Annotated in this window: 96 protein-coding genes, 1 pseudogene and 1 riboswitch (1 of these 98 running past the window's edge); of the genes and pseudogenes, 31 read left to right on the top strand and 66 right to left on the bottom strand. The window is 74.1% G+C overall.

What is annotated here, in order from left to right:
• The first annotated feature begins 457 nt into the window (after positions 1 to 457).
• Both ACFY15_RS22305 and ptsP read left to right on the top strand, forming a co-directional pair.
• Positions 458 to 907 carry a PTS glucose transporter subunit IIA gene (locus ACFY15_RS22305; protein ID WP_390688747.1) on the top strand — a complete coding sequence of 150 codons (450 nt, stop codon included), beginning with the start codon at positions 458 to 460 and terminating at the stop codon, positions 905 to 907.
• A gap of 77 nt (positions 908 to 984) precedes the next feature.
• Positions 985 to 2,655, top strand: a complete 1,671-nt coding sequence (gene ptsP, locus ACFY15_RS22310) for a phosphoenolpyruvate--protein phosphotransferase (RefSeq protein WP_390688746.1) — start codon at positions 985 to 987, stop codon at positions 2,653 to 2,655.
• Positions 2,656 to 2,741: 86 nt separating this feature from the next.
• Here ptsP and ACFY15_RS22315 read toward each other — a convergent pair whose 3' ends face one another.
• On the bottom strand, positions 2,742 to 3,674 hold the full coding sequence (locus ACFY15_RS22315) for a hypothetical protein (protein ID WP_390688745.1): 933 nt from the start codon (positions 3,672 to 3,674) through the stop codon (positions 2,742 to 2,744).
• 70 nt (positions 3,675 to 3,744) lie between these two features.
• Positions 3,745 to 5,721 (bottom strand): acetoacetate--CoA ligase, encoded by a 1,977-nt coding sequence (locus tag ACFY15_RS22320; protein ID WP_390688744.1) that lies wholly within the window; start codon positions 5,719 to 5,721, stop codon positions 3,745 to 3,747.
• Positions 5,722 to 5,930: 209 nt separating this feature from the next.
• Between ACFY15_RS22320 and ACFY15_RS22325 the strand changes: the two genes are divergently transcribed.
• Positions 5,931 to 8,279, top strand: coding sequence for a TIM-barrel domain-containing protein (locus ACFY15_RS22325; protein ID WP_390825986.1), 2,349 nt, complete (start codon positions 5,931 to 5,933; stop codon positions 8,277 to 8,279).
• Positions 8,280 to 8,492: 213 nt separating this feature from the next.
• Here ACFY15_RS22325 and ACFY15_RS22330 read toward each other — a convergent pair whose 3' ends face one another.
• Positions 8,493 to 9,002, bottom strand: coding sequence for an NUDIX domain-containing protein (locus ACFY15_RS22330; protein ID WP_390688742.1), 510 nt, complete (start codon positions 9,000 to 9,002; stop codon positions 8,493 to 8,495).
• Positions 9,003 to 9,127: 125 nt separating this feature from the next.
• Between ACFY15_RS22330 and ACFY15_RS22335 the strand changes: the two genes are divergently transcribed.
• Both ACFY15_RS22335 and ACFY15_RS22340 read left to right on the top strand, forming a co-directional pair.
• Positions 9,128 to 9,577, top strand: a complete 450-nt coding sequence (locus tag ACFY15_RS22335) for a Zn-ribbon domain-containing OB-fold protein (protein ID WP_390825987.1) — start codon at positions 9,128 to 9,130, stop codon at positions 9,575 to 9,577.
• Entirely contained in the window at positions 9,574 to 10,764 is a 1,191-nt protein-coding gene (locus ACFY15_RS22340; protein ID WP_390688740.1) for a lipid-transfer protein, read from the top strand. The genes ACFY15_RS22335 and ACFY15_RS22340 overlap by 4 nt, the downstream gene beginning before the upstream one ends.
• A gap of 206 nt (positions 10,765 to 10,970) precedes the next feature.
• Here ACFY15_RS22340 and ACFY15_RS22345 read toward each other — a convergent pair whose 3' ends face one another.
• Genes ACFY15_RS22345 through ACFY15_RS22360 form a run of 4 tightly spaced genes read right to left on the bottom strand, consistent with a single transcriptional unit; the run spans position 10,971 to position 15,429 of the window.
• Positions 10,971 to 11,597: an ATP/GTP-binding protein gene (locus ACFY15_RS22345; protein ID WP_079424832.1), complete on the bottom strand. Its 627-nt coding sequence runs from the start codon at positions 11,595 to 11,597 to the stop codon at positions 10,971 to 10,973.
• Positions 11,578 to 12,030, bottom strand: coding sequence for a DUF742 domain-containing protein (locus ACFY15_RS22350; RefSeq protein WP_390825988.1), 453 nt, complete (start codon positions 12,028 to 12,030; stop codon positions 11,578 to 11,580). Before ACFY15_RS22350 ends, ACFY15_RS22345 begins: the two co-directional genes overlap by 20 nt.
• A 10-nt stretch (positions 12,031 to 12,040) precedes the next feature.
• Complete coding sequence (locus ACFY15_RS22355) at positions 12,041 to 12,478, bottom strand: roadblock/LC7 domain-containing protein (RefSeq protein ID WP_042818290.1); 438 nt, start codon at positions 12,476 to 12,478, stop codon at positions 12,041 to 12,043.
• Positions 12,475 to 15,429: a nitrate- and nitrite sensing domain-containing protein gene (locus tag ACFY15_RS22360; RefSeq protein ID WP_390688738.1), complete on the bottom strand. Its 2,955-nt coding sequence runs from the start codon at positions 15,427 to 15,429 to the stop codon at positions 12,475 to 12,477. The genes ACFY15_RS22355 and ACFY15_RS22360 overlap by 4 nt, the downstream gene beginning before the upstream one ends.
• A 345-nt stretch (positions 15,430 to 15,774) precedes the next feature.
• Here ACFY15_RS22360 and ACFY15_RS22365 point away from each other — a divergent pair.
• A pseudogene (locus ACFY15_RS22365) lies at positions 15,775 to 16,101 on the top strand (hypothetical protein); the annotation flags it as partial.
• A gap of 118 nt (positions 16,102 to 16,219) precedes the next feature.
• On the opposite strand, the gene ACFY15_RS22370 reads toward ACFY15_RS22365, so the two are convergent.
• The 4 genes from ACFY15_RS22370 to ACFY15_RS22385 all read right to left on the bottom strand — a co-directional run bounded on the left by ACFY15_RS22370 (position 16,220) and on the right by ACFY15_RS22385 (position 23,959).
• A complete protein-coding gene (locus ACFY15_RS22370; RefSeq protein ID WP_390688737.1) occupies positions 16,220 to 20,878 on the bottom strand; it encodes a hypothetical protein in 4,659 nt (1,552 codons plus the stop codon).
• A gap of 86 nt (positions 20,879 to 20,964) precedes the next feature.
• Positions 20,965 to 21,870 (bottom strand): hypothetical protein, encoded by a 906-nt coding sequence (locus ACFY15_RS22375; RefSeq protein WP_390688736.1) that lies wholly within the window; start codon positions 21,868 to 21,870, stop codon positions 20,965 to 20,967.
• A complete protein-coding gene (locus tag ACFY15_RS22380; protein ID WP_390688735.1) occupies positions 21,867 to 22,412 on the bottom strand; it encodes a hypothetical protein in 546 nt (181 codons plus the stop codon). The genes ACFY15_RS22375 and ACFY15_RS22380 overlap by 4 nt, the downstream gene beginning before the upstream one ends.
• Positions 22,409 to 23,959 carry a hypothetical protein gene (locus ACFY15_RS22385; protein WP_390688734.1) on the bottom strand — a complete coding sequence of 517 codons (1,551 nt, stop codon included), beginning with the start codon at positions 23,957 to 23,959 and terminating at the stop codon, positions 22,409 to 22,411. The genes ACFY15_RS22380 and ACFY15_RS22385 overlap by 4 nt, the downstream gene beginning before the upstream one ends.
• A 95-nt stretch (positions 23,960 to 24,054) precedes the next feature.
• Between ACFY15_RS22385 and ACFY15_RS22390 the strand changes: the two genes are divergently transcribed.
• From ACFY15_RS22390 to ACFY15_RS22400, 3 genes are read left to right on the top strand one after another with little or no spacing between them, the layout of a single operon-like run.
• Positions 24,055 to 24,834, top strand: a complete 780-nt coding sequence (locus ACFY15_RS22390; protein ID WP_390688755.1) for a LamB/YcsF family protein — start codon at positions 24,055 to 24,057, stop codon at positions 24,832 to 24,834.
• On the top strand, positions 24,831 to 25,448 hold the full coding sequence (locus ACFY15_RS22395; RefSeq protein ID WP_390688733.1) for an allophanate hydrolase subunit 1: 618 nt from the start codon (positions 24,831 to 24,833) through the stop codon (positions 25,446 to 25,448). The genes ACFY15_RS22390 and ACFY15_RS22395 overlap by 4 nt, the downstream gene beginning before the upstream one ends.
• A gap of 14 nt (positions 25,449 to 25,462) precedes the next feature.
• Positions 25,463 to 26,335, top strand: a complete 873-nt coding sequence (locus ACFY15_RS22400) for a biotin-dependent carboxyltransferase family protein (protein ID WP_390826035.1) — start codon at positions 25,463 to 25,465, stop codon at positions 26,333 to 26,335.
• A gap of 332 nt (positions 26,336 to 26,667) precedes the next feature.
• On the opposite strand, the gene ACFY15_RS22405 is transcribed toward ACFY15_RS22400, so the two are convergent.
• Together ACFY15_RS22405 and ACFY15_RS22410 are read right to left on the bottom strand one after the other, a co-directional pair.
• Positions 26,668 to 28,065 (bottom strand): HEAT repeat domain-containing protein, encoded by a 1,398-nt coding sequence (locus tag ACFY15_RS22405; RefSeq protein WP_390688732.1) that lies wholly within the window; start codon positions 28,063 to 28,065, stop codon positions 26,668 to 26,670.
• 342 nt (positions 28,066 to 28,407) lie between these two features.
• A complete protein-coding gene (locus ACFY15_RS22410; protein WP_390688731.1) occupies positions 28,408 to 28,809 on the bottom strand; it encodes an ankyrin repeat domain-containing protein in 402 nt (133 codons plus the stop codon).
• 367 nt (positions 28,810 to 29,176) lie between these two features.
• On the opposite strand from ACFY15_RS22410, the gene ACFY15_RS22415 reads away from it, so the two are divergent.
• Positions 29,177 to 29,371, top strand: a complete 195-nt coding sequence (locus tag ACFY15_RS22415) for a hypothetical protein (protein ID WP_366453514.1) — start codon at positions 29,177 to 29,179, stop codon at positions 29,369 to 29,371.
• A 31-nt stretch (positions 29,372 to 29,402) separates the two neighbouring features.
• A complete protein-coding gene (locus ACFY15_RS22420) occupies positions 29,403 to 31,034 on the top strand; it encodes an ATP-binding protein (RefSeq protein WP_390825989.1) in 1,632 nt (543 codons plus the stop codon).
• A 25-nt stretch (positions 31,035 to 31,059) separates the two neighbouring features.
• Here ACFY15_RS22420 and ACFY15_RS22425 read toward each other — a convergent pair whose 3' ends face one another.
• A complete protein-coding gene (locus ACFY15_RS22425; protein ID WP_390688729.1) occupies positions 31,060 to 32,559 on the bottom strand; it encodes a PLP-dependent aminotransferase family protein in 1,500 nt (499 codons plus the stop codon).
• Positions 32,560 to 32,772: 213 nt separating this feature from the next.
• Here ACFY15_RS22425 and ACFY15_RS22430 point away from each other — a divergent pair, with 213 nt between their 5' ends.
• The 3 genes from ACFY15_RS22430 (at position 32,773) to ACFY15_RS22440 (ending at position 35,669) form a co-directional block, all read left to right on the top strand.
• Positions 32,773 to 33,543, top strand: a complete 771-nt coding sequence (locus ACFY15_RS22430; protein WP_390688728.1) for a glycerophosphodiester phosphodiesterase family protein — start codon at positions 32,773 to 32,775, stop codon at positions 33,541 to 33,543.
• A gap of 67 nt (positions 33,544 to 33,610) precedes the next feature.
• The gene (locus ACFY15_RS22435) at positions 33,611 to 34,993 is read left to right on the top strand and encodes an MFS transporter (RefSeq protein WP_390688727.1); all 1,383 of its coding nucleotides are present in this window, start codon (positions 33,611 to 33,613) and stop codon (positions 34,991 to 34,993) included.
• 301 nt (positions 34,994 to 35,294) lie between these two features.
• The gene (locus ACFY15_RS22440; protein ID WP_007262928.1) at positions 35,295 to 35,669 is read left to right on the top strand and encodes an RNA polymerase-binding protein RbpA; all 375 of its coding nucleotides are present in this window, start codon (positions 35,295 to 35,297) and stop codon (positions 35,667 to 35,669) included.
• 132 nt (positions 35,670 to 35,801) lie between these two features.
• Here the strand turns inward: ACFY15_RS22440 and fxsA are convergent, their stop codons facing one another.
• The 4 genes from fxsA to ACFY15_RS22460 form a co-directional block, all read right to left on the bottom strand.
• Positions 35,802 to 36,398: an FxsA family membrane protein gene (gene fxsA / locus ACFY15_RS22445; RefSeq protein ID WP_390688726.1), complete on the bottom strand. Its 597-nt coding sequence runs from the start codon at positions 36,396 to 36,398 to the stop codon at positions 35,802 to 35,804.
• A gap of 95 nt (positions 36,399 to 36,493) precedes the next feature.
• Positions 36,494 to 37,264 (bottom strand): polyprenol monophosphomannose synthase, encoded by a 771-nt coding sequence (locus ACFY15_RS22450; protein WP_390688725.1) that lies wholly within the window; start codon positions 37,262 to 37,264, stop codon positions 36,494 to 36,496.
• A 325-nt stretch (positions 37,265 to 37,589) separates the two neighbouring features.
• Positions 37,590 to 39,200, bottom strand: a complete 1,611-nt coding sequence (locus ACFY15_RS22455) for an amidohydrolase (RefSeq protein ID WP_390688724.1) — start codon at positions 39,198 to 39,200, stop codon at positions 37,590 to 37,592.
• A 70-nt stretch (positions 39,201 to 39,270) separates the two neighbouring features.
• Positions 39,271 to 39,711 carry an Lrp/AsnC family transcriptional regulator gene (locus ACFY15_RS22460; protein WP_030011705.1) on the bottom strand — a complete coding sequence of 147 codons (441 nt, stop codon included), beginning with the start codon at positions 39,709 to 39,711 and terminating at the stop codon, positions 39,271 to 39,273.
• A gap of 217 nt (positions 39,712 to 39,928) precedes the next feature.
• Here ACFY15_RS22460 and ACFY15_RS22465 point away from each other — a divergent pair, with 217 nt between their 5' ends.
• Entirely contained in the window at positions 39,929 to 40,378 is a 450-nt protein-coding gene (locus tag ACFY15_RS22465; protein ID WP_390688723.1) for a hypothetical protein, read from the top strand.
• 6 nt (positions 40,379 to 40,384) lie between these two features.
• Here the strand turns inward: ACFY15_RS22465 and ACFY15_RS22470 are convergent, their stop codons facing one another.
• Positions 40,385 to 41,473, bottom strand: a complete 1,089-nt coding sequence (locus ACFY15_RS22470; RefSeq protein ID WP_390825990.1) for a phosphotransferase family protein — start codon at positions 41,471 to 41,473, stop codon at positions 40,385 to 40,387.
• A gap of 28 nt (positions 41,474 to 41,501) precedes the next feature.
• Positions 41,502 to 42,635, bottom strand: coding sequence for a hypothetical protein (locus ACFY15_RS22475; protein ID WP_390688721.1), 1,134 nt, complete (start codon positions 42,633 to 42,635; stop codon positions 41,502 to 41,504).
• A 237-nt stretch (positions 42,636 to 42,872) separates the two neighbouring features.
• On the opposite strand from ACFY15_RS22475, the gene ACFY15_RS22480 reads away from it, so the two are divergent.
• Positions 42,873 to 43,166 (top strand): hypothetical protein, encoded by a 294-nt coding sequence (locus ACFY15_RS22480; protein WP_390688720.1) that lies wholly within the window; start codon positions 42,873 to 42,875, stop codon positions 43,164 to 43,166.
• Positions 43,167 to 43,455: 289 nt separating this feature from the next.
• Here ACFY15_RS22480 and ACFY15_RS22485 read toward each other — a convergent pair whose 3' ends face one another.
• The 5 genes from ACFY15_RS22485 to ACFY15_RS22505 form a co-directional block, all read right to left on the bottom strand.
• Complete coding sequence (locus ACFY15_RS22485) at positions 43,456 to 44,628, bottom strand: acyl-CoA dehydrogenase family protein (protein WP_390688719.1); 1,173 nt, start codon at positions 44,626 to 44,628, stop codon at positions 43,456 to 43,458.
• A 156-nt stretch (positions 44,629 to 44,784) separates the two neighbouring features.
• Positions 44,785 to 45,477, bottom strand: a complete 693-nt coding sequence (locus ACFY15_RS22490; RefSeq protein WP_390688718.1) for a TetR/AcrR family transcriptional regulator — start codon at positions 45,475 to 45,477, stop codon at positions 44,785 to 44,787.
• 438 nt (positions 45,478 to 45,915) lie between these two features.
• Positions 45,916 to 46,065: an SCO1431 family membrane protein gene (locus ACFY15_RS22495; protein WP_390688717.1), complete on the bottom strand. Its 150-nt coding sequence runs from the start codon at positions 46,063 to 46,065 to the stop codon at positions 45,916 to 45,918.
• Positions 46,066 to 46,186: 121 nt separating this feature from the next.
• The gene (locus tag ACFY15_RS22500) at positions 46,187 to 46,624 is read right to left on the bottom strand and encodes an SPW repeat protein (RefSeq protein WP_390688716.1); all 438 of its coding nucleotides are present in this window, start codon (positions 46,622 to 46,624) and stop codon (positions 46,187 to 46,189) included.
• Positions 46,625 to 46,720: 96 nt separating this feature from the next.
• Entirely contained in the window at positions 46,721 to 48,175 is a 1,455-nt protein-coding gene (locus ACFY15_RS22505; protein ID WP_390825991.1) for a peptidase C39 family protein, read from the bottom strand.
• Between the two features lie 124 nt (positions 48,176 to 48,299).
• Between ACFY15_RS22505 and ACFY15_RS22510 the strand changes: the two genes are divergently transcribed.
• Together ACFY15_RS22510 and ACFY15_RS22515 are read left to right on the top strand one after the other, a co-directional pair.
• Positions 48,300 to 48,935: a uridine kinase gene (locus tag ACFY15_RS22510; RefSeq protein ID WP_390688606.1), complete on the top strand. Its 636-nt coding sequence runs from the start codon at positions 48,300 to 48,302 to the stop codon at positions 48,933 to 48,935.
• Positions 48,936 to 49,311: 376 nt separating this feature from the next.
• A complete protein-coding gene (locus tag ACFY15_RS22515) occupies positions 49,312 to 51,288 on the top strand; it encodes an AAA family ATPase (RefSeq protein ID WP_390688605.1) in 1,977 nt (658 codons plus the stop codon).
• A gap of 12 nt (positions 51,289 to 51,300) precedes the next feature.
• On the opposite strand, the gene ACFY15_RS22520 is transcribed toward ACFY15_RS22515, so the two are convergent.
• The 11 genes from ACFY15_RS22520 to ribD all read right to left on the bottom strand — a co-directional run bounded on the left by ACFY15_RS22520 (position 51,301) and on the right by ribD (position 60,750).
• Positions 51,301 to 51,873: a helix-turn-helix domain-containing protein gene (locus ACFY15_RS22520; protein ID WP_390688604.1), complete on the bottom strand. Its 573-nt coding sequence runs from the start codon at positions 51,871 to 51,873 to the stop codon at positions 51,301 to 51,303.
• A gap of 202 nt (positions 51,874 to 52,075) precedes the next feature.
• On the bottom strand, positions 52,076 to 53,140 hold the full coding sequence (locus tag ACFY15_RS22525) for a hemolysin family protein (protein ID WP_390688603.1): 1,065 nt from the start codon (positions 53,138 to 53,140) through the stop codon (positions 52,076 to 52,078).
• Positions 53,137 to 54,540, bottom strand: coding sequence for a hemolysin family protein (locus ACFY15_RS22530; RefSeq protein WP_390688602.1), 1,404 nt, complete (start codon positions 54,538 to 54,540; stop codon positions 53,137 to 53,139). The genes ACFY15_RS22525 and ACFY15_RS22530 overlap by 4 nt, the downstream gene beginning before the upstream one ends.
• Positions 54,541 to 54,740: 200 nt before the next feature.
• Positions 54,741 to 55,205, bottom strand: a complete 465-nt coding sequence (locus ACFY15_RS22535) for a PH domain-containing protein (protein WP_390688601.1) — start codon at positions 55,203 to 55,205, stop codon at positions 54,741 to 54,743.
• An 80-nt stretch (positions 55,206 to 55,285) separates the two neighbouring features.
• The gene (hisG, locus tag ACFY15_RS22540; protein WP_390688600.1) at positions 55,286 to 56,134 is read right to left on the bottom strand and encodes an ATP phosphoribosyltransferase; all 849 of its coding nucleotides are present in this window, start codon (positions 56,132 to 56,134) and stop codon (positions 55,286 to 55,288) included.
• Positions 56,135 to 56,201: 67 nt separating this feature from the next.
• Complete coding sequence (locus ACFY15_RS22545) at positions 56,202 to 56,483, bottom strand: phosphoribosyl-ATP diphosphatase (RefSeq protein ID WP_390688599.1); 282 nt, start codon at positions 56,481 to 56,483, stop codon at positions 56,202 to 56,204.
• Positions 56,484 to 56,554: 71 nt separating this feature from the next.
• On the bottom strand, positions 56,555 to 57,040 hold the full coding sequence (gene ribH, locus ACFY15_RS22550) for a 6,7-dimethyl-8-ribityllumazine synthase (protein ID WP_390688598.1): 486 nt from the start codon (positions 57,038 to 57,040) through the stop codon (positions 56,555 to 56,557).
• A 70-nt stretch (positions 57,041 to 57,110) separates the two neighbouring features.
• Positions 57,111 to 58,415 (bottom strand): bifunctional 3,4-dihydroxy-2-butanone-4-phosphate synthase/GTP cyclohydrolase II, encoded by a 1,305-nt coding sequence (locus tag ACFY15_RS22555; RefSeq protein WP_390688597.1) that lies wholly within the window; start codon positions 58,413 to 58,415, stop codon positions 57,111 to 57,113.
• Positions 58,412 to 59,065, bottom strand: a complete 654-nt coding sequence (locus tag ACFY15_RS22560; RefSeq protein ID WP_390688596.1) for a nicotinamide riboside transporter PnuC — start codon at positions 59,063 to 59,065, stop codon at positions 58,412 to 58,414. The genes ACFY15_RS22555 and ACFY15_RS22560 overlap by 4 nt, the downstream gene beginning before the upstream one ends.
• Entirely contained in the window at positions 59,062 to 59,685 is a 624-nt protein-coding gene (locus tag ACFY15_RS22565) for a riboflavin synthase (RefSeq protein WP_390688595.1), read from the bottom strand. Before ACFY15_RS22565 ends, ACFY15_RS22560 begins: the two co-directional genes overlap by 4 nt.
• Positions 59,686 to 60,750: a bifunctional diaminohydroxyphosphoribosylaminopyrimidine deaminase/5-amino-6-(5-phosphoribosylamino)uracil reductase RibD gene (gene ribD, locus ACFY15_RS22570; protein ID WP_390688752.1), complete on the bottom strand. Its 1,065-nt coding sequence runs from the start codon at positions 60,748 to 60,750 to the stop codon at positions 59,686 to 59,688.
• Between the two features lie 215 nt (positions 60,751 to 60,965).
• Positions 60,966 to 61,095, bottom strand: a riboswitch (FMN riboswitch).
• Between the two features lie 296 nt (positions 61,096 to 61,391).
• Between ribD and ACFY15_RS22575 the strand changes: the two genes are divergently transcribed.
• Complete coding sequence (locus tag ACFY15_RS22575) at positions 61,392 to 63,782, top strand: chitinase C-terminal domain-containing protein (protein WP_390825992.1); 2,391 nt, start codon at positions 61,392 to 61,394, stop codon at positions 63,780 to 63,782.
• Between the two features lie 155 nt (positions 63,783 to 63,937).
• Entirely contained in the window at positions 63,938 to 64,681 is a 744-nt protein-coding gene (locus ACFY15_RS22580; RefSeq protein ID WP_390825993.1) for an SDR family oxidoreductase, read from the top strand.
• Between the two features lie 269 nt (positions 64,682 to 64,950).
• On the opposite strand, the gene ACFY15_RS22585 is transcribed toward ACFY15_RS22580, so the two are convergent.
• Positions 64,951 to 66,102 carry an ROK family transcriptional regulator gene (locus ACFY15_RS22585; protein ID WP_390826036.1) on the bottom strand — a complete coding sequence of 384 codons (1,152 nt, stop codon included), beginning with the start codon at positions 66,100 to 66,102 and terminating at the stop codon, positions 64,951 to 64,953.
• Between the two features lie 77 nt (positions 66,103 to 66,179).
• Between ACFY15_RS22585 and ACFY15_RS22590 the strand changes: the two genes are divergently transcribed.
• From ACFY15_RS22590 to ACFY15_RS22605, 4 genes are all read left to right on the top strand, one after another.
• The gene (locus tag ACFY15_RS22590; RefSeq protein WP_390688592.1) at positions 66,180 to 67,406 is read left to right on the top strand and encodes an MFS transporter; all 1,227 of its coding nucleotides are present in this window, start codon (positions 66,180 to 66,182) and stop codon (positions 67,404 to 67,406) included.
• A 63-nt stretch (positions 67,407 to 67,469) separates the two neighbouring features.
• Positions 67,470 to 68,867 carry a uracil-xanthine permease family protein gene (locus ACFY15_RS22595; RefSeq protein WP_390688750.1) on the top strand — a complete coding sequence of 466 codons (1,398 nt, stop codon included), beginning with the start codon at positions 67,470 to 67,472 and terminating at the stop codon, positions 68,865 to 68,867.
• A gap of 76 nt (positions 68,868 to 68,943) precedes the next feature.
• The gene (locus ACFY15_RS22600; protein ID WP_390825994.1) at positions 68,944 to 69,585 is read left to right on the top strand and encodes a DUF5995 family protein; all 642 of its coding nucleotides are present in this window, start codon (positions 68,944 to 68,946) and stop codon (positions 69,583 to 69,585) included.
• Positions 69,586 to 69,627: 42 nt separating this feature from the next.
• On the top strand, positions 69,628 to 70,245 hold the full coding sequence (locus ACFY15_RS22605; RefSeq protein ID WP_390825995.1) for a hypothetical protein: 618 nt from the start codon (positions 69,628 to 69,630) through the stop codon (positions 70,243 to 70,245).
• A 101-nt stretch (positions 70,246 to 70,346) separates the two neighbouring features.
• Here the strand turns inward: ACFY15_RS22605 and ACFY15_RS22610 are convergent, their stop codons facing one another.
• On the bottom strand, positions 70,347 to 72,044 hold the full coding sequence (locus ACFY15_RS22610; RefSeq protein ID WP_390688589.1) for a flavin monoamine oxidase family protein: 1,698 nt from the start codon (positions 72,042 to 72,044) through the stop codon (positions 70,347 to 70,349).
• A gap of 74 nt (positions 72,045 to 72,118) precedes the next feature.
• Positions 72,119 to 72,919 (bottom strand): carbon-nitrogen hydrolase family protein, encoded by an 801-nt coding sequence (locus ACFY15_RS22615; protein ID WP_390825996.1) that lies wholly within the window; start codon positions 72,917 to 72,919, stop codon positions 72,119 to 72,121.
• Between the two features lie 297 nt (positions 72,920 to 73,216).
• Here ACFY15_RS22615 and ACFY15_RS22620 point away from each other — a divergent pair, with 297 nt between their 5' ends.
• Entirely contained in the window at positions 73,217 to 73,927 is a 711-nt protein-coding gene (locus ACFY15_RS22620) for a GNAT family N-acetyltransferase (protein WP_390688587.1), read from the top strand.
• 144 nt (positions 73,928 to 74,071) lie between these two features.
• Here ACFY15_RS22620 and ACFY15_RS22625 read toward each other — a convergent pair whose 3' ends face one another.
• From ACFY15_RS22625 to ACFY15_RS22635, 3 genes are all read right to left on the bottom strand, one after another.
• Complete coding sequence (locus ACFY15_RS22625) at positions 74,072 to 78,679, bottom strand: hypothetical protein (protein WP_390825997.1); 4,608 nt, start codon at positions 78,677 to 78,679, stop codon at positions 74,072 to 74,074.
• Between the two features lie 126 nt (positions 78,680 to 78,805).
• Positions 78,806 to 79,261: an Lrp/AsnC family transcriptional regulator gene (locus ACFY15_RS22630; RefSeq protein ID WP_007262967.1), complete on the bottom strand. Its 456-nt coding sequence runs from the start codon at positions 79,259 to 79,261 to the stop codon at positions 78,806 to 78,808.
• Positions 79,262 to 79,271: 10 nt separating this feature from the next.
• On the bottom strand, positions 79,272 to 80,744 hold the full coding sequence (locus ACFY15_RS22635; RefSeq protein ID WP_390688585.1) for an amino acid permease: 1,473 nt from the start codon (positions 80,742 to 80,744) through the stop codon (positions 79,272 to 79,274).
• A gap of 320 nt (positions 80,745 to 81,064) precedes the next feature.
• On the opposite strand from ACFY15_RS22635, the gene ACFY15_RS22640 reads away from it, so the two are divergent.
• The 6 genes from ACFY15_RS22640 to ACFY15_RS22665 all read left to right on the top strand — a co-directional run bounded on the left by ACFY15_RS22640 (position 81,065) and on the right by ACFY15_RS22665 (position 87,696).
• Positions 81,065 to 82,078 (top strand): GDSL-type esterase/lipase family protein, encoded by a 1,014-nt coding sequence (locus ACFY15_RS22640; protein WP_390688584.1) that lies wholly within the window; start codon positions 81,065 to 81,067, stop codon positions 82,076 to 82,078.
• 127 nt (positions 82,079 to 82,205) lie between these two features.
• Positions 82,206 to 83,147 (top strand): SCO0930 family lipoprotein, encoded by a 942-nt coding sequence (locus ACFY15_RS22645; RefSeq protein ID WP_390688749.1) that lies wholly within the window; start codon positions 82,206 to 82,208, stop codon positions 83,145 to 83,147.
• Between the two features lie 129 nt (positions 83,148 to 83,276).
• Positions 83,277 to 84,095 (top strand): LytR/AlgR family response regulator transcription factor, encoded by an 819-nt coding sequence (locus tag ACFY15_RS22650; RefSeq protein WP_390688583.1) that lies wholly within the window; start codon positions 83,277 to 83,279, stop codon positions 84,093 to 84,095.
• Between the two features lie 229 nt (positions 84,096 to 84,324).
• Positions 84,325 to 84,600: a hypothetical protein gene (locus ACFY15_RS22655; RefSeq protein WP_390688582.1), complete on the top strand. Its 276-nt coding sequence runs from the start codon at positions 84,325 to 84,327 to the stop codon at positions 84,598 to 84,600.
• Positions 84,601 to 84,700: 100 nt separating this feature from the next.
• Positions 84,701 to 86,431 (top strand): cation acetate symporter, encoded by a 1,731-nt coding sequence (locus ACFY15_RS22660; protein WP_390688581.1) that lies wholly within the window; start codon positions 84,701 to 84,703, stop codon positions 86,429 to 86,431.
• Positions 86,428 to 87,696 carry a sensor histidine kinase gene (locus tag ACFY15_RS22665; protein WP_390688580.1) on the top strand — a complete coding sequence of 423 codons (1,269 nt, stop codon included), beginning with the start codon at positions 86,428 to 86,430 and terminating at the stop codon, positions 87,694 to 87,696. Before ACFY15_RS22660 ends, ACFY15_RS22665 begins: the two co-directional genes overlap by 4 nt.
• Here the strand turns inward: ACFY15_RS22665 and ACFY15_RS22670 are convergent.
• From ACFY15_RS22670 to ACFY15_RS22785, 24 genes are all read right to left on the bottom strand, one after another.
• On the bottom strand, positions 87,693 to 89,135 hold the full coding sequence (locus tag ACFY15_RS22670) for a GuaB1 family IMP dehydrogenase-related protein (RefSeq protein WP_390688579.1): 1,443 nt from the start codon (positions 89,133 to 89,135) through the stop codon (positions 87,693 to 87,695). The two genes, ACFY15_RS22665 and ACFY15_RS22670, sit on opposite strands and share 4 nt — an antisense overlap.
• A gap of 138 nt (positions 89,136 to 89,273) precedes the next feature.
• Complete coding sequence (locus ACFY15_RS22675) at positions 89,274 to 90,416, bottom strand: XdhC family protein (RefSeq protein ID WP_390688578.1); 1,143 nt, start codon at positions 90,414 to 90,416, stop codon at positions 89,274 to 89,276.
• Positions 90,416 to 91,708, bottom strand: coding sequence for an IS701 family transposase (locus tag ACFY15_RS22680; RefSeq protein ID WP_390688577.1), 1,293 nt, complete (start codon positions 91,706 to 91,708; stop codon positions 90,416 to 90,418). The genes ACFY15_RS22675 and ACFY15_RS22680 overlap by 1 nt, the downstream gene beginning before the upstream one ends.
• Before the next feature lie 73 nt (positions 91,709 to 91,781).
• Entirely contained in the window at positions 91,782 to 92,426 is a 645-nt protein-coding gene (locus tag ACFY15_RS22685) for a TMEM175 family protein (protein WP_390688576.1), read from the bottom strand.
• A gap of 83 nt (positions 92,427 to 92,509) precedes the next feature.
• Positions 92,510 to 92,851: a nuclear transport factor 2 family protein gene (locus tag ACFY15_RS22690; RefSeq protein ID WP_390688575.1), complete on the bottom strand. Its 342-nt coding sequence runs from the start codon at positions 92,849 to 92,851 to the stop codon at positions 92,510 to 92,512.
• A gap of 80 nt (positions 92,852 to 92,931) precedes the next feature.
• A complete protein-coding gene (locus ACFY15_RS22695) occupies positions 92,932 to 94,383 on the bottom strand; it encodes an ATP-binding protein (protein ID WP_390688574.1) in 1,452 nt (483 codons plus the stop codon).
• Positions 94,380 to 95,639, bottom strand: a complete 1,260-nt coding sequence (locus ACFY15_RS22700) for an MFS transporter (RefSeq protein WP_390688573.1) — start codon at positions 95,637 to 95,639, stop codon at positions 94,380 to 94,382. The genes ACFY15_RS22695 and ACFY15_RS22700 overlap by 4 nt, the downstream gene beginning before the upstream one ends.
• Before the next feature lie 40 nt (positions 95,640 to 95,679).
• Entirely contained in the window at positions 95,680 to 96,507 is an 828-nt protein-coding gene (locus ACFY15_RS22705) for an FAD binding domain-containing protein (protein WP_390688572.1), read from the bottom strand.
• On the bottom strand, positions 96,504 to 98,906 hold the full coding sequence (locus tag ACFY15_RS22710; protein ID WP_390688571.1) for a xanthine dehydrogenase family protein molybdopterin-binding subunit: 2,403 nt from the start codon (positions 98,904 to 98,906) through the stop codon (positions 96,504 to 96,506). The genes ACFY15_RS22705 and ACFY15_RS22710 overlap by 4 nt, the downstream gene beginning before the upstream one ends.
• Before the next feature lie 5 nt (positions 98,907 to 98,911).
• Positions 98,912 to 99,460, bottom strand: a complete 549-nt coding sequence (locus ACFY15_RS22715; protein ID WP_390688570.1) for a (2Fe-2S)-binding protein — start codon at positions 99,458 to 99,460, stop codon at positions 98,912 to 98,914.
• A complete protein-coding gene (locus ACFY15_RS22720) occupies positions 99,451 to 100,059 on the bottom strand; it encodes an NADPH-dependent F420 reductase (RefSeq protein ID WP_390688569.1) in 609 nt (202 codons plus the stop codon). Before ACFY15_RS22720 ends, ACFY15_RS22715 begins: the two co-directional genes overlap by 10 nt.
• 38 nt (positions 100,060 to 100,097) lie before the next feature.
• The gene (locus ACFY15_RS22725) at positions 100,098 to 101,582 is read right to left on the bottom strand and encodes an aldehyde dehydrogenase family protein (protein WP_390688568.1); all 1,485 of its coding nucleotides are present in this window, start codon (positions 101,580 to 101,582) and stop codon (positions 100,098 to 100,100) included.
• Between the two features lie 26 nt (positions 101,583 to 101,608).
• Positions 101,609 to 102,349 (bottom strand): type 1 glutamine amidotransferase domain-containing protein, encoded by a 741-nt coding sequence (locus ACFY15_RS22730; protein WP_390688567.1) that lies wholly within the window; start codon positions 102,347 to 102,349, stop codon positions 101,609 to 101,611.
• A 69-nt stretch (positions 102,350 to 102,418) separates the two neighbouring features.
• Complete coding sequence (locus ACFY15_RS22735) at positions 102,419 to 103,165, bottom strand: AAA family ATPase (RefSeq protein ID WP_390688566.1); 747 nt, start codon at positions 103,163 to 103,165, stop codon at positions 102,419 to 102,421.
• Positions 103,165 to 104,424 carry a PP2C family protein-serine/threonine phosphatase gene (locus tag ACFY15_RS22740; RefSeq protein ID WP_390688565.1) on the bottom strand — a complete coding sequence of 420 codons (1,260 nt, stop codon included), beginning with the start codon at positions 104,422 to 104,424 and terminating at the stop codon, positions 103,165 to 103,167. The genes ACFY15_RS22735 and ACFY15_RS22740 overlap by 1 nt, the downstream gene beginning before the upstream one ends.
• Positions 104,406 to 104,870 carry an ATP-binding protein gene (locus ACFY15_RS22745; protein WP_390688564.1) on the bottom strand — a complete coding sequence of 155 codons (465 nt, stop codon included), beginning with the start codon at positions 104,868 to 104,870 and terminating at the stop codon, positions 104,406 to 104,408. Before ACFY15_RS22745 ends, ACFY15_RS22740 begins: the two co-directional genes overlap by 19 nt.
• A gap of 32 nt (positions 104,871 to 104,902) precedes the next feature.
• Positions 104,903 to 105,214, bottom strand: a complete 312-nt coding sequence (locus tag ACFY15_RS22750) for an STAS domain-containing protein (RefSeq protein WP_214940470.1) — start codon at positions 105,212 to 105,214, stop codon at positions 104,903 to 104,905.
• Between the two features lie 16 nt (positions 105,215 to 105,230).
• Entirely contained in the window at positions 105,231 to 107,363 is a 2,133-nt protein-coding gene (glgX, locus tag ACFY15_RS22755) for a glycogen debranching protein GlgX (protein ID WP_390688563.1), read from the bottom strand.
• A complete protein-coding gene (locus ACFY15_RS22760) occupies positions 107,360 to 107,704 on the bottom strand; it encodes an STAS domain-containing protein (protein WP_366453572.1) in 345 nt (114 codons plus the stop codon). Before ACFY15_RS22760 ends, glgX begins: the two co-directional genes overlap by 4 nt.
• Positions 107,705 to 107,744: 40 nt before the next feature.
• On the bottom strand, positions 107,745 to 109,568 hold the full coding sequence (locus ACFY15_RS22765; RefSeq protein WP_390688562.1) for an AGE family epimerase/isomerase: 1,824 nt from the start codon (positions 109,566 to 109,568) through the stop codon (positions 107,745 to 107,747).
• 1 nt (position 109,569) lies between these two features.
• Entirely contained in the window at positions 109,570 to 110,040 is a 471-nt protein-coding gene (locus ACFY15_RS22770) for a VOC family protein (RefSeq protein WP_390688561.1), read from the bottom strand.
• On the bottom strand, positions 110,040 to 110,651 hold the full coding sequence (locus tag ACFY15_RS22775; RefSeq protein ID WP_390688560.1) for a DJ-1/PfpI family protein: 612 nt from the start codon (positions 110,649 to 110,651) through the stop codon (positions 110,040 to 110,042). The genes ACFY15_RS22770 and ACFY15_RS22775 overlap by 1 nt, the downstream gene beginning before the upstream one ends.
• The gene (locus tag ACFY15_RS22780) at positions 110,644 to 112,260 is read right to left on the bottom strand and encodes a GMC family oxidoreductase (RefSeq protein ID WP_390688559.1); all 1,617 of its coding nucleotides are present in this window, start codon (positions 112,258 to 112,260) and stop codon (positions 110,644 to 110,646) included. The genes ACFY15_RS22775 and ACFY15_RS22780 overlap by 8 nt, the downstream gene beginning before the upstream one ends.
• 12 nt (positions 112,261 to 112,272) lie before the next feature.
• On the bottom strand, positions 112,273 to 112,586 hold the 3' portion of the coding sequence (locus ACFY15_RS22785; RefSeq protein ID WP_390688558.1) for a nuclear transport factor 2 family protein. 70 nt of this gene lie beyond the right edge of the window; 314 of the gene's 384 nt are visible here — the last part of the coding sequence; its start codon lies beyond the right edge, outside the window — the gene reads right to left on this strand; it ends in the stop codon at positions 112,273 to 112,275.

Genomic DNA, 112,586 nt, shown 5'->3' on the forward strand with positions numbered 1-112,586 from the left:
CGACTCTATCAGACTCTTTCGTGTCCGACTTCCTCGGCGCTTTCCAGGTTCTTCGCTTTCGCGTTTTCCCTTTCCGGCGGTTCCGACTCTATCAGTGCTTTTCCTTCTCTCCGGCCACTCTGCGTCGCGCCGGAATGGCGCGCCGAAAAGGAGTGGAGATCGAGATCGTCACTGCTGAGGAGGGGTCCCGTCCATCGACTGTTCGCGAGATGTTCACACGACACGTCTCGGCGGGAGTCACGACAGTACAGGCCCGCTGGAGCGCAGGCAAATCGATTCACGCATATGGTCTAGTCCACCGGTCTAGTCCACTAGTCTCCGTGTTCAAGGGTCAGTCCGGATCGGGAACGACATCGGGCGAACCCGTACAACCTGTGCAATATCCTTCAGACCAGTTACGCCGTTCGCGACATGCGGTGACGGCGACACGAAGAAGCCCCACCCCTGGGAGGCCCCCATGACCAGCGTGACGTCCCCACTCGCCGGACGCGCCATCGGACTCGCGGCAGTGCCCGACCCGGTGTTCTCCGGCGCCATGGTGGGACCGGGCACCGCCATCGATCCCGTGCGCGAGGCCTCCGAGGCGGTGTCCCCCGTCGACGGTGTGGTCGTCTCCCTGCACCCGCACGCGTACGTCGTCGTCGACGCCGAGGGCCACGGGGTGCTCACGCACCTCGGGATCGACACCGTCCAGCTCAACGGCGAGGGCTTCGAGCTGCTCGTCAACAAGGGCGACACCGTGACCCGTGGCCAGGCCGTCATCCGCTGGAACCCGCAGGCCGTCGAGGAAGCGGGCAAGTCGCCGATCTGTCCCGTCGTGGCCCTGGAGGCAACCGCCGACTCCCTCGGTGACCTGAACGAGGACGGGGACGTCAAGGCCGGCGACGTCCTCTTCAGCTGGCAGTGACACATCCGCCTGCTCCCGCGGGCGCGTCGGAAATCCACCGCGGCGGCTGCGGCCGCCGCTCAATCGGAGACGGTGAAATGGAGACAACGCTGCGAGGCGTCGGCGTGAGCCACGGTGTGGCGATCGGCGAGGTGCGGCACATGGGTACGGCCGTACTGGAGCCGCCGGCGAAGCGGATCGCCGCGGACGAGGCGGAGCGCGAACAGGGGCGCGCGCGTCAGGCCGTGGAAGCGGTGTCGGCCGACCTGATGGCGCGCGGCCAGCTGGCGGGCGGCGAGGCCCAGCACGTGCTCGAGGCCCAGGCGATGATCGCCACGGACCCCGAGCTGATGTCGGACGTGGACCGGCGGATCGTCGTCGGCAGCACCGCCGAGCGCGCCGTCTACGACGCCTTCGCGTCCTACCGCGACCTGCTCGCGGGGGCCGGCGAGTACATGGCCGGGCGCGTGGCCGACCTGGACGACGTGCGCAACCGGATCGTGGCACGCCTGCTGGGCGTGCCGATGCCGGGTGTGCCGGACAGCGACGAGCCGTACGTGCTGATCGCGCGGGACCTGGCCCCCGCGGACACGGCGCTGCTGGACCCGGCGCTGGTGCTCGGCTTCGTGACCGAGGAGGGCGGGCCGACCAGCCACAGCGCGATCCTCGCGCGGGCGCTGGGCGTGCCGGCCATCGTGGCGCTGCCGGGTGCCGGGGAGATCGCCGAGGGCACGGTCATCGCCGTGGACGGCAGCACCGGCGACCTGTTCGTCGAGCCGACCGCCGAGAAGCGGGCCGAGCTCGAGGCCGCGGCGGCGGAGCGGAAGGCGGCACTGGCCGCCTCCTCCGGTCCGGGTGCCACCTCCGACGGGCACAAGGTGCCGCTGCTGGCCAACGTGGGCGGTCCGGCGGACGTGCCGGCCGCGGTGGAGGCCGGGGCCGAGGGCGTGGGCCTGTTCCGCACCGAGTTCCTTTTCCTGGACGACAGCAAGAAGGCTCCGTCCGAGGAGAAGCAGATCGAGGCGTACCGCAAGGTGCTGGAGGCCTTCCCCGAGGGCCGTGTCGTCGTGCGCGTCCTGGACGCGGGCGCCGACAAGCCGCTGGACTTCCTGACGCCGGCGGACGAGCCGAACCCGGCGCTGGGTGTGCGTGGTCTGCGGACGCTGCTGGACCACCCCGAGGTACTGCGGACGCAGCTCACGGCGCTGGCGAAGGCGGCGGAGGGGCTGCCGGTCTACCTGGAGGTCATGGCCCCGATGGTGGCCGACCGCATCGACGCGAAGGCGTTCGCGGACGCCTGCCGCGAGGCCGGTCTGCGGGCGAAGTTCGGGGCGATGGTGGAGATCCCCTCCGCCGCGCTGCGGGCGCGCTCGATCCTGCAGGAGGTCGAGTTCCTGTCGCTGGGCACGAACGACCTCGCGCAGTACGCCTTCGCCGCCGACCGTCAGGTGGGCGCGGTGTCGCGGCTCCAGGACCCGTGGCAGCCGGCGCTGCTCGACCTGATCGCCCTGTCGGCCGAGGCCGCCAAGGCGGAGGGCAAGAGCTGCGGTGTCTGCGGTGAGGCCGCGTCGGACCCGCTGCTGGCCTGTGTGCTGACGGGTCTGGGTGTCACCTCCCTGTCGATGGGTTCCGCTTCGATCCCGTACGTGCGGGCGACGCTCGCCAAGTACACCTTCGCGCAGTGCGAGCGCGCGGCGGCGGCCGCGCGGGCCGCGGACAGCGCCGAGGAGGCGCGGGTGGCCGCGCAGGCGGTGCTGTCGGGCGAGTAGCCGGACGCGTGTCGTGACGATCGAGGGGCCTTCGCCGACGGCGGGGGCCCCTCGGTCGTTCCCGGGGGGCGGGTCGGGGGCCGGCCTCAGGCGTGGGGGCCGGGGCCGTCGACCTCGTAGCCGGGGCAGTAGTCGACGCCCGGTTCCGGGGGGACGGGTTCGCCGCTGTCGGCGTCCGTGCAGTAGGCGTCGAACACGGCGGCGGCGGAGAGGGCCACCAGGCGGCCGCGGTCCAGGCGCCAGCCGTGGACCCGGTCCGGGGCGCCCCCGGTCGTGCTGCGCAGGACCAGTCCGCCGGCGCCGCCGAGGGCGAGGCCGGCGGCCAGGACGGTCACGAAGTCGAGCTGGTCGCGGCCCTCCGCGCGGAGCGGGCCGCCGGGTTCGGCGGGCGCCTCGGCGTGCAGGGCCGCGATGAGCTGCTCCGTCTCGGTGGGGACGCTGCACACGAGGTGGTGGTGGCCGGGGCCGGCCCCCTCGACGAGGCGTTGAAGGAGGGCGGAGGCGCGCTCGAAGGAGGCCCGGCCGATGTCCTCGCCGCAGTCCGCGCACTCCCCCGCTCCGGCGAGCAGCGCGCCGGCGTACTCCCAGGTGGCCTGGCGGACGGCGGCGTCGATGAGGAGGGGCAGGAGTTCCTCGACGGGCTGGCCGGCGTAGGGCAGGGCGGGTCCGCAGGCGAGTTCGGCGGTGAAGCGCGTACGGGTCGGGGCGCTGTCCGGGTCCAGTCCGTGTTCGGCGCAGTACTCGGCGTATTCCTCCGGGTCGAAGAGGGCGACGGTGGTGTGGATGCCCTGGGCCGCGAGGGAGCGCAGCAGGGCGTCGACGTGGTGGAGGTAGTCGGCGTATTCGTCGTGGTGGCCGAAGGCGAAGCTGCGGTAGTCCCGCATGGCCGCGAAGTCCCGGGCGTCGGCGAGGAGGCCGACGGTGCTGGGGACCTCGCGGCGCAGCTCACGGTGGAGGCGGGAGGTGGTGTTCCCGCCGCGTGGGGTGTCGTGGTGCGAGGTGTCGGGTGTGGTGTTCATGGCTCCCCCTGAGTGGCGCGCCGGACGGCGCGACGGCTTGCTCACTCACGGTAACCACGACCACTGACAGTCACCTCCGGGTGCGGCCGAGTTCCTCGTAGAAGGCCAGCAGGTCCGGGTTGTCGACCGAGCCGGGGTTGACCGCCTTGGCCATCGGGGCGCCCTGGAGGAGGCGCTTGACGGGGACCTCGATGCGCTTGCCGGTGAGGGTGTGCGGGACGGCCGGGACCTCGATGACCTCGTCGGGGACGTGGCGCGGGGAGAGCTGTTCGCGGATGGTCGCGGCGATCTTCTTGCGCAGGGCCTCGTCGAGGACGGCGCCGGGGGCGAGATGGACGAAGAGCGGCATCCAGTAGCCGCCGTTCGGCTCCTCCAGGCCGATGACCAGGGATTCCTTGATCTCGGGGAGGCGTTCGACGGCCTCGTAGATGTCGGCGGAGCCCATCCGGACGCCCTGCCGGTTGAGGGTGGAGTCGGAGCGGCCGTGGATGACGACGGAGCCGCGGTCGGTGATCGTGATCCAGTCACCGTGCCGCCAGGCGCCGGGGAACATCTCGAAGTAGCTGGCGCGGTAGCGGCTGCCGTCGGCGTCGTTCCAGAAGTGGATCGGCATGGAGGGCATGGGGGCCGCGACGACGAGCTCGCCGACCTCGCCGGTGAGGGGCTTGCCGGCCGGGTCCCAGGACTGGAGGTCCGTGCCCAGGCAGGCGGCCTGGAGCTCGCCGATGTGGACCGGGAGGGTGGGGACGGCGCCAGCGAAACAGCTGCACACGTCGGTGCCGCCGCTGACGGAGGCGATCCACAGGTCCTCGGCGACCTCGTCGTGGAGCCAGCGGAAGCCGTCGGGCGGAAGCGGGGAGCCGGTGGTGGCCACGCACTTGACGGCGGAGAGGTCGAAGTCGCGGGACGGGTGCACCTCGGCCTTCTTGCAGGCCATGACGTAGGCGGCGGAGGTGCCGTAGAGGGTCGCCCCCGTGCGCTCGGCGATCCGCCACTGGGCGCCGGTGTCGGGGAAGCCGGGGCTGCCGTCGTAGAGGACGACGGTGGTGCCGGTGAGGAGGCCGGAGACGAGGAAGTTCCACATCATCCAGCCGGTGGAGGTGTACCAGAAGAACCGGTCCTCGGGCCCGAGGTCGCAGTGCAGGCCGAGCTGCTTGAGGTGTTCGAGGAGGATCCCGCCCTGGGACTGGACGATCGCCTTCGGTGCACCGGTGGTGCCCGAGGAGTACAGGATCCACAGCGGGTGGTCGAAGGGGACGGGCTCGAAGACCGGCTCGGCGTCGCCGGAGGTCAGCTCCGACCAGGCGCGGGTGCCCTCGGGGGCGGGGGTGCCCAGGAGCGGGATGTGGACGACGGCACGCAGGGAGGGGAGCCCTTCGCGCAGCTCGGCCACCGTGTCGCGGCGGTCGTGCTGCTTGCCGCCGTAGCGGTAGCCGTCGACGGTGAACAGGACGACGGGTTCGACCTGCTCGAAGCGGTCGAGGACGCTGCGGGCGCCGAAGTCGGGGGCGCAGGAGGTCCAGACACCGCCGACGGCGGCGGTGGCGAGGAGGGCCACGACCGCTTCGGGGATGTTGGGGAGGTAGCCGCTGACGCGGTCTCCGGGGCGTACGCCGAGGGCGCGCAGCTCGGCGGCGAGGGAGCCGACCTGGCGGCGGAGTTCGGACCAGGTGACAGGGACCGGCTCGTGGGTCTCGTCGACGTGGAGGAGGGCGGGGTCCTGGGCGCGGGCGGGGTCCTCGGCGGCGCGCAGGGCGTGCTCGGCGTAGTTGAGGGTGGAGCCGGTGAACCAGTGGGCGCCGGGCATGGAGCGCTCGGCGAGGACGCTCTGGTAGGGGGTGGTGAACCGTACGTCGAACCACTCGGCGACGGCCTGCCAGAAGATGTCGAGCTCGTCGACGGACCAGCGCTGCAGGGCCGGGTAGCCGCCCTCGGCGGGGGCGTCGAAGTGCTCGGCGGCCCAGGCCTGGAAGGCGGTGACGCGGGCCGCGGCGATCCTGTCGGGGCTCGGGGACCAGAGGGGTTCCGGCTGGGTGGCAGAGGTCATGGGTCGGCTCCCGGTCAAGTCTGTGGCTCGCGCTTCGTGTGCGTACGGTGCCACCGCTGCGTCGGTGTGCACGCGGCGGCTCACAGGGACGATGCCATGTGATCGACATCCGCACCAGAGCCGTCCGCGGCGGCCGGGGTGTTCCTTTCCCGGGTGAACGGCAGCTGAACGCCGCCCGCTCGGCGGGGGGCCGGTGGCAGGGTGTCGCCATGGACGGTCGTGAGCTGGTGCGTGCGGTGAAAGAGATCGGTACGGCGCGTGGGCGGCGCGCCTGGCGCGCGGCGTTGCGGCACCGGCGGACGGACGCGGAGGTGCTGCCGGCGCGGGGTGCGGAGCGGGCGCGGGTGCCGGGGCTGCTGGAGGGTACGGAGCCGCGGCCGGGCGGGGGCGTGCTGCGGTTCGCGCGCAGCGAGCTGACGGTGCGGGTGGGCGTGGGCGGCGCGGTGTTCTGGGGCTGGGACGGGGCGGGGCCGGAGCCCTCGTACGCGGTGCTGGGCGGGGGTCCGGAGCCGGACCCCCGGGCGGTGCTGGAGCCGGACACCGGCGGCGGCTGGCGGGTGGTGTCGGAGCGGGTGACGGTGGCGGTGTCGCGGCACGGGGCGGTGGAGGTGCGGACCCCCGGCGGGGCGGTGCTCCGGCGGGAGCTGCCCCCGCGCTGGTGGGATCCGGCGGAAGGGGCCGCCGGGGGCGGTTCACGGTGGTCCCAGCGGGCGGAGGTGCCGGCGGACGCCCGGTTCTTCGGGCTGGGCGGGCGGGCGCGGGGGCCGCGGCTGCGGGACGGGGAGTACCGGCTGTGGAACACCGACCCGAAGGGCGGGTTCGGGCCGGGCACCGATCCGCTGTACATCACCATGCCGGTCCAGGTGGTGGTCGCGGACGCGGGGACGCACCTGGCGTTCTACGACAACACCTGGGACGGGCGGGTGGTGCTGCGCGAGGGCGAGGAGGGGGCCGGTTCGGGGGCGGACCGGCCCGGGTCGAGCGAGCTGCGCCTGGAGGGCGGGCCGCCGCGCTGCTGGGTGCTGGTGGGTACGCCCGGACGGGTGGCGCAGGGGTGGGCGGGGCTCACGGGGGCGCCTGCGGTGCCGCCGGAGTGGGCGCTGGGGTACCAGCACGCGCGGTGGGGGTTCGGGAGCGCGGCGGAGGTTCGGCGGGTGGTGGCGGGGTACGCGGAGCGGGGGCTCGCGCTGTCCGCCGTGCACCTGGACATCGACCACTACGACGGGCACAGGGTGTTCACGGTGGACCGGGAGGCCTTCCCCGATCTGCCGGGGCTGGCCCGGGAGCTGCGCGCGGCCGGGGTGCGGCTGGTGTCGATCGTGGACCCGGCGGTGAAGGCGGGGGACGCGGTGCACGCCTCGGGGCTGGAGGTCGGGGCGCACGGGGCGTTCGTGCGGGACGCGCGGGGGCGGGAGGTGCGGGGGGAGGTCTGGCCGGGTGAGTGCGCCTATCCGGACTTCACCGATCCGGCGGCGCGGGAGTGGTGGGGCGGGCTGTACGGGGAGCGGCTCGCACAGGGCTTCTCGGGGTTCTGGCACGACATGAACGAGCCGGTGTCGTTCGCGCCCTGGGGGGACGCGACGCTGCCCCGGTCGGCGCGGCACGTGCTGGACGGGGCGGGCGGCGACCACCGGGAGGGGCACAACGTCTACGCGCTGGGGATGGCGCGCGCGGGGTGGGAGGGCCTGGTGCGGCTGCGGCCGGCCGAGCGGCCGTTCCTGTTCTCCCGGTCGGGGTGGGCGGGGATGCAGCGGTACGGGGGCACCTGGTCCGGTGACGTGGAGAGCAGCTGGGAGGGGCTGCGGGCGTCGCTGGCGCTGGTGCTGGGGCTCGGGCTGTGCGGGGTGCCGTACTCCGGGCCGGACGTGGGGGGCTTCGGGGGCTCGCCGTCGCCCGAGCTGTACCTGCGGTGGCTGGAGCTGGGGGCGTACCTGCCGCTGTTCCGGACGCACTCGGCGATCTGGGCGGGGCGGCGGGAACCGTGGGAGTTCGGGCCGGAGGCGGCGGAGGGCGCGGCGCGGGTGCTGGCGGAACGGGAGCGGCTGCGGCCGTACTTCGTGACGCTGGCGCACGTGGCGCGGCGGACGGGGGCTCCGTACGTGCGGCCGCTGTGGTGGGGGGCGCCGGAGGACCGGCGGCTGCGGGACTGCGAGGACGCGTTCCTGCTGGGGGACGCGCTGCTGGTGGCGCCGGTGCTGGACTGCGGGGCGGACCGGCGGGCGGTGCGGCTGCCGCGGGGGCGCTGGTACGACACGGCGACGGGGGCGGCGCACGAGGGGCCGGGGCAGGTGCTGCTGGACGCCGCGCCGGGGCGCACCCCGGTGCTGGCGCGGGCGGGGTCCGTGCTGCCGGTGCGGCGCGCGGACGGGACGGTGGGCCTGGAGGCGTGGGCGCCGGCCCGGGGGCGGACAGGCGGCGGGGTGGTGATCCGGGATCCGGGGGCGGGGTTCGAGGCGGGCGAGGTGGAGCGGTACACCGTGCGGTGGGCCGGGGAGGCGGTGGTGGTGGAGGACGAGGCGGGCGGGCTGGTGAGCGGGGTGGAGGTACGGGGGGTGTAGGACCGCAGCCCCTGCCCTGGCCGGGCGAGAAGCGGGACCGGGCGTGACCGGGGGCGGGACCGGGCGTGACCGGGGGCGGGACCGGGGCGGGCCCTCCGCGTCGGATGGCCGCTGCCCGGGCGGAGGCGGGGCGGGCCCTCCGCGTCGGACGGCCGCTGCCGGGGGCGGGGGCGGGCCCGGGGCGGGGACGGGTGGTCGACCCGCCCGGCGGGGTCAGGCGTAGTGGCCCGCGAACCAGGAGGCGGTGGCCCGGGTGTGGAGGGGAAAGGCCAGTTCCGCCGGGGTGTGGAGGACGTGCCAGCCCGTCGTCTCGTCGGTGGGGACGGAGGGCGGGAGGGCGGAGGCCGGGCGGGGCGGGAGGAGGCCGAAGACCAGGAGGTGGCCGTGCGGGGAGCTGAGGACGTCGGCGAGGGTCACCTCGGCGGCACGGGCCTCGATGCCGGTCTCCTCGCGGAGTTCGCGGACCACCGCGTCGCGCCAGTCCTCGCCGAAGTCGATGAACCCGCCGGGCAGGGCGACCCCGCCCTTGGCGGGTTCGATGGTGCGGGTGATGACCACCAGGCCGGTGCCGGAGGCGTCCTCGACGGGGAGCAGGGCGACGGCCACCGGGAGCGGGTTGCGGTAGGCGACGGTGCCGCAGGCGGCGCAGGCGCGGGGCCAGTCGGTGGTGTCGAGCGGAGCTCCGCAGGTGGAGCAGTGCGAGTCCCTCAGGTGTTCCGGCATGCGGCGATCGTATGCCAAGGGGTTTGAGGGTGAAGGGGGTTGGGCCTCCGGTCGGGACCGGTGACCCGGGGCCTCCGGCGTGGCAGACTGCTGACGAATCGTCAGATACGGTTTCGGGAGGGGTCTTGGCACGCACACGTACACCCGTGGTGAGCGGATGGTTCGCCGATACGCCCGGCGGCTTCCGCCTCCTCGGTACGAAGTGCTCCGCCTGCAAGGCGGTGTTCTTCCCGCGCGAGGACGCGTACTGCCGCAATCCGCACTGCCCCGGCGGCGGTGCGCTCGCGGAGGTGCCGCTGTCGCCGCGCGGCCGCGTCTGGTCCTACACCGACGGGCGCTACCGCCCGCCCGCCCCGTACGTGTCCGACCCGGCCGCGCCCTGGGAGCCGTACACACTGGTCGCGGTGGAACTGGAGGCCGAGGGGATGGTCGTGCTCGGGCAGGCGGCGCCCGGGGTGACGGTGGCGGACCTGGCGGTCGGCATGGAGGTGGAGGTGGTGGCCGGGGTGCTGGACGAGGACGCCGGGACCACCAGCGCGACCTGGCGGTTCAGGCCGGTGGAGGGGGCCCGGTGAGCGGGGACGTGGCCGTGCTGGGAGCCGGTATGCACCCGTGGGGCAAGTGGGGCCGCAGCTTCGTCGAGTACGGGCGGGCCGCCGCGCGGGCGGCGCTCGACGACGCCGGACTGGAGTGGACCGACGTGCGGTCCGTCGTCGGCGCCGACACCGTGCGCGGCGGGTACCCGGGCCATGTCGCCGGGGCCACCTTCGCGCGGGCGCTCGGCTGGCAGGGCGCCCGGGTGACCAGCGTGTACGCGGCCTGCGCCTCCGGGGCCCAGGCCATCGGGGCGGCCCGGGCGCAGATCCTCGCCGGGCTGGCCGACGTGGTGCTGGTGGTGGGCGCGGACGCGGCGCCGAAGGGGTTCTTCGCCCCGGCCGGCGGCGACCGGCCGGACGACCCCGACTGGCTGCGGTTCCGGCTGCTCGGGGCGACGAACCCGGCGTACTTCGCGCTGTACGCCCGCCGCCGGATGGCCCTGTACGGGGACACCGGCGAGGACTTCGCGCAGGTCAAGGTGAAGAACGCGGCGGCCGGGGCGCTCAACCCGAACGCCCGCTACCGCAAGGCCGTCACGGCCGAGGAGGTGGCGGCGTCGGTGGTGGTCGCCGATCCGCTGCGGCTGCTGGACATCTGCGCGACCTCCGACGGGGGCGCGGCGCTGGTGCTGTGCGGCATGGACTTCGCGCGGGCGCGCGGGGTGGCCGACCCGGTGCGGATCCGGGCGGTGTCGACGGTGACGCCCACCTATCCGCGTACCGTCCTGGACCTGCCGGACATCGCCACCGATTCGACGGTGGCGGTGCCCGCGGCGGCGGGCTCCTTCCGCGCCTCGATCGCCCGGGCGGCGTACGAGGAGGCGGGGCTGGGGCCGGAGGACCTGTCGCTGGCCGAGGTGTACGACCTGTCGACCGCGCTGGAGCTGGAGTGGTACGAGGACATCGGCCTGTGCCGTGAGGGCGAGGGGGCCAAGCTCGTCCGGGAGGGGGCGACCGCGCTCGGCGGACGGGTGCCAGTCAACGCGAGCGGGGGGCTGGCCTCCTTCGGTGAGGCGGTGCCCGCGCAGGCCATCGCCCAGGTGTGCGAGCTGACCTGGCAGCTGCGGGGGACCGCGGGGGCCCGGCAGGTGCCGGGTGCGCGGGTCGGGATCACCGCGAACCAGGGGCTGTTCGGGCACGGGTCGGCCGTCGTGGCGGTGCGCTGAAAGCTGCGGGGGCGCCTCCACCAGCGGGGCGGCGGGGCGGGCAGAACTGCTGTCGCCGCAGTGCTTGACGCCCCCGGGCGGCGGGTCGACACTCGTCCCCACGGTCCCGCGCCGGCGCGCGCGGGGAACCTCGCAGCCCCCCATGAGAGCCGCGGCCCGTACCCCAGTCGGCGGGGGTACGGGCCGCCTCCACGCGTGCCGTGCGGTCAGGCTCCGGCCGTGAGGCTCGCCCGGCGGGCCCGGGCCAGCGACATGGCGTGTTCGACGACTCCCACCAGCACGTCCTTGACCGACTCGCGGTCCCGGGCGTCGCAGAGCAGCACCGGTACCTCGGGGTCGAGGTCGAGCGCCTCGCGGATGGTCACCACGGGGTGGCGTTCGGCCCCGTCGAAGCAGTTGACCGCGACGAGGAAGGGAAGGCCGCGCCGCTCGAAGTAGTCGATGGCGGCGAAGCAGTCGGCGAGCCGGCGGGTGTCGGCCAGGACGACGGCACCGAGCGAGCCCTGGGAGAGCTCGTCCCACAGGAACCAGAAGCGGTCCTGTCCCGGGGTGCCGAAGAGGTACAGCACCAGGTCCTCGCGGAGGGTGATGCGGCCGAAGTCCATGGCCACGGTCGTGGTGCTCTTCTGCTCCACTCCCCCGGTGTCGTCGATGCCGACGCCCGGTTCGGAGAGCGTCTCCTCCGTCCGCAGCGGACGGATCTCGCTCACCGCACTGACCAGGGTGGTCTTTCCCACCCCGAAGCCTCCCGCGACCAGGATCTTCAGAGTCAGCGGTTCGACCGGCGAGACGGCATGCATCGCACCGGTGCGGCTAGAGCGCCCGAAGGCCATCGATCACCTCACGCAGAATGGATTCGTCGGGCAGTTCGGCCGGGGGGACCGGCCGGGTCACATGGACCAGTTCGTCGTCGACGAGGTCTCCGATGAGGACCCGGATGACGCCGATGGCGAGGTCCAGGTCCGCGGCGAGCTCGGCGACGGACTGCGGGCGTTCCCGGCACAGCCCGAGGATGTGGGCGTGTTCCGGGGACAGGGTCAGGTCCCAGACCGGATCGTCGGCCGCCGGTTCGGCGGCGACGAGGGCGATCAGGTCGAGGCGGTGCTGGGCGGGGTGGCGGGTCCGGCCGCGGGTCATGGCGTACGGGCGTACGACGGGCCCCGCTTCGTCGTCGAACCAGTGCGGGTGGCCGCTCCCGTGCGCCGCGCCGGGGTCCTGCGCGGGTCGCGGGGAGTTCGGGAGGTGGTCGTGGCCTGGATCGCTCATACGGTCCGACTCACCCTCCGGCTGGCAGCCCGGTGCGCGGGGCGGTCGCCAGGTGGTCGCCGACGCGCTTGACCATGAGGGTCATCTCGTACGCGACCTGGCCGACGTCGGAGTCGGAGTCGGAGAGCACGGCCAGGCAGCTGCCGTCGCCGGCGGCCATCACGAACAGGAAAGCCTCGTCCAGCTCGACGACGGTCTGGCGGACCCGGCCGGACTCGAAGTGCCGGCCGACGCCCTTGGCCAGGCTGTGGAAGCCCGAGGCCACGGCGGCCAGGTGCTCGCTGTCCTCGCGGGTGAGGTCCTTGGAGCTGCCCGTCGGCAGGCCGTCGCCGGAGAGGACGACCGCCTTGCGGATGCTGGCGACCTTGTCGACGAGTTCGTCGAGGAGCCAGTTGAGCGGGCCGGGGCCGCGGCCCCTGCTGTCGTTTCCGTTCTGCGGTGCGGTCATCGACCGTCCCCTTCGTTCTCGTGCGCGGGACCGGTGGCGGCGGGGGTGCCGCCCGCGGTCTCGGACTGCTGCGGTGCCTGCTGCCGGTCTTGGTGTTCTGCGTACTCTCTGCGGCCCGCCGTCCAGCCGCGCTGGAGCGCGGACATACGGGCGCGCACGTCCTCGGCGTCGCGGTCGGTCGGCGGCGTCTCGGGGGCTTCGGGTCCGACGGGCGCCTGAGCGTTCTTCAGCTGGGGCGCGAGGTTCGCCTGGCGGACCCGGCGGGGCAGCCCGCCCGGGCCGGCGGCACGGGGCTCCGCGGGGGCGGGCTCCGGCCGGTCCGGGGCCTTCAGGCCGGACGGACGGGGGTCCACGCGGCGGCCGTGCTCGGCGACCAGGGTCGGGGTGGGGCGCCGGCGGGGCAGCGGGACGGCCCCGGAGCGGGGTCCCTCGGGACGGACCGCGTCCAGGTGCGCGCGCTCGGCGCGGACCGGGCCGGTGGGGGCCGGGGCGTCCCGGTCGGCGCCCCGGGTGCGGTCGGCGGCCCCGCGGCCGCGGGGCCGGCCGGTGCCCTCCGGGTCGGTGTCGCGGGCCCGGCCCCAGTCGCGGTGCCGTTCGGCGCCGCTGTCGCCGGTCCGGTCGCCCTTCCAGGTGCCGCGCTCACCGCCGCGCTCACCGCCGCGCCGGTCGCCGTCGGGGCGGCCCGCGGTGCCCAGGCCCAGCAGGACGCTGCGCGGGGTGCCGCCCGGCGGGGTCTCGTCGTCGAGGCTCGCCATGGGCGGGCGGCCGCCGACCCCGGCGACGCCGGTGATCGTGTCGTCCAGGTCGGCGAGCCCGTCGAGGCCCTCCAGTCCGTCCGGCCCCTCCAGTCCGAGGACTCCCAGCGGGCCCTCCAGCTCGACGGGGCCGTTGAGCACGCCGGCCGGCAGCGGGCGGGCCGACGGGGCCCGGTCGAGGGCGCCGGGCGAGGGGCGGCCGGAGCCCCGCGCGCCCGCCGCCGCCTTGATGCCCTTGACCGTCGCGGCCCCCCTGGTCGCCCGTACGGCGTCGAGGCGGATGCCGCCGCCGTTGGTGTCGGGGGCCTCGGTGAGCAGGTCGGCCGGGAGGAAGACCACGGCGGTGGTGCCCCCGTACGGACTGGGCTGGAGGGCCACCTTGATGCTGTGGCGGCGCGCCAGGCGGCTGACCACGAACAGGCCGAGCCGGTCGGTGTCGGAGAGCTCGAACTCGGGGGTCTCGGCGAGCCGGAGGTTCGCGTCGAGGAGGGCCTCCGGGTTCATGCCGAGGCCGCGGTCGTGGATCTCCAGGGTGAAGCCGTTGGCGACGCGCTCGCCGTGGACCTGGACGGCGGTGTGCGGGGGCGAGAACACCGTGGCGTTCTCCAGGAGTTCGGCGACCAGGTGGGTGACGTCGGCGACGGCCGGGCCCTCGATGCCGATGCGCGGCAGGCGGCGCACCTCGATGCGCTCGTAGTCCTCGACCTCGGCGACGGCGGCCCGGACCACGTCCATCAGCTGGACGGGCTTGCGCCACTGGCGTGAGGGGGCGGCGCCGGAGAGGATCACCAGGCCCTCGGCGTGGCGGCGCATGCGGGTGGTCATGTGGTCGAGGCGGAACAGGTCGGCGAGTTCCTCGGCGTCCTCGGTGCGCCGTTCCATGGTGTCGAGGAGGGTCAGCTGGCGGTGCAGGAGCACCTGGTTGCGGCGGGCGAGGTTGACGAACACCTCGGAGACGCCGCGGCGCAGCTCGGCCTGCTTGACGGCGGCCTCGACGGCGGCGCGCTGGAGGCTGTTGAGGGCCAGGGCGACCTGGCCGACCTCGTCCTTCTCGAACTCCAGGCGGGGCGCCTCGGTCTCGACGTCCACGGTCTCCCCGGCGGCGAGGCGGCGCATCACGCTGGGCAGGCGGACGCCGGAGGCCTCGTGGGCGTCCTTGCGCAGCCGGGAGAGGTCGCGGATCAGGTCGCGGCCGATGCGGACGGACAGGACGAGGGAGACGGCGAGGGCGATGAAGCCGAGGATGCCGGCGACGGCGGCCTGGACGAGGACGCCCTTCGCGACGGGCTCGACGCGCTTCTGGTAGCGGTCGCCGGCGGCGGTGCCCATGGTGGCGAGGTCGTCGAGGACCTTGCGGGCGGCCTCGTCCCACTGGGCGGCGGTGACGGTGCGCGGGTTCTTGACGGCGCCCGCCGCGATGAACCGTTCCTCCGTGTCGCGCAGGGCCTTGCTCTCGGGGCCGTTCCAGTACCGCTCGAAGAGCTTGCGGTCGTCGGCCGGAAGGATCGCCAGGTTGAACTCGTAGAGCAGGCTGCGGTTGGCCACGAAGGTGGACACGCGGCGCACGTCGTTGGCGGCGACACTGCCGGCGGCGAGGGTGGAGGCGATGACCGCGTCCTCGCGGGAGAGGGTCTCGCGGGCGCGGGTGATGCCGACCAGGGCGCGGCCCTGCTTGTCCATCTCCACGTTCTCCAGGGCGTGGAGGTTCAGGAGGAAGTCGTAGCAGGGGTCGACCAGCCGGCTGTAGAGGTCGAGGGCCTGGGTGGGGTCGAGGCTGTTGGCGTCGACGGAGCGGCGCAGGGCGGCGATGCCGTGGAAGGCGTCGAGGATGGAGCTCAGGCGCTGCCGGGTGGCGGAGCTGAGCTCGTCGAGCACCTCGGGGTCGGTGGCGTTCGCGGTGATCTTGCGGACCATCGCGTCGGTGGCGGTGCGGCTCCTGGTGAGCTCGGCGGTGGCCGCGGCGGCGCGGGGGTCGCCGAGGACGACGAGGGTCTGGCGGCGCTCCTTCTGGATGACGCGGACGACGTCCTCGATGGGGTAGCCGACCTTGTCGATGACGTAGGCGACGTCGAGCAGCTGCACGGCTTCGCGGCCGGTGATGATCGTCGAGAAGCCCCAGAGGGCGGTCAGGGAGACGAGCGGCACCAGGAGCAACGCCACGATCTTCCGGCGGATCGACTTCCCGCGAAAGCGCATGGCCTCCCCAGCCTCCCCCAGCTCAACCCCGTTGCGAGGGGTCGGTGTTCCGTCGTTTAAACGGCGTGAGCCTACTACTGCCGGGGAGCGGCCTCGAAGGCGTGTCCGGACGTTTTCGGCCTGACCCCTGGACGAAGATCACGAGTTGTCCGATACTTCCGGTCAAGTCCGGCCCGATATGTGGCAGATGACACTTGGTGGGGTGTCGGTTCCCGGATTCGGATGGATGGCTGGAACTCTCCGGAACTCGACGGTCCGGACCGGTCGGGGCGGGTGGACCGTCCGGGATGCGGGAACCTGCGGTCGGGACCGGTCGTTGGGCCCGGGTGGTGAGCGGAGCGGACCATGAGGATGTACGACGAGGAGCACGACACGGTGTCGGAGGCGGCCGGGCGGGGCCTGTGGGTGGAGGAGCCGGCCCGGCGGCGGCGCATGCCGGATCCGGTGCGGGCCTCGGCGGTACGGGCGGTGCTGGTCGTGGCGGTGACACTGACGGAGGCGTCGGCGACCTTCTTCCTGGTGCTGACGGGGTCCTGGCTGGCGCTTCCGATGGTCCTCGGGGGGATAGCGGGGACGGTGGTGGCCACATGGGCCGTACTGGACGTGTGGATCACGCGGCAGATGTGGAACCAGCGGTACGGGGTGGTGTCGGAGCCGAGCAGTGCGGCCCGGGGCGACGGGCCCTGGGCGGCGCCGTCGGCCGACGGCCGGTGGGCCCGCTGACGGCGCCCTGCCGTCGGACGCCGGCGGGCGGGAGTGCCCGCCGGCGTCCGGGAGTCCGGCCCGCGGCCTAGGCGGGTGCGGAGCGGCGGAACATGCGGGTCGCCGTGATCTCGCCGTGGATGGCCTCCGGCTCCTGGGTGGGCTGCGGGAGCCCCGGGCGCAGGTGCTCCTCCACGCTGATGTACTTCAGGCCCGCCCTCAGGTCGGCGTCGTTGCGCAGGCGGATGACCAGCGGGAACTCGGCCAGGGCCGTGGTGTCGAAGAGGCCCGTGGTGTACAGGAGCTGGACGCCGAGGGCGTCGGACACGGCCCGCTGGAGCTCCAGCAGGTACGTGGCGTTGGCGCGCCCGATCGGGTTGTCGAGGAACAGCGTGCCCGCGTGGCGGTGCTTGTCGCGGCCGCGGTCGTTGCTGCGCAGGGCCGCCATCGTGCAGTAGAGGGCGATGGCGGCGGTGAGCAGCTGGCCGCCGGAGAAGACGTCGCCCATCTGGCCGACGGGTACGCGTTCGGCGCGCAGGACGGCGTCCGGCTTGAGGATCTCGACGGCGATGCCCTTGGGTTCGAGGGCGGCCTGAACGCCCCTCAGGAGCAGGGACATGCCGTCGCGGCGGCCTTCGCCGAACGCGGCGTTCTTCTTGACGGCCGTGCGGGTGGCCTCGTCGATGACCTCGCCGAGGCGTTCGGTGAGGGTCGCCTGGTCGGGTTCCTCGAAGCGGATGCGGAGGAACTCCTGGCCCGACCACTCGCCGAGGCCCTCGGGGAGCTGGGAGAGGCGCTGGGCGGAGCGGAGGGTGGCCAGGGCGGACTCCACCAGGCCGCGCAGCCGGTCGACGATGCTGTCGCGGTTGCGCTCCAGCTGGGCGAGCTCGTCGGTCAGGACGCGCAGGCGCGGGGCGAAGGCGGCCGCCCAGGCCGCCGCGTGCTCCGGCAGGGCGGAGGCGGGCAGTTCGCGGATCTGCTGGCGGGCGGGGGTGCGCACCTGCTCGTAGCGGTTGGCGTTGGCGTGCCGGACCAGGACGTCGCTCGCCTCGCGGACGGCCGCCTCGGCGGCGGAGAGGTCGGCGGAGCAGGCGCGCAGCGAGCGGCGGGCGTCGGTGGCGGACTGGCGGGCCTCCTCCAGGGTGCCCCGGTGGGGTGCCGGCTCCTGCTCGTCCTCCGGGTGGGTGTGGTCGCGCAGCAGGTCCCGCAGCAGGGCGGCGGTCTCGTCGAAGCCGCCGGCGCCGTCCTCGGCGGTGCGGTGGGCGCGCAGCAGGTCGGCGTGGGCGGCCCGGGCGCTCTCCACGGCGGCCGAGTGCGCGGCGAGCTGGGCCGTGGCGGTGCGCAGCAGGCCCTGGGCCTGCTCGACGTCGGCCGGGACCAGTTCCTCGGGCAGCTCGGTGTGCGCCTCGCCGTCGGCGGGGGCGTGCCGTTCGGCCTCGCCGCGCAGCCGGCCGAGCTGCTCGCTCGCGGCGGAGGCGCGGGATTCCAGCATCTGCACGAGGGCCTCGGCGCGGGCTGCGGCGGCCTGGCGGGAGGGGCCGTCGGCGCCGTCGGTGCCCTCCAGGAGCTGGGCGGCGCGGGTGCGGACCTTGTTGGTGAGCCGGTCGAGTTCGGCGAGGGCGGCGCTCTCGTCGCTCTCGGCGCGGGCCTGTTCGGCGCGCAGGTCGGCGCCGACGCCGACCTTCTCGTACACCTGGGATGCGGCCCGGTAGGCCTCGCGGAGGTCGGGCAGGGGCGCGCGCGGGCCCTCGCCCTCGGGGAGCTGGTCGGGGGCGCCGGCGATCTCGGCGCGTTCGGCGCGCAGGGCGCGGGCGGTGCGGCGGGCGTCGTCGGCGGCGCGCTGGGCGGCGCGGCGGTCCTCGTCGGCGGCGCGGGCGCGGTCCAGGCAGACCTCGGCGCGGGCCTCGGACTCGGCGGCCTCGTCGGCGAGCTCGCGGACCTTCGCCTGCCAGCCCGCGCGCTCGCGCAGGCGGTGGGCGAGGCCGGCGAGGGCGTCGGCGGCCCGGCGGGCGCGCTGGGCGGTCTCCTGGCGCTCGTCGCGGACCCGGGCGGCGTCCGCGGCGGCCTCGTCGGCTTCGGCGCGTACGGTACGGGCCTCCGTGAGCTCGGCGTCGGCCTCCTCGGCGAAGGCGCGGGCGGCGGCGGCGTGTTCCGCGAGCTCCGCGAGGCGGCCGGGCGGGCAGCCGGTGCGCCAGGAGGCGAGGCGGGCGGCGAGCTCGCGGTCGCCGGCGAGGCGGGCGGCGAGCTCGCGGATCTCGGTGTCGCGGGCCGTGGCGCGGGCGCGCAGGGCCTGGCGCTCCTCGTCGGCGGCGTGCTCGTCGTGCATGGCCGGGTTCGGCGGTACGAGGAAGACCTGGTCGGAACCGTCGGCCGGCGGGACGGGCGCCAGCAGGGCGGCGGCGGTGCCGACGGCGACGGTGGAGCGCGGCAGCAGGGCGGCGCCGGAGAGCACCTCGCGGGCCCGGCTGTGGGTGTCGGGGTCGGTGATGACGACGCCGTCGACGAGCTCGGGGCGGGCGGCGAGCACGGCGGCGTGGTCGGCCGGGGCCACGGACTGGGCGAGGTAGCGCCAGCCGGGCAGGGCCGGGATGCCGTGTTCGCCGAGGTACTCGACGGTGGCGAGGACATCGGGGCCGGGCGGGAGCAGGCCGCCGTCGCCGAGGGCGCCGAGGATGCGGGAGTCGTCGGCGGCGGCGGTGCGCAGCTCGAACAGCTGGCGTTCGGCGGAGCCGACGGTGTCGGCCAGGAGCTCGGCGAGGGTGTCGGCGCTGCGGTCGAGGTCCTCGGCGGTGAGGGCTCCGGCGGGCGCGGTGACGGCGGGGGCGGCGCCCGGGGCGGTGCGGGCCGCCGGGGCGTCGGCGGTACGGCCGGCGCGCGGGTGCGGGAGGAAGGCCTCGGGGACCGACGGGAGGCCGAGCAGCTCCGCCAGGCGCGGGGACGCGGCCAGGGACTCGGCGGCGCGGCGCTCCGCCGCATGGGCGGCCTCGGCCGCGTCGGCGGCGTCGGCGGCGCGGGCGGCGGTGAGCTCGGCGCGGGACTCGGCGCCGGCGGCCTCGCGGGCTGCTTCGGCGGCGGTGCGGGCGGCCTCGCGGGACTCGTCCCAGGCGGCCACGGCGGTCTTCTCGGCGTCGCTGGCGGCCAGCGCGGCGCGGGCGGGGTCGGCGTCGGGGGCGGTGTCGTCGAGCCAGCCGGCGCGGACGGCGTCGGCGGTCTCCTGCTCGACCTCGGCGAGGCGGGCCCGCAGGTGTTCGGCCTCGCTGCGGGCGCGCTGGGCGGCGGTGGCGGCGGAGGTGGCATCGCGGTGGGCGGTCTCGCCGACGGCCTGGAGCTCGGCGGAGCGCTCCTCCTCCTCGTTGGCGGCCTGCTCCCCCTGCTCGGCGGCGGTGTGCAGGGCCCGTACCAGCTCGGCCGCGGCGGTCGCGCGGGCGGCGAGCGCCGGGGCGGCGTCCCGTTCGGCCTCGCGGATGGCGGCGGCCACGCGGGCGGAGCGGTCGGCGGCCGCGCGGTGGCGCAGGACGGTCTCGGCGGCCTGCCAGGCGGAGTGCAGGGTGCGGGCTTCGAGGAGCTCGCGGCGCTGGGCGGCGGCGGCCTTGTCGGCGACGGTCAGGGCCAGCGAGGCGTGCCGATAGGCGAGTTCGGCGGAGACCGCGGCGCTGCGGGCGCGCTGCTCCTCGGCGGCGGTGACGGCGTGGGCGGCGCCGGTGACCTGCCGGGCCAGGTCGGCGGCGCGGCCGCGTTCCTCGGCGGCGCGGGCGGAGAGCCGACGGGCGAGGGTGCGGGTGCGGCGTTCGGCGCCGGCGTGGACGTCGCGCAGCCGGGCACGGGTCTCGGCGGCCTCCACGATGCGGGTCAACAGGTCGACGGAGCCGGCGGTGAAGTCGCGTTCGGCCATCAGCTCGGCGCGGCGGCCGAGCTTGTTGCCGAAGCCGTGGACCAGGTCGGCGAGGCCGTCGGTGTCGCGGGTGTCGGTGACGGCGCGCAGCAGCAGGTCGGTGAAGTCGGAGTCCTTCTTGACCGCGAAGAGGCCGGCGGCCTCGCCCTCGTCGGCGTTCATCTCGCGCTGGTAGCGGAAGAGTTCCGGGTCGAGGCCGAGTTCGGTGAGGTGCTCGTTCCAGCGGTCGTGGATCTCCTCCCAGGACACCTCCAGGTGCGGGTAGGCCTTGCCGGCCTCGGTGATCGCGTCGCGGAAGCCCTTCATGGTGCGGCGGCGGCCCTGGGCGCCGGAGGCACCCTCGACGGGCGGGCGCACGGAAGTGGCCTCGGCGACGGGGAGGTTGTCCAGGCTCAGCCCCGGGCCGGGGCGGAAGGAGTACCAGGCCTCGGCGAACTTGCGGGGGTCGTTGGAGACCTGGCGGCCGCGCCATTCGCTGACCTTGCCGACGACCACGCACTCGCCGGTCCGGGTGTGCTGCCACTCCAGGGCGACGTGGCCGCAGTCGTCGGCCAGGAGGAACTTGCGCAGCACGCCGGAGCTGGCGCCGCCGAGGGTGTTGCGGTGGCCGGGGAGCATGACCGAGAAGATCAGCTTGAGGAGGACGGACTTGCCGCCGCCGTTCTCCAGGAAGAGCACGCCGGCCGGCGCGGGGCGGCGGGGCGGGCCGGTGGGCTCGTCCTCGAAGAACTCCGCCTGGGCGGGCGCCGGGTGGGGTACCGGCTCGCCGACTCCGCGCAGGTCGAGCACGGTGTCGGCGTAGCGTGCGCCGGCGGGCCCGATGGAGTAGAGGCGGATCCGGGACAGCTCGTACATGGCGGCGGACTCTCGTGGTTTCTCGGTACGTTCGGACAGCGCGGGGCTCGGACGTGGGGGTGGGCGGGGCGCCGGGGCGGGGGTGCTCAGGCGTGGAACGGGAGGCCGGCGTCGGCGGCGAGTTCCAGGTCGTCGCCCTCGGGCGGCGGCAGGAGGGTGGCTGAGCCGTCGCTGACGGGCACCACGCCGAGTTCGAGGAGTTCGGCCATGGCCGCGCTGCCCGCCATGTCCCGGACCTGGAGCTGGTAGCGGGGAGTGGTGCGGTAGGTGCCGCCGGCGTCGTCGCCGGTGCGCTGGAGGAAGCCGGACTCGGTGAGGAAGGCGGCGGCCTTGCCGACGATGCCGGTGGTGGAGCCGGCGAGGCGGCGGGCGTCCTTGGTGGCGCCGGTCGCGCTGCGGCGGGCGTAGACGCGCCAGGCGGCCTCCAGGCCGGGCGCGTCGGAGGCGGGGTCGGTGTTCTCGCCGAGCTCCTCTGCGCGCTCCTCCAGGCGGCGGCAGGTCTGCCGGACGAAGGCGTCGACGCCGTTGACGGTGATCCGGCCGATGTAGCCGTCGTCGGCGAGGTCCTCGGGGCGGGGGAAGGCGAGGGCGGCGACGGCGAGGTGGGCGAGGCCGTGGAGGAAGCGGTCGGCCCCGTCGGCGGCGGTGCGGCGGGCGTAGTCGCCCATGCGGACGGCGAAGACGGAGTCCTCGCCGGCGGCGACGGCCATGCCGGCGCGGGGGGACACCTCCAGGACGACGAGGCCGAGTCCGGTGGCGACGGCGTCGGCGAGCCGGCCGAAGGCGGGGTCCTCGCGGTAGCGGCGCAGCAGCTCGGCGTACTCGGCGTCCCGGGCGGGGAGCAGCTTGGGCTGGAGGCCGAACCCGACGAGGCGGGCCGCGTCGGCGGCGTCGGCGGGCGTCAGCGCGGCGGGTCCCGCCGCGGGCGCGGCCGGGACCGGCGCGCCGTCGGGCTCGCTCCACGCGGGGTACTCGGCGTGGTGGTCGCTCACGGGTGGGTCTCCTCGGCGGTGCGGTGGGCCTGGCGGCGGGGTCGGTGGTGCGGTGCGGCGGCGTCGGCCCGCCGGGCGGGACGGCCCGGGGTGGGTACGACGCCGGGGGCCGGGCGGCCGTGGTGGTCCGGGCGGCTGCCCGACCGCCCGGCCGGGGCGGGCCCGGGACCGTCGGCCCGCCGGGCGGGGCGGCGTGCGGCCGGGCCGACGGCCCGGCCGCGGGTTCGGTGCGCGTCGGCCCGCCGGGACGCGCGGCGCGCGGCCGGAGCCGGTGCGGGGCGGCCCGGGGCGGGGGTCCCGGGCCGGGCGGCCGGAGCCGCGGCGGCATCGCCGACGGGAACCACGGACCGGCCGGGGCCCGCGGACGGGACCGACGTGAGGGAGGGACCGCGGCCGACGGCCGGGCGCCGGGCAGCGTCGCCGACGGGAGGCACGGACGGACCGCGGCTGGCGGCCGGGCCCCGGACGGGGGCGGCCGGAGGCACGGACGGCTCGTGGCGGGCGGCCGGGGGCGGGGCGGAGGCGGAGGCGGGCGGGGTCATGAGGGCTCCGCGCGGTCGGCTGCCATGCCCGCCGCGTCGAGGAGGGCCGTGCCCACGATCAGGTCGGCGCCGCCGAACTCCGGGTCCTCCAGCGGGGTGCCGTCGTCCACCGCGAACAGCAGGCGCTCCTCCCCCTGGCGGTACGCCGTGCCCACCGCCGGGCTCGCGGCGTGGACGGCGAGCAGGGCCACCAGGTACGGCAGGTCGGGGTCCTCGCGGCGGGCCTCCGCGAGCAGGCCCGACAGGCGGCGGGGGGCATCGTGCGGGAGGTCCAGCAGGCGGGTCGCGGCCGCGAGCTGCTCCTCGCTGAAGCGGCTGTCGTCCGGAGTCGCGATGAGGTCGGGCTCCGGCATCTCCGCGCCGAGGTGCTCCCGCTCCAGCGGCGGGGTCAGCAGGATCTCCACCAGGTCCGCGACCCGTACCGAGACGGGGGTGCGGAAACCGGTGCCGGCCGCGAAGAAGGCGTCGGTGACCCGGGTGGCCGCGGCGACGGGCAGCGGCAGGAGCGGGGCGACCAGCTGCCCGTACAGATCGATCCCGGAGCGCGCGGCGGGCGCGGCGAAGGCCTGGCGGTCCTGTTCGGCGCGGAAGAGCGGGCCGGCGTCCAGCAGCCGGGACTGGAGCTGGGTGTGCCGGCGGATGCAGTCCTTGACGATGTCGACGAGCTCGGCGGCGCGCCGCTTGTTCTCGGGGTCCTCGGCCTCGTCGCGCGCCTTGCGGATGTTGGTGAGGATCGCGTTCTCGTGCCGGTAGCGGTCGGCGACGTGGTCGAGGGCCTCGGCGATCATGTCCGGGACGGCCTGGAGCCAGTCGACGGCGCGGACGTTGCGCCGGGTGGCGTCGAGCGTGCGGCGCAGGGTCTCGGCGTACTGGACGGTGCGGTAGCGGGCCTGCTCGGCGGCGAGCTGGGCGTCGGCGAGCCGGCCCCGGCTGATCAGGACCTCCAGCTTGACCTCGGCGGCGATCTGCGCGCTGGTGACGTCGGTGTCGAGGGCGCCGACCAGGACGTTGACCGCCTCGTCGGTGGTGCGCAGGTACACCGCGCCGCCGTGGCCGGGGACCTCCTCGATCAGCTTGAAGTCGTAGTCCCGGCGGACGTAGACCCCGTCGGCGCCGAAGGTGCCGTAGATCGCGCGGAAGCCGCGGTCGACGCTGCCGACGTTGATCAGGTTCTCCAGCACCCAGCGGGCGACGCGCTCGTGCTCGGCGGCCGGCCGGTCGGGGGTCTGGGCGGCGACGCGGGGCAGCAGCCTGGCCACTATCTGCTCGTGGTCGGCGCCCGTGTCGAAGTCCATGTTCAGCGTGACCAGGTCGATCGCGGACAGCGCGACCTCCGCCATCGCGTAGACCCCGTACTCGCCGGCCAGGTTGGCCTTGCGTACGTCGAGGTCGTGGAGCGGGGCGGTGCAGGCGAGGGCGCGCAGCCGCCGGGCGAGGCCCTCGTCGGCGGCCGGGCCCGGCGCCGGGGAGGGAAGGGTCTTCGCCGGGGCAGGGAGAGTCACGTCGAAAAGACTAGGCGGTGTCACGGACAACATCCCAAACGGCATGGTTCGGCCGGATCGTCCCCGGCTCCGCGGAAGGCCGCGGAAGGACTCTGCGGCGCGCGGCTCGCGCGCTGTTCTACGCTCGCCGCATGGCTTCCATGATCACATCCCCAGCGGCCGCGATCGACCTCAACGCCGACCTCGGCGAGGGCTTCGGGCGGTGGACGCTCACGGACGACGAGGCCCTCCTGTCGGTGGTCACCAGCGCGAACGTGGCCTGCGGCTTCCACGCCGGCGACCCTTCGATCATGCGCCGGGTGTGCGAGCTGGCCGCCGCGCGGGGCGTACGGATAGGCGCGCAGGTCTCCTACCGGGACCTGGCCGGTTTCGGGCGGCGGGCGATGGACGTGCCCGCGGCGGAGCTGGCGGCCGAGGTGGCGTATCAGATCGGGGCCCTGGAGGTGTTCGCACGGGCGGCCGGGTCCACGGTGGCGTACGTGAAACCGCACGGCGCGCTGTACAACCGCACGGTCCACGACGCGGACCAGGCCGGGGCGGTGGTCGAGGGGGTCCGGCTGGCCACCGGGGAGGCCGGGCTGCCGGTGCTGGGGCTGCCCGGGTCGGTGCTGCTCGCCGCGGCCGCGGAGGCCGGGCTCGGGGCCGTACCGGAGGCGTTCGCCGACCGGGCCTACACGCCGCGGGCCACGCTGGTGCCGCGCGGGGAGCGGGGGGCCGTGCTGCACGACCCGGACGCGGTGGTCGCGCGGGCCGTCCGGATGGCCGCGCAGGGGGAGGTCACGGCCTCCGACGGCTCCCCGGTACGGGTCCGCGCGCGCTCCCTGTGCCTGCACGGGGACACCCCGGGGGCCTCGGGGCTGGCGCTGCGGGTCCGGGAGGCGCTGGGGGCGGCGGGCGTGCCGGTGGAGGCGTTCGCGTGAGGGCCCTGGGGGTGGGCAGGGAGGCACTGCTGCTGGAGGTGGACTCGGCCGGGGAGGCGGCCGCGCTCCACGCCGAGCTGCTGCGCCGGCGGGAGGCGGGCGAACTGGGCGCCGTGCGGGAGGTGGTGCCGGCGGCGCGGACGGTGCTGCTGGACGGGGTGCGGGAGCCGGAGGCGCTGGCCGCGCGGATCGCCCGCTGGGAGGTGCCGCCGCTCGCGGAGGCCGGGGGGCCGCTGGTCACCGTGCCGGTGCGGTACGGCGGGCCGGACCTGGCGGAGGTGGCAGGCGCGTGGGGCGTCGCCGAGGGGGAGGTGGCCGGGCTGGTCGGGGGGATCGAGTTCCGGGTGGCGTTCTGCGGGTTCGCGCCCGGCTTCGGCTACCTGACGGGTCTGCCGGAGCGGCTGTGGCTGCCCCGGCGGGCCACGCCCCGTACGGCGGTCCCGGCGGGATCCCTCGCGCTCGCCGGGGAGTACGCGGGGGTCTACCCGCGCTCCTCCCCCGGCGGCTGGCAGCTGGTCGGTTCCACCGACGCGACGCTGTGGGACCCGGCGCGGGAGCCGGCGGCGCTGTTCGCGCCGGGGATGCGGGTGCGGTTCGAGGAGGCGGGGGCATGAACGGGAGCGGGGGCATGAGCGGGAGCGGGCTGCTGGTGGTGCGGGCGGGGGCGCTGACCACCGTGCAGGACCTGGGGCGCCCCGGGTACGCGCACCTGGGCGTGCCCCGGTCGGGCGCCCTGGACACGGCCGCGCATGCCCTGGCCAACCGCCTCGTCGGCAACACGGCGGCGGCCGCCACCCTGGAGACCACCCTGGACGGCGTCCGGCTGCGCGCCCTGGCGCCGGTGACGGTGGCCGTGACGGGCGCGCCCTGCGCGATACGGGTCTCGGGGCGGCCGGCGGCGTGGGGCGCGCCGGTGCGGCTGCCGGCGGGGGCGGAGCTGGACGTGGGCCGGGCGGGGGCCGGGCTGCGGTGCTACGTCGCGGTGCGCGGGGGGATCGCCGCCGCGCCGGTGCTGGGGAGCCGCTCGACCGACCTGCTGTCGGGGCTGGGCCCGCCGGTCCTCGCGGAGGGGGCGGTGCTGGCGGTGGGGGCGGCGGGGCCGTCCGCGGTGTCCGGGGCGGACGCCCTGCGGGTGCCGGGGCCGCCGGTGGCGGAGCTGGTGCTCCCGCTGCGGCTCGGGCCTCGGGCGGACTGGTTCACGGGGGCCTCGCTGGCGGCGCTGCTGTCGTCCGGGTACCGGGTGTCCCCGGCCTCGAACCGGGTCGGGCTGCGTACGGAGGCGGGGCCGGTGCTGGCCCGGGCGCGGGAGGGGGAGCTGCCGAGCGAGGGCATGGTCCTGGGAGCGGTACAGGTCCCGCCGGACGGGCTGCCGGTGGTGTTCCTGGCCGACCATCCGGTGACCGGGGGGTATCCGGTGGTCGGGGTGGTCCCGCCGGGCCCCGCGCTCGACGCCGCCGCGCAGGCCCGTCCGGGGGTGGCGGTGCGGTTCGTCCCCGCCTGATCTCCGGGAGCGGCCCGGGGCCCGGTGCGGGTGTGCCGCTGCGCGGGGCGAGGTCCCCTGCCCGCCCGGCTCCCCCAGCCACCGTTCCCACGGGCTCCGCCCCTGACCCACGCCTCACATGCCGGCGGCGCTGAAGGATTCCGGGTTCCGCCCCGGACCCGGCCCCGGACGCTCCTCGCCCGGTCGCCTCGAGCGCCGCGCGGGCCGGATTTCGCTCAGCGACGTGCCGGCCCGCGCGGCGCTCGAGGCGAGGGGGTACCCCCGGCGGCATCCGGGGGATCGTCCGGGGCGGAGCCCCGGGGGCGAGCACCGCGCAGCGGGGGCCGGCGGGGCTACACGGCCGACTCGGGGGTGATGCGGCTGCGGACCGCCGACTGGACGTCCTCCTCCTCCGCCGGGTCCGTCGCCAGACGGCGGAGGCGGGGGGCGACGCGGGCGTCGGCCGTTTCGGCGTGGCGGGCCGCGACCTCGCGGGTGGTCTCCTCGCAGTCCCACAGGCATTCGACGGCGAAGCCCGCCGCGAAGGTGGGGTCCGTGCTGGCGAGGGCGCGGGCGGCACGGCCGCGCAGGTGGGAGGAGGCCGTCTCGCGGTAGATGTGGCGCAGCACCGGGGCCGCGCAGCCGATGGAGAGCCGGCCCGCGCCGTCCACCAGGGTGAAGAGGCGGGCGGAGTCGGGGCCCGAGCCCCGGACGGTCGAGCGGAGGGCTCCCAGGACCAGGCCGGCGTCGTCGGCGCCGCCGCAGGCGGCCAGGAGGGCCGCGGCGGCAGCTCCGAGGGCGTCGGGCCGGTGGACCCACGAGCGGGCCCGTTCCAGGGCCGCGGGGCCGCACATGCGCTCGTAGGCGGCCACGGCGGGTTCGTCGCCGGCGGCTTCGATGAGGTCCAGGACGGCCGGGTTCTCCGGCTCCGCGAGGACCAGGTGGTGCAGGGCGGTGGCCCGGGCGGCCTCGCCCTGGGCCCCGGCGGCGGCCGCGAGGATCTCGGGGCGGTCCTCGGGCCCGGCCACGGCGGCGAGACAGCGCGCGGCGGGCACGTGCAGCGGGGTGCCGCGGCGCAGCCCGTCGGCGGCCCAGTCGAAGACGGCCCGGACGCCCCAGCCGGGCCGGGGGCCGCCGGGGGAGAGCTGGCGCTGCCAGCGGTCGAAGGAGCCCTGCTGGCGGGCGGCGCGCAGGCGTTGCCCGTACTGCGGGAGCTCCTCCCACAGGCGCCACGGCCGGGGCTCGTAGGCGTCGCGGACGGCGGCGGCCAGCCGCGCCTCGCCCTCGGCGTCCGCCGGGAAGCGGGCGAGGACGGGTGCGGCGAGGGAGCGCAGCCCCTCGTCGTCGTCGCGCAGGGCGAGCTCGTCGAGGGCCCAGGCCCAGTTGGCCCCGGAGGCGGCGTAGCGGCGCAGCAGCATGAGCGCGTCGTCGCGGCCGTACGAGGCCAGGTGCCCGAGGACGGACAGGGCGAGCCCGGTGCGGTGGTCCTCCTCGTCGACGAGGTCGTCGACGCCGAAGAGGTGGGCCTCGATCTCGCCGAGGGGGCCGGCGAGGTCCAGGTACAGGCGTGCGTAGTACAGCGACCGGTTCTCGACCTGCCAGTCCTGCCGCGGGTCACGGGTCACGCACTGGTCGAGGGCCGCGAGGGCCTCGGGCCGGGGCGCCGCGAGGGCGTGCAGCGTGCCGTCGCCGCGGCCCCGCTGGAGGAGGCCGAGCAGGGTGCCGCTCGGCGCTATGACTGGTTCGAACATGGGAATGGCCTCATATCAAGCTGGGGACGCAACCGGGAATCGGGATTCACAGGGCCGCGTAACAGCATGTGAGGACGTCCGCCGTCATGTTCCGCTCGATGTAGACCATTGCCTTCTCACTCTCGTCGGTGCTCCGCGACCGTGCCGGCCGGTGCGGCAGGGGTGGGTGTGGACACCCGTCGTGTCCAGCCCGCTCCTGCCCGTCCGTCATGTCCGCGAATCGAATCCGACGCCATGATGGCCCAGGCGGTTTGTGCGCCGCGACCACATTTAAGGGCGCCGTGACCAAGCCGTGAGGTCGCGGGCCCGTACCGGCCCGGGCCCGGACGGGGAAAAAGCGGACTACTTGGCTCCGAAGAGTTCCAGCAGGTCGGCCTTGTGGAACATGCGGGCCGTGTCCACCGCGGAGGGGGTGCCGGCCTCGGGATCGGCCCCGCCGGCGAGCAGCGCGCGGATGACGTCTTCCTCGCCCTTGAAGACGGCGCCGGCGAGCGGGGTCTGGCCGCGGTCGTTGGCGCGGTCGGCCTCGGCGCCGCGGGCCAGCAGGGCGGTGACGGCGTCGGCGTGCCCGTGGTAGGCGGCGAGCATGACGAGGGTGTCGCCGCGGTCGTTGGTGAGGTTGGCGGGGACCCCGGCGTCGAGGTAGGCGGCCAGGGTCTGCGTCTCGCCCTGGCGGGCGAGGTCGAAGATCTTGGTGGCCAGCTCGATGACGTCCTCGTCGGGCGCGTCCTGGTGCTCGCTCATCGGTCGTACCGCCTTTCGCTCTTCTCAAGTCGTGCCGGGGCGCCGGCCGGCACCCACCGCCGCCTGCGGCATCCGGCAGGAGTCTGCCCAGGCCGGGCGGGCAGGGGGGTGCGCGGCGCTGCGTCCGTACGGGTGAATCGCCAGGGTAGCGCCCGTCCCTGGACATGGCGGGGCCAGCCCGAGGCAAGGATGTCGGGGGCCGGGACACCCGACACCCCGGGGCGCCGACGTGCCAGCCGGGACGGTCCGGTCAAGTGAAAAACCCGAAGGTTCACCCGTATGCACCTTTTGTCGCATTGATACTTCCTGTGAGCCTGGAACAACTGATGGTGACCTTCCCGACCGTTCCGCTACCAGGAGAACTCCCATGGTCCTGTCGATCTCCGGCGTCGTACTGCTCGGCATCATCTGCTTCCTCTTCTTCAAGAAGGACGGGATGAAGCTGATGCACGCCGTCGTCTGCGCGCTCTTCGGCTTCTTCCTCGCCGGCTCCGCCATCGCCCCGAGCATCACCGCCAGCACGGCGAGCCTCGCGAGCCTGCTCGGCGGGATCAAGCTCTAGCCCGCCCCGCCCCACCACCCAGGAGACGACCGTGGCCCGGCGCCCACTTCCCCGCATCCTCACCAGTGGCAGCACCTCGCTCGCCCGGGGCCGCGACCTCGCCCGCACGGCGGCCGACAACGCCACGGACGTCCTCCATCCGCTCCTGGTCGTCGGGCGCGGACTGCGCGTCCTGGCCTCGGCCGGCCGCCGCAAGTGGGCCGCGACCCCGAAGGACAAGCGGGGTCCGGCGCTGTTCCTGGGCGCCGCCTGCGTCCTCGTGGTCGCGCTCGTCCCGTACGGGCCCGTCACGGCGCTGATCGCGCTGATGGCGGCGGCGGGCTGGCACGGGCGTGACCGCACCCCCGTGAAGAGCGGTCCCAGCGAAGCCGAGACCGACCGGCTGCGCTCCCTCTACGAGGCCCTCGTGCCCTACTTCTCCGCCCCCGAGGACCCGAGCCCGCTGTTCGCCCACGGCGGCGGCTTCGACGACGCCTTCAGCGACCACGCCTTCGACGCCGAGGGCCGCGTCACCCGGCTCCGGATCCGCTACCCGGCGTACTTCACCGACGGGGAGGCCGCCTCGCGGGCCCGGATCGAGTCCCTGCTGCACGCCAAGTCCGGGCGCGGCCGGGAGTACCACTTCGCCTGGGACGAGGAGGCCAACCGGCTCGACCTGAGCGTCCTGGAGGCCCTGCCCACCGGGATCGCCGCCCAGCCGTTCGTCACCTCCCCCGGCGAGAGCGTCCTCGGCTTCACCGACCCCTCAGGGGTCCGGCGCACCCTGCCGGTGCTGGAGGGCGACGAGACCCGCGACCTGCCGCCCGTCATCTGGCGGACCGGCCCCGGCTCCACCGAACCCCACCTGCTGGCCGTGGGCCAACCCGGCAGCGGCACCACCACCCTGGTCCGCTCGATCGCCCTTCAGGCCCTGCGGCAGGGCGGCGACGTGATGGTCGTCGAGGGCGGCGGCAGCAACGAGTACGCCTGCCTGGCCGGACGGGCGGGCGTCCTCGCCGTCGAGTGCGGCCCGACCGGGGCCCTGGCCACCGTCGAGTGGGCCGCGCACGAGACCGAGCGGCGCCTGATCGCCGCGCACCGGGCCCGCGAGGCCGGCCGGCCCGCGCCCGAGGACATCCGGCGGCCGCTGTGGATCCTGCTGGACCGTCCCAGCGTGCTCGCGCACCTCGCGACCGCCGAGGGCCGCCCTGACCCCCTCGCCCAGCTCCAGGTGCCCCTGCGGCACGGCCGCGCCGCGCACGTCACGGTGGTGGTCGCCGAGCACTTCGACCACCTGGAGCTGATCGGCGACGCCGTCTGGCAGCACACCCGGGCCCGGGTCGTCCTCGGCCCCGCCCCCGTCCAGCAGCTCACCGACATCCTCGGGCTGCCCCCGCACACCACCCCGCCCCCGCAGCTCCCGCCCGGCCGCGGCTACGCCCGGCTCGGGACCGGCCCGGTCCACCGGCTCCAGGTGCCCGCCACCCCGGACCCGTACGACGACGCCACGCACCCGGCCCACCGCCACGCCGTCATGGAGCTGCTGCCCGAGCGGCAGCCGGCCGGGCCCCGCGGCGGCGAGTCCCCGCCGGTGCCCGCGGGGCCGCTCAAGGACCAGCCCCCGGCACAGGCCGGGACGCCCGGCACCGCGGAGCTCCCCGAAGTGGCGGCGGAGGCCCCCTGAACCCCTCGGGCGAGGGGGAGCCGGGCTACGCGACGAACGTGCGCGGCGGTTCGGCCGCGCCGCCCTCCCCGGTACCGACCAGGCGGGCCGCCGCCGCCAGGCGCACGGCGGCCTCCTCGGCCACCGGGCCGCCGACCGTGAAGGGCAGCCGGACATAGCCCTCGAAGGCCCCGTCCACCCCGAACCGGGGGCCCGAGGGGACGCGGACGCCGACCCGCTCCCCCACTTCCGCGAGCCGCGAACCGGACAGCCCGCCGGCCCGGGCCCACAGGGTCAGCCCGCCGCCCGGCACCTCGAACTCCCAGTCCGGCAGCTCCCTGCGCACCGCCGTGACCAGCGCGTCCCGGTTCTCCCGGGCCTGGGTGCGCCGCATCCCGACGGCCTCCTCCCAGCCCCCGGTGCGCATCAGCCAGTTCACGGCGAGCTGCTCCAGCACCGGGGTGCCGAGGTCGGCGTAGGCGCGGGCCGCGACCAGGCTGCGGATGACGTCGGGGGCCGCCCGGACCCAGCCGATCCGCATGCCCGCCCAGAAGGCCTTGCTGGCGGAGCCGACGGTGACCACCGTGGAGCCGGCCGGGTCGAAGGAGCACACGGGGCGCGGCATGGCCGGCTCCGGGTCCAGCTGGAGCTCGGCCATGGTCTCGTCGGCGATCAGGACGGTGCCGGCGGCGCGGGCCGCCTCGACCATGGCCCGGCGCTGGTCCTCCGAGGCCAGGGCTCCGGTGGGGTTGTGGAAGTCGGCGACGACGTAGGCCAGGCGCGGGGCCGAGTCGCGCAGGACCTGCCGCCAGACGTCCATGTCCCAGCCGCTGAGTCCCGCGCCCATGGCAACGGGCACGAGGCGGACCCCGGCGGCGCGCATCAGCTGGAGGATGTTGGCGTAGGAGGGGGACTCGACGGCGATCCGCTCGCCCCGGCCGGCGAAGAGGCTGCAGATGGCGTCTATGGCGCCCATGGCCCCGGTGGTGACCATGATCTGCTCGGGCATGGTCGGGATGCCGCGCTCGGTGTAGCGGTCGGCGAGCATCCGGCGCAGCGCGGGCAGGCCGGCGGGGTAGTCGCCGTGCGTGTGCGCGTAGGGCGGGAGTTCCTCCAGGGCGCCCTGGACGGCCTTGGTGAGCCAGGGCTCGGGCGCGGGGAGGGCGGCGCAGCCCAGGTCGATCATGGAGCCGAGGGACTCGGGCGGCAGCGGCTCCAGGCCCCGGGCGGGGAGGGGGTTCCCGGCCGGTACGGACGTCCAGCTGCCGGAGCCCCGGCGGGACTCCAGGAAGCCCTCGCCGCGCAGGGCCTCGTAGGCGGCCGCGACGGTGGTGCGGCTGAGGGAGAGGGCGGCGGCCAGTTCGCGCTCGGCGGGCAGGCGGGCCGCCACGGGGACGCGGCCCTCCAGGACGAGCAGCCGGATGCCGTCGGCGAGCGTGCGGTACGCGGGCGCCCTGCGGGCGCCGGGGACGGCGGGCCGCTCCTGCTGGGAGGTGATCAGGCGGGCGAGCTGCGCGGCGCCGACCGCTGAGGTCCACTGAGCCATGGCGTCCGGTCCACCTTCATGCGATTGGCCCGGGCGGGCGGGGCACGGGCCGGGATTGGATTGGTTCCGCGGCCTCCAGGGTGTCACGGAGCGGTCCACTCGGGCCAGGCGGGGGCCGGACCGTCCGCCCGGCCCGGCCGGCGGACGGGCGCGTTCCCCGTCCGTCCATCCGGCCGCTCCCGTCCCGGGGGGCACAGCGGGCATACTGCGCCCGTGACTCACGTACGCCTTCGCCACCCCTACCTGGACCACCCGGCCCCGATCCCCTTCGCCCACCGGGGCGGGGCCGCGGACGGTCTGGAGAACACCGCCGCCGCCTTCCGCCGGGCGGCCGAAGCGGGCTACCGGTACTTCGAGACCGATGTGCACGCGACGGCCGACGGCAAGCTGGTGGCCTTCCACGACGCCACCCTGGACCGGGTCACCGACGCGACGGGCCGGATCAGGGAGCTGTCGTGGAGCCGGGTGCGGGAGGCGCGGGTGGCGGGCAGCGAGCCGCTGCCGCTCTTCGAGGAGCTGCTGGAGGAGTTCCCGGACGCCCGCTGGAACGTGGACGTCAAGGACGAGTCGGCCCTGTACCCGCTGGTGAACCTCGTCGCGCGGACCGGGGTCTGGGACCGGGTCTGCGTGGGCTCCTTCTCGGAGAGCCGGGTGGCCCGGGCCCAGAAGATCGCCGGCCCCCGGCTGGCCACCTCGTACGGGGTCCGGGGCGTGGTCGGGCTGCGGCTGCGATCGTGGGCGATCCCGGCGGCGCTGCGGGTGGGCGCGGTGGCGGCCCAGGTGCCGGAGACCCAGGCGGGCATCCGGGTGGTCGACCGGCGCTTCGTACGGACCGCGCACGCGCGGGGACTCCAGGTGCACGTGTGGACCGTGAACGAACCGGAACGCATGGAGGCTCTTCTCGACCTGGGTGTCGATGGCATCATGACCGACCGGATCGACATCTTGCGCACGGTGCTGGACCGGCGCGGAGCCTGGGCCTGACGGGCCGGAGGGCCGCCGCGCCCGGTCCGGCGGCCGGCGTCCTGCGGGGAGAGGCAAGGGGGCGCTCATGACCGAGCGTACGGACAGGGAAGCGGAACCCGGCGCGGAGGACGGCAGAGCCGCCGCGGACGCGGCCGCCGAGCGCCGGCGCGAACAGCACGGCTGGTACTTCTACGACTTCGCGTGCTCGGTCTACTCGACGAGCGTCCTCACGGTGTTCCTCGGGCCGTACCTGACGGCGGTGGCCAAGGCGGCGGCCGACTCCGAGGGCTATGTCCACCCGCTCGGCATACCGGTGCGGGCCGGGTCGTTCTTCGCGTACACGGTGTCGCTGTCGGTGATCCTGGCCGTGCTGATCATGCCGCTGGCCGGCGCGGCGGCGGACCGGACCGGCCGCAAGAAGCCGCTGCTGGCGGCGGCCGCGTACACCGGGGCCGCGGCGACGGCCGGGATGTTCTTCCTGGACGGGGACCGCTACCTGCTCGGCGGGTTCCTGCTGGTCGTCGCGAACGCCTCGCTGGCGGTCTCGATGGTGCTCTACAACGCCTTCCTGCCGCAGATTTCGACCCCGGACGAGCGGGACACCGTCTCCTCGCGGGGCTGGGCCTTCGGCTACACCTCGGGCGCGTTCGTGCTCGTGCTGAACCTGGTGCTCTTCCAGGGCCACGACTCCTTCGGCCTCTCCGAGGGCGCGGCGGTGCGGATCTGCCTGGCCTCGGCCGGCCTGTGGTGGGGGGCCTTCGCGATCGTCCCGCTGCGCCGGCTGCGGGACCGGGCGGTGGTCCGGGAGGCGGGTGCGGCGCCGGCCGTCAGCGGCTGGCGGCAGCTGGTGGCCACGCTGAAGGACATGCGGCGCTATCCGCTGACCCTGTCGTTCCTGCTGGCGTACCTGGTCTACAACGACGGGGTCCAGACCGTGATCTCCCAGGCCTCGGTGTACGGCTCGGAGGAGCTGGAGCTGGAACAGTCCACGCTGATCGTGGCCGTGCTGCTGGTCCAGGTCCTGGCGGTGGTCGGGGCGCTGGCGATGGGGCGGCTGGCGGTCGCGTACGGGGCGAAGCGGACGATCCTGGGCTCGCTGGCCGCGTGGGGCCTGACGCTGGGGGCCGGGTACTTCCTCCCGGCCAGGACACCGGTGTGGTTCTTCGCACTCGCCGCGATGATCGGGCTGGTGCTGGGCGGGAGCCAGGCGCTGTCGCGCTCGCTGTTCTCGCACCTGGTGCCGGCGGGCAAGGAGGCCGAGTACTTCTCCGCGTACGAGATGAGCGACCGCGGGCTGAGCTGGGTGGGGCCGCTGGTCTTCGGGCTCACCTACCAGGTCACGGGCAGCTACCGGGACGCGATCATCTCGCTGGTGGTCTTCTTCGCACTGGGTTTCGCACTGCTCGCGCGAGTGCCGGTGCGGCGCGCGGTGGAGGCGGCGGGCAATCCTGTTCCGGTGCGCGTCTGAGGCGGGATCCGGGCCGGACTCGTGAACGAGTTCCGAACGGATTTCGACGTTATGGCGATGGGCCGGTAGTGTACGCCTTTGGCCTGCCAGGCGGACCGTTACTGCGCGTTCATTGAGTAGAGACGTTGGGTGACATCTGCTGCCAGATGTGACAAAACGGGCACTGGTGGGTACAACAAGGGGCGGCACGACGGGCGACGCATGACCCGGAGCGGGAATCTATACCGCCGACCGGACGTTGACCGGATGACGACGACAGCGACACCTGTCCTGTGGGCGACAAGCCCGGGAGGCACGATTCATGAGTGAGCGAGCTCTCCGCGGTACGCGGCTCGTGGTTACCAGCTACGAGACGGACCGCGGCATCGATCTGGCCCCGCGCCAGGCGGTGGAGTACGCATGCCAGAACGGACATCGATTTGAGATGCCGTTCTCGGTTGAGGCAGAGATTCCGCCGGAGTGGGAGTGCAAGGCGTGCGGCGCCATGGCACTCCTGGTTGACGGGGACGGGCCCGAAGAGAAGAAGGGCAAGCCTGCGCGAACGCACTGGGACATGCTCATGGAGCGACGCACCCGCGAGGAGCTGGAGGAGGTGCTGGCCGAACGGCTGGCCGTCCTGCGTTCCGGCGCCATGAACATCGCCGTGCATCCGCGGGACAGCCGCAAGTCCGCCTGATCCGCGGGCGCTGAGCACAAGCCGAGGGGCCCCGCCACTGATGTGGCGGGGCCCCTCGGCTTGCCCTGTCTCGTCTCGGCCATGGCATGCCATGGCCGGGCCCGGCATGGCCCGGCCTGCGGCCCGCCCGGGCTACTGTGTCAGCGGCGGGCGGTGGCCGGTGTCGGGGCCGGGCCCTCCGGCCGGGGAGCCGTCCTCGCGGATCACCTCGCCCTGGACCACCTTGCCGTCGGGGAAGTGGATCCGGGCCTGCGTGTAGGCGTCGCCGAAGCCGCCCGGGGCGCCGGAGGCCATCCTCCGCTCCAGCGTCCGCCCGGCCCGCCGGGACACGAAGGCGCGGACAGGGGGGAGCAGCAGGAGCAGGCCGGCCGCGTCGGAGAGGAGTCCGGGCAGGATCAGCAGCAGACCGGCCAGCATGGTCAGGGCGTTGCCGGAGCCCTTCGCGGGCTGCGGGGCCGCCGGCGTGCCGCCGGCCATCGCCTGCTCCTGCGCCTGCTGGAAGGTCCGCGTCAGGTTCCTGAAGGCCCGCCGCCCGGCGCGCTTGATGACCACCACGCCCAGCACCAGCCCGCCCGCGAGCAGCGCGGCCACGGTGAGCCCGCCGGCCGCGCCCGCGACCAGGCTGAGCAGCCAGATCTCCAGGATCAGCCAGGCGGCTACCGCCAGCGGGAGGAACGTACGGGCGGGCGAGCGCCGCCGGGGGGCCGTCGTGGTGGTGCCGGTCGTCATACCACCCAGTGTGCCCGGCCCGGGGTAAAAGCGGCCTCAGCCGGAGGTACCGGGCAGCCCCTGGGGGCTGGCCGGGAGACCATCCGCTCCCCCGGCTACCGCCGGGAGCCGCCCCGGGTGAGCTTGCCGGCGCGCTCCCGCAGGCCCCACTGGGTGACCCGCCACAAGGCCTCGATCACGATGTCCTTGCTCATCTTGCTGTCGCCGAGCTCGCGCTCCACGAAGGTGATGGGCACCTCGACCACACGGAAGCCCTTGCGGACGGCCCGGCGGGCCAGGTCGACCTGGAAGCAGTAGCCGGCCGAGGCGACCTCGTCCAGGCCGAGCCCCTCCAGGGTCTCGCGGCGGAAGGCGCGGTAGCCGCCGGTGACGTCCCGGATCGGGACGTCCAGCATCAGCCGGGAGTAGGTGGAGCCCCCGCGCGAGAGGAACTCGCGGCTCTTGGGCCAGTTGACGACCCGGCCGCCCGGCACCCACCGGGAGCCCAGGACGAGGTCCGCGCCGGCCAGCGCGGTGAGCAGCCTCGGCAGCTCCTCCGGCTGGTGGGAGCCGTCGGCGTCCATCTCCACCAGGACCCCGTAGCCCTGCTCCAGGCCCCAGGCGAAGCCCGCCAGGTAGGCGGCGCCGAGGCCCTCCTTGCCCTTGCGGTGCATGACGTGGACGTGGTCGTCCCCGGCCGCCAGCTCGTCGGCGAGCTTGCCGGTGCCGTCGGGGCTGTTGTCGTCCGCGACCAGGACGTGCGCGTCGGGGACCGCCGCGCGGACCCGGCCCACGATCCGGCCGATGTTCTCCGCCTCGTTGTAGGTCGGAATGATCACCAGCGTGGTGCCGAGCGGCCCGAAGGTCCGCTGTCCGCCGTTGCTCACCGGTTCCCCTTGTGTGTCGTGCGTCGAGTCGGGCCCGTGCGGCCCGTTCTCGTCAGCCCGTCACGGCGAGACGATTTTAGAACAGCGATCGGGGCCCGGCGGCCCTTCGGGCCGGACCGGGGCCCGCTGGCTGCGGGCCGCCGTGACCGTTGTCTACTGGACCGCCGGGCCCGTGCCGGTGCCACCGCCGCCCCGGTGAAACCTTCCCTCGCCCCGAGGCGCAGGTGCGCTGGGCGGACGGCTCCGTCCGGTCCGGCGTCCTGCCGGTGGACCCGGGTGAACCTATCCGGGCGGGCCCGGCGGGACCGAGCCGATGCCGGGTGGATCACCCCCGTGGCCGTACGAATACCTCCCGGCCGCCCACGACCGTCTTCAGGCACACCGGCAGGTCCCCGCCCGGGCTGAGGTCGGGCAGGCCGGGGGTGCCGGAGCGCGGGTCGGTGGACCAGCGGGCGACCCGGTCGTCGGGGGCCTGGACCACCAGCTCGCCGGTCTGCCAGACCGCGTAGTCGGCGGGCGCGCCGGGCACCAGGATGCCCGCGTCGTCGCGGCCCAGCGCCCGCCAGCCGCCCCGGGTGTGGGCGGCGAAGGCCGCCCGTACGGAGATGCGGTGCTCGGGGGTGCGGTGGAAGGCGGCGGCCCGGACGGTGCCCCAGGGGTCGAGCGGGGTCACCGGCGCGTCGGATCCGAAGGCCAGCGGGACGCCGGCCTTGAGCATGGCCGCGTACGGGTTGAGGGTGCGGGCGCGCTCGGTGCCGAGCCGGTCCGCGTACATGCCGTCCTCGCCGCCCCAGGCGGCGTCGAAGGCCGGCTGCACAGAGGCGGTCAGGCCCAGCTCCGCGAAGGCCGCGATGGTCTCCGGGGTCATCATCTCGGCGTGCTCGACGCGGTGGCGGGCCGCCCGGATCCGGGCCAGGCCGACCTTCTCGGCGGCGGCGCGGACGCCCTCGACCACGGCGGTGACGGCGGCGTCGCCGATGGCGTGGAACCCTGCCTGGAGGCCCGCCTCGGTGCAGGCGGCCACGTGCTCGGCGACGGCGGCGGCGTCCAGGTAGCCGGTGCCGGTGTGCGCGGCGTCGGCGTACGGGGCGTGCAGGCAGGCGGTGTGCGAGCCGAGGGCGCCGTCCACGAAGAGGTCGCCGGCGGCGCCGACCGCGCCGAGCTCGCGGGCCAGGTCGAGGTCGCGGTCGGCCCAGTAGCCGTGGACGCGGGGGCCGGGGCGTTCGGCGGCCAGGGCCAGCAGGCCCGTGAAGTCCTCGGCGGAGGAGATGTCGGGGCCGCCGCACTCGTGCACCGAGCCGATGCCGAGGGAGGCGGCCCGGTCGAGGGCGGCTCGCTGGGCCTCGGCGCGCTGGGCGGGGGTGAGGGCGGCGAGCGCGGCGCGGCGGACGGCGTGGTGGTCGTCCTTGGTGAGGGGCTCGCCGTCGCCGTGCGGGTGGACCTGCGGGACCAGGTCGAGGAGGGCCGTGGTGACGACCGCGGAGTGGACGTCGATGCGGCTCAGGTAGAGCGGGCGGCCCCCGGTGGCCTCGTCGAGCTCGGAGCGGCGCGGGGCGCGGCGCTCGGGCCAGCGGGCGGCGTCCCAGCCGTGGCCGAGGAGCACCCGGTCGGCGGGGCGGCGCGCGGCGTACGCGCGGACGAGGCCGAGGGCCTCGGTGAGGGAGCGGGCGGTGGTGAGGTCGAGGCCCGTGAGGACGAGGCCGGTGGAGGTGGCGTGGACGTGGGCGTCGGTGAAGGCGGGGGTGACGAGTGCCCCGCCGAGGTCGACGACCTCGTCCACGCCCTGCGCGAAGGCGTCGGCGGCGCCCTCGGAGCCGACCCAGGCGATGTGGCCGCGCTCGACGACCATCGCCGTGGCGAAGGGGTCGGCGGGGCTGTGCACCTCGCCTCCGCGCAGGAGGACGGTGCGGGTGGGGGTGGCGGTGCCGTCAGTCATGGTCACCAGTCTCGCCCCTGCGGGGGGTGCGGTTCGCCCCGGGTGGGGGCGGTTCCGCGCCCCCGGACGGCTAGACGCGTGGTGGACGGGCCTCGTAGGGGGTGCTGAGGACCACCGTGGTGCGGGTGGAGACGTGGGCCAGGGCCCGGAGGCGGCCCAGGAGGTCCTCCAGCTCCAGGGGGGTGGCCACGCGGACCTTGAGGATGTAGTTCTCGTCGCCCGCGACGCTGTGGCAGGCCTCGATCTCCGGGACGCCCGCCAGCCGGTCCGCGATGTCGTCCGGCGCGCTCGGGTCGAACGGCTTGACCGAGATGAAGGCCGTGAGGGGGAGCCCGACGGCCTCGGGGTCGACCACGGCCGCGTATCCGCGGATGACGCCGCGCTGCTCCAGCCTGCGTACTCGCTGGTGGACCGCCGACGTGGACAGGCCCGTGGCCTTGCCCAGGTCCGTGTAGCTCATCCGCCCGTCCCGCACGAGCAGATCCACGATCTGGCGGTCCAGCTCCTCCATTGCGCTCATAGCCGCTCAACCTAAGGCCCAGCACCGCTCCAGGCACAGCGGTGTCCACGCAGAAGTGGCACCTGCGGCGGGCATGTGACGAAAGCCACAGACATGTACGGGCGTACATCCCGCTCTCGCGGTTACTCGTGCCGCGTGGCGGGAAGTGCTTGGTGTGGCCGTGGCCGAAGAACCTGCCCGCCCGGCCCATCCAAGGGGGAGTACATCCATGCTGAACACCAAGCGCGCCGGTCGCACCGAACCGGAGCCCCTGGAACCGCTCGCCGCCGAGTACGCGGAGGACGACGACTGCCTCGAACCCGCCGACGCCGAGGGGTTCGAGATCCACCACGCGATCTGCCCCGACTGCGGGCAGTCGATCGCCCTCGTCGCGGAGGAGGAGCACCTCCCGGAGCACGCCCTGTGCCTGACCCCCTGGAACCCGTTCGGGCTCACGGTGTGCGCGGGCACGGGCCGCCCGGTCGCGGACGCGCTGCCGACGGTGGGCCTGCTCCAGTCGGAGCAGCCGGAGCTGGAGGCCGTCGTGCACCTGACGCTGCCGCAGGGTCTCGACTGGCGGACGCAGCCCTTCTCGCACGTCGGCGGTCCGGGCTCGCGTCCCGTACGGCCGGCCGCGGTCCCGCTGCCGCAGAAGCGCGAGCACGCGCAGGCTGCCTGACCTCCGCTACCAGTAGGTGCCCTGCACCATGGCCGCCAGGGCGGCGTGGTGCAGGATCAGGCCGTCCGGATCCGCGGGGACGTCGGCCTCCCCGAAGTACGCCTGCCGGTAGGCGATGCGCAGCATCACGATGCCGTGCCGCAGGGCGGCGTAGAGGGTGTGGAACTCCATGTCCCGCGGGGTGTGCCCGGTGAGCTCGGCGTACCGGCACTCCAGGTCCTCGCGGCGCAGGAAGTCCGGCAGGCCGGGCTGGCCGAAGCCCACGGTCAGGTCCTGGAAGAAGCGGTGCAGGTAGACGGTCCAGCCGAGGTCGACCTCGCGCGGGGCGCAGGCCGCCATCTCCCAGTCGAGGACCGCGGCCGGCCGGAAGCCGTCGTAGACGACGTTGCCGATGCGGGCGTCGCCCCAGTTGAGGACGGGGTCGCCCTCGTCGGCCGGCCACAGCTCCTCCAGCCGGTCGAAGGCCCGCTCCAGGAGGGGGGAGCGGGCCAGGCCGTCCACCACCCACGCGTAGTAGGCACGCTGCGCTTCGACGTGCCGGCGCAGCGGGCTGCCCTCGCCCGCCGGGAGCAGGAACCGGGCCTCCTCGGCCGGGAACTGGTCGTGCAGGCGGGCGAGGAGGGAGATGGTGGCCTCCTGAAGTTCGGCGCGCTGGGCGTCGGTCGCGGAGTGCAGCCAGTTCCCCTCATAGGTGTAGGGCATGACGTCGGGCGGTACGCGGCCCTCGGCGCGGGCCATCACGAAGAAGGGCGAGCCCAGCGGGGCGGGGTCCTCCTCCAGCCAGAGCACGCGCGGGACGGGGAGGTCGGTGTGCTCGGCGACCAGGCCCATCACGCGGTGCTGGCGGGGCATGTCGTAGGCGGGGAAGACGGTGTAGGCGGCCGGGTCGGCGGCGAGGCGCAGCGCGCAGGAGCGGACGGGGGCGTCGGGGTGATCGACGTCGAAGAGCAGGGTCTCGCTGGACATGCCGTTGGTGCCGGGGACGGAGGTGCCGGTGACCTTCGCGCCGGGCAGCCGGCGGTCGAGCCAGGCCGTGAGGCGGCGGCCGAGTTCCTCGGGCTCTCGGGTGGAGGTGCGGGGGCGTGGTGCCGTCATGTGGTGCTCCTCTCCGGATCGGGGCTGGTCAGGGGGCTACCGAGGTGTAGTCGGCGAAGCCGCTGGGGTCGTGGCGGCCGAAGCTGCCGTGTTCGAAGATCCCGAAGCCGGTCCGGCCGTCCAGGGTGAAGCGGGCCGCGTGGTCGGTGACCCCGAAGGCGGCCATGGGGTGGGCGGCGGGGTCGGAGAGATCGTAGACGCGGCGGTCGGTCCAGCCGCGGCCCTGCCAGCTGCCGTGCTGCCAGTCCGCGGCGGGCGGGTAGCCGGCCCCCACGGCGAGCGGGGAGGAGGCCAGGACCTCCACCCCGAGTTCGAGGGGTTTGCGGGAGGGGTCGGTGAGGTGGACGACGGCCCGCTCGGGGTGCCGGGTGCCGGAGCGGTAGCGGATCTCGGTGTGGGGCCAGCCGAGCTGGACGTCGTGGCGGCCGCTGTCCTCGGGGAAGACCTGGACGGCCTCGTTCAGGGTGCGGTGGCCGTCGGCGTCCTCCTGGACGACGACCATGAGGAAGCGGTCCTCGAAGCGGACGGGGATCCAGAGCCAGTGGAAGCCCTCGGGCCGGTGCTCCTCGGCGGCCCGGCCGCCGTCCTCGCCCGGTATCGGGCGCACCCCCCAGCTGCGGTCGCGGGTGCCGGTCCACTCCCCCGGGGTCAGGGCGAACTCCTCGCCGCGGGCCCGGACGGTGCCGGTGACGCCGCCGGCCTGGACGAACCGCCGGCCCTCCAGCATGAGGCGGTCGCCGCGCCGCTGGACGTGATGGGGCTCCCAGACGGCGGGGAACTCCGCGGTCCAGGTGACGTCGCACGAGAGGCCGCGCGGGTCCTCGGGGTCGGGGTCGCAGCGCAGGGTGAGCCGCTTGAGCGGAGCGTCGACGGTGATCGACAGGGGGCCGACCGAGAGGTTCGTCCGGTCGTCGGTGAGGGCGTCGGAGGCCCGGACGGCGAGGAGCTCGTCGCCGAGGCGCAGGGTGGCGTAGGCGTCGATGACCCCGGCGTTGGGGTAGACGCCGAGGCCGAGGATGAGGACGGCGCGGCCGGCGTGGTCGAAGACGTGGAAGATACAGCGGTCGTAGGCGTTGCGGTCGCCCGTGACCAGGTGCTTCATCGACAGCGGGGCCTGGTGGACGGGGTACTCGTCGAGGGGCACGGGACGGTCGGCGGGCATGGCGAACCTCCTGGGCGCGGGTTCCGGCGCGGTGCCGGGCGAGCGGATATGACGGTACGTCAGATCCCGCGCTCGCGACCAGGGTCGTGGCACACCCTGACAGCCCGGCACTCCTGGCCACGGACCCGGCCGACTCCGTGGCCCCGCGCGGGGGGTGCGGTCGCACGCGGAGGGCTCGAACGGATGGACGCGGGCGGCGGGGGGTTACCCGTGTGCCGGGTCCCGCGTTGGCCGTGCATGACCACCCTCGAGACGCCCTCGCCACGGGCGGGCCGCAGGCGGCGCCCCGCTCCGCAGGACCGCGAAGAATCGGTTCACCGCCCGGCCGCGCAGGCGGTTCGGCAGGCCGCGTACGAACCGCCCCGGCCGGGCCCGGCGGGATACCGGGGCCACCCCGATCCGCCGATCTACACCGCCCTGCTCGCCCGCTGGGCCGCCGACGGCCGGACCCTGCCGGGTCGGCGCGACCCGGACTGGTCCCGGATCGCCTCCGCCCCGGTCTGGCCCTCCGGCCCGCTCTTCGGCGGCTGAACCGCCGGGCGCGCGCCGGGTTCGGGTCACGGCGGGCGATGACGTCACGGGACGTCCGGGGCCTCCAGGCCGTCGCGGGCGTGGCGGGACCCGGGCCGGGCCCGGTGGGCGCGGGAACGACAGGGCGCCGAGCAGCGGCGGGGCGGCCGTCCGGGCCGCTGGGCCGCGGCGACGGGAAGCGGCCCGCCGCCGCCGGGGCGGGCCGAGCACGCCTCGCCGGCCGAGCGGCCCCGGTGAGGGTCCGGCCAGGGCCCCGCGCCGGCCACAGGCCCGGGCGGGGCCTTCGCCGTCAGCGGGTCTCGGGGCCGGCCAGGTGGCGGGCGATGACCATGCGCTGGATCTGGTTCGTGCCCTCCACGATCTGGAGCACCTTGGCCTCGCGCATCAGGCGCTCCACCGGGAAGTCCGCGGTGTAGCCGTAGCCGCCGAGGATCTGCACGGCGTCCGTGGTGACAGCCATCGCCGCGTCGGTGCAGAACAGCTTGGCCATCGCCGCCTGCCGGGAGAACGGCCGGCCGGCGTCGCGCAGCCGTGCGGCCGCGAGGTAGAGCGCGCGGCCCGCCTCGATCTTGGTGGCCATGTCGGCCAGCATGAAGCGCAGCCCCTGGAAGTCTGCGATCGGGTGCCCGAACTGCTTGCGGCCGAGCGCGTAGGAGACGGCCTCGTCGAGGGCGGCCTGGGCGACGCCGATGGCGCAGGCGGCGATCCCGAGCCGGCCCGCGTCGAGGGCGGCCAGCGCGATGGTGAAGCCCTGGCCCTCCTCGCCGATCCGGCGGGCGTCGGGGACGCGTACGCCGTCGAAGTGCAGCTGGGCGGTGGGCGAGCCCTTCATGCCCATCTTCTTCTCGGGGACGGCGGCCGTCAGGCCCTCCGCGTCCCCGGGCACAAGGAAGGCCGTGATGCCCTTGGCGCCGGAAGCGCCGGTGCGGGCGAGGACGGTGTAGAAGTCGGCGACGCCGCCGTGGGTGATCCAGGCCTTGGTGCCGGTGATCACCCAGTCGTCGCCGTCGCGGACGGCCTTGGTGGTGAGCGAGGCGGCGTCCGAGCCGGAGGCCGGCTCGGAGAGGCAGTAGGCGCCCAGGAGCCCGCCGCCGAGCATGTCGGGCAGGTGGGCGGCGCGCTGCTCCTTGGTGCCGTAGCCGGCCAGGCCGTGGCAGGCCAGGGAGTGGACGCTGACGCCGAGGCCGACGGTCAGGCGGGCGGCCGCGAGCTCCTCCAGGACCTGGAGGTAGACCTCGTACGGCTGGTCGCCGCCGCCGAACTCTCCGGCGTACGGCAGGCCCAGCAGCCCGGACTCGGAGAGCAGGGTGAAGACCTCGCGGGGGAAGCGCCCGGCGTCCTCCTCCTCGGCGGCCTTGGGGCGGACCTCCCGCTGGGCGATCTCGCGTACGAGCGCGAGGAGGTCCCGGGACTCCTCGGTGGGCAGCTGACGGTCCACCGGCTGCGGGGCGCGGTCGGTCATGGCGGCGCTCTCCTCCCTCGTCGGGCACGGCGGCGACGCGTGAGGTGTGGTACGCGCCGCCGGGTCTCGGTGCTCTCACAGCCGATGCTGCCCTCCCGGGTCGCGGAAGGGCTCGAACAGCGGCTGCGGCGGCTTGAGTATGCCCGATCAGGCGCTTTACGTCACCGGTACAGGATTGCCATGATCATCCGGGGTACTCGAAGCCTCCTCGGGAGCGACCGGAGGAGCGGGACATTCGGGGACGAGTTCCTCGATCACGGTGAGCGTCGCGCGCAGCTGACGGACCAGGAGTCCGGCGAGCGCGGACCGGTCGGGCCGCCCCTCCGCGGCGGCGGAGCCGATCCAGTCGAGGGTGGCGCCCTCCACCCCGGAGAGCCAGCCGACGAGGGCGAGCCGGGCCAGCGGCGGGACGGCGGGGCGGCCGTAGGCACCCTCGGCGATGGCGGCCAGGAGCTCCTCGCGGACGGCGTCGCGTATCGCGAGGACCTCGACGTCGGAGCCGACGCCGCCGGTGACGATGGTCCGGTAGGCGGCGTGGTGGTTCTGGGCGTACTGCAGGTAGCCGTCGACGGTGCGGCGCAGCCGCTCGGCGCCCGGGAGTTCGGGCTCGCCGGTGGCGCGGGCGACGAGCTGGGCGACGGAGTCCTCGACAATGGCGAGGTAGTAGCCGCGTTTGCTCTTGAAGTAGTAGTAGACGAGCCCCTTGGCGACGCCCGCGTGCTGGGCGATGTCGTCCATGGAGAGGGCGTCGTACGAGGTGTCGGCGAACAACTTCCGCCCGATCGCTATGAGTTCGGCCCTGCGGACCTGCGATCGGCTCGTCCTGCCACGCTGTTGACTATGATTCAAATCCGGCCCTAGCCTCGAAGCCCCGAACTGTCTGCCACAGGAGTTCCCGCAGTGTACGGGAGGGACCTCATGGGCGAGGACGGCAGGAAGCCCGCCGGAGGCCGGTCGACCGGTCATGGCCCAGGACGCGCCCGCCGCATCCTTCGCCGGGTCGGGGGCGGGTTCCGGGTCCCCTCCTCGAAGCCGAGCGGCAAGGGGCTCGCCTCATGGAGCTGCGCGGGGACGTCACGCCGTACCTGACGCGGTTCAGCGGGTGCGTCGAGGGGCTGCCGTGCCGCGCCCGCCCTTCAGCCCGGACCGGCCGCCGGCTCCGCCGGCGATCCCGCCGTTCGTCTTCATGATCCGGGTCGGCCCCGAGAGGGCGCCGGCCACCGCCGACGCGACCGTCACCGACGGGCTGCGGCCGGAGACGTCCCGACCCCGGCCGAGCCGCGGGGGCTACAGCCAGCCGAGCCGGGTGACGAACATGGCCACGACGACCACCAGCGTCCAGCCGAGGACGTGCTCCAGCCAGGCGGATTCCCGGGGGCCGCCGGTGCCGGCGAGGCTGCGGGCGCGGGCGGCGAGGGCGGCGGCGTGTGCGGTCATGCCGTCCAATGTGCCAGCGTTCGCGGCATTCGCGGTATATGGCAAGGGTCACACGCCGCCGGGCCCCGGCGGCCTCCGGGAGGGGAGGCGGAGCCGGGGCCCGGCAGGAGGCGCGTGGCGGTCAGGTGGTCTTACGGGTCGCGCGCGGGCGCCCGCCGAGGGAGACCATGGCAAGGCCGAGGCACAGGGCGACCGCGCCGGTGATCACGTTGCTGAGGATGCTGCGGGTGGTGTCCATCGCGCCGGCCATCACCCAGGGGGCCACGATGGTCCAGGCCCCGATCGCGACCGCGGTCCAGGCCATCGCGTGCGTGCGCTCGTAGGCCGACCCCATGCCGCCCATGCACAGGCAGAAGGCCACTCCCGCGATGAGGTTGTTGATGGCCAGCGGGCTCAGCGCGCTGAACCCGGCGATCCACGCCGAAGCGGCCAGGTAGAGGCCCGTGATCAGGGCCAGCGCCTCCACGGCCTGCGCGGCCGGGGTACTCGTCACCCGCTCGAACCGAGTGCGCATCTCGGCAAGGTCCGGGTGGTGTTCGATGCTCGGATGAGTCGTCATGGTGCGCCGCCTCCTGTGAGAAGCCTTATATGCGCTTTATGCCCATATTCGACCCGTTAAGCCCTTCGTGCGAGCGGATGTGCGAAGGATCTCGCCTCACAGGACCCCGACCCGGCGCAGCGCGGCGATCTGCGCCTCCGTCGGCCGGGACGGGGCGTACAGGTAGCAGACCCCGCCGCTGCCGGAGACGGTCTTGCCGTCGGCGTTGCGGCGTTTGGTGCGCAGCCAGACGTTCTCCCACTCCCGGCGCTTGTAGACGCGACGGACGGAGGCGTTGTCCGCCGAGTTCGGGTCGTTGGCGACGACGTCCCCGGCGGCGGTGAAGCCGATCACGGTCATCAGGTGGCCCGCGGTGCCGTAGCCCGCGCCCGTCAGCTCCTCGCGGCGGAAGGACTGGGAGGTGATGACCGGGATGCCGACGGCGACCAGGGTCTCCAGGTCGGCGAGGGAGCCCAGCCGGGTCACGACGCCGGCCAGGTCGCGGTAGGTGGCGGCGTAGGCGGCGTTGAAGGGCCAGTTGCCGCAGCCCTTGTAGGCGGCGTCGTAGGTGGAGCGGGCCGCGTGGCAGACCTGGGGGTCGGCGTACCCGGGGGCGACCCAGGCCAGGGAGGCGGCACTGGGCCTGCGGCCCCAGTACTCGATGACCATCTGGGAGGAGGTGGGGCTGCACCAGGCCTCGCCGCCGTTGTCGTACTCCGGGTACTGGCCGGTGTGCACCTCCTGCGAGTAGCGCGGGACCGTCAGCTCGTGGGCCCTGCCGGAGGGGGCGGAGGCCGGGACGGTGAAGCGGTCCGGGACGTCGGAGGCCATCGCCCCGGCCAGCCACACCGTGGGGCCGCGGCCGGCGCCGGGCTTGCGGTGGAGGGTCAGCCGCAGCTGCCAGTGCGTGATCCGCAGGCCGGCCGCCGCGGCCGGGGCGTCGACGGCCAGGGTGTCGGTCCAGACGGTGGTCCGGCCGTCGGTCTGACCGTCGACCGAGGTGCGGCGCATGTCGCCGTCCCCGGCCGCCCAGCGGCCCATCACGTACCAGGGGCCCACCGTCCCGTCCGGGTAGGTGACGCGCAGCTCGGTCTGGATCCAGGTGCCGGCCGGGGTGCGGGCGTTCCACGAGGCGACGGCCTCGGTGGCGGGGACGGCGCAGCGGTGCACCGGGGACGTCCAGGTGGCGTACTCCCAGGCCGCCTTCCGGCCGGTGTGCGGGTCGGTGTAGTCGGTCCGGCCGGCCGGGGCCGCGATCTCCAGGCCCGGGCGGGCGCCGTCGACGGCGGTGGTGCCGCGGTGCGTGCCGGCCCGCCAGTGGGCGTGCGCGTACCAGAACCGGTTGTCCACCGTCGCGGCCCCCGCGGCGGCGGCGCCGACGGCCCCGTCGGGTCCGGTGGCGCGGTCCGGTGCCGGCCGGGAGGTGTCCGGGCCGGAGGTGTCCGGGCCGGAGGTGTCCGCGCCAGGAGTGCCCGCGCCTGCGGCGGAGGCCCGGCCCGCGGGCAGGGAGGCCGCGGTGGCCGCGGCGAGGACGACGGCCAGCAGGGCCCTGCGTGGCGTGGGTGCGGTCATCGGCGTGGCCCCCAGGGGTCGGTGCGGTGGATCGACTGGTCCACCCTTCCAGTTCCCGGTGGTGGTGCGGCGAAGCTCGGGGCCGTGTCGCGGTCGGGGCGCCCGGGGGACATACGCTGGCCGGGTGGAACCACAGCAGTCACTGGAGTCACTCGCGGGGGAGCTCGCCGCCCTGCCGCCCTCCCTGGGCCCCGTACGGCTGATCGGGGTCGACGGGCACGCGGGGTCGGGGAAGAGCACCTTCGCGGACCGGCTGGCCGCCGCCCTGGGCGGCGCGCCGGTGCTCCACCTGGACGACGTGGCCACCCACAGCGAGCCGTTCGACTGGTGGGGGCGGCTACGGGCGCAGGTGGTGGAGCCGCTGGCCGCCGGGCGGCCCGCGCACTGGGCCCCGTACGACTGGGTCGGGCGCCGCTTCGGAGCCGAGCGGGTGCTGGAGCCCGCGCCGGTGCTGATCGTCGAGGGGGTCGGGGCCGGGCGGAGGGCGCTGCGCCCGCATCTGGCGCGGCTGCTGTGGATGGAGACCTCCCGCGAGACCTCCTGGGGCCGGGGGCGCAGGAGGGACGGGCGCGAACTCTCCGATTTCTGGGACGGATGGGAGCGCGCCGAACTCGCGCACTTCTCCCACGACCCTTCGCGCCCCTTCGCGGACACCCTGGTGCACCAGAGCGGTACGGGATACGAGTGGACTTCCGGGATTTCTGCGACGCCCGGAACGCCCTCCGCACTCACCGACCGTGACGGACTCCCCCAGACCTGAGCCGCCCCGCTCGACATACCCCGGAGGGCTTTCCCGACCCGCTTGACCCGGGCCCTGATGCGGCCTTACGTTCTGAATGCGCGGTCTGCGAAGGCCGCCGCGGACGCGAAGCCCCCGGTTGTTCCCCCGTGATCGGGGGCTTCGTTCTGCCCGGATCCGGTCGCGGCGGGGTGCGGGGCGAACTACTCCATCCACCGCTCCTCACCCTGAGTCACCGCCCGACTGCGGGGCACACCCCCGAGCCGTGTCGACCGCACCCTGGGTAAGGTGCGTCACCGCAGGTACGATGCAGCCCTGATTTCATCGGCCGGGTGGACAACTCGCGCGCTCGGCGCGGGGGTTGCCGCGTGCCACGGGCAGGCTTGTGGGGGACGTGATGGACTTCGGCATGCCGGGCGGCGCACACGCCCCGGCCGAACTCGCCTGGCTGCGCGGGGTCGATGCCTGCACCATGGGCGCCTACCCGCAGGCCGAGGAGGAGTTCCGCACGGCCGTCGGCCTCGACCCGTCGATGGCCGACGCCTGGCTGGGACTGCACGCGCTGCGCGCGGACACCACCAACGCCTTACTGCGCATGTACGCCCACCGGGACCGCTTCGGCGAGCAGCGCACCCGGCACCGGCGGACCCTGAACTCCTGGTACTGGCTGGGCTGGTGGGTGCAGCCGGTGCTGGAGAGCCGGCGGGACCTGCTGCTGGCCCACGCCTCGCACTGGCTGGACGGCCGGCACGTCCCGGAGCTGGACCAGGCCCTGGCGGCGCTGCCCCCGGTGGACACCGATCCACAGGTGCGCTTCCTGCACGCCTGCCGGGCCTACCTGGTCAAGGACTGGGAGCAGCTCGTACGGCACACCGAGCCGCTGGTGCACGATCCGCTGCTGGGCATCGAGGCAGGGCTCTTCGGCGGGATGGCCCGGGTCCGGCTGGAGATGTACGGGCAGGCGGAGCCGATGCTCTCGGCGGCGCTGATGCGCTGCCGCAGCGAGCAGCCCCAGCGCAAGGAGCTGCGGTACTGGCTGGCCCGGGCCCGCGAGGGCACCGGGCGCAGCGCGGCGGCGCTGCCCCTGTACCGGGCCGTGCACCGGGTGGACCCGGCGTTCATGGACACGGCGGCGCGGCTGACGGCCATCGAGGACAGCACCGACCCCGACGACATGGCCGGGATGGCGGACGCGGCCGGGTACGCCGGGTACGGCGGCCACCTGTCCGAGGGCTTCGCCGGGCACGGGCTCTCCCCGGCCGGCGGGGACTACGCGGCGGTGGCCTCACTGGGCGGCGGCGCGGGCGGCGGGCCCGTCCAGGACGTGGCTCCGGACGGGCAGGTGGACGCCGATCCGCCGACGCCCGGCGAGCCGCCGGACCCGCGCTTCGGGCCGTCGGCCGGAACGGGCCGTCTGGAGGGCGTACGGCACAAGGCGACCCTCCCCGCGCAGGGCGCGCCCGCCGGGCTGCCCGCCGGGCCGGCCGATCCGCAGGCCCTGGCCGAGGCCCTGGCCGAGCTGGAGCGGATGGTGGGCCTGGAGCCGGTGAAGCGGCAGGTGAAGGCCCTCTCGGCGCAGCTGCACATGGCCGGGCTGCGGGCGGCGCAGGGGCTTCCGGTGCAGCCGCCGAAGCGGCACTTCGTCTTCTCGGGGCCGTCGGGGACGGGCAAGACCACCGTGGCACGGATCCTCGGGCGGGTGTTCTACGCGCTGGGGCTGCTCGGCGGCGACCACCTGGTGGAGGCGCAACGGGCCGACCTCGTCGGCGAGTTCCTCGGCCAGACCGCGGTCAAGGCGAACGACCTGATCGACTCGGCGATCGGCGGGGTGCTGTTCGTGGACGAGGCGTACAGCCTGTCCAACTCCGGCTACAGCAAGGGCGACGCGTACGGGGACGAGGCCCTCCAGGTGCTGCTCAAGCGCGCCGAGGACAACCGGGACCACCTGGTGGTGATCCTGGCGGGCTATCCGGCCGGCATGGACCGGCTGCTGGCCGCCAACCCCGGGCTGTCCTCGCGGTTCACCACCCGGGTGGACTTCCCGAGCTACCGGCCGGCCGAGCTGACCGCGATCGGCGGGGTGCTGGCGGACGCGAACGGGGACTGCTGGGACGAGGAGGCCCTGGAGGAGCTCCGCAGCATCAGCGGGCACGTGGTGGAGCAGGGCTGGATCGACGAGCTCGGCAACGGCCGCTTCCTGCGCACCCTGTACGAGAAGAGCTGCGCCTACCGGGACCTGCGGCTGGCGGGCTTCGCCGGCGAGCCCTCGCGCGACGACCTGGCGACGCTCCGGCTGGCGGACCTGATGCAGGCGTACGGGGAGGTCCTGTCGGGGCGGGGGCCCCAGGAGCGGCCGGAGTCGCCGCCGCTGTAGTCCGGCGGGCCGTCAGGGGGCCTGCGGGCCCGCGCGGACGACGGCCTGGTCCCCGCGGGGGCCGAACAGGTGCAGGATCTCCACGGCGTCCCCGTCGGCCGGGCCGAACCAGTGGGGCCGGGCGGTGTCGAACTCGGCCACCTCGCCGGGGCTCAGGACGTGCTCCTCGCCCCCGAGGAGCAGGCGCAGCCGCCCGGCGAGGACGTAGCACCACTCGTAGCCCTCGTGGGTCACCAGCCGGGGCTCGCGCGGGGTCAGGACCTGCTTGAAGACCTGGATCCGGCCCGGGTAGCGGGTCAGCGGGACGATGACGGTGCCGTGCTTTCCGACGGGTTCCAGGTGGACCCGCGGGTCGCCGGTCGCCGGGGCGCCGACCAGCTGGTCGAGGGCGACGCGGTGCGCCCGGGCCAGCGGGAGCAGGAGCTCCAGGGTGGGGCGGCGTTTGCCGGACTCCAGGCGGGAGAGCGTGCTCACCGAGATTCCGGTGACGGCGGCCAGGGCCTCCAGGGTGAGGCCGCGGTCGCGGCGGAGCGTGCGGAGTCTGGGGCCGATGGCCTCGAGTACGGCTTCCGTGTCCGGGTCCACGGGGCCATTGTGCCGTGCCGCTCCGCCGTGGGTGCCGCTGCGCGGAGCCGTCTCCCCCCTGCCCGCCCTTCCACCGTTCCCCGGGGCTCCGCCCCGGGCCCCGCGCCTCAGACGCCGGCGGGGCTGGAATGTGCTGCGCACGTACGGGGTCCGGGGCTTGCCCCGGTGAACGGTGGAAGGGCCGTGAGGGGACCTCTCGGCGTCAGCCGGTCAGGGCGCGTTCCCGGTGGCGGCGGGCCGGGACGCGGTGGGCGGGGTCGCGGACCTCGCCCACCAGCATCTCCAGGACGTCCTCCAGGGCCACCAGGCCCAGGATCCGGCCCGAGGGACCCGCCACCTGCGCCAGGTGGGTGGCGTCCCGGCGCATGACGGTCAACGCGTCGTCGAGCGGCAGCGTCGAGCACAGCGTGGTCATCCGGCGCCAGACCCGCTGGGGCACGGCCCGCTCCCGGTCCTCCAGGTCCAGGACGTCCTTGACGTGGAGGTAGCCCATGAAGGCCCCGCTTTCGGAGCGGACCGGGAAGCGCGAGTAGCCGGTGCGCACGGTCAGCTGCTCGATCTGGCGGGGGGTGACGGCCGGGCCGACGGTGACGAGCCGGCCCGGGGCCAGCAGGACGTCGGTGACCGGGCGGCTGCCCAGTTCCAGGGCGTCCTCCAGGCGCTCCTGCTCGACCGGTTCGAGGAGCCCGGCCTGCCGGGAGTCCTCGACGAGCCGGCCGAGCTGCGCACTGGTGTAGACGGCCTCGACCTCGTCCTTGGGCTCCACCTTGAAGAGCCGCAGGACGAGCGCCGCGCAGGCGCCCAGGGCGGTGGTGACCGGCCCGCAGACGCGGGCGAAGGCCACCAGGCCGGGGCTGAACCACAGGGCGGTCTTCTCGGGGGCGGCCATGGCGAGGTTCTTGGGGACCATCTCGCCGATGACCAGGTGCAGGAAGACCACGGCGGCCAGCGCGACGGCGTAGCCCAGCGGGTGGACCAGCCCCTCGGGGACGTGGACGGCCTCGAAGACGGGCTCCAGCAGCCGGGCCACGGTGGGCTCGGCGACGGCGCCGAGGGTGAGCGAACACAGGGTGATGCCGAACTGGGCGGCGGCCATCATGCGCGGCAGGTTCTCCAGGCCGTACAGCACCTGCCGGGCCCGTGTGGAGCCGGCCGCCAGGGGCTCGATCTGGCTGCGGCGGACGGAGACGAGCGCGAACTCGGCGCCGACGAAGAAACCGTTGGCCAGGACCAGGAGCAGGGCGAAGAGCAGTTGGAGGGCGTTCATCGGGCGGCGCCTTCCAGCTGCTGCTCGCCGCGCTGCCGCCCGGCGGGGCGGGCGGGCTGCGGGAGGGCCTCGGTGGCGGTGTGCGGCGCGGCCGTCAGGCGGACCAGCCGGACCCGCTCGGCGCGGTTGCGGCGGACCTGACGTACGGACAGCTTCCAGCCGGGCAGCTCGGCCCGGTCCCCGGGGGCGGGGATCCGGCCCAGGAGGTCGGCGACGAGGCCGGCGACGGTCTCGTACGGGCCCTCGGGCACCTCCAGGCCTATGCGGCGCAGGGTGTGCACGCGGCAGCTGCCGTCGGCCTCCCAGGAGGGGCGGCCGTCCTCGGCGGGGACGACGGCCAGCTCGGGGCTGTCGTCCTCGGCGAAGTCGTGCTCGTCGCGGACCTCGCCGACGAGTTCCTCCACGATGTCCTCCAGGGTGACCACGCCGGCGGTGCCGCCGTACTCGTCGACCACGACGGCCATCGGCTGTTCGCTGCGCAGGCGCTCCAGCAGCGGCTGCACCGGCAGGGAGCCGGGCACCAGCAGCGGGGCGACGCAGATCCGGCCGACGGTCGTGCGGGCGCGCTCGGACTCGCGCACGGCGAGGGCGTCCTTGAGGTGGACGACCCCGGTGATCTCGTCGATGCGCTCACGGTAGACCGGGAAGCGGGACAGGCCGGTGGCACGGGTCAGGTTCAGGACGTCGGCCGCGGTGGCCGAGTCCTGGAGTGCGCTGACCTTCACGCGGGGGGTCATGACGTGCTGGGCGGTGAGCTCGCCCAGCGAGAGGGTCCGCACGAAGAGGTCGGCGGTGTCCTGTTCGAGGGCGCCGGCCTGGGCCGAATGGCGGACCAGGGAGACCAGTTCGCCGGGGGTGCGGGCGGAGGCCATCTCCTCGGCGGGCTCGACGCCGAGCGCCCGCACGAGGCGGTTCGCGACGGAGTTGAGGCCGGCGATGACGGGCCGCAGGGCCCGGGAGAAGGCCTGCTGGGGGCCGGCCACGAACCTCGCCACCTGGAGCGGCTTCGAGACCGCCCAGTTCTTCGGCACGAGCTCGCCGACGACCATCTGGACGGCGGAGGCGAGCAGCATGCCGATGAGGACGGCGGCGCCGGGGACGGCTCCCGCGGGCAGGCCGGTCGCGGCGAGGGGCCCCGACAGCAGCGCGGCGAGCGCCGGCTCGGCGAGCATGCCGACGACGAGGGAGGTGATGGTGATGCCGAGCTGGGTGCCCGAGAGCTGGAAGGACAGCTCCCGCAGGGCTTCGACCACCGTGCGGGCACGGCGGTCACCGTCGGCTGCGGCCCGTTCGGCCTCGGGCTTCTCGACCGTGACGAGGCCGAACTCGGCCGCCACGAAGAAACCGTTGGCGAGGATCAGGGCGAATGCCGCCACGAGCAGGAGTAGCGGGATGGTCATGCCGCCGCCTCCACGGGGAGGGCGGCGCGGGTACTACCGGACGATCCGTCCATTGCTGGAGGGAGTCACTCCTCTGGTCGCAGGTGCCCACGGGCCACGGGGTCCCGGGGCGGGTGGGTGGGCGCAGTGGTGCGCCGCCCCACCAGGGTAGTCATTGAGATCGCCGCCGCAATGGGACGCAGCGACGGGGTCCGGCCGGCTCAGTGGCCGAGGGTGCCGGTCCCGCGGGTCTCGGCGAGGGCGCGCAGGGCGCGGGCGTCGCCGATGGCGCGGGCCTTGGCGATGCCGGGCTGGATGCCCAGGGCGGGCAGGCTGGTGCCGTCGTTCAGGTCGAGGAACACCCACGGGTCGCCGGGGCGGAGGTTGACTCGCAGGATCTGCGCCCACTCCAGGCGGCGGGTGGTGGTGAGGTTGACCACGGTGACCCCGGCCTCGTCGGCGACCACCTTGGGGCGGCTGAGCAGGACGAGGACGGAGCCCATCAGGACGGCGGTGACGATGAAGCTGACCCGCTCGCCGGGGCCGAGGTTCTCCAGGAGCAGCGCGATCGCCGTGATGGTGGCGAACATGACGAGGCCGACGCCCAGCAGCACCGCCCGGGTACGGTTCGGCCGGAAGGTGACCGGGAGTTCGGGCAGGGCGGGCTGGGCGGCGGACTCGCTCATGGTGCGGTGAAGCCTTCTGGGTATGGCGTACGGGAGGCGGCGGATGGCCCGGCCGGGTGACCGGGTCGGGGCCGGACGGCCTAGAGGCGGCAGGCGTGGATGGAGGTGGTGAGGATCGCGCGCGCGCCGAGTTCGTACAGGTCGTCCATGATCCGCTGGGCCTCCTTGGCGGGGACCATGGCGCGGACGGCGACCCAGCCCTCGTTGTGGAGCGGGGAGATGGTCGGCGACTCCAGGCCCGGGGTGAGGGCGACGGCGCGCTCCAGGTGCTCGGCGCGGCAGTCGTAGTCCATCATCACGTAGCTGCGGGCCACGAGGACGCCCTGGAGGCGGCGCAGGAACTGCCCGACCTTCGGGTCGTCGTCGCCGGCGCCGGTGCGGCGGATGACGGTCGCCTCGGACTTGAGGATCGGCTCGCCGACGACCTCCAGGCCGGCGTTGCGCAGGCTGGTGCCGGTCTCGACGACGTCGGCGATGACCTGTGCGACGCCGAGCTCGATGGCGGTCTCGACGGCGCCGTCCAGGTGGACGACGGAGGCGTCCACCCCGAGGTCGGCGAGGTGCTTGGCGACGATGCCCTCGTAGGAGGTGGCGATCGTCATCCCGCCGAAGTCCTCGGGGCCCTTCGCGGTGCCGGGCTTGGTGGCGTAGCGGAAGGTGGAGCGGCCGAAGTTCAGCGGCAGGATCTCCTCGGCGTTGGCCCCGGAGTCCAGCAGCAGGTCGCGGCCGGTGATGCCGATGTCGAGCTTGCCCGACGCGACGTAGATCGCGATGTCCTTCGGGCGGAGGTAGAAGAACTCGACCTCGTTGTCGGGGTCGACCGTGACGAGTTCCTTGGACTCCTTGCGCTGGCGGTAGCCGGCCTCATGGAGCATCTCCGACGCCGGTCCTGAGAGCGAACCCTTGTTGGGGACGGCGATGCGCAGCATGGGGCTTCCTTCGTGCGTAGGTGCGTAAGGGGATGGGGGCGGGGGGCCCGGGGTGGAGAGCTCCGGCCTAGAGGTGGGCGTAGACGTCGTCGAGGGAGATCCCGCGCGCCACCATCATCACCTGGACGTGGTAGAGCAGCTGGGAGATCTCCTCGGCAGCGGCGTCCTTGCCCTCGTGCTCGGCGGCCATCCAGACCTCGGCGGCCTCCTCGACGATCTTCTTGCCGATGGCATGGACGCCCTTGCCGACGAGCTCGGCGGTGCGGGAGGTGCTGGGGTCGCCGTCGGCGGCCTTGAGCTGGAGCTCGGCGAAGAGCTCTTCGAAGGTCTTAACGGGTGTGTTCGCCATGATGCCCTTAGGGTACGGCTTCACCCGGGCCCCCCGGTGCCGGGGTTCACTCCGTGGACTCCCTCCGCGGACTACCGCCAGGGCTCGCTGACGGTGCGCAGGGTCATGGCGGTGGAGACGGCGGCGGTGACCGCTTCGTGCCCCTTGTCCTCGTTCGAGCCCTCCAGGCCGGCGCGGTCCAGCGCCTGATCGTCGTTGTCGCAGGTCAGGACGCCGAAGCCGACGGGGACCCCGGTGTCGATCGACACCTGGACCAGGCCCTGGGTGACGCCCTGGCAGACGTAGTCGAAGTGCGGGGTGCCACCGCGGATGACCACGCCGAGCGCGACGATGGCGTCGTAGCCGCGGCCGGCGAGGACCTTGGCGACGACCGGGAGCTCGAAGCTGCCCGGGACGCGCAGCAGGGTGGGCTCGTCGATGCCCAGCTCGTGCAGGGCCCGCAGGGCTCCGTCCACCAGGCCGTCCATGACCTTCTCGTGCCACTGGGCCGCGATCACGGCCACCCGGAGGTCGCCGCAGTTCTTCACGCTCAGTACGGGTGCGCCCTTGCCGCTCACAGCTCTGCTCCTCAGGGGGGTTCCGGTGGGTACCGGGTTGACGGGGGTGGGGTGGGGTGGTGCGGGGTGACTACTGGTTCCCGCAGGCGGAGGTGGGCACGGCCCCCTCCAGCCAGGGGAGGTCGTGGCCCATCCGGTCGCGCTTGGTGCGCAGGTAGCGCAGGTTGTGCTCGCCGGCGCCGACCGGCATGGCCTCCCGGTCGGCGACGGAGATGCCGTGGCTCTCCAGGGCGTCGGCCTTGTCGGGGTTGTTGGTCAGCAGCCGTACGGTGCGCACGCCCAGGTCGGCGAGGATCTGGGCGCCGGCGCCGTAGTCGCGGGCGTCGGCGGGCAGGCCCAGCTCCAGGTTGGCGTCCAGGGTGTCGCGGCCGCGCTCCTGGAGCTCGTAGGCGCGCATCTTGGACAGGAGTCCGATGCCGCGGCCCTCGTGCCCGCGCAGGTAGACGATGACCCCGCGGCCCTCGGCCTGGACCCGGGCCATCGCGGCCTGGAGCTGGGGGCCGCAGTCGCAGCGCTGGGACTGGAAGATGTCGCCGGTCAGGCATTCGGAGTGCATCCGGACGAGGACGTCGCGGCCGTCGCCGATCTCGCCGTGGACGAGGGCGACGTGCTCGACGCCGTCGACGGTGGAGCGGTAGCCGTACGCCGTGAACTCGCCGGCGGCGGTCGGCAGGCTGACCTCGGCCTCGCGGCGGACGGTGGGCTCGGCGGAGCGGCGGTAGGCGATCAGGTCCTCGATGGAGATGATCGTCAGCCCGTGCTTGCGGGCGAAGGGGATCAGCTCGGGGAGCCGCAGCATGACCCCGTCCTCGCCGGCGATCTCCACGATGGCGCCGGCGGGGCGCAGGCCCGCGAGGCGGGCGAGGTCGACGGCGGCCTCGGTGTGGCCGTTGCGGACCAGGACGCCGCCGGGCTTGGCGCGCAGCGGGAAGACGTGGCCGGGGCGGACGAAGTCGCCGGCCTCGGAGGTGCCGCCGGCGAGGAGGCGCAGGGTGGTGGCGCGGTCGGCGGCGGAGATGCCGGTGGTGACGCCGTGGGCGGCGCTCGCGTCGACGGAGACGGTGAAGGCGGTCTTCATCGACTCGGTGTTGTCGCGGACCATCTGGGGGAGCTCCAGGCGCTCCAGCTCGGGGCCCTCCATCGGTGCGCAGATCAGGCCCCGGCACTCGCTCATCATGAACGCGATGATCTCGGGGGTGGCCTTCTCGGCGGCGATGACGAGGTCGCCCTCGTTCTCGCGGTCCTCGTCGTCGACGACCACGACGGGGCGGCCGGCGGCGATGTCGCGGATGGCCTGCTCGACGGGGTCGAGGCGGAAGGACTCCTCGGCGTAGGAGTCGGCCTGGTCGGGCACGGGCTTGAGGACGGGGGTCATGCCGTTGCTCCTTCGAGGGCCGGGGCGGGGTTGGTGCGCGAGCGCTGGTACCAGTCGTGGGCACCCCAGAGCACGAGGGCTCCGTAGATCACGTAGACGAACGCGGAGAAGGCGTAGCCGCTGGTGAAGGCGAGGGGGACGCCGACGGCGTCGACGAGCAGCCAGGCGAACCAGAACTCGACCAGGCCCTTGGCCTGGGCGTACATGGCGACGATCGTGCCGACGAAGATGTAGGCGTCCGGGAGCGGGTTCCAGGACATCCACGGGTAGAGGGTGAAGAGCCCGGTGACGGCGAGGGTGCCGACGGCGGCGGCGCCAAGCAGCAGGCCGCGCTCGCGCCAGGTGGCGAAGCGGACGGCGAGGGAGGCGTCCTGGGCCTGCCGCTTGCCGCGGGTCCACTGGGCCCAGCCCCACAGGGCGACGAGCATGACGACGACCTGCTTGCCGGCGTTGCCGGAGAGGTGGCCGGCGGCGAAGGCGACGAAGAGGACGGCCCCGGAGAGGAACTGGGTCGGCCAGGTCCAGATGGAGCGCCGCCAGCCGAGGGCGAGGGCGGCCAGGCCCATGGTGTTGCCGATGGCGTCGGACCAGATGATCTTCTGGCCGAAGGCGGTGAAGGCCTCGGAGTTCAGCCAGGTCAGGGCGCTCACTTCCGCCCCTCCTCGGCGTGCAGCGGGTTCACGCCGGCGGCGAGCAGCCGCTCGACGTACTTGGCGAGGACGTCGACCTCGAGGTTGACCGGGTCACCGGGCTGCTTGATGCCCAGGGTGGTCAGCGCGAGGGTGGTGGGGATGAGGCTGATGGTGAAGTGGTCGGCGGCGGCCTCGACGACGGTGAGGCTGACGCCGTCCACCGTGATGGAGCCCTTCTCCACGACGTACCGGGCGAGGTGCGGGGGGAGCGCGACCTTGACGAGCTCCCAGTGCTCGGAGGGGGTCCGGGAGAGGATCTCGCCGGTGCCGTCGACGTGCCCCTGGACCAGGTGACCGCCGAGACGGCCGCCGAGGGCCATGGGGCGCTCCAGGTTGACCCGCGAGCCCGCGCCCAGGGCGCCGAGGCTGGAGCGGTTGAGGGTCTCCTGCATGACGTCGGCGGTGAACTCGCCGTCGGCGGTCTCCACGACGGTCAGGCAGACGCCGTTGACGGCGATCGAGTCGCCGTGCTTGGCGCCCTCGGTGACGACCGGGCCGCGCAGGCGGAAGCGGGAGGCCTCGGCGAGCTGCTCGACGGCGGTGACCTCGCCCAGTTCTTCGACGATTCCGGTGAACACTCAGTGCTCCTTGGGGGCGTTGGAGGGGACGGCGGTGATGCGCAGATCGGTGCCGACGCGGACGGCCTCGGTGATCTCGAGGCGTACGGCGTGGGCGATGTTCGTGATGCCGGCGCCGGCGAGGGCGGCGGGGCCGGCGCCGAGGAGGGCCGGGGCGATGTAGCCGACGACGCGGTCGACGGCGCCGGCCTCCAGGAAGGCTCCGGCGAGGGCGGGTCCGCCTTCGAGGAGGACGGAGCGCACCCCGCGGGCGTACAGCTCGGCGAGCAGGCCCGGGACGGGGACGCGGCCGTCGTGCAGGGGCAGCCGCAGGATGTCGGCGCCGGGCAGGTGGCGGGTGTCGGCGTCCTCGCCGGTGACGATCAGGGTGGGGGCCGCGTCGTCGAGGATGCGGGCGGTGGGGGCCAGGCCGGCGCGGGTGTCGAGGGCGACGCGCAGCGGCTGGACGGCCCCGTCGACCCCGCGGACGGCGAGGTGGGGGTCGTCGGTGCGCAGGGTGCCGCCGCCGACGAGGACGGCGTCGGCCTCGGCGCGCAGCCGGTGGACGTCGGCGCGGGACTCGGCGGAGGTGATCCAGCGGCTGCTGCCGTCCTCGGCGGCGCTGCGGCCGTCGAGGGTGGCGGCGTACTTCCAGGTGACGTGGGGGCGGCCCAGGCGGACGGAGGTGAGCCAGGCGGCGTTGCCCTGCTCGGCCTCGTCGGCCAGCAGGCCCGCCTCCGCGGGGATCCCGGCGGCGCGCAGGGTGGCGCCGCCGCCGCTGGCCTGCGGGTTCGGGTCGGAGACGGCGTAGACCACGCGGGCGATCCCGGCGTCGACGAGCGCCTGCGCGCAGGGGCCGGTGCGGCCGGTGTGGTTGCAGGGTTCGAGGGTGACGTAGGCGGTGGCGCCGCGGGCGGCGTCTCCGGCCGCGCGCAGGGCGTGGACCTCGGCGTGCGGGCCGCCGGCCCGCTGGTGCCAGCCCTCGCCGACGACGGCGCCCGCGGGGTCGGTGATGACGCAGCCGACGACCGGGTTGGGGCTGGTGGAGCCGAGTCCGCGGGAGGCCAGCTCGATGGCCCGGCGCATCGCGGTGACGCTCGGGTCGGGTGCTGCCTGCGCGGCGTGTGTCGCCACCGGGTCCTCCTGCCTCGTCGGGCACGGACTCCGGGGCCTGTCGGGATACGACAGATGAAGCGGGAGAGCACACGCGGGAACGCCGGGATCGGAAAAACGGCCCGTCCGACACGTATCCCTGGGATACGGTGGTGGACCGCCGACGGCGGCGTACCGGTGACTGCCCGCCGCGCACTGCCTCCCATCCGGACTTTAACCGTCGGTCCAGGAATTTCACCTGGTCAACCGGCCGCTGGCTGCGGACGGGTCGCGGACTATACCGCCGGTTCGGAATTACACCGACCCCGGAGTGCGCTGCTACTGGTACTAGGGCCAGTGTGCCACGGGGGATCGGCGGCCATGCGGGTGAAGCGCTGTGGCCTGGCTCACAAGGGAGCCGTCCTTGAGCGTCCCTGTGGCGGCGGCGGCGTCCGGGACCCCTCGAATCCAGGGTTGGTCCAGACCTATTGACGGGTTGGTCTAGTCCTCTTAACGTTCCCTTCATCTTCCCGGGAGCCGGCCTGCCGACGTGCGCACGTCACGGGCCAACCAACGCCACGTTTCCGCCTGTTGCCGCATTTGGCCCTGCCATCCTCCCCTCCCCAGGAGGCACCATGCCGTCCCCCACACGTACGAGAGCGATGCTCCTGGCATCCGGCGCCGCCATCGCCGGACTGCTCCTGCCCGCATTGACGACGGGCTTTTCGCACGCCGCCTGGAGGTCCCCCCAGACGGAGTCCGGGGGCGAGGGCTGTCGCCCCGACGGGCTCTACAAGACGCCCGGAGTGGACGTCCCCTACTGCTCCGTCTACGACTCCGAAGGCCGCGAGAAGATGGGCGCGGACCACCAGCGCCGCGTCATCGGCTACTTCACCGGCTGGCGCACGGGCAAGGACGGCACCCCCGCCTACCTCGCCAACAACGTCCCGTGGTCCAAGGTCACCCACCTGAACTACGCCTTCGCCCACGTCGGCTCCGACAACAGGATCTCGGTGGGCTCGGACGGCCCGAACAACGCCGCCACCGGGATGACCTGGCCGGGGGTCGCCGGCGCCGAGATGGATCCGGCCCTCCCCTACAAGGGCCACTTCAACCTGCTGAACAAGTTCAAGAAGCAGTACCCGAACGTGAAGACGCTGATCTCGGTCGGCGGCTGGGCCGAGACCGGCGGCTACTTCGGCGACGACGGCAACCGCGTGGCCTCCGGCGGCTTCTACTCCATGGCCACCAACGCCGACGGCTCCGTCAACCAGGCGGGCATCGACACCTTCGCGGACTCCTCGGTGGAGTTCATCCGCACGTACGGCTTCAACGGCGTCGACATCGACTACGAGTACCCGACGACCATGAAGGACGCGGGCAACCCGCTGGACTGGCAGCTGTCCAACGCCCGCCGCGCCGGCCTGGTCCAGGGCTACGCGGTCCTGATGAAGTCGCTGCGCGAGAAGCTCGACCGCGCGGGCGCCGCCGACGGCAGGCACTACCTGCTCTCCGTCGCCGCTCCCTCCTCCGGCTACCTGCTGCGGGGCATGGAGACGTTCCAGATGCAGAAGTACCTGGACTACGTCAACATCATGTCCTACGACCTGCACGGCGCCTGGAACGAGTACGTCGGTCCCAACGCCTCCCTCTTCGACGACGGCAAGGACGCCGAGCTGGCGGCCGCGGGCGTCTACTCCACCTCCCAGTACGGCGGCGTCGGCTACCTCAACACCGACTGGGCCTACCACTACTTCCGCGGTTCGATGCCGTCGGGCCGGATCAACATCGGCCTGCCGTACTACACCCGCGGCTTCAAGAACGTACAGGGCGGCACCGACGGCCTGTGGGGCAAGGCCCCTGCCACCAGCTGCCCGGCGGGCGCCGGCCTGACCAAGTGCGGTGACGGCGCCGTCGGCATCGACAACCTCTGGCACGACCTCGACACCAACGGGGTCGAGTCCCCGGCGGGCTCGAACCCGATGTGGCACGCGAAGAACCTGGAGAAGGGCGTCGTCGGCGACTACGTCACCACGTACGGCTTCCCCGCGAACACCACGCTGACCGGCACCTACGCCCGCAAGTACGACTCCACGCTGGTGGCGCCGTGGCTGTGGAACGCGCAGAAGAAGGTCTTCCTGTCGACGGAGGACGAGCAGTCCGTCGCCGCCAAGGCCGACTACGTCGTGGACAAGGGCATCGGCGGCACGATGGTCTGGGAGCTGGCGGGCGACTACGCGTACAACGCGGCCAAGGGCCAGTACGAGATGGGCGACACGCTCACCTCCCTGATGTACGACAAGTTCAAGGCGGCCTCCCCCTACGGCGCCAGGAAGGCCGGGAGCGCGCTGCCCGCCCAGGCGGTGGACATCAAGACGGAGTTCACCGACTTCAAGCTGGGTGACTCCAACTACCCGATCACTCCGAAGCTGAAGATCACCAACAACACGAGGACCGCCCTGCCCGGCGGCACCGAGTTCCGGTTCGACTACGGCACCTCGGCCCCGGACAACGCCTCCGACCAGTCCGGCTTCGGCACCAAGGTGATCAGCAGCGGGCACACCGGCAGCAACCTCGGCGGCCTGAAGGGCGACTTCCAGCGGGTCTCGCTGAAGCTCCCGGCCTGGCAGTCCCTGGCCCCCGGCGCCACGGTCGACCTGGCGTTCAACTACTACCTGCCGGTGTCCACCCCCTCCAACTGGACGGTGAACATCTCCGGCACGACCTACGCGCTCGCCGGCGACCTCGCGCGCGGCGCCACGGTGACGGAGCCGGGCGGCAGCCAGCCGCCGACCACCCCGCCGACCGCGCCTCCCACCACCCCGCCCACCACTCCCCCGACGACACCGACCACGCCCCCGGGCGGGGCCTGCACCAACCCGGCGTACGTGGCGGGCACGGTCTACAACGGCGGGACGGTCGTCTCGCACAAGGGCCGCAACTGGAAGGCCCAGTGGTGGACGCAGAACGAGGAGCCCGGCACCACCGGCCAGTGGGGCGTCTGGCAGGACCTGGGCGCCTGCTGACACCCGGCGGGTGAACAGAACGTGAGGACCCGGTGGCCCCGGCGGCCACCGGGTCCCCGCACGTCCGCGGCCCCTCCCGCGTGCCGGTGTCACATTCCGGCGGCCCCGGCTGTCCTGTGGGGGAAGGCACTCCCCCGCGAAAGGACACCTGCACGATGAGCACGATCCTCGTGACCGGCGGCACCGGCAATCTCGGAGCCCTGGTCGTCACCATGCTGCGCGACCAGGGCCACGAGGTCCGGGCGCTGAGCCGGTCCTCCGCCGCGTACCCGGTCGACCTGCGCGACGGCAGCGGGCTGGACGCGGCGCTGGCGGGGGTTCAGGTGGTGGTCCACTGCGCCAGCTCGCCGCGCGGGGGCGACGACGTGGCCGCCGGGCACCTGATCGACGCGGTCCGGAGCGCCGGGACCGTCACGAACCTCGTCTACATCTCGATCGTCGGGGTGGACGTGGTGCCGTTCGGCTACTACCGGACGAAACTGCGGGTGGAGCGGCTCCTGGAGGAGTCCGGGCTCGGCGTGACGATCCTGCGGACCACCCAGTTCCACGACCTGGTGGCCCAGGTGGCGGGGGCGGCGGCGCGGCTCCCGCTGCCGGTGGTGCCGCTGCCCAGGGGCGTACGGGTGCAGCCGATCGCCGTGGAGGAGGTCGCGGACCGGCTCGCGGAGCTGGCGGGGCCGGAGGCGGCGGGGCGGGTGGCGGACATGGGCGGGCCGGAGGCGCGGACCCTGGAGGACTGGGGCCGCGTGTACCTCGCGGCGGCGGGCAGCCGGCGGCGGGTGGTGGGGGTGCCGCTGGCGGGCCGTTCGTACGGGGCGTTCCGGCGGGGCGGGATCCTGGCCCCGGACCGTGCGGTCGGCCGGATCACCTTCGGGGAGTTCCTCGCGCGGCGGGGGTAGCCGTCCGGCGGGGCGGGGTGCCGCTGCGCCGAGCCGTCCCCGGCCCGCCCTTCCCCCGTTCCCCGGGGCTCGGCGCCGGACCCCGTTGCGCTCGAACGCCGCGCGGGCCGGGATTCCGCTGCGCGAGATCCAGCCGCAGGCGACGGACCAGGCGCGCCGCGATCCAGCCCCGCCGGCGTTCGAGGGCGCGGGGGGCCGGGGGCGGAGCCCGCCGGGGGCGCCCGGCACCTCCCAGCGGTGGCCGGGGGCGGAACGGGCACCCGGGGCGGTCAGCCGAACAACTCCGCCTGGGCGGCTTCGCGGGCGGCGAGGCGGGCGCCCTCCAGGACCGCCGGGTCGCCGAGGGTCGTGGCGCGGACCCCGGTCGGGACGGGGCTGAGGGCGGCCAGGCGGCGGGCCACCCGCGCGGCCAGGTCCTCGCCGCCCGCCCGGCCGAGCGCCCCGCCGAGGACCACGCAGCCCGGGTCCAGGACCGAGGCGACGGCCGCCGCCCCGAGGGCGAGCCGCTCGGCGACCGCCTCCAGGAAGGCCTCCCCCGCGGCGCCCGCGAGGGCCTCCTCCACCGGACCGCCGAAGCCGTGCCCCGCCGCCAGGGCGGCCAGCGCCGCACGGCCGGCCAGGGCGTGGAAGCCGCCGCCGCAGTCGGTGGCGGAGGGCAGCGCGGCGGTCCCGGGCACCGGCAGGAATCCGATCTCCCCCGCCCCTCCGGAGGCGCCTCTGCGCAGGCGCCCGTCGAGCACCACCGCGGCCCCGACCCCGTCGCCGAGCCACAGCAGCACGAAGGAGTCCACGCCCCGGGCGACGCCGACGCGCTGTTCGGCCAGGGCCGCGAGGTTGGTCTCGTTCTCCACCACCACCGTGGCGGGCAGCCGCCGCTGGAGCGCGGCCACCAGGTCCCGGTGCCAGGCGGGCAGGCCGCCGCTGTCGCGCAGCTCGCCCGTGGCCGGCGCGACCAGGCCCGGCGCGCCGACGACCACCGTGTGCAGCGCCTGGGCCCCGGCCTCCCGGGCCAGGGACTCCAGCCGGTCCACGGCCTCCTCGGCCGCGTCGACGGGGAGTTCCGCCCGGGCCAGCGGGTGGCCGAGCAGGTCCGTGACCACTGCCGTCGCGCTGTCGGTCCGGACGTCCAGGGCGGCCAGGTGGGCCCGCCGGGCGACGATCCCGTAGAGGCGGGCGTTGGGGCCGCGGCGCTCCGCTCCGGACTCCCCCACGACCTCGACCAGGCCGGCCGCGCCGAGCCGTTCGAGCAGGTCGGCGACGGAGGGGCGGGAGAGTCCCGTCAGCTGCTTGAGCCGGGTCGCCGTCAGCGGCCCCTCCGCCTGGAGGAGTTCGAGCGCGAGCCGGTCGTTCATGGCCCGGGCCGTGCTCGGCGAGGCGGGCGAGGGGGCCGGAGCGGCGGGGGCGGAAGCGGCGGGGGACATCGCCTTCACAGGGGTCACGGGACCCATCCTAGGGAAGGGCTTCAATTATCAGGCAGGCTCCCTGATAGTTTCATTCCATGACGACCGTGACGGCCGGGGAACCCGGCACCGGCCCGGCGCGGCTGCGCCGTGCCCGCTTCGCGATGGCCGCCGTCTTCTGCGCCCACGGCGCGGTGACCGGCTCCTTCGCCACCCGCATCCCCTGGATCCAGGAGCACGCCCGGATCGACGCCGGCACCCTGGGCCTGGCCCTCGCCTTCCCCGCGCTCGGCGCGGCCGTCGCGATGCCGCTGGCCGGGCGGGTCAACCACCGCTTCGGTGCCCGCGCCGCGCTGCGCGGGCTGCTGGCGCTGTGGACCCTGTCCCTGGTCCTGCCGGGCCTGGCGCCGAACCCGGCCACCCTGTGCTGCGCCCTCTTCTTCTACGGGGCCGCCGCCGGCATGTCGGACGTGGCCATGAACGCGCTCGGAGTGGAGACCGAGAACCGGCTCGGCCGCTCGATCATGTCCTCGCTGCACGGGATGTGGAGCGTGGGCGCCCTGCTCGGTTCGGCCGCCGGCACGGTCGCCGCTCACGCCGGGACGGACGCCCGGCTGCACCACCTGATCGCGGCCCTCGTCCTGACCGCGGCCGGCCTGGTCGCCGTCCGCGGGGTGCTGGACCTGCGCAGCGAGCCGGAGGCGCAGGCGCCGCCCCGTTTCGCCCGGCCCCCGAAGGCCGCCGTGCTGATCGGGGCCGTGGGGTTCTGCGCGGTCTTCGCCGAGGGCGCGAGCCTGGACTGGTCGGCGGTGTTCCTGCGGGACGTGCTCGGCACCGAGGCCGGTGCGGCCGCCGCCTCCACCACGGCGTTCGCGCTGACCATGGCCGTGGCCCGGCTGGCCGGGGACCGGGTCGTGGACCGGTTCGGGGCGGTGCGCACCGTGCGGGCGGGCGGTGTGCTGGCCACCGCGGGCGGGCTGCTGGTGGTGACCGCCGACCGGCCGGCGGCGGCCATGGCCGGGTTCGGGATGATCGGGCTGGGCATCGCGGTGGTGGTGCCGCTGGCCTTCGCGGCGGCGGCGCGCAGCGGACCGGCCCCCGCGCAGGCCATCGCCGGGGTCGCGACGATCACGTACACCTCGGGGCTGATCGCCCCGTCGGCGATCGGTACGGTGGCGGACGCGACCTCGCTGGTGTGGTCGTTCGGCCTGGTGACGCTGCTGGCGTGCGCGCTGGTCGCGGGGGCGGCGGTGCTGCGGCCGGGGCCCGTACCGGGCGCCGCGGGCACCGCCAATCGGGACGAACCCGCTGCTATCCGGCCGTAATATATGGCGGACCGCCCTGCGGTCATGATCCTTGACCTCTCGGCGGAACGGAAGTGGTGGAACATGGGCTTCGGCCTGCGCTGGACCCTGCACGGAGACGGGCGGACCCCCGCCCCCGGCGCGGTGGTGCGGCCGGACGAGCGGCTGTCGTGGCCGCGCACCGCCGGGCTCGGCGCCCAGCACGTCGTCGCGATGTTCGGGGCGAGCTTCGTCGCCCCGGTCCTCATGGGCCTGGACCCGAACCTGGCCATCATGATGTCGGGCGTCGCCACCGCCGTCTTCCTGCTCGCCACGCGCGGGCGGGTCCCCTCGTACCTGGGCTGCTCGCTCGCCTTCGTCGGCGTCGCGGCGGCGATCCGGGCCGGCGGCGGGGACAGCGCGGTGGTCACGGGCGCGGTGTTCGTGGTCGGCGTGGTGCTGTTCCTGGCGGGTCTGGCCGTGCGGCGGTTCGGCGCGCGGATCATCCACGCGGCGATGCCGCCGGTGGTGACGGGCGCGGTCGTGATGCTGATCGGGTTCAACCTGGCTCCCGTGACGGCGTCGACGTACTGGCCGCAGGACCAGTGGACGGCTCTGCTGACCATGCTGTTCACCGGGCTGGCCGTGGTGTGCCTGCGCGGCTTCTGGTCGCGGATCGCGATCTTCCTGGGCCTGGTCTTCGGGTACACGCTCTCGTGGGTCCTCGACCTGGTCTTCGGGAAGATCCACTCCCCGGCGGGCGGGGCCGAGGCCGTGGACCACTGGCGGCTCGACCTCTCCGGCGTGGGCAAGGCCGACTGGATCGGGCTGCCGACGTTCCACGCGCCGTCCTTCGAGTGGTCGGCGATCCTGATCGCGCTGCCGGTGGTGATCGCGCTCATCGCCGAGAACACGGGACACATCAAGGCCGTCGGCGAGATGACGGGCGACCCGCTGGACGACGAGCTCGGCACGGCCGTCGCCGCCGACGGCGTGGCGTCCATACTGTCCACGGCGGTCGGCGGTCCGCCGAACACCACGTACTCCGAGAACATCGGCGTCATGGCCGCCACCCGGGTCTACTCCACGGCGGCCTACTGGGCGGCGGCCGGGTTCGCGCTGCTCTTCGGCCTGTGCCCGAAGTTCGGCGCGGTCGTCGCCGCGATCCCCGGCGGGGTGCTGGGCGGGATCACCGTGATCCTGTACGGCATGATCGGCCTGCTCGGCGCGCAGATCTGGCTGAACGCGCGGGTGGACCTGAGCAATCCGCTGAACCTGGTGCCGGCCGCCGCGGGCATCATCATCGGCGTCGGCGGCGTCACGCTGCGGTTCAGCGACACCTTCGAGCTGGGCGGCATCGCGCTCGGCACGATCGTGGTGATCACCGGATACCACGCGCTGCGCCACTTCGCGCCGGAGCACCTCAAGCGGCAGGAGCCGCTGCTGGACTCGGGCACCTCGGCCTACGACGGCTCCGAGGAGCCCCGGGACAAGCGGGGTTGACGGCGCTTCGCCCGAACCGGGGAAGCCTGCGGCCAAGTTCCCCGCGCCGGGCGCCCCGGCTGGGACGCTGCCTGTCATGGAAGCGGTACTCGCGCGGATGCGCGTCCTCGACGAGCGGCTGCCCGCGCAGGACGGCGTCGCCGTCTTCAACCGGGTGTACCTGACCGTGACGCAGACCCTGCACAAGCGGATCGAGCGCGGCGGCTTCCCCGAGCCCCGGCGGGCCGAGACACTCGGCGTGCGGTTCGCGGAGCGGTACCTGACGGCGGTGGAATCGGACCGGGCGCCGGCCTGCTGGCGCCCCCTGCTCCAGTACCGCCGCCACCCGGGGGTACGGCCGCTCCAGCACGCCCTGGCCGGGATCAACGCCCACATCGGGCACGACCTGGCCCTGGCGGTGGTGTCCACCTGCCGGGTGCTGGACTGCGCCCCGGCGGCCCTGGAGGCCGACTTCCACCGCGTCGGCGACACCCTGGTCTCCCTGGAGGAGCGCATCCGGGAGGACCTGATGCCGGGCCCGGACCTGCTGGAGATCGCCGACCCGCTGACGCACCTGCTGGGCTCCTGGAGCCTGGAGCGCGCCCGCACGGGTGCCTGGGCGGCGGCCCGCCTCCTGTGGGCCCTGCGCCGCTCCCCCGACCTGGCGGAGGAGTTCCAGGAGTCCCTCGACGCGGGCGTGGGCCTGGTGGGCCGCTGCCTGCTGACGCCGACGGGCTGAAACCCCGGTGCGGCCGGGCCCACCCCTTCCTAGGCTGTGCGGATGCCCAGCTTCGCCACGCACCGGCTCCGGGTGCACGACGCCTCGCGCCCGCCCCACCGGCGGCTGTCGGCGCTGCGCACCTGCCTGACGGTGTTCTGCCCGTACGGCTTCCACGCCACCTACCACCACCTGTGCCGCAGCGCCGGCATCCCCCGGGACCTGGACGAGGACCCGGCGTCGCTGGTGCGGGCCGTGGAGGAGCTGGACGAGGCACGCCGGGTGTGGCGGGACACCCAGACGGTGTGGCAGGAGGGCCGACGGGCCCAGAAGCGGGCCGGGGTGCGCCGCCCGGAGCCGCCGCCGCCCGCGCAGTGGCTGTTCTGGCCGGACCCGGAGTTCCACCCCGGGGGCCGTCTCGCGGAGGTGATGCCGCGGCTGATGCGCGGCCGCTGGGACCCGGAGGGCCACCAGGGCCGGAACGGCGTGTGCCCCGTGTGCGAGCGGGACCGGGGAACGGTGGAGTGGGACGGCAGCGGGCACGGGGTGTACACCCTCTGCGCGGGCTGCGGCCTCGGACTGGGACACCGGCCGCCGCGGCTGCCGCACGGGCCGGAGCGCGGCGAGCTGCGCGCCGCGTTCCGGCGGCGGCAGCGGCTGCTCTGGGCCCGGGCCGTGTGAGTCGGCGGGAAGCGGGGGGCCGGAAGCAGGGGACGGGCCGCCGCCGCGTGGTGAACGCGGGGGCGGCCCGTGGCCGTGGAACCGGGAGTACCCGTCGGGTACTAGTCCTCGGGGAGTTCGACCGGGGCGATCTCGTCGTAGACGTCGCCCGGGCCGGGGTTGGTGGCGTCCGTGGAGCCGCCGAGGTGGTGCATGACGCCCCAGACCGCGTTCAGGGCGGTCTGGACGGCGCCCTCGGCCCAGCCCGCGGTCCAGGAGATGTCGTCGCCCGCGAGGAAGATGCCGCGCTTGTCCTCGGGAAGGCTGTCCTGCATGAAGTGGGTGAACAGGCGGCGCTGGTAGCGGTAGTGGCCCGGCAGGTTCGCCTTGAACGCGCCCATGAAGTAGGGCTCGTTCTCCCAGCTCACGGTCACCGGGTTGCCGATGATGTGGCGGCGGATGTCGACCTTGGGGTAGATCTCGCCGAGGGACTTCAGCATGACCTCCATCCGCTCGTTCGCGGACAGCGGCAGCCACTTCAGGCTGTCGTCGCACCAGGTGTACGACAGGCAGATGACGGCCGGCTGGTCCGGGCCGTTGTCCAGCAGGTAGGTGCCGCGGGTCATGCGGTCGGTCAGGGTCATCGACATGACGTCGCGGCCCGTCTCCTCGTCCTTGTCCAGCCAGAACGGCCGGTCGACGGGGATGAAGAGCTTGCTGGACTCCATGTAGTGGGTGCGCTCGATCGCCGTCCAGTGGTCGATCGGGAACAGCGTGTCGTCACAGGCGATCTTGGACAGCAGCATCCAGGACTGCGCGGTGAAGATCGCGGCGCGGTAGGTGCGGATGTCGCCGTTGGCGTCGGTGACCGTGATGCGGTTGCCCGCGGTGCGGTGCAGACGGGTCACGGCCGGGCGCGGGGTGCCCTCGTGCAGGGAGGACAGCGAGGTGCCCTGGGCCCAGTGGACGATCTTCTCGGGCTCGCGCTCCCACAGGCGCATCGGCAGCTGCTGCGAGCCGCCGACGATGCCGCGGTGGTGGTCGTCGGCCTCGGTGTAGACGACGCGCAGGATCTCCAGGATGGAGTTCGGGAAGTCGGTGTCCCAGCCGCCGGTGCCGAAGCCGACCTGGCCGAAGATCTCGCGCTTGCGGAAGGACTGGAAGGCCTCCGACTCGCACAGGAAGCCGTAGAAGGTCTGGTTGTCGAGCTTCTCGACGAGCTTGGCCCAGATCTCGCGGATGCGAGGGACGTCCCGCTCGCGCATCGCCTGGTTCATGTCGGAGAAGTCGGCGCCCTCGTCGAGGCAGGCGTTCCACGCGGCGGCGACGTCCCGGTAGATCTGCGGAAGGTCGGCGATGGTCTCGGCGTAGTGGGTCTCGCCCTTGAGGTCCACGACCGTCGAGGGGGTGGCCTCGGCGAGCGGGTTCGGGAAGGGCTGGGTCTGCAGGCCCACCAGGTCGATGTAGTGCTGGAGCGCCGTGGAGGAGGGCGGGAAGCGCATGGCGCCCATCTCCGCCGTGAGGCCCTCGGTGCCCGGGCCCTCGAAGCCGACGGTGCGCAGGCGGCCGCCGATCTGGTCTGCCTCGTAGACGACGGGCTTGAGGCCCATCTTCATCAGCTCGTAGGCGGAGATGATGCCGGACAGGCCGCCGCCGATGACGGCGACCTCGGTGCCGTGCTCGGTCGCCGGTATCTGGCCCAGGCCCGCCGGGTGGGCGAGGAAGTCGTCGTAGGCGTACGGGAAGTCCGGGCCGAACATGGTGATCGGCAGCTGACCGTCGCTGTGCGGGACGGCGGTGGTGGGCACCGTGGACGTCATGGGGGTACGTCTCCTTGCGGCAGGGCAGGCGGGGCTGGGGCGGGCGGGGTGGTGGAAAAGGGGCCGGACGGGCCTCAGACGAGGGAGGCGTAGAGCCCGGGGCGGCGGTCGCGCAGGTACGGGTTGGTCTCGCGCGAGGCCGTGAGGAGCTCGGGGTCGACCTCGCCGAGGACCATCTCCTCGCCGCGGCCGGCGCGGGTGCGGGTGACCCCGTCCGGGCCGGCCAGGCAGCTGAGGCCGACGAACTCGAACTCGCCCTCGGGGCCGGTGCGGTTGACGTACGCGATGTACATCTGGTTCTCGAAGGCCCGTACCGGGACCAGCTGTTCGGCGACGAACTGGAACGGGTGCATCTGCGCGGTCGGGACCAGGAGGAGGTCGGTCCCGGCCAGCGCGTGGGCGCGCACGTTCTCGGGGAACTCCACGTCGTAGCAGATCATGACGCCGACGCGGAGGCCGTGCAGGTCGGCCTGGACGACGGGGGTGTCGCCCGGGGTGAAGGCCTCCTGCTCGAAGCACCCGAACAGGTGGGTCTTGCGGTAGTTCGCCAGCCGGGTCCCGTCGGGGCCGATCAGCTGGGCCGAGTTGTAGACGGTGTCGCCGTCGCGCTCGGGGTAGCCGTACAGGACGGCGACCCCGTGGCGGCGGGCGATGCCCCCGATGGCGTGGGCGGACTCGCCGTCGGCCGGCTCGGCCAGGCCCGCGATGTCCCCGACCTCCAGCGCGTAGCCGGTCAGGAACATCTCCGAGGTCACGAGGAGCCCGGCCCCGCCCTGTGCGGCGCGCGCCGCGGCCTCGTCGAGCCGCTTCAGGTTCTCGGCGGTGTCGCCGAGCCGTCCGGAGCTCTGGAGGAGTGCGGTGCGCAGCGGGGGCATGGGCGAACCTCTGTGGCAGATGGGGTGGGGGTCGTAAAACGGTACGTTCGGGCGTTCGATCCGGACAAGCCATCAGCGTTGCGCTGGCCTCATCGATTCGTTGCGCGTTCTGCCCCCTGTGCGGCGAATCGTTGCGCGGGGCCGGCTCGGCGGGGGAAGCGGGGCGCAGGGCGCACGCACGAATTCGCTGTTCCCGGGGGCTGCGGGGGGCATACCCTGCCGCCGTCGCCCGCCGTCGCGTGCCGCCGCGCGGGGCTCCCGGGGGCGGCCGGCCCCCAGGGAAGGATGCCGCACCGCATGTCCACCGAGAACCCCGCCGCCCCGCTCGACAACCCGGTGTGGGCCGCGCTGACCGGCCCGCACCGCGCCTTCGCCGAGTACTCCGGCCGCGGGGCCGCCCGCTACCTGCCGGAGGCGAACCCGTTCGCGGCGGTCGCCGACCCGGCCGACCCGGCCGCCTGGGCCGACCTGGCCGCGCTGGCCGGGCCGGACCGGGAGGTGTGGCTGACCGGCCTGCCGACCCCGCCGCCCGGCTGGGAGACCGTGCGGTGCATTCCGGGCGTGCAGCTGGACGGGCGGGCGGTACGGGCCGGGACCTCGCCGGAGGTGGTCCGGCTGGGGCCGGCCGACGTGGCGGAGATGACGGCGCTGGTGCGGCTGACCGAGCCGGGCCCCTTCCTGCCCCGGACCATCGAGCTGGGCGCCTATCTGGGCGTCCGCCGCGGGGGCCGGCTGGTGGCGATGGCCGGGGAGCGGATGCGGCCGCCGGGCTGGACGGAGATCAGCGCGGTCTGCACCCACCCGGACCACCGCGGCCAGGGCCTGGCCGCGCTGCTCGTCCGGGCGGTGGCGGCCGGGATCCGCGAGCGCGGGGACGTCCCGTTCCTGCACGCGGCCGCCGACAACACGAACGCGATCCGGCTCTACGAGTCGATGGGCTTCACCCTGCGCCGGGAGCCGGTGTTCATCGGGCTGCGCACCCCCGCGGCGGCGGGCGGGCGGCCGTGACGCGGGTTCGACACGGGGTTCGTCGAGTGCCGCCCGGGCCTCCCGTGGTGCCGGCGGAGACGGGGGCCCGGGCCGGGGCCGGGCGATGAACACGGGGATCAGCGGCCGTCCGACCCTCAGCCCGGCTTCCGTCCCCGTGTCCCGTCACGCCGTGGCCGCGCCCCGCTCCGCCCAGGCGCGGGCGAACAGCTCGTGCGGGGGAACCGGCGCGAGGAGGCGGAGCAGGGGCAGGTGGAGGGTCGTGCCCGAGGCGGACGCCACGTGTGCGGCCAGTTTCGCCGTCTCCACGGGGAGGTGGGGGGCCTTGGCCTCCGTCCACTCCCCCGGGACGAACAGCGTCCGGCCCGCGCGGGCCCGCTTCCCGCCCACCACGGCGCCGGTCGCCAGCAGCTCCGCCTGGGCCGCCTTGTGCCGGGCGGGCGTCCAGCCGTTCCAGCGGCGTACGGCCCGGTCGGTGGGGCGGGCGAGGGCCAGGAGCTGGAGATGCAGGGCTGCCGCGTCCTCACCGGTCCCGAGGGCCGTGGCGACCTCGGCTACCAGCTCCGGGGCACTCAGCGCGGGGTTCGCCTCGTAGCCGCCCTCGGGCACCGGGGTGGCGGCGGCGCGGGCGGCGAGGCGGGCCAGGCCGCCGAAGAGCTCCCGGTGGCGGCGCAGGACGGTCAGCAGATGGCCCTCCCGGACCGTTGCGGCGATCCGCTCGGCCCGCTCCGTCCGCTGCGGGTCGGCGAGGGCGGACGGGCGCAGGAAGAGGTCCCCGCCGGGCACGGCGACCACGAACAGCCCGTCGTCGAGAGCGGTGGAGGGGCCGGGGGCGCCCTCCCGCACGGGCTGCGGGCAGGGCAGGAGGGCCCCCTCGTACGGGGTGAACGCCGGGTCCGTCCGTGCGATGCCGGCCATGTCCCCGAACCAGCCGCCCAGGGGCACGAGGGTCCCGGGGTCCTCCAGCCGGGCGCGCAGCCGCCCGTACAGGGCGAGGGCGCCCCGGGCGGCCGGGTCCCCGACGGGCCGCTCGGTCAGCGCCCAGGCGATCACGGAGGCCACCCGGTGGTGTGCGGGCTCCCCCGACTGCACCCACTCCCCGGCGGTGCCGTCCGGCGCGGCGTGGTGGAGGTGGATCCCGCCCGTCCGGCTGCCCGCGAGGACCAGGCCGTCCTCACCGAAGGGCGCGTCGGCCGGGGCGCGTCCGGCGGGCAGGCTGCGGGCCCAGGCGTCGGGCAGGCCGAGCTCGGCCTCCAGGGCGGCGGCCAGCTCCTCGTCGGCGTGCTCGCCGGCGCCGAGGAGCCCGTTCCAGACGGCGGCCATCCGTTCGGCGGCCGCCGCCACGCCCCCCGGCTCCCACAGCGCGGCCGGGTCCTCGGGCACCGCGGCGGCCAGGACGGCGCGCCGCCCGGCGTCGCCGAGGCTCCGGCAGAGGGCGTCGTACTGCTGGGCCAGGGTCTTGTTCGCCTTGAACGGGGCGGAGGCCAGCAGCTTGAGGTGGTGGTCGTAGTGGTCGCGGGCGGGGAAGCCGCCGAGGACGAGGGCTGCGACGGGGCCGCGGACGCCGGTCAGCCGGGCGAAGGCCTCCCGCGCCGCCGGGGGTACGGCCAGCGGGCCCCGTTCGGCGAGCAGCTCCAGCAGCCGGGGCAGGCGGGTGGCGTCGTCCACCCCGATGGTGCGGACCTCGCAGTCCTCGGCGCCTTCGGGCGCGGGGTCGGCGGCCCGTTGGAGGAACCAGGCGGTGCCGCTGCGGACGGGCCCTGAGGCGAGGGTGGTCCCGGCGACGCGGCGGGCGGACAGGGCCTCCTCGGTCGCCCGGCCGGTGCGCCAGGCGGAGCCCGGCTCGGCGAAGGGCTGCCCGCTCCAGGTCTCCAGCAGGGCGGCCAGCGCCTCGCGCTCGTGGGCGGGGGTGGTGGCGGCGAGGGCCCGCCAGGCGACGGCGCCGATCCCGCCGACCAGCGGCTCCCAGGTCTCGGGGTCGGCCGGCCGGGCCAGCACGCGGGCCTCGTCGTCGATCTCTCCGCGCAGGTGGCGCCCGTCGGCGGCGACGGCGGTCTGGACGGCGGGCTGCGGGGGGATCGAGGGCTCGTCGTGGTAGCGGCGGCGTGCCGGGACGAGCCCGTACAGGGCCGGGACGAGGACGCTGTCGGGGGCCTCGGTGCGCAGCGAGACCACCGGCCCGGAGCGGACGACGGCGATGCGGCGGGACAGCTCGCGGCGCCGGCGCAGGACGTCGGCGGCGAGGGCCGCGGCCCGGGCGACGCCGTCCGCGACCCGCGGGTGGAGGGGGCCGACGGGCAGGGCGGGCGCGGGCGCGTCGGCCGCGGCGGCGTCGAGCAGGGCCCGTACGGCGGTGTCGGGTGCGGCGCGCAGGGCACGGGAGGAGGCCTCGCAGCGCGGGGTGAGGAAGTGCCAGAAGGCGGGCGGCGGGACGGGGCCCGCGCCGTCCCCGAAGCCGGGGGCGCGGCGCCGGCCGGAGCCGGGGAAGCCCTGGACCTGCCAGAGCAGGGAGCCGTCCTCGGCGGCGTGGCAGCGGATGGTCTCCTGCCCGGCCAGCACGGCCTCCTCGCCGCCCTGCGGCATCCGGATCACGGCCCAGGGGCGGGTGCCCCAGTGGCGGCTGCGGTGGGAGGCGCGGCGGCCGTCGACGCCTTCCAGGACGAACTCCTTGGGCGAGGGGCCGGGGTGGGGGGTGCGGTGGAGGACGCGGAAGCCGACGAGGGAGCCGTCGCGGCCGAGCGGGGAGTCGGGGGCGCCCTCGGGGAGGGCGGCGAGGGTCTGGAGGTCGCCGAAGTGCTCGGTGCCGGGCGGGAGGGGGGCGGCGGTGTGGAAGGCGGGGGTGTCGTGGCCGGGGACGGCGGCTCCGGTCGCGGGGTCGACGCGGGTCCAGGTGCCCCAGCCGTCGTGGACGCCGGTGGTCCAGAAGCGCTCGCCGTCGCTCATCTGGACGTCGTGGGAGCCGATGCCCTCCCGGCCGCCGGGGTGCAGGACGCGGCCTTCCTCCAGGCGCCCGCCGCCGGGCGTCGCGAACTGGTAGCCGAGGCCGCCCTGGATCATGCCGCCGTAGCGGCGCAGGCCGAGCTGCCGCTCCGCTTCGAAGACGTCCTCGGGGTGGTCGGCCCAGAAGGCGTGGGTTCCGAAGGAGGCCTTGGGGGTGGTGGCGAACCCGATCAGGAAGGAGCCGCCGACCCAGTGGGCGGTGTGGTGGGTCGCCCCGTCCGGGAGCCGGAAGGCGCAGGAGCCGCGGGTCCCGGCGTGGTCGACGGCGACGGCCCGGTCCGGGCCGTAGACGGTCAGGACGGGCCAGGTGCAGGTGACCCCGGTGACCGCGTCGGGCCCGCCGAGGTCCTCGACGGCCCGCTCCAGAGCGGGCCAGGCCCACTCCTCGGGGAGGCCGGCGCGCAGGGCGCGGCCGAGCGGGCCGGTGAGGTCCAGTGCGGCGAGGGCCTCCTCGATGCCGTCGAGGGCGAGGGCGGTCGGCCGGTCGAGGAGCTCGGCGAGCTCGTCGACGGCCTCGTCGGCCGCGGCGAGGCCGCCGCCGCGCAGGGCACCGAGCAGGCTCTCGACGCGGCCGTGGACCTCGGCGGCGATGCCGGCGTTGCCGGGGAGGCGGGTGATGGCCGTGCCGGTCCGGCGCAGGGCGGCGTGGACGGTGCCCTCCAGGCGGGGGCCGAAGAGGGGGTCGGCGGCGAGGGCCTTGAGGTCGCGGCGCGAGCGCGCGTCCCAGAAGACCAGTTCCACGGCGGTTCCGGGGTCCTCGACGGGGATGCCCTCGGCGAGGCAGGCGTCGAGCAGGTCGGCGTCCAGTCCGGGGTGGCGGTAGCGGTCCTCGTGCAGGCGCAGGGGGGTTCCGGCGGCGCGCAGCCGGGGGGCCCAGCGGATGAGGAGGCCGAAGAGCTCGGCGGGCATGGGCTGGCGCATGACCCCGCCGCCGGAACGGCCGTGGCCGAAGCGGTGGGTGTACCGGGCGAACCAGCCGGGCAGGCCGCCCTCGGGGACGATCCGGCCGGCCGCGGCGGCGTCGGCGGCGCCGCAGGCGAGGAGCAGCCGCAGCCAGGAGGAGGCGTCGCCGCGGCTTTCGGGGAAGAGGTCGAGGAGCGCGAGGGCGGTGTCGTCGGCCGGGGGGTGGGTGGTCAGCAGCGGGGTGGCCGCGTCCAGCAGCCGGTCGGGGACCTCCTTGTGCCGGGCTTCGGCCAGGACGAGGCCCAGGACGCGGGCCTCCTCGGCGGTGCCGAGCCCGGCGGCGCGGGCGGACAGCCGGACGCGGCGGGCCAGGTCGGCGGGGAGCTCGCCGGGCGAGGCGGACCAGGCCCGCAGGACGCGTACGTACTCCTCGTGCGCGGCGGCGGGCTCCAGGGAGGCGGCCAGCCGGGCCTGGTGGCCGCTCAGCTCGGTGGCGGGCAGTGCGCCGGCGCGGGCGAAGAGCAGCAGGTTGGCGTGCTGCCAGTCGGGGTCGACGGGCAGCCCGTGGGTGCGCTCGGCCTTGCGGGCCAGGGCGTAGGCCCGGGCGGCGGAGCGCAGGTGCCAGGAGATGAGCTTGTGGCCGACGGTGTCCCAGAACCAGGGCAGGTGGGCGGGGTCCAGTCCCCGGACCCGCCGCTCCAGCCCGTCCACGAACCGGCCGGGCTTCTCGTAGGCCCGGTGGATGGTGCTCCCGACCTCGTCGAACAGCTCGACGGCCGCGGGCTCGGCCGCGGGGTCGTGGGCACGGGCCCAGTCGGTGTAGACGGTCGAGGTGTGCGGGTCGGCCGGCAGCGGGATCTGGATCTTCATGCGGCCGATGGTGGCACGCGCCTGTGACAGCGCCGCGGCCGTCTCCGTGACAGTCCCGCCGCCCTCTCCCCCTCCGCACGACGACACCCCCGCCGGATGGTCCGGCGGGGGCGTCGGGGTGTCGGCCTACGCGGGTGCGCCCGAGGTGAAGCGGCGCAGGAGGGGCGACAGGACGAGGACGGATTTGGTCCGCTCCACGAAGGGTTCGCCCGCGATGCGCTCCAGGACCCGCTCGAAGTGGCGCATGTCGGAGGCGAAGACCTGGACGAGGGCGTCCGCGTCGCCGGTGACGGTCGACGCGGACACCACCTCGGGGTACCGCTCCAGCCCCCGCCGGATGTCGTCCGGCGAGGTGTTGTGGCGGCAGTAGATCTCGATGAAGCCCTCGGTCTCCCAGCCCATGGCCGCCGGGTCGACGCGGACGGTGAACCCGGTGATGGCGCCTTCGGCGCGCAGCCGGTCCACGCGCCGCTTGACGGCGGGTGCGGAGAGGCCGACCTCGGAGCCGATGTCGGCGTAGGAGCGGCGGGCGTCCTCGGCGAGGGCGTGCACGATGCGTTCGTCGAGATCGTTCAGTCGCACTGAGGATGGATCACTTCTCTGCTGTGGCCACTTCTTCTTCCGTGGCCAGACGGGAGCGGCGGATGCCGTACAGGAAGTAGACCACGAGGCCCACGATCATCCAGCCACCGAAGACCATCCAGGTGGCGGCATCGAGCTCGAACATCATGTAGCCGCAGGCGACGGCGCCCAGGATGGGGGTGACCGGGAAGAGCGCCACCTTGAAGGTGCGGGGCATGTCGGGCTTGGTGCGGCGCAGGATGATCACGGCGACGTTGACCAGGCCGAAGGCGAAGAGGGTGCCGATGCTGGTGGCGTCGGCGAGCTTGCCGAGCGGGATGAAGGCCGCGAGGACGCCGCAGAAGAGGGAGACGATGACCACGTTGGCGCGGGGAGCGCCGGTCTTCTCGTCGACCTTGGCGAAGACCTTGGGGACGAGCCCGTCGCGGGACATGGCGAAGAGGATGCGGGTCTGGCCGTAGAGGACGGCGAAGACGACGGAGAAGATCGCGACGATGGCGCCGGCGGCGAGGACGACGCCCCAGACGCTGGTGCCGGTGACGTCGGTCATGATCTGGGCCAGCGCGGCCTCGGTGCCCTCGAAGTCCTTCCACGGCATGGCGCCGACGGCGACGAAGGCGACGAGGACGTAGAGGACGGTGACGATGCCCAGCGAGAGCATGATCGCGCGCGGCAGGTCCTTCTTCGGGTCCTTGGCCTCCTCACCGGCGGTGGAGGCGGCGTCGAAGCCGATGTAGGAGAAGAAGAGGGTGGAGGCGCCGGCGGCGATGCCGCTCATGCCCAGCGGGGCGAGCGGGGTGTAGTTGCCGGCCTTGATGCCCATGACGCCGATGCCGATGAAGAGCAGCAGGGTGACGATCTTCACCGCGACCATGATCGAGTTGACGGTGGCGCTCTCCTTGGCGCCGCGCATCAGGAAGACCATGGAGAGCAGGACGACGATCAGGGCCGGGAGGTTGATGAACCCGCCGTCGCCCAGCGGCGCGGAGACCGCCTCGGGGACGGTGACGCCTATGGTGCCGTCGAGGAACTCGTTGAGGTACTGGCCCCAGCCGACGGCGACGGCCGCGACGGAGACGGCGTACTCCAGGACCAGGCACCAGCCGCAGATCCAGGCGATGAGCTCGCCCATGGTGGCGTACGCGTAGGAGTACGAGGAGCCGGAGACCGGGACGGAGCCGGCCAGCTCGGCGTAGGAGAGGGCCGAGAACAGGGCGGTGAGGCCCGCGAGGATGAAGGAGATCGTCACGGCGGGGCCGGCCTTGGGGGCGGCGGTGCCGAGGACGACGAAGATGCCGGTGCCCAGCGTGGCACCGATGCTGATCATGGTCAGCTGCCACATGGTGAGCGAGCGGCGCAGCGTGCCGCCCTCACCCTGCCCGCCCTCGGAGACGAGCCGCTCGACCGGCTTGCGCCGCATGAGCGGGTTCACGGGCTTGCGCGTCTCCTGGGAGAGCGGGGGTGCCTGGCCCTGATCGAGCACGAGGGGACTCCTTTGACACTGCGGGATGGGGACGGGTCAGGCGTCGACCGCAGCGGTCCGGAGCAGTTGTCAGACGGGTGGGGGCCCGTCCGGGCATGAGAGGACCGCCGAGCAGGCGGTCCGCGCCACTCCACGTACAGGGGGTGAGCCTACGAGCTGAGTGATACCGCCCGTAATGCACCATCCTTGCACATTGGCGCACGATCGTTGCGCGGATCTGTCCTGGATGGTCCTTTGTTGCACGCGGATGTTCGATCAGTGCGCGGCCTCCCCCGATCTCCTTCCTTGACAGTCCGTCAGAATTGCCGCAGCGTGCCGTCATGGACGCAGACGGCACGGCCACGGCCTGGCTCGACCCGGGCCCCTTCCTGCGCGGGGTCGCCTGGATGGACGGGGACCGGCCCGTACGGGCCGACCCGGCCGACACCGGGCGCCTGCCCTGGGACACCGGCGAGCGGGCCGCCCTGCCGACAGGGGTCCGCCTGGAGTTCCTCGCCCGCGGGGCGCACGCGGTGGAGGTCCACTACCGGGCCGCGGTCCCCGGCCCGGCCGACGCCCTGCGTGACCTCGCGCACACCTTCTCCCTCTGGGACCGCCACGGGATGGTCCGCGAGGTCTTCACCGACCCCGCCCCCGAGGCCGTCGTGCGCATCGGCCTGCCCGGCGGACCCGGGCCCTACACCGTCCACCCGCCCGAGGCGCAGTCCCCGCTGGTCCTGGGGGTGCGCGGGGTCGGCGGAGCCCTCACCCCCGCCCCGCCCGCCCCGCGCTGGGTGGTGCACGGCGACTCGATCACCGAGGGCTGGTGGTCCACCCGGCCCGCCCACGGCTGGCCCGCGGTCGCCGGGCGGGCGCTCGGCTGGGACACCGTGAACCTCGGGTACGCGGGCGCCGCGCGCGGGGAGCTGGCCACCGCCGAGCAGCTCGCGGCCCTCCCCGCCGACGTCCTCACCCTCGCCTTCGGCACCAACTGCTGGACCCGCGTCCCCTACACCGCATCCCTGCTGTACGAGACCACCCGTGTCTTCCTCGACCTGGTCCGACAGGGCCACCCCCGGACCCCGCTGCTGCTGGTCTCCCCCGTGCTGCGCCCGGACGCCGAACGCACCCCGAACCGGCTCGGCGCCACCCTCGGGGCCCTGCGCGACGCCATGGAGCGGGCCGCCCGGGACCGGATCACCGCCGGGGACGGACGGCTCGCCCTGCTGCCGGGCCGGGACCTGCTGGGGCCCGGGCACCTCGCGGACGGACTGCACCCCAACGACGCCGGGCACCGGGCCCTGGGCCTCGCTGTGGTCACGGCCCTGCGCCGGGCCGGGTTCGACGGCCGGTGAGTGAAACACCCCACACCGCTCCCGGTGAACAGGACGCTCCCCCGGGACCGTGTTCCGCACGAGTTGACGGGTTCCGGCGACGGGCAGGACCCGGACCCGGCGGACACCACACGTGGGAGAGAACAGCATGGGCATCAAGCGCGGAACCACCCTGGCCGCGGTCGCGGTCGTCGTCGTGCTGGCGGCGACCGCCTGCGACGGGGACGACAAGGCCTACAAGGCCGACGCGGCGAAGCCGGCCGGGGCCGCCGCCGCAGCTCCCGCCACCGACCCCTACGCCGGCGACAAGGCCGCCGGGGACGCGGGCGCCAAGCCCGGAGGCGCGCTCACGGTCTCGGCCACCGACCGGCTCGGGCCGGTACTGACCGACGCCGCCGGCTTCACCCTGTACCGCTTCGACAAGGACACCGCCAAGCCGCCGGCCTCCCACTGCGACGGGGACTGCGCCAAGGCCTGGCCGGTGGTCCCGGCCGGCGACGCGAGCGCCGCGGCGGGCATGGACCCGGCCCTGCTGGGCGAGGTGGTCCGCAAGGACGGCAGCAAGCAGCTGACGGTGGCCGGCTGGCCCGCCTACCGCTACGCCAAGGACACCAAGGCCGGCGACCTCAACGGCCAGGGCGTCGGCGGCACCTGGTTCGCCCTCGCCCCCGACGGCGGGAAGGCGGCGAAGGCCGCGGCCCCCGCCGCCTCCCCCGCCGGAGCCGGGCAGGCCGCCGGGGCCCTGACGGTGGCCAAGGACGCCAAGCTGGGCGAACACGTCGTCGACGGCAACGGCATGACCGTCTACCGCTTCAAGCCCGACACCGCCTGGCCGATGGTCTCCAAGTGCACCGGCGACTGCCTGGCCAAGTGGCCCGTCGTCCCGCCGGCCGAGCGCGGCGAGGGGATCGTCGAGAAGAACTACCTGGTCCTCGACCGCCCCGACGGCAAGAAGCAGCAGACCGTCGGCTGCTGGCCCGTCTACACCTTCACCGGCGACAAGAAGCCCGGCGACACCAACGGGCAGGGGGCGGGCGGCACCTGGTACGCCGTCGCCCCCGACGGCAAGCTCATCACCACCGCTCCGTAACTCCCCCGCCGGACCGGCCGCCGGTCCCGCACGTCCCCCACGCACCGGCCGCGCGGCCCCCGCCCTCCTCCCCCCGGGCGGGGGTCGCGCACCGTTCTCCGCCGCCCGCGCCGTGCCTAGACTCGGGCCATGCTGCGCGTACTGGCCGTCGACGACGAGAAGCCCCTGCTGGAGGAACTCCTCTACCTGCTGCGCTCCGACGACCGGGTGCTCAGCGCGGAGGGCGCCTCGGACGCCACCGAGGCGCTGCGCCGGATCACGCGGGCGGTGGAGAGCGGACCCGACGGGCCCGACGCCATCGACGTGGTCTTCCTGGACATCCAGATGGCCGGGCTGACCGGGCTGGACATCGCCCGGCTGCTGGCCGGGTTCGCGCGCCCCCCGCTGATCGTGTTCGTCACCGCGCACGAGGGCTTCGCCGTCCAGGCCTTCGACCTCAAGGCGGTGGACTACGTGCTCAAGCCCGTGCGGCCCGAGCGGCTGGCCGAGGCGGTGCGCCGGGCCCGGGCCCTGCTCGGCGGTCCGGACGGGCCGGGGGAAGCCGCAACCCCCGCGTCTCCCCCGGCCGCCCCCGCCCGGCGGGACGCCCCCGGGGCGGCCGCCACCGAGCGGGCGCCCGAGCAGATCGCCGTCGAACTGGGCGGGGTCACCCGGTTCGTGGCCGTCGCGGACATCGCGTACGTCGAGGCCCAGGGCGACTACGCCCGGCTGCACACGGACGGGGGCAGCCACCTGGTGCGCATCCCGCTGTCCACCCTGGAGGAGCGCTGGGCGGCCCGCGGGTTCGTCCGCATCCACCGGCGCCATCTGGTGGCGCTGGGCCGCATCGACGAACTCCGTGTGGACGCGGGCACCACGAGCGTCCGGGTCGGGTCGGCCGAGCTCCAGGTGAGCCGCCGTCACGCCCGCCAGCTCCGCGACCTCCTGATGCGCCAGGCCACCGGCTGACCCTCCCGCCACCCGGGCGGGCGGGTACCTCGGCGCCGTGCGCCCGTCCGTGCGACCGGCTCGTGCGCCCGCTCCCGTACGACCGTCCGGCGTACCGGAGCGCCGTTCGTCGCTCGGGAAGGGGCGTACGGCGATCCGCCGGGCCCGTCGGCCGCAGGGACGGGACACGGCGGCCCGCCGCCTGCGGGGCGGCCTTATCGTGTGATCTTCCGGCCCCGGGAGGAACCAGATGTCCGAGATCGAGGCGCTGCTGGAGGCGCTGACCGGACTGCCCCGCACCCGGGCCTCCGGGCCCGCGGAGGCCGAGGCGCTGCTGGCCAGGCTGCGGAGCGCGGCCGCCCGCTGGGCGGAGGTGCTGTACGAGGCCCGCGAGGGGACCCGCGAGCAGCTGTCGCCGAGCGCGGAGGCGGCCCTGACGCTGGCCTTCCGGCGGGCCGAGGAGTCGTACGTGGAGCTGGAGATCGCCCTGCGCGACTGCGCGGAACACCGCGACCCGGCGTTCTGACGCCGCGTCCCCGGCCGGGTCAGGGGCCGGAACACGCCTGTTCCGGGGGGCGGCGCCTGCGTAGACTCCCAGGATCCCCGCCCCGGCCGAAGGACCCCTGTTGAACCGGACGTACGCGCTGACCGCGGTCACCGTCGTCGTCCTGGTCACGGTGCTGGTCGGCGCGCTCGGGCTGCGGATATCGCGGACCACCTCCGACTTCTACGTCGCCTCGCGCACCGTCGGCCCGCGGCTGAACGCGGCCGCCATCGGCGGGGAGTACCTCTCCGCCGCCTCCTTCCTCGGGGTCGCCGGGCTGGTGCTGCTCCAGGGGCCGGAGATGCTCTGGTACCCCGTCGGGTACACCGCCGGGTACCTGGTCCTGCTGGTGTTCGTCGCGGCGCCGCTGCGCCGCTCGGGCGCGTACACGCTGCCGGACTTCGCCGAGGACCGGCTCCGGTCCCGGGCGGTGCGACGGATCGCGGTGCTGTTCGTGCTCGGCGTCGGCTGGCTGTACCTGCTGCCCCAGCTCCAGGGGGCCGGGCTGACGCTGGAGGTGCTGACCGGGGCCCCGCAGTGGGTGGGCGGGCTGGTCGTCGCCGGTGTGGTCACGGCGGCCGTGGCGGCGGGCGGGATGCGCAGCATCACCTTCGTGCAGGCCTTCCAGTACTGGCTCAAACTCACCGCCCTGCTGGTGCCGGCCTTCTTCCTGATCGCCGCCTGGACGGCGGACGGCGCGCCACGGGCCTCCTTCGACGCCCCGGCCGTCTTCCGCGAGCACACCGCCGTCACCCTCGCGAAGGACGTCCGGCTGTCGGTGCGCGAGCCGCTGGAGCTGAAGGTGACGGGCCGGGTGGACGGGCGTGCCTACCGGGACGCCCCGCTGACGCTGACGGCCGGCCGGCATTCCGTCCAGGCCCGCACCCGGCTGGAGTTCGCCGCCGGCTCGGCCGTCCCGGACTCCCGTGCCGGGACCGTCAGTGACACGCCGGGATGGTCGCAGCCCGGGGGAGACCGCGGGCACCGGCTGTACGCCACGTACGGGCTGATCCTGGCCACCTTCCTCGGGACCATGGGGCTGCCGCACGTCGCGGTGCGCTTCTACACGAGCCCCGACGGCCGGGCCGCCCGCCGCACCACCCTGGTGGTCCTGGGCCTGCTCGGGGTCTTCTACCTGCTGCCGCAGGTGTACGGGACCCTGGGCCGGATCTACGCGCCCGAGCTGGCGCTGACCGGGGGCGCGGACGCCGCGGTGCTGGTGCTGCCGGAGCGGATGCTGGGCGGGCTGCTCGGGGACCTGCTGGGGGCGCTGCTGGCCGGGGGCGCCTTCGCGGCGTTCCTGTCGACGGCCTCGGGGCTGACCATGGCGGTGGCGGGGGTGCTGCACCAGGACGTGCTGCCCCGGCGCGGGGTGGGCAGCTTCCGGCTGGCCGTGGCGGTGGCCATGGCGGTGCCGCTGGCGGGCGGATTCGTCACCGCGAGGGTGCCGGTCGCGGACGCGGTCGGGCTGGCCTTCGCGGTGTCGGCGTCCTCGTTCTGCCCCCTGCTGGTGCTCGGCATCTGGTGGCGCGGGCTGACTCCGCCGGGCGCGGTGGCCGGGCTGCTCACCGGCGGCGGGGCGGCGCTGGGCGCGGTGGTGGCCACCCGCAGCGGGCGGGTTCCGGCAGGGTGGGCACACGCACTGCTGGCCTGGCCGGCGGTGTGGTCCGTGCCGCTGGGGTTCCTGACGATGGTGCTGGTGTCGCTGGCCACCCGGTCCCGAGTGCCGGCCGGGACAACGGCGGCGCTGGCGCGGCTGCACCTGCCCGAGGACGTGGCCGGGGCGCGGGCCGCCGGGCGGAGCGCGTGGTGACCGGGGCGGCGCTCGGGGTGCTCGTGGTGACGGGGGCGCTCCTGCTGCTGGCGCTGGGCTGGGCGGGCGGCCACCGGCACGCCCGGCGCGGGGAGCGGGCGGCCGGGCTGGACCTGGGGACCCCGGTGGAGCGGGCGACGTTCCACACCCTGCACACCGCCTCGCTCGCCGCTCCCCCGCTGCGCGCCGGGCTGACCCAGGACGCGGCCCGCAAGGCCGCCCGGCGGCTGCGTTCGCTGCTGGGCACGGAGGCACTGTGCCTGACGGACCGCGAGGCGGTGCTGGCCTGGGACGGCCCGGGCGCCGACCACCACCAGCGGCGGGCGATGGCCCGGGTGGCGGTGATGCTGGAGTCGGGGCGCAGCCAGAGCGTGCGGACGGAGTGCCAGCGGCCGGGCTGCCCCCTGAAGTGGGCGGTGTTCGCCCCGCTGACGGGTGAGGACGGGCTGCTGGGGGCGCTGGTCGCCTACGGTTCGCGGGAGTCGGCGGTGCTGGTGCGGGCGGCGACGGAGGTGGCGCGCTGGGTCTCCGTACAGCTGGAGCTGTCGGAGCTGGACCGGGCGCGGACCCGGCTGATGGAGGCGGAGATCAAGGCCCTGCGGGCGCAGATCTCCCCGCACTTCATCTTCAACTCCCTCGCGGCGATCGCCTCTTTCGTGCGGACCGATCCGGAGCGGGCGCGGGAGCTGCTGCTGGAGTTCGCGGACTTCACCCGCTACTCCTTCCGCCGGCACGGGGAGTTCACCACGCTGGCGGAGGAGCTGCGTTCGATCGAGCGCTATCTGGCCCTGGCCGGGGCCCGGTTCGGGGACCGGCTGAAGGTGACCTTGCAGGTGGCGCCGGAGGTGCTGCCGGTGGCGCTGCCGTTCCTGTGCCTCCAGCCGCTGGTGGAGAACGCCGTCAAGCACGGGGTGGAGGACTCCGCCGGGGAGTGCCGGATCACCATCGCGGCCCGGGACGCGGGCGCGGAGGCGGTGCTGACGATCGAGGACAACGGGGTGGGCATGGACCCGGCCCGGCTGCGCCGGATCCTGGCCGGGGACCAGCCGGGGTCCTCCCCGGGCATCGGGCTGCCGAACGTGGACGAGCGGATGCGGCAGGTGTACGGGGACGACTACGGCCTGGTCGTCGAGACGGGCGTGGGCGCCGGCATGAAGATCACGGTCCGGATCCCCAAGTACCGGGCGGGCGTGCACACGACGACGCCCCGCCCCCCTGCCGGTCCGGCGGGGGGCGGGGCGTCGTCGCGGGCCCGGGAGGACTAGCTCCAGCTGGCGTGGAGCGGCTTGCCCTCCGCGTAGCCGGCGGCGGACTGGATGCCGACGACGGCCTTCTCCTCGAACTCGGCCAGGGAGGCCGCGCCCGCGTAGGTGCAGGAGGAGCGGACACCGGCGATGATCGAGTCGATCAGGTCCTCGACGCCCGGGCGCTGCGGGTCGAGGAACATGCGGGAGGTGGAGATGCCCTCCTCGAACAGCGCCTTGCGGGCGCGGTCGTAGGCCGACTCCTCCGAGGTGCGGTTGCGCACGGCGCGGGCGGAGGCCATGCCGAAGGACTCCTTGTACAGGCGGCCCTCGGCCGACTGCTGGAGGTCGCCCGGGGACTCGTACGTGCCGGCGAACCAGGAGCCGATCATCACGTTGGAGGCGCCGGCCGCGAGGGCCATGGCCACGTCGCGCGGGTGGCGGACGCCGCCGTCGGCCCAGACGTGCTTGCCGTACTTCTTCGCCTCGGCGGCGCACTCCAGCACCGCGGAGAACTGCGGACGGCCCACGCCGGTCATCATGCGGGTGGTGCACATGGCGCCGGGGCCCACGCCGACCTTGATGATGTCGGCGCCGGCGTCGACGAGGTCCTTGACGCCCTCGGCGGCGACGATGTTGCCGGCCACGATCGGGACCTTCGGGTCCAGCGCGCGGACGGCCTTGATCGCGTTGATCATCGACTCCTGGTGGCCGTGGGCCGTGTCGATGACGAGCGTGTCCACGCCTGCGTCGAGGAGCTGCTTGGCCTTGCCCACGAAGTCGCCGTTGATGCCGACGGCGGCGGCGATGCGCAGCTTGCCGTCGGCGTCGGTGGCCGGGCTGTACAGGGTCGCGCGCAGGGCGCCCTTGCGGGTCAGGATGCCGACGAGCCTGCCGTCCTTGTCGACGGCCGGGGCCAGCTTGCGGTGGCCCGCGTCAAGCTGGTTGAAGGCCTCGCGGGGGTCGATGTCGGCGTCGATGAGCAGGAGCTCCTTCGACATGACCTCGGAGAGCTGGGTGAAGCGGTCCACGCCGGTGAGGTCGTGGTCGGTGACCACGCCGACGGGGCGGTGGTCGGCGTCGACGACGACGCCGGCGCCGTGGGCGCGCTTGGGCAGCAGGGACAGCGCGTCGGCGACGGTCTGGGTGGGCGCCAGCGTGATCGGGGTGTCGAGCACGAGGTGGCGGGTCTTGACCCAGGAGATGACGTCGGTGACGACCTCGATCGGGATGTCCTGCGGGATGACGACGATTCCACCGCGGCGGGCGACGGTCTCGGCCATGCGCCGGCCCGCGATGGCGGTCATGTTGGCCACCACGAGCGGAATGGTGGTGCCGGTGCCGTCGGGCGAGGAGAGGTCCACGCCCTGGCGGGAGCCGACCGCGGAGCGGCTCGGCACCATGAACACATCGTCGTACGTCAGGTCGTACGGCGGCTTCAGGTCATTGAGGAAACGCACGTGCTGAACATCCCAGTCGATCGGAGGTACCTCGACAGAAGGCAGCCGAGGAAACGCACGTACTTCATTCTCCCACGGCCCGGCGTTCACACGGCCCGGGCCGATCGTCCAGGACATCCCGGGCCGCGTGGTCGCTTCCTACGAGGCGGGGGTCCCGAAAGGGCGGTGCAGGGGGCTCCGGCCGCCGGTCAGCGGGGTCGCGGTGGCCCCGTGGCGGACGGCGGTGAGCTCGGCGGCGATGGCGACGGCCGTCTCCTCGGGGGTGCGTCCTCCCAGGTCGAGGCCGATGGGCGATCTGAGCCGGGCCAGCTCGGCGTCGGTCACCCCCTCGGCCCGCAGCCGTTCGGTCCGCTCGGCGTGGGTGCGGCGCGAGCCCATGGCCCCCACGTAGGCGAGCGGGAGCCGCAGCGCCAGGGTGAGGACGGGTACGTCGAACTTGGCGTCGTGGGTCAGGACGCACACGGCCGTACGGCTGTCCAGGCGCCCGGCGTCGCGTTCCGCGGCCAGGTGCCGGTGCGGCCAGTCGACGACCACCTCGTCGGCGCCGGGAAAGCGCTCGGGGGTCGCGAAGACGGGCCGGGCGTCGCAGACGGTGACCCGGTGCCCGAGGAAGGCCCCCATCCGGACCAGGGCGGAGGCGAAGTCGACGGCCCCGTAGACGATCATCCGGGGCGGTGCGGCGGCGGATTCCACCAGCAGGGTGAGGGGCTCGCCGCACAACCCGCCGGCGGTGCCCATCTCCGCGGTGCCGGTGCGCCCGGCGAGCAGCAGCGCCCGGACCCGGTCGGCGGCGGCCCGGTCGAGTGCGGCGCCGCCGCTGAGCCCGCCCTCCCAGGAGCCGTCGGCGTGGACGGCCAGGGCCCGGCCGAGCTGGCCGGGCGGTCCGGAGACCACCCGGGCCAGCGCGGCCCGGCCCCCGCCGGCGGCGGCGTCGAGCACCGAGCCGAGGACGGGCCGGACGGGGTCCTGGCCGCGCACCGGGGTGACCAGCACGTCCAGGACCCCGCCGCAGGTCAGCCCCACCGCGAAGGCGTCGTCGTCGCTGTAGCCGAAACGGTGGACGCCGCCGCGGCCCGAGGCGATGGCGTCCAGGCAGAGCTCGTGGACGGCGGACTCCACGCAGCCCCCGGAGAGGGAGCCGAGCGCGGTGCCGCCGGCGTCCACGGCCAGGGAGGCGCCCGGCCCCCGCGGCGCGCTGCCGCTGACGGCGACCACGGTGGCCAGCGCGAACTCGCGGCGCTCGGCGCACCAGCCGCGCAGCGATGCGGCGATGTCGAGCATCAGCGGATGTACGCGCGGCGCGCGGACTGGCCGGGGATCAGGGGGCGCGGCGGCAGGACGGCGGGTGGCCGGCCGGGGGCGCGTCCGCCCGGGTAGCGGGCGGGCGAGGCGAGGGACACCGGGTCGGGGGTCCGCTCGCCGGTGCCGAGGAGCCGGGCCGCGTGGGCGACGCTGGCGAGGGTGGCGTGGTGGTGCCAGCCGCGGAAGGAGCGGCCCTCGAAGTCGCGGATGCCGACGGGTTCGCAGGTCTCGGTGAAGTCCAGGGCGACCCGGTCGGTGAGCTTGGCGAGCAGGAAGAGCTGGGCGAGCGGCCGGTCCCCGATGTTGGTGATCCAGAACTCGGAGGGCAGCAGGGAGGCCTCGGTCCAGGCGCCCATCAGGAGCAGGGGGGCGGGCGGGGCGGGCGCGGGCCGGTCCTCGGCGGGGGTGGCGAGGATGTGGGCCGAGGTGAGCAGGGTGACCGCTCCCTCGGACCGGCCGTGCCGGGTCCATTCGACGACGCGGCGCTGGGAGCGCAGCGAGTCGATCAGCTCGCGGGCGGGCGCGGTGTAGGGGCCGGGCTTGTGGCGGCCCGCACCGCCGAAGGAGACGGGCAGGGAGCCGTCGACCTTGAGGACGAAGGGGATGTCCTGGAGCGCGAAGGCCTCCAGGACCTGGGGGAGGTCGGTGTTGGAGACCTCCATGACGACCGGGCGGCGCTGGAGCTGCCAGGTCGCGGCCATGCGCTGGACGGCGTGCACGGCGTCCAGCGCGGGTGTCTGCGAGCGTGCCGTGTCGGGGATGCCGGCCCGGCGGCGGCGCAGCAGCTCGCTGGTCCAGGGGCCGGGCAGGGTGAGGGTCCATTCGACGGGGAAGCTGGCCTCGCTGGAGGCGAGCCAGATCCCCCCGGCCTGCTGGCAGTTGGCGGTGCGGCCGAGCTGGGGCACGAACTGCCGGCCGACGCCGACGGACCGGTCGCCGGCCTTCTCGATGACCATGGACTGGACCACCCAGGCCAGCGGGCGCTGCGCGGTGCGTTCGAGGTGCTGGGCGAGGGACCGGCGTACCGGGGTCCAGTCCCACGGGGATTTGCTGATGAACTGCTGGAGGCTCTGTTCGACGGAACTGGCCCCCGTTCCGGCGATGTTGCGGATCGTTTTCTTCCCGCTGGTCCGCACCAGACCATTGAGATAAACGCGGGCCCAGTTTCGCTGGTCCCGCCGCGGTAAAGACTCGAAGAATAGCGAGATCAATTCGTCGATCAATTCGGAGATTTCCGTTGCGGAATCTTCCGGCAGCACTGCGCGAACCATCTGGAGCCTCCCCCGCGACCAGACCAGACCTTGACCCTACTTGACCGCCGAGAACGGCCGTAGGGCCCTGCGGCTACTTCCTGAGGTCGCTGCCAGATTCGAGCCGCTCTTCTTCTACCACGAGTGGGATGGGGATCTGGTTCGCGGCGTAGTAGAGGGCGATCAGGAAGTGTGCGACGAGTGTGAGAGGTGCGGAGAAGAAGGACAGAATCACCGTCAAGGGGTACGCGACGGCCCCCAGTCCGAATCGGACACGGGTGGCCCGCGCGCCCTCCTTGTCCACCGCCTCGTGGAAGAGGTGGCCGACCTTGGTCACGTACCACCAGAAGGCCAGGAAGGCGAGGGCGTACACGACGGTCCACATGCTGTACAGGATCGCCGCGACATTGGCCGAATCCCCGTCCGTCAGGTGCTCGGCGAGGATGTTGGTGGTGTAGGGAATCACCGAAACCACCATCAGCACCATGAGGTTCAGGAACAACAGGGGTCGGTCGACCCGCTTGAGATGACTGAAGATCGTGTGGTGGTTCACCCACATCACGCCGATGATGAGGAAACTCACCAGATACGCGGCATAGTGCGGCCATTGCTCCCGGAGTCCGTGCCAAAGGGCCGACCCCCGCTCTTCCGGAACCTTTAACTCCAGCACCAGAATGGTGATCACGATGGCGAATACGCCGTCGCTGAACGCCTCCACCCGGTTGGTTTCCTGCTCCATGGCCTCCCCTTCACGATTCCCTCACGTGTACGGGGAGGGCGCCGCCTCCGCCCTCCCCGCTCACGCTACCCACGAAAGGGCGGTCAGCTGCCGAAGCCTGCCGTCTGGCGCCAGATCCGGCCATCGCGGACGACGAGCGTCCCGAACGCGTGCTCCGGAGCGCCGTTCAGGTTCATGATCGCCCGGTAGAAGATGGTGTCCTCGGTCTCGACGTACTCCTGGAGTTCGACGAGCGCGGGCTTGAGGGTGAGATAACCGGTGAACGTCTCACGAACGGCCTCGATGCCCACCGACGCCCCCTCGAAACGGAGCAGGACGGCGTCCTCGGTGTAGTTCTTCATCACCGCCTCGATGTCCAGGGCGGCCAGGGCGTCCATCTGGCGGACGAAGACCGGGTGCAGCGCGGAGATGTCGTACTTGGCCATGTTCGACTTCCTTTCGGTGGAGTGGCTGACGGCTTGCGGGTGACGGATCACGGGTGGGCCCCGGGCGGCGGCCCGGCGGCTCAGCCCGCGAGGGGCAGGCGGACGAGCATCCGGGTCTCGCCCGGGCGGGAGCGGGCCGAGATCGACCCGTGGTGGCGCTGGGTCACGATCCGGTAGCTGAGGTGCAGCCCCAGGCCCGTGCCCTTGCCCACGTCCTTGGTCGTGTAGAAGGGCTCGAAGATGCGCGGCAGGACGTCCTCGGGGATGCCCCGCCCGGTGTCGGTGATCTCCACGACCATGCACCCGCCCTCGGCGTGGCAGCGCAGCGTCAGCGTGCCCGCGCCCTCCATGGCCTCGGCGGCGTTGTCGACCAGGTTGGTCCACACCTGGTTGAGCTCGCCGGGGTAGCCCGTCAGATCCGGCAGGTCCGGTGCGTAGGCGCGGACGATGGTGATCCCGGTGAGCTTGGAGCGGAGCACGACCAGGGTGTTCTCCAGGCCGTCGGTCACCGCGAACCGCTGCTCGGGGGCCCGGTCGAGGTTGGCGTAGTCCCGGGTGGCCGCGACCAGCTGGGAGATGCGGGGGCCGGCCGCACGCAGCTCGGCGGCCAGTGAGCGGGCCTCCAGCAGCGCCGCCAGGTGGTCGAGGGCGGCCGGCAGGGCGCCCTCGCCGATCCCCTCCAGCCACTCCCGCAGCCGGCCGAGCTCCAGCCCGAGGTCCGAGGCCCCGGAGCCGAGCAGCCCGGGCCGGGCCGCGCCGGCCTCCTCGGCCCAGTCGGTGATCTCCTCCTCCGCGTCGGCCTGGGCCAGCGGGTCGGTGGTCTCCGGCGGCGGGAGCCGGTCCAGCTCCCCGGCCAGGCGCTCCAGTACGCCGCGCTCCGCGTCCGTGGCGGCCGCGCCCCACCCGTACGCGGTGGCGGTGAGCCGCTCCAGCGCGGGCACCAGCTCCTGCGCGGCGCGGGCCACGGCGGCGGCCGGGTTGTTCAGCTCGTGCGCGAGGCCGGCGGCGAGGGTGCCGAGGGCCTCGACGGTGGCCCGCTTGCGGGCCTGGACCTCGGAGGACTTGATCCTCCAGGCCAGGACGGGGATCAGGACGGCGGCCACCCCGTTGCAGCGGGTCAGCATCTCGAAGAACACCGGCTTCGGGTAGGCCACGACGGTGGTCGCGGGCCCACTGGCGCAGGCCGTGGCCACGTAGGACCCGTCCGTCAGCAGGGGCAGCTCCCCGGTGAACCGGTGCGCGGCGGCGGGCTTCCCGTCGTGCTCCTCGGCGGCGGCGCTCTCCTCCTCGGTGGAGTGCCGGGTCAGCACCTCCTCCCGGCCGTCGACGACCTTGGTGACGACCAGCCCGCCGGAGACCAGCACGTGGAAGCAGGTGGCCTCCTCCCCGTCGCGGAACAGGACCTCCCCGTCGGCGAGGACACGCGGTACGGAGACCGAGACCAGCCAGTCCAGCTGGTCCTCGGTGAGGGCCGCGAAGATCTCCAGCCCCTGGAGGGCGGTCCGCAGCTCCTTGGTGCTCACGGTGGTCACAGGGTGCTCCCCTCGGCCCTGGTGCGTGCCGCCAGCCGCAGGGTCGTGAACAGGGCCAGCGCGCACACCGCGGCGACGGCCGCCATGAAGCCGACCGCGGTGCGCTGCAGGCCGTGGATGTTGGTCAGGAGTCCGGCGAGGACCGCCGGGACGCTCATGGCGAGGTAGGCGAAGACGTAGACGGCGGCGGTCAGTTCGCCGCGGTGCGCGGGTTCGGCGAGGGTGCTGATCGCGCGGAAGGAGCCGAGGAACGCCGCTCCCCAGCCGCTGCCGAGGACGGCGGTGGCCGCGAGGAACAGCGGCGCGGAGCCGGTGCCCAGGGCCAGCAGCACCAGGGCCAGCCCGGCGAGCAGCCCGAGCAGCCCCAGGACGGCGGTGCGCAGCGGCTCCGTGCGGCCCAGCAGGAGCTGGGCGCACGTGGCGGAGCCCGCGAGCAGGGCCACGGTGGCCCCGCCGGCCAGGTAGTTGGTGGTGTGGAGCAGGGACAGGGCCAGGTGCGGCCCGAGCGAGAGGTAGAAGCCGCCCACGGTCCAGACGGCCACCACCGTCAGCACGAGCACGGCGAACCGGCGCCGCACGGCGGCCGGCACGCCGATCCGGCGCGGGGCCACCCGGGGCCGGCCGCCCGCCCCGGGCGCGCTCTCGCCCATCCGGACCACCCCGACCAGCGTGAACGCGAAGGCCCCGACCAGCAACAGGTAGCTCAGCACGGTCGGGGCGGGCGCGTACTGGACGAGCAGTCCCGCCCCGAGCCCGCCCAGGCCGATGCCGACGGTCGGTCCCGCGCTGTTGACCTGGGCCCCGAGGGCGGGCCGTGAGCGCGGGCTCAGTTCCAGCAGGGCCGCGCCCATGGCCCCGGTGGCCAGGCCCACCGCGAGTCCCTGGACGGCGCGGGCGGCGAGCAGCAGGCCGAGCCCCCCGGCCCCGGCGAACAGGCCCATGGAGACGATAGCCAGGACCAGTCCGGCGCCGAGGACGGGCCGGCGCCCCAGGGTGTCGGAGAGGGACCCGAACAGCAGCAGTCCGGCGAGCACGGTGACGGCGTACACGGCGAAGACCACCGTGACGACGCCGGAGGACAGGCCCCAGCGCTGCTGGTAGAGCACGTAGAGGGCGGAGGGGACGGAGGAGGAGAGCATCAGCAGGACGAGGACCGCGCCCACCACCCAGAAGCCGGACGGTCTCGGCGCGGCCGCGGCACGGCCGCCTGGGTACGGGGTGTCTCCCGTGGTCGTCGTCTCGGTCGGTTCGGGCACGCTGGTCAACTCCACTCCCCCGCCCTGCCCCGGCGGGCCGTCAGGCGCTGCTGTGGGCCGCCGCCCTGGCCAGCGCGCGGGCGGTGAGCACGCCCGCGAGGTGGCCGAGGTACTCGGCCGAGGTACCGCGCCCCGGGACGAACAGCTCCCTGGGCTCGGCGCGGAACGCCGCGAGCACCGCCCCGGTCGTGTACGGGCCCCCGCGCAGCCGGTCCTCGACCCCGCGCAGGCGCAGGGCGCGGGGGGTGGCTCCGGTGACCGCGATCCGCGGCCCCTCGGGGGTGATCCGCACGGCGGCGGCGCACAGCGGGTAGCGGGTGGCACGGTCGGCGGTCTTCTCGAAAGCGGCCGCCCCTCCGGCGGCAGGCACCAGCAGGGCGGTCAGCACCTCCCCGGCGGGCACCCCCGAGGCGGCCAGCTCCTCGGCCGGGACGGTACGGGCCCCGCCGGGTCCGGCCAGTTCGGCCCGTGCGCCGGCGGCGACGGCGGCGACGGGCAGGTCGGTGGGGCGGCCGCCGGCGGCCAGGTTGCCGCCGGCGGTGCCGAGGTTGCGGACCTGGGGGTCGCCGTTGGCGCGGGCCGCGGCGGCCAGCTCCGGCGCCCCGGCGAGCACCAGCGGGTGCGCGGCGAGCTCGGCGAGCGTGGTCAGCGCCCCGATCCGCAGGTCCGCGCCGGCCTGTTCGACCCCCCGCAGCTGTGCGAGGTGCCGTACGTCGACCAGCAGGCGGGCCCGGTCGGCTCCGGTGCGCAGGCCGGGCAGCAGGCTCTGGCCGCCGGCCAGGACCCGGGCTCCCGGGGGGCCGGCCAGGAGGGCGAGGGCCTCGTCCAGGGAGGTCGGCCGGGCGTAGTCGAACTCGGTGAGGATCACCGGTCTCCCCCTTCCAGTACGCGCCAGACCTTCTCGGGGGTCAGCGGCATGTCGATGTGCCGGACGCCCAGGTCGGCGAGGGCGTCGACGACCGCGTTGACGACGGCGGCGGCGGGCGGCACGGTGGCGATCTCTCCGGCCCCCTTGGCACCGAGCGGGTTGTGCGGCGAGGGGGTGACGGTCCGGTCGAGGGTGAAGAAGGGCACGTCGGCGGCGCGCGGCAGGGCGTAGCGGGTCAGGTCGGAGCTGACGAGGACGCCGTTCTCGTCGTACTCGGCGGCCTCCATCAGGGCCTGGCCCAGGCCGTGCACGATGCTTCCCTCGATCTGGCCGTGCACGATCTTCGGGTTGCCGACGTTCCCGGCGTCGTCGACGGCGGTGTAGCCCACGACCTCGGTCTCGCCGGTGAGTTCGTCGATCTCGACGACCGCGACGTGCGTGCCGAAGGGGTAGTTGAAGTCCGGCGGGTCGAAGTGGGTGGTCTCGTCGAGGGCCGGCTCGATCTCGGCGGGCAGCCCCCAGCCGTACCACATGGCCATGGCGAGCTCGGAGAAGGTCTTGGCGTTCTCCGGGTTGCCGGCCTCGTGGACGCCGCCGTCCGCGTAGACGACCTTGTTCTCGGGGACGCCGAGGAAGACGGCCCCGGCCCGGACCAGTTTGGCCTTGATCTTGCGGGCGGTGAGGGCGACGGCGGGGGCGGCCATGCTGTAGGAGCGGGAGCCGTAGGTGCCCTGTCCGTACGGGGCCTTGAGCGTGTCCCCCTCGTACACCTGGACCTGGGCCGGGTCGATGCCGAGTTCGTCGGCGGCGACCTGCGCGAAGACGGTGCCGTGGCTCTGGCCGGTGGAGGCGGAGCCGACGGTGACGGTGACCTCGCCGGTGGGGTGGACGCGGATGTTGGCGCTCTCCCAGGTACCGCCGAGCATGCCCTCCTTGGACATTCGGGTGGAGGGGCCGACCCCGCAGACGGCGACGTAGGTGGCGATGCCGACGCCCAGGCGCCTGCCGCGGGCGCGGGCCGCCGCCTTGCGGGCGGGCATGTCGGCGTAGCCGGCCAGCTCCAGGGCGCGCTCGAAGTTGGGCGCGTAGTTCCCGGAGTCGTAGGTCCAGCCGAGGCCGTTGTCGTACGGGAACCTCTCCGTGGGCACCAGGTTCCTGCGGCGCACCTCCGCCGGGTCCATGCCGATCTCGGAGGCGTACCGGTCGACGAGGCGCTCCATCAGGAAGGCGGCCTCGGCGCGGCCGCTGCCGCGCTGGGCTCCGAGGGGGACCGTGTTGGTGAACGCCGCGTACACCTCGCAGAAGGCGGCGTCGACCTCGTACATGCCGGTGATGGAGCGGCCCATCAGGGCGGTGGCGACTCCGGGGCCGATGGTGGAGGGGTAGGCGCCGAGGTTGGCGTAGCTGGTGCAGCGCACGGCGGTGATGCGGCCGTCGCGGGTGCCGGCCAGGGTGACGTGCTGGCGGTGGTCGCGGCCCTGGACGGTGGAGTTCATCAGCCCGGTGCGGGTGTCGACCCATTTCACGGGCCGGCCGAGGGCCTTGGAGAGCAGCAGGACCAGCGCCATGTCGGGGTAGAGGTAGCCCTTGGTGCCGAAGCTGCCGCCGACGGTCGGGGCGATCACCCTGAGCTTGTTGAAGGGGATGCCGAGGACCAGTGCGGAGAGCAGGAAGCGGTGGTTGTGCGGGCCCTGGGTGGAGGCGTAGAGGGTGTACTCGCCGGTGGCGGCGTTGTAGTCGCCGACGGCCCCGCGCGGTTCCATGGGGCTGTTGATGGTGCGCTGGTTGACGAGGTCCAGCTCCACGGTGACCTCGGCGCGGGCGATGGCCGCGTCGGTGCGGTCCTTGTCGCCGCAGGTCCAGTAGGCGTTCAGGTTGCCGGGGACGGCCTCGTGGAGCTGCGGCGCGCCCTCGGCGAGGGCCTCGTCTGCGCGGGTGACCACGGGCAGCGGCTCGTACTCCACGCCGATCGCGGAGAGGGCGGCGGCGGCCTGGCGAGGGGTCTCGGCGACGACCACGGCGATCGGGTCGCCGACGTGGCGGACGGTGTCGCCGGTGAGGACCGGGCGGGCGCCGGGCAGTCCGTAGGGGTGGGGCGGGAAGTGGCTCTCGACCCCGCCGGGTATCCAGATGCAGGGCAGCGGCATGACGTCGGTGAAGTCGGCGGCGGTGGCCACCTTCAGGACGCCGGGCAGCTGCTCCGCCGCCTTGGTCTCGATGGAGAGGATCCTCGCGTGGGCCACCGGACTGCCGAGGATGGCCATGTGCGCGGTGCCCGGCAGGTCGATGTCCGCCACGTACACGGCCTCGCCGCGCAGCAGTTGCGGGTCCTCGCGGCTGTCCAGCGGCTGTCCGAGGACCCCGCCCCCGGTGGTGCTCTCCCCCGTCGCGGTGGTCATCGCGCTCACCGCCCCTCGGCCGCGGGCACGGCGGTGTCGGCGGTGTCGGCGCCTTCCTCGGACCCGGCGGGCACGGCGCAGGCGCGCTGCACGCCGCGGACCACGCTGTGGTAGCCGGTGCAGCGGCACAGGTTGCCGGTGAGCCACTCGCGGATCTCGGGCTCGGTGGGTGCCGTTCCGGGGGCGGTGTTCTCGACGAGTTCACCGAGGGCCATGACCATGCCGGGGGTGCAGAACCCGCACTGGGTGCCGTGCTCCTGGCGCAGGGCCTCCTGAAGGCCGGTCAGCTCCCCGCCCCGGGCGGACACGCCCTCGATGGTGGTGACCTCGGAGCCGGCGGCTGAGGCGGTGAGCACGAGGCAGCTCTTGACGGACCTGCCGTCGAGGCGGACCACGCAGGTGCCGCACTGGCCGGTGTCGCAGCCGACCTTGGTGCCGGTCAGCCCGAGTCCGTCGCGGAGCCGTTCCACGAGGAGTTCGCTCGGCCGCGCCGCGAACTCCTCGGGTCTTCCGTTCACGTGGAGGGTCAGCGTGGGGGCGGGTGTCAGATCCATGCGAGCGCCTGCGCTTCCGTGAGCGACCGGTTGAAGAGGGGGCCGCCGGGCTGCTGGAGAATTCCTCCGGAATGCAGCGGTCCGGTGTCGACGGCGGCGAATCCGAGATCGGTCAGGATTCCCGCGACGATTTCCTTCGCCTTCGGTTCGTCGCCCGCCGTGTAATGCGCGAGGCGCTCACCTCCGGCCTTTCCGGCGACGGCGAGGGTTTCGTAGTGCATGGTGTTCAGGGACTTCACGACCCGGGCGCCGGGGTACCACTCGGCGACCAGCTCGCTGGACGCGCGGCCGCCCAGGTCGGCGGGGGTGCCGGGGCCCGCGAAGGCGTTGGTGGCGTCCACCAGCACCTTGTCCTGCACGACATGCGGGGGCAGCAGACCGCGCACGCTCGCGAAGGGCACCATCAGCACCAGGAGCTCGGCCCGGCCGGCCGCCCCGACGGGGTCCGCCGCGGCCGCGGCGGGACCCAGTTCGGCGAGCAGCGGGGCGAGCGAGCGGGGCCCGGTGGCGTTGGCGAGGACCACCTCGTGGCCTGCCGCCACCAGGATCCTCGCGAGGGTCGAGCCGATCCGCCCGGTGCCGATGACGCCTGTCCGCATTGAGGCTCCTCGATCGCTCGGTCCGGCGGTGCCGGACGTCAGTCCATGCCGATCCAGACCGACTTGGTCTGGGTGTAGCTCTCCAGGGACTCCGGACCGCACTCGCGGCCGTAGCCGGAGGCCTTGTAGCCGCCGTAGGGGACGGAGGGGTCGTACTGGTTGTAGCAGTTGACCCAGACCGTGCCGGCCTTGATCTGGGAGGCGACCCGGTGGGCCCGCCGCAGGTCCTTGGTGTGGACCCCGGCGGCGAGGCCGTACGCGCTGTCGTTGGCGATGCGCACGGCGTCCTCCTCCGTGTCGAAGGGGATGACCGACAGGACGGGTCCGAAGATCTCCTCCTGGGCGATCCGCATCCCGTTGTCCACGCCCGTGAAGACGGTGGGCAGGAAGTAGAGGCCCTGGCTGGAGGCCCCCTCGGGGGTCCAGCCGGTGCCGCCGGTGCGCAGCATCGCGCCTTCCTTCTCGCCCACCTCGATGTACGAGCTGACCTTGTCGAACTGGGCGCGGTGGGCCAGCGGGCCGAAGAGCGTCTCCGGGTCGCGCGGGTCGCCGGGCCTGAGGGCGGCGGCCCGGCGGACGAGGCGTTCGGCCAGCTCGTCGTGGATCGGGCGCTGGAGCAGCAGCCGGGAGCCGGCCGTGCAGATCTCGCCCTTGTTGTAGTAGATGCCGAAGAAGGCGAGCTCTTCGGCGGCGTCGAGGTCGGCGTCGGCGAAGACGATGTTGGCGGACTTGCCGCCGAGTTCCATCGTGACCTTCTTCAGGGTGCCGGCCGACTTGCGGATGATCGACTGTCCGACGGCGGTGGAGCCGGTGAAGGCGATCTTGTCGATGCCGGGGTGGCCGGTGAGGGTCTCCCCCAGCTCCACCCCGGGTCCGGTGACGACGTTCAGCACCCCGTCGGGGATCTCCGCCTCCTGGAACAGCTCGGCGATCTTCAGTGCGGTGAGCGGAGTGGCCGGCGAGGGCTTGTGGACGACCGTGTTCCCGGCCGCGAGGGCCGGGGCGATCTTGGTCATCGACAGCAGCAGCGGGAAGTTGAACGGGGTGATGGCGCAGACCACGCCCAGCGGCTCGCGCAGGGTGTAGGCGAGCTGGCCGCCGGCGGGAGCCCTGGAGGAGCCGTCGACCCGGGTGACCGCGCCCGCGTAGTAGTGCATGAGCTGGGCGGCCATCGGGGCGTCGACGGTGCTGGAGAAGGCGAACGGCTTGCCCATGTCCACCGTCTCCAGCAGGGCGATCTCCTCCAGGTCCCGTTCGATCAGCTCACCGACGCGGTTCAGCCGCAGCGCGCGCTCCTGGGCCGACAGCCTGCTCCACGGACCCTCCTCGTACGCCGTGCGGGCGGCCGCGACGGCGGCGTCCGCGTCGGTCGCGGCGGCCTGGGCCACCGGTACGATCTCCTGCCCGTCGATCGGACTGATGTCCGGTTCCGTACGGCCGTCCCGGGCCGGGACCCACTGGCCGCCGATGAAAAGCTTCCCGGGATGGGCCAGGGGGTGGCCGCTGAGCTCGCGCTTGGTCATGGCTGCACCTTCCGGTGTCGCGGGGGCTAGGCCTCTTCGAGCCGGCGCAGGAACGTCTCGGCAAGGGCCCTGGAGGAGTAGGGGTTCTGTCCGGTGGTGAGCTTGCGGTCGACGACGACGTGCGAGTCCCAGATCGCGTCGGCCTTCTCGTAGCGGGCGCCGAGCCGGGTCAGCTCGGCCTCCAGGATCAGCGGGAGCCGGCCGGCCATGTTGGTGACCAGCTCCTCCTCGTGCGAGAACGCCGTCATCCGGTAGCCCTCGAACGGCCAGCGGCCCTCTCCGTCGCGCAGGGAGAGCAGGGCGGTGTGGCCGTGGCAGACGGTGGCGATCGGCTTGTCCTGCGCGAGGGCCCAGCGCAGCACCTGCGCCAGCTCGTCGGACTTGGGCAGGTCGCCGATGGCCCCGTGGCCGCCGCTGATGTAGAGGGCGTCGTACCCGGCGACGTCCTTCTCCCCGAGGGACTCGATCGCGAGCGGGCTGCGGAGCTGGGGGGCCTGCTCGATGACGCGCACGTACTCGGCCGCGTTGGCCGCGTCCTCGTCGGGCGAGCCCTCCGGGCGGACGTAGCGCAGGAACTGGGGGTCGATGCTGGTCCGGTCGACCGTGGGGGCGGCGCCTGCGATCGTCGCCACGTCGACGGTGTGGCCGGCGTCCCGGAAAAGGGTGTAGGGAACCACGAATTCCTCGGCCCAGAAGCCCGAGGGGTGCTGCTCCCCGTCCAGGAGATGGAGGGTGGCCTTTGCCGTCAAGACGACGAGAATCCTCATGATTCTCTCCTTGTTCTGGATTCGCTGCCGATTCAACACGCCCCTCTTCAGGGGCGTAAGGGGGTGACGTCAGGCCCGCGATACTTCGTCACGTGCGTCCAACGCCGTGAGGATCGTGCGGAATTCACCGACCAGGGGGTGGTCGGGGAAGGCTTCGGCGAATATGCGCTCGCCGTAGAGGGCCGCCATTTCCGGTACGTACGGGAGGATTCCGGCCAGGGGGGTGCCGTATACCTCCTCGGCGCGCCGGCGGACGGCGTCGTGGTCGACGCCCTCGGGTGCCATGCTGAGGACCAGGGCGCGCCGGCAGGCCAGCCGCCCGGCGAGGGCGATGGTCTCCTCGACCCCGGAGAGGTCGATCCGGTCCGCCCTCGTCATGATCAGGACGATGTCGGCGCTGCCCATGGCGGTCACCGACTCGTTGTTGAGCCCGGCGTGCGTGTCGAGCAGCAGGACGTCCAGCGCGTGGCTGCGCGCCAGCCGCTCGAAGCCCTCCGGGAGCAGTCCGACGTCGTACCCGGTGGCCATCAGTTCCCGCAGGGCCGCCGTCCCGGTCCGGGCCGGTACGACGTACAGTCCGGGCAGCGCCGTCCGCCGGGCCGCGGTCTCGATCTCGCAGCGGCCGAGCAGGTAGTCGGCCAGCGAGCCGGCTCCGGGCGCCACCCCGAACAGCAGGTCCAGGGTGGGCGACTGGAGGTCCGTGTCGACCACCCCGACCCGCCGTCCGGAGGCCGCGAGCAGCAGTGCCAGGTTGGCGAGCACCGAGGACTTCCCGGTGCCGCCGCGGTGCGAGTGCACCACGATGGTCCGGGTCATCACGCCACCACCCGGTAGCCCGTGCCGTCCGCATGCGGCCCCCGCGCCGCACGTGGCCGGTGCAGGGCCAGCATGGTGACGTCGTCGTGCTGTTCGGCGGCGCCGGTGTGCTCGCGCACCGCCCGGTCCATCAGGTCGACCACGTCCCGGCCGCTCGCCGGGGGGCCGGCGAGCAGTTCGAGCATCCTCTCGTCACCGAGGAAGTAGCCTTCGGGGCAGCGCGCCTCCGGCACTCCGTCGGTGAACACGAAAAGGGTGTCGCCCGGGTCCAGCTGGGCGTAGCCGAGGGTGTAGACGCAGTCGGGCAGGACCCCGACCGCGGGCCCCGTGACCTCCAGCGCCCGGGTGCCGGAGCCGTCGCCGGAGAGCAGCAGCGGCGGGTTGTGGCCGCCGTTGATGTAGACGAGGCTGCCGGTGTGGGGGTCCAGGACGCCGAAGAAGAGGGTGGCGAAGTAGCCCTGTCTGAGGTGGTTGCGGGTGAGGTAGCCGTTGGTGGCGGTGACCGCGTTGAGCAGCGGGGTGGCGCCGACCACCGGGGTGCGCCGGCTGCCGCCCGTCCGGCCGGCGGCCATCAGGTGCTGGAGGCCGCTGTTCTCCGCGGTGTGGCGGAGCAGGGAGCGGATGAGCGCCATGAAGAGGGCGGCGCCCACTCCCTTGTCGCAGACGTCGGCGACCACGAGGGCCAGTCTGCGGCCCCGGGAGATCTCGAAGACGTCGTAGAAGTCCCCGGCGACCTGCCGGGCCGGCCGGAAGCGCACGTCGATCTCCCAGCCGGCGGGAACGGGCAGCGATTCGGGCAGGAAGCCGGCCTGGATCTCCCGGCCGATCTCCAGTTCCTTCTCGTAGCCCATGAGTTCGGCCCGCGCGTCGGCCTCCTGCACCGTGCGGCCCAGCCCGGCCCGTTCGGTGCAGCTGCGCAGCCGGGCCCGGACCAGGCCGGGCAGGAAGGGCGGGACGAGGTAGTCGTGGCCGAGGCGGACATGCCGCTCCAGGGCGGCGAAGTCCGCCACGGTCCAGGCCACCACGATCGGCGCCCCGGCCCAGCGGCGCAGCCGCCGGACCACCGCGCGCACGGTGTCGGCGTCGGCTTCGGCGGGGACGAGCAGCACGTCCCCTGAGGGCAGCGTGTCGGCGCGGTCGCGCAGCAGGTGCGCGAGGGAGGGGGTGACGAGTTCCGCGTCCGTCAGCCGGAGCGCTTCGAGCAGTTCGGCCGGCGGCAGCGGGTGCACGTCCAGGATGATCACGGTCGTGGAGGGCATGCGTCCGTCCCCTCAGCCTTGACGGTCAGCGTGCTGATGTTGCGACCGCCCCTGTGGGCATAGGTGTACGAATCCACGCTGGTCAAGGCCAGGTGGATGCCGAGGCCGCCGACCCGCCGCCGTTCCGGGGGGATCCCGGGGGCGGGGGGCAGGCGGCCTGCGACGGGGTCGAACGCGGGGGCGGTGTCCTCGATGGTGATCCGCACCCCGTCGGGACCGGAGCGGCCCAGGACGGTGATCCGCCCCTCGCCGCCCCGGTACCCGTGCATCACGATGTTGGTGGCCAGTTCGTCCACGGCCAGCCTGATCCGGTAGGTCGCCCCGGTGCCGAGCCGGGCCCGGCCGGCGAGCCGCAGGACGAACGCGGCGATCTCGCCCAGTGCCCCGACGGTCGCGGGCACCTCCAGCACGGCGGGCTTCCTCGCCAGTCCGACCACGTCACCCACCGGCCCGGGCCCCCTGCTCCGTCGTCGGTGACTCAGTCATCGGAGAGCACGATGCTGCGGTCGAGTCCGGCCGTGCGGATGGTCCGCGAGACGGGCTCGATGGCGCCGACCACCTTGATGGTGACGTGGTCGGCGACCTTCTGCTGGGCGAAGACCAGGGAGCGCAGCCCGGCGCTGGCCATGTAGCCGACGCCCGCCATCCGGATCTCGACGGTGCTGGTGCCGTGACCGGCGGCCTTCTCGATGGTCTGGTGGAAGTCCGGCGCGGTCTTGGCGTCCAGCTCGCCCGTCAGTTCGATCACGGTGGTGTCGCCCTCGATGCTCAAGGACACGGAAAGCGGCATGTCAGGTCTCCTTCGGTCACTCGGGGTCGTTGGCGCGGCCGACCAGGATCACGACCGAGCGCGGGCCGATCAGGTACTTGCCGGCGTTGTCGAGCTCCTGCTCCGTGCCCGGGGTGCGGATGTCGTACGGGGCCTCGGCGAAGGTGTCGGCGAACAGGTGCCAGCTGCGCCCGTGGGGCAGGGCCGGCAGTTCCAGGTCGTGCGCCTCCCAGTGGGCGTTCATGGCGACGTACACCACGTCCTCGTCGGCGGTGCCGCAGCGGGCCACCGCGATCAGTCGGCTCTCGGGCGACCAGTCGGGCTGCCAGGCCCGCTCACCGTGCCAGCTGATGTCCGGCAGCCCGAGGCTGTCGCGGAGCCGGCCGGTCGGGTGGGTGGTGGAGCGCAGCTCGCGGTGGCGGCGCCGGAAGGCGATCATCTCGCGGGTGAACCGGAGCAGTTCGGCGTTCTCGTCGACCTGGTCCCAGTCGAACCAGGACAGCTCGTTGTCCTGGCAGTAGGTGTTGTTGTTGCCCTGCTGGGTGCGGGCGACCTCGTCCCCGGACAGCAGCATCGGGATGCCCTGGCTGGTGAGCAGGATGGCCAGGGCGTTCTTCATCTGGCGCAGCCGCAGGGCGTTGACCCCGGGGTCGTCCGTGGGGCCCTCGGCCCCGCAGTTCCAGCTGTTGTTGTCGTTGGCCCCGTCGTTGTTGCCCTCGCCGTTGGCCTCGTTGTGCTTGTCGTTGTACGCGACCAGGTCGGCCAGGGTGAAGCCGTCGTGGGCCGTCAGGAAGTTGACGGAGGCGCTGGTCCCGCGGCTGGAGTAGAGGTCGGGCGACCCGGCGATCCGGGTCGCCAGCTCGCCCGTGACCCCGGGGTCGCCCTTGAGGAAGCGGCGCACGGTGTCGCGGTACTTGCCGTTCCACTCGGCCCAGCGGCCGTAGGCCGGGAAGTTGCCGACCTCGTAGAGGCCGCCCGCGTCCCAGGCCTCGGCGATGAGCTTGGTGTGCCGCAGGACGGGGTCGAAGGCGAGCATCTCCAGCAGCGGCGGGTTGGGCAGCGGGGTGCCGTCCAGGTCCCGGCCGAGGATGGCCGCGAGGTCGAAGCGGAAGCCGTCGACGTGGTAGTCGGCGACCCAGTGGCGCAGGCAGTCGAGCACGTAGTTGCGCACCACCGGGTGGTTGCAGTTGACCGTGTTGCCGGTGCCGCTGAAGTTGAAGTAGTACCCCTCGGGCGTGAGCATGTAGTACGTGGCGTTGTCCAGGCCCTTGAAGGAGATGGTCGGGCCCTGCTCGTTGCCCTCGGCGGTGTGGTTGAAGACGACGTCGAGGATGACCTCGATGCCGGCCGCGTGCAGGTCCTTGATCAGGGTGCGGAACTCGTCGCCCTGCATCCCGTAGCGCCCGGTGGCCGCGTAACCGGCCTTCGGCGCGAAGAAGGAGACGGTGTTGTAGCCCCAGTAGTCGTAGAGCTTCTCGCCGGTCTCCGGGTTGCTGCGCGGATTGTCGCTCTCGTCGAACTCGAAGACGGGGAGCAGCTCGATGCAGTTGACCCCGAGCTCCTTCAGGTACGGGATCTTCTCCCGCAGCCCCGCGAAGGTTCCGGGGGCGGTGACCCGGGAGGAGGGGTGCCGGGTGAAGCCGCGCACGTGGGCCTCGTACACGACGAGGTCCTCGGCGGGGATCCCCAGCGGGGTGTCGTCGCCCCAGTCGAAGTCCTGGAGGCAGACCCGCGAGCGGTACTGGTAGCCGCGGCTGCGGTCCGGCTCCACGCCCCACACGTCACGGCCGGCGATCAGCCGGGCGTAGGGGTCGGAGAGGACCTGCCGGGCGTCGAAGCGGTGGCCGGTGACCGGGTCGTAGGGGCCGTCGGCCCGGTACCCGTACTCGATGTTCTCGTGGTCGAGGCCGAAGACCGTCATGGAGAAGACGCTGCCGGTGCGGAACTCGTCGGGGAATTCCAGCTCGGCCATCGGCTCGGGCTCTCCGCGCTTGTAGATGACCAGGGTCATGGAGGTCGCCTGGTCGGAGAAGACGGAGAAGCTGACCCCGCCGGGGACCACGTTGGCCCCGAAGGGGAACGGCTTGCCCGCGCGGACGCGGTACCCGCCCACTTCGTGGGTCGGGTACGCGTCCACGCGCAGCACTCGTTCGGAGCGGGCCTCGCTCATCGCACGGCCTTGGCCCGGCCGGCGGCGGCCGCGGCCTCGCCGGTCTCGAAGAAGTCGAGGAAGCCGGTGGCCGACATGACGAACCGGACCTCCTCGCTCACCCCGTACAGGGTGACGGCGACGCCGGCGTGCTGGGCCTCGCGGTAGACGACCAGCAGGGTGCGCAGGCCGGCGCTGGAGACGTAGGTGACGGCGGTCAGGTCGATGCGCAGCGGCCGGCCCTCGCGGACGAGCGGCAGCAGGGTCTCCAGCAGGGTGCCGGAGGTCTCGCTGTTGATCTCGCCCGTGGCGACGAGCACGGTGCCCGTCTTGTTGCGGCGTTCCTTCACGTTCAGACTCATGTCGTGCTTCCCCTCTGGTTGGGGCGCCCCCCGTTGGGCACTACTTCTGGGCCACCGGCCGGAGCCGGACCTTGACCTTGACCCGCCCCTGGACGTCGGGGAGGTGGACGGTCAGCTCGTCCGCGTCGAACTCCTCGTACGGCTTCTCGTCGATCTCCACGGACGCGATCCGCACCGAGCCCGCGGGCAGCAGGTCGGGCGAGACGCGCAGCGTCCGGCCGGGCAGGTCGGTCGGGTCCGGCTGGAAGTGGAAGTCCATCTCCCGGCCGTTGATGAGCAGGTTGTTGTAGACGGCGGCGAGGTAGCAGAGCTCCGCCGAGTGGTACATGGACATCGAGTGGCTGCCCTTGAGCCGCTCGGTGCCGAGCAGGTACGGCGTGCCGCTGGCGAGCACGTTGAAGTACACGGCTCCCTCGTCGTGGTCGAGGAAGAAGGTGTTGTAGAAGGCCTGCGCCTGGCGCGCCTCGCGCAGGCTCGCGTCGCCGCCGACGGTGCCGTGGAGGATGAGGTAGGCGAGGATCGCCTGCTCCTGCTGCCACCAGGCCTTGCGGTCGTGCCAGGCGAAACGATACGTCTCCTGGTCCCCCTCCTTCACCCGCTCCACGACGTCGTACCAGCCGCCGCGCTGGAGGTCGCTGCCGACGGCCGGCATGATCTCGCCGATCTTCCGGGCGAGCTCCTCGTAGGCGGGCTTGGCCTTCAGCGAGTTCATCCGCATCAGGTTCCAGGCGATCTTCAGGTTGTGCCCGACGACCGCGCGGTTCTGCTGCCAGCTGTGCGCGGTGTCGTGCGACCAGTCGCGGAAGAAGCGCTCCTGGACGAAGGGGCTGTTCTTGTAGTCCGGGAACTTGTCCGCGATGGTGTCGAAGGTGTATTCGAGGAAGTCGGCGTACTTCTGCTCGCCGGTCGCCAGGTACAGGTTGATCAGGTACGCGGGCGCGTGGTCGCCGACCGAGTTCCAGTTCTTGCGCTCGGCGTTCTCGCCGAGGGACTCGTGGTCGGGGCTGAAGAGGATCGGGTCGACGTGCGAGTAGTAGCCGCCCTGGTCGCGGTCGAGGAAGAACTGGTCGAACAGCCGGATGGTGGCGTCGGCGTCGTTCCTGATCCGGACGTCGCCGGTGATCCGGTAGGTCTGGATGGGGCCGGCCAGGGCGTAGATCTGCTCGTACATCGGGATGGCGTCGTAGTCGTCGGAGAACTCCGAGGTGAACAGCTTGCGCTCGCTGTCCGCGTCGACGCTGATGCCGTGGTACCAGTAGACGACGTCTTCCTCGGTGTCCACGACCCGCATGTGCTTGCGCAGGTACTCGGTGCCGCGCTCGGCGACCTCCAGGTACTCGTCCTTGCCGGTCAGCAGGTAGGCCGAGGCCATGCCGTAGACCAGGCGGGAGATGGTGTCGGTCTCCTGGACGTGGCTGGCGGTCTTGTCGCCGCCGAGCCGGATCTCGGTGCGGTACTGGGTGAAGTCCACCGGTCCGTCACCGAACTGCGCCCGCTTGTAGAAGTCGGCGAGGGACTCGATCTGCTTCACCCACCAGCCGGCCTCCTCGAAGCGGTAGTCCTCGGCGCTGCGGCCCAGGAACACCAGCCTCTTGGCGTCGAAGCGGCCGCCCTGTTCGGGGTAGTGGACCCCGTAGGCGAAGAGGAACCGGCCGGCCGAGAGCATCTCGTCGATGTGTCCCGAGGCGTCGATGTACGGCTCGTCGAGGTTGCGCACCAGCTCGGCGCTGGGGCCCGAGGCGAGCGAGACGTCGAACTCCCGGTCGTCGGAGGTCCTCAGCCGCAGCAGCCGCGACGCGGAGTCGAAGCGGACGACGTAGCCCGCGATCGTGTCGGAGAAGGAGAAGCCGGGCGAGCCCGCCATGTCATGCACCGTCCTTGTCGTGTGAGCGGTCGTCCTCGAATCCCTGGCTGACCTCGACGATCACCCCGTCGGGATCGCGGACCCACACGGTCCGCCAGCCGCAGAGGAAGTCGTCGAAGTCCAGCGGCCCCAGGGTCACGTCGGCGGCGTCGCCCAGTTCGGCGAGGAAGGCGTCGACGCTGTCGGTCTGGAAGGCCAGGTGGCGTATCCGGCCCGGGGCCGGCGGGCCGTCTCCCCCAGCTACCGCTGGGGGGACCCCCAGGGCCGGGCGGGCCGGCTCGGCCGCGGCCTCGAAGAGCTCCAGGTACGCGTCCCCCTTGCGCAGGAACACGATCCGGGTCTCCCCGAGGTCGACCACCCGGGCCCGGGTGAAGCCGAAGTACCGGGTGTAGAACTCCTCGGTGCTCTTCTGGTCGGCGCAGTTGAGGCCCACGTGCGACCAGACCATCGGGCGCTCGCCGGCGCCCGGCATCAGGCGCTCCCCCGGCCCCGGCGCGCCGCGAGGAGCTCGATGATCCGGCGGGCGAACAGGTGGTGGTGGGCGCCGGTGCGGCCGGTGACCAGGTCCCCGTCGACCACCACGTCCTCGTCGACGTACTCGGCGCCCATGTTGCGGACGTCGCCGACGAGGTTGTTGTGGCAGACGACCTTGCGGCCGCGCACCTTGTCGGGGATGGAGGAGGCCAGCCACATGCCGTGGCAGATGATCCCCTTGAGGACGGCCGGCTCCTCGAAGGCCCGGCGCAGGAACTCGGTCGCGGGGGCCGGCACGTCCACGTCCTCGGTGTAGCGCAGCCGGTCGGCCACCATGCCCGAGGGCACGATGACGGCCGCGTAGCCGCGCAGCTCCTCGTCGCCCAGTCCCTCCAGGGACCGGTCGGCGGTGAAGGGCGCCCGGTACTCGTGCCCGGTGAAGGTGAGGGAGTCGTTGCCCCACAGCCGGGTCAGGAAGTGGACCTCGGCGCCCTCCTCCGCGAACCGGCGCTGGTAGTAGAAGATCTCCGGCTCGTAGAAGTCGCTCTCGACCAGGACCGCGATGCGCGTCCCGCTCAGCGCGCCTTCGCGCAGTACGGCGTCAGGCACGTCGGGCCCCCCTGTTCCGGCCGGTGAGGAAGTCCGCCGCGCGCTCGGCGATCATCGCGATGGCGGTGTGGCAGTTGCCCGACGGGACGGCCGGCATCACGCTGGCGTCGGCGACGCGCAGGTTCCGTACGCCGTGCACCCGCAGCTCGGGGTCGACGACGGCGAGGTCGTCGATGCCCATGCGGCAGGAGCCCGCCTGGTGGTGGTAGCTCTCGGCCTTCTGCCGGACGAAGGTCCGCAGGTCCTCGTCGCCGACGGCGCCGGGCCCCGGCTGGAGCTCCTGCTTGTACCAGGGCGAGAAGGCGGAGGTGGCGAAGATCTCCCGGGCGAGCCTGACGCCCTGCACCATCCGCTCCAGGTCCCAGCGGTCGCCCAGGTAGTTCGGGTGGATCAGCGGATGGGCGAGCGGGTCGGCGCTCGCGAGCCGGATCCAGCCGCGCGAGACCGGGCGGACGACCCCGGGCAGGATCGACACCGTGTTCGGGTGGTCCTGGCCGACGATCACGTCGAACGGGACGTGGACGAAGGCGATCTGGAGGTCAGGGGCGGGCAGGCCGGGACGGGAGGACAGGAACAGCGCGCTCTCCGACAGGTTCTGCGCCGGCGCCGGGAGCTCCTGGGTGACCTCGGCCATCAGCCCGGTCAGGACGTGGTTGTGGAAGTTCTCGCCGACCCCGGGCAGGGCCGCGGTGACGTCGATGCCGTGCTCGCGCAGCCGGTCGGGGTGGCCGATGCCGGAAAGCAGCAGCAGCTTCGGGGACTCGATCGCCCCGGCGGCCACGATCACCTCCCGGCGGGCCCGTACGGTGTGCAGCCCGGGGGTGGCGGCGGTGCTGTGGCCGTCCCGGACGGTGCGGCCCGGGATCTCGGCCGGGGGCCGGCTCTGGACGTACTCGACGCCCGTGCAGGTGTCCCCGTCGACGAGCAGCCGGGTGGTCTGGGCGCTGGTGCGCAGGGTCAGGTTGGGGCGGGCGAGGGCCGGCTCCAGGTAGGCGGCCAGGGTGCCCTGGCGGCGGCCGTCGGCCACGTCGATGTGGTGCCAGCCGGTGCCGAAGAGGCCGCCGCGCGGGCCGTCGGTGTTGAAGTCGGCGATCTCCCGGTGGCCGAGTTCGACGGCGGCGTCGATGAAGGCGCGGGAGACCGGGTTGGGGTCGTGGCGCCCGGCGTTGGTGACGCGCTGGGGGCCGCCGGTGCCCGTGGTGGGGGCGGTGACGTCCTCCTGGTCCTCCAGGAGGGCGAAGTACGGCAGCACGTCCTCGTACGCCCAGCCGGCCGCGCCCTGGTAGGCCCAGTTGTCGAAGTCCGAGGCGTGGCCCCGGATGTGCATCATGATGTAGAGGTTGCTGCTGCCGCCGGGGGCCTTGCCGCGCGGCTCGTAGGTGCGCCGCCCGCCCAGGCCCGGCTGAGGGACGCTGGTGTAGCCCCAGTCGACGGGCCCGCCGAGCAGCTTGTACCAGGAGGACGGGTCGTCCACCTCGGGCGGGATGCGGTGGCCTCCGGCCTCCAGGACCAGGACGGAGACGTCCGGGTCGGCGGAGAGGCGGTCGGCGAGGACGCTGCCGGCGGTGCCGGAGCCGACGATCACGTAGTCGTACTGCTCTGTGGCCACGGTCCGGTCCCCTCAGTCCTGGCTCAGGACCTGGAAGGGGACGGTGTCGTGGTAGTTCGCCATGTAGACGATCCGGCCGTCCACGATCCGGAAGAAGTTCATGACCTCGGCCTCGATGGCCCGGCCGGAGGGGCTGACGGCGGTGATGTGGGAGACGGCGGCGGCCTTCTCCCCGTCGACCAGGAAGTGCACCGGCTCGTTGCGGAAGACCCGGTACATGCTCCCCATGCCCTTCATCATCGAGCGCAGGGTCTCCAGGCCCTCGATGTGTCCGGCGAGCTGCTCGTCCATGACCTGGTCTTCGGCGAACAGGTCGCACCAGCGGT

Source organism: Streptomyces sp. NPDC001373 (genome assembly GCF_042895815.1).
Lineage (GTDB): Bacteria > Actinomycetota > Actinomycetes > Streptomycetales > Streptomycetaceae > Streptomyces.

Excerpts from the sequence above, each read along its gene's own strand:
- ACFY15_RS22305 (WP_390688747.1), top strand. The coding sequence starts at position 458 with ATGACCAGCGTGACGTCCCCACTCGCCGGACGCGCCATCGGACTCGCG.
- ptsP (WP_390688746.1), top strand. The coding sequence starts at position 985 with ATGGAGACAACGCTGCGAGGCGTCGGCGTGAGCCACGGTGTGGCGATC.
- ACFY15_RS22315 (WP_390688745.1), bottom strand. The coding sequence starts at position 3,674 with ATGAACACCACACCCGACACCTCGCACCACGACACCCCACGCGGCGGG.
- ACFY15_RS22320 (WP_390688744.1), bottom strand. The coding sequence starts at position 5,721 with ATGACCTCTGCCACCCAGCCGGAACCCCTCTGGTCCCCGAGCCCCGAC.
- ACFY15_RS22325 (WP_390825986.1), top strand. The coding sequence starts at position 5,931 with ATGGACGGTCGTGAGCTGGTGCGTGCGGTGAAAGAGATCGGTACGGCG.
- ACFY15_RS22330 (WP_390688742.1), bottom strand. The coding sequence starts at position 9,002 with ATGCCGGAACACCTGAGGGACTCGCACTGCTCCACCTGCGGAGCTCCG.
- ACFY15_RS22345 (WP_079424832.1), bottom strand. The coding sequence starts at position 11,597 with ATGGCCTTCGGGCGCTCTAGCCGCACCGGTGCGATGCATGCCGTCTCG.
- ACFY15_RS22350 (WP_390825988.1), bottom strand. The coding sequence starts at position 12,030 with ATGAGCGATCCAGGCCACGACCACCTCCCGAACTCCCCGCGACCCGCG.
- ACFY15_RS22355 (WP_042818290.1), bottom strand. The coding sequence starts at position 12,478 with ATGACCGCACCGCAGAACGGAAACGACAGCAGGGGCCGCGGCCCCGGC.
- ACFY15_RS22360 (WP_390688738.1), bottom strand. The coding sequence starts at position 15,429 with ATGCGCTTTCGCGGGAAGTCGATCCGCCGGAAGATCGTGGCGTTGCTC.
- ACFY15_RS22370 (WP_390688737.1), bottom strand. The coding sequence starts at position 20,878 with ATGTACGAGCTGTCCCGGATCCGCCTCTACTCCATCGGGCCCGCCGGC.
- ACFY15_RS22380 (WP_390688735.1), bottom strand. The coding sequence starts at position 22,412 with ATGACCCCGCCCGCCTCCGCCTCCGCCCCGCCCCCGGCCGCCCGCCAC.
- ACFY15_RS22385 (WP_390688734.1), bottom strand. The coding sequence starts at position 23,959 with ATGCCGTTTGGGATGTTGTCCGTGACACCGCCTAGTCTTTTCGACGTG.
- ACFY15_RS22390 (WP_390688755.1), top strand. The coding sequence starts at position 24,055 with ATGATCACATCCCCAGCGGCCGCGATCGACCTCAACGCCGACCTCGGC.
- ACFY15_RS22400 (WP_390826035.1), top strand. The coding sequence starts at position 25,463 with ATGAGCGGGAGCGGGCTGCTGGTGGTGCGGGCGGGGGCGCTGACCACC.
- ACFY15_RS22405 (WP_390688732.1), bottom strand. The coding sequence starts at position 28,065 with ATGTTCGAACCAGTCATAGCGCCGAGCGGCACCCTGCTCGGCCTCCTC.
- ACFY15_RS22410 (WP_390688731.1), bottom strand. The coding sequence starts at position 28,809 with ATGAGCGAGCACCAGGACGCGCCCGACGAGGACGTCATCGAGCTGGCC.
- ACFY15_RS22415 (WP_366453514.1), top strand. The coding sequence starts at position 29,177 with ATGGTCCTGTCGATCTCCGGCGTCGTACTGCTCGGCATCATCTGCTTC.
- ACFY15_RS22425 (WP_390688729.1), bottom strand. The coding sequence starts at position 32,559 with ATGGCTCAGTGGACCTCAGCGGTCGGCGCCGCGCAGCTCGCCCGCCTG.
- ACFY15_RS22435 (WP_390688727.1), top strand. The coding sequence starts at position 33,611 with ATGACCGAGCGTACGGACAGGGAAGCGGAACCCGGCGCGGAGGACGGC.
- ACFY15_RS22440 (WP_007262928.1), top strand. The coding sequence starts at position 35,295 with ATGAGTGAGCGAGCTCTCCGCGGTACGCGGCTCGTGGTTACCAGCTAC.
- fxsA (WP_390688726.1), bottom strand. The coding sequence starts at position 36,398 with ATGACGACCGGCACCACCACGACGGCCCCCCGGCGGCGCTCGCCCGCC.
- ACFY15_RS22455 (WP_390688724.1), bottom strand. The coding sequence starts at position 39,200 with ATGACTGACGGCACCGCCACCCCCACCCGCACCGTCCTCCTGCGCGGA.
- ACFY15_RS22460 (WP_030011705.1), bottom strand. The coding sequence starts at position 39,711 with ATGGAGGAGCTGGACCGCCAGATCGTGGATCTGCTCGTGCGGGACGGG.
- ACFY15_RS22465 (WP_390688723.1), top strand. The coding sequence starts at position 39,929 with ATGCTGAACACCAAGCGCGCCGGTCGCACCGAACCGGAGCCCCTGGAA.
- ACFY15_RS22470 (WP_390825990.1), bottom strand. The coding sequence starts at position 41,473 with ATGACGGCACCACGCCCCCGCACCTCCACCCGAGAGCCCGAGGAACTC.
- ACFY15_RS22475 (WP_390688721.1), bottom strand. The coding sequence starts at position 42,635 with ATGCCCGCCGACCGTCCCGTGCCCCTCGACGAGTACCCCGTCCACCAG.
- ACFY15_RS22480 (WP_390688720.1), top strand. The coding sequence starts at position 42,873 with ATGACCACCCTCGAGACGCCCTCGCCACGGGCGGGCCGCAGGCGGCGC.
- ACFY15_RS22485 (WP_390688719.1), bottom strand. The coding sequence starts at position 44,628 with ATGACCGACCGCGCCCCGCAGCCGGTGGACCGTCAGCTGCCCACCGAG.
- ACFY15_RS22495 (WP_390688717.1), bottom strand. The coding sequence starts at position 46,065 with ATGACCGCACACGCCGCCGCCCTCGCCGCCCGCGCCCGCAGCCTCGCC.
- ACFY15_RS22500 (WP_390688716.1), bottom strand. The coding sequence starts at position 46,624 with ATGACGACTCATCCGAGCATCGAACACCACCCGGACCTTGCCGAGATG.
- ACFY15_RS22505 (WP_390825991.1), bottom strand. The coding sequence starts at position 48,175 with ATGACCGCACCCACGCCACGCAGGGCCCTGCTGGCCGTCGTCCTCGCC.
- ACFY15_RS22515 (WP_390688605.1), top strand. The coding sequence starts at position 49,312 with ATGGACTTCGGCATGCCGGGCGGCGCACACGCCCCGGCCGAACTCGCC.
- ACFY15_RS22525 (WP_390688603.1), bottom strand. The coding sequence starts at position 53,140 with ATGAACGCCCTCCAACTGCTCTTCGCCCTGCTCCTGGTCCTGGCCAAC.
- ACFY15_RS22530 (WP_390688602.1), bottom strand. The coding sequence starts at position 54,540 with ATGACCATCCCGCTACTCCTGCTCGTGGCGGCATTCGCCCTGATCCTC.
- ACFY15_RS22535 (WP_390688601.1), bottom strand. The coding sequence starts at position 55,205 with ATGAGCGAGTCCGCCGCCCAGCCCGCCCTGCCCGAACTCCCGGTCACC.
- hisG (WP_390688600.1), bottom strand. The coding sequence starts at position 56,134 with ATGCTGCGCATCGCCGTCCCCAACAAGGGTTCGCTCTCAGGACCGGCG.
- ACFY15_RS22545 (WP_390688599.1), bottom strand. The coding sequence starts at position 56,483 with ATGGCGAACACACCCGTTAAGACCTTCGAAGAGCTCTTCGCCGAGCTC.
- ACFY15_RS22555 (WP_390688597.1), bottom strand. The coding sequence starts at position 58,415 with ATGACCCCCGTCCTCAAGCCCGTGCCCGACCAGGCCGACTCCTACGCC.
- ribD (WP_390688752.1), bottom strand. The coding sequence starts at position 60,750 with ATGCGCCGGGCCATCGAGCTGGCCTCCCGCGGACTCGGCTCCACCAGC.
- ACFY15_RS22575 (WP_390825992.1), top strand. The coding sequence starts at position 61,392 with ATGCCGTCCCCCACACGTACGAGAGCGATGCTCCTGGCATCCGGCGCC.
- ACFY15_RS22580 (WP_390825993.1), top strand. The coding sequence starts at position 63,938 with ATGAGCACGATCCTCGTGACCGGCGGCACCGGCAATCTCGGAGCCCTG.
- ACFY15_RS22585 (WP_390826036.1), bottom strand. The coding sequence starts at position 66,102 with ATGTCCCCCGCCGCTTCCGCCCCCGCCGCTCCGGCCCCCTCGCCCGCC.
- ACFY15_RS22590 (WP_390688592.1), top strand. The coding sequence starts at position 66,180 with ATGACGACCGTGACGGCCGGGGAACCCGGCACCGGCCCGGCGCGGCTG.
- ACFY15_RS22595 (WP_390688750.1), top strand. The coding sequence starts at position 67,470 with ATGGGCTTCGGCCTGCGCTGGACCCTGCACGGAGACGGGCGGACCCCC.
- ACFY15_RS22600 (WP_390825994.1), top strand. The coding sequence starts at position 68,944 with ATGGAAGCGGTACTCGCGCGGATGCGCGTCCTCGACGAGCGGCTGCCC.
- ACFY15_RS22605 (WP_390825995.1), top strand. The coding sequence starts at position 69,628 with ATGCCCAGCTTCGCCACGCACCGGCTCCGGGTGCACGACGCCTCGCGC.
- ACFY15_RS22610 (WP_390688589.1), bottom strand. The coding sequence starts at position 72,044 with ATGACGTCCACGGTGCCCACCACCGCCGTCCCGCACAGCGACGGTCAG.
- ACFY15_RS22615 (WP_390825996.1), bottom strand. The coding sequence starts at position 72,919 with ATGCCCCCGCTGCGCACCGCACTCCTCCAGAGCTCCGGACGGCTCGGC.
- ACFY15_RS22620 (WP_390688587.1), top strand. The coding sequence starts at position 73,217 with ATGTCCACCGAGAACCCCGCCGCCCCGCTCGACAACCCGGTGTGGGCC.
- ACFY15_RS22625 (WP_390825997.1), bottom strand. The coding sequence starts at position 78,679 with ATGAAGATCCAGATCCCGCTGCCGGCCGACCCGCACACCTCGACCGTC.
- ACFY15_RS22640 (WP_390688584.1), top strand. The coding sequence starts at position 81,065 with ATGGACGCAGACGGCACGGCCACGGCCTGGCTCGACCCGGGCCCCTTC.
- ACFY15_RS22645 (WP_390688749.1), top strand. The coding sequence starts at position 82,206 with ATGGGCATCAAGCGCGGAACCACCCTGGCCGCGGTCGCGGTCGTCGTC.
- ACFY15_RS22650 (WP_390688583.1), top strand. The coding sequence starts at position 83,277 with ATGCTGCGCGTACTGGCCGTCGACGACGAGAAGCCCCTGCTGGAGGAA.
- ACFY15_RS22655 (WP_390688582.1), top strand. The coding sequence starts at position 84,325 with ATGTCCGAGATCGAGGCGCTGCTGGAGGCGCTGACCGGACTGCCCCGC.
- ACFY15_RS22675 (WP_390688578.1), bottom strand. The coding sequence starts at position 90,416 with ATGCTCGACATCGCCGCATCGCTGCGCGGCTGGTGCGCCGAGCGCCGC.
- ACFY15_RS22680 (WP_390688577.1), bottom strand. The coding sequence starts at position 91,708 with ATGGTTCGCGCAGTGCTGCCGGAAGATTCCGCAACGGAAATCTCCGAA.
- ACFY15_RS22685 (WP_390688576.1), bottom strand. The coding sequence starts at position 92,426 with ATGGAGCAGGAAACCAACCGGGTGGAGGCGTTCAGCGACGGCGTATTC.
- ACFY15_RS22690 (WP_390688575.1), bottom strand. The coding sequence starts at position 92,851 with ATGGCCAAGTACGACATCTCCGCGCTGCACCCGGTCTTCGTCCGCCAG.
- ACFY15_RS22710 (WP_390688571.1), bottom strand. The coding sequence starts at position 98,906 with ATGACCACCGCGACGGGGGAGAGCACCACCGGGGGCGGGGTCCTCGGA.
- ACFY15_RS22715 (WP_390688570.1), bottom strand. The coding sequence starts at position 99,460 with ATGGATCTGACACCCGCCCCCACGCTGACCCTCCACGTGAACGGAAGA.
- ACFY15_RS22720 (WP_390688569.1), bottom strand. The coding sequence starts at position 100,059 with ATGCGGACAGGCGTCATCGGCACCGGGCGGATCGGCTCGACCCTCGCG.
- ACFY15_RS22725 (WP_390688568.1), bottom strand. The coding sequence starts at position 101,582 with ATGACCAAGCGCGAGCTCAGCGGCCACCCCCTGGCCCATCCCGGGAAG.
- ACFY15_RS22730 (WP_390688567.1), bottom strand. The coding sequence starts at position 102,349 with ATGAGGATTCTCGTCGTCTTGACGGCAAAGGCCACCCTCCATCTCCTG.
- ACFY15_RS22735 (WP_390688566.1), bottom strand. The coding sequence starts at position 103,165 with ATGACCCGGACCATCGTGGTGCACTCGCACCGCGGCGGCACCGGGAAG.
- ACFY15_RS22740 (WP_390688565.1), bottom strand. The coding sequence starts at position 104,424 with ATGCCCTCCACGACCGTGATCATCCTGGACGTGCACCCGCTGCCGCCG.
- ACFY15_RS22750 (WP_214940470.1), bottom strand. The coding sequence starts at position 105,214 with ATGCCGCTTTCCGTGTCCTTGAGCATCGAGGGCGACACCACCGTGATC.
- glgX (WP_390688563.1), bottom strand. The coding sequence starts at position 107,363 with ATGAGCGAGGCCCGCTCCGAACGAGTGCTGCGCGTGGACGCGTACCCG.
- ACFY15_RS22760 (WP_366453572.1), bottom strand. The coding sequence starts at position 107,704 with ATGAGTCTGAACGTGAAGGAACGCCGCAACAAGACGGGCACCGTGCTC.
- ACFY15_RS22765 (WP_390688562.1), bottom strand. The coding sequence starts at position 109,568 with ATGGCGGGCTCGCCCGGCTTCTCCTTCTCCGACACGATCGCGGGCTAC.
- ACFY15_RS22770 (WP_390688561.1), bottom strand. The coding sequence starts at position 110,040 with ATGCCGGGCGCCGGCGAGCGCCCGATGGTCTGGTCGCACGTGGGCCTC.